The 112,545-nt window shown below is 64.1% G+C and carries 108 protein-coding genes and 1 riboswitch (2 of these 109 running past the window's edge); of the genes, 57 read left to right on the top strand and 51 right to left on the bottom strand.

Features of this window, described 5'->3' with window-relative positions; all coding sequences use genetic code 11:
* On the bottom strand, window positions 1–850 hold the 5' portion of the coding sequence (pcaF, locus tag EXZ48_RS00790; RefSeq protein ID WP_130514014.1) for a 3-oxoadipyl-CoA thiolase. Its footprint begins 356 nt before the window's first position; 850 of the gene's 1,206 nt are visible here — the first part of the coding sequence; it begins with the start codon at window positions 848–850; its stop codon lies off the left edge, out of view.
* A 168-nt stretch (window positions 851–1,018) separates the two neighbouring features.
* Entirely contained in the window at window positions 1,019–1,927 is a 909-nt protein-coding gene (paaX, locus tag EXZ48_RS00785; RefSeq protein ID WP_371687631.1) for a phenylacetic acid degradation operon negative regulatory protein PaaX, read from the bottom strand.
* Window positions 1,928–2,135: 208 nt separating this feature from the next.
* Between paaX and EXZ48_RS00780 the strand changes: the two genes are divergently transcribed.
* The gene (locus tag EXZ48_RS00780; protein ID WP_130514012.1) at window positions 2,136–4,811 is read left to right on the top strand and encodes an EAL domain-containing protein; all 2,676 of its coding nucleotides are present in this window, start codon (window positions 2,136–2,138) and stop codon (window positions 4,809–4,811) included.
* Here EXZ48_RS00780 and EXZ48_RS00775 read toward each other — a convergent pair.
* The 5 genes from EXZ48_RS00775 to EXZ48_RS00755 all read right to left on the bottom strand — a co-directional run bounded on the left by EXZ48_RS00775 (window position 4,789) and on the right by EXZ48_RS00755 (window position 11,323).
* Complete coding sequence (locus tag EXZ48_RS00775; protein WP_245461872.1) at window positions 4,789–5,931, bottom strand: gluconeogenesis factor YvcK family protein; 1,143 nt, start codon at window positions 5,929–5,931, stop codon at window positions 4,789–4,791. The two genes, EXZ48_RS00780 and EXZ48_RS00775, sit on opposite strands and share 23 nt — an antisense overlap.
* Window positions 5,932–6,002: 71 nt before the next feature.
* Entirely contained in the window at window positions 6,003–7,646 is a 1,644-nt protein-coding gene (locus tag EXZ48_RS00770) for an ABC transporter ATP-binding protein (RefSeq protein WP_165909251.1), read from the bottom strand.
* A complete protein-coding gene (locus EXZ48_RS00765) occupies window positions 7,621–8,751 on the bottom strand; it encodes an ABC transporter permease (protein ID WP_023515827.1) in 1,131 nt (376 codons plus the stop codon). The genes EXZ48_RS00770 and EXZ48_RS00765 overlap by 26 nt, the downstream gene beginning before the upstream one ends.
* Complete coding sequence (gene oppB / locus EXZ48_RS00760; RefSeq protein ID WP_023515826.1) at window positions 8,744–9,667, bottom strand: oligopeptide ABC transporter permease OppB; 924 nt, start codon at window positions 9,665–9,667, stop codon at window positions 8,744–8,746. Before oppB ends, EXZ48_RS00765 begins: the two co-directional genes overlap by 8 nt.
* A 60-nt stretch (window positions 9,668–9,727) precedes the next feature.
* Window positions 9,728–11,323, bottom strand: a complete 1,596-nt coding sequence (locus EXZ48_RS00755; RefSeq protein ID WP_130514011.1) for a peptide ABC transporter substrate-binding protein — start codon at window positions 11,321–11,323, stop codon at window positions 9,728–9,730.
* Window positions 11,324–11,602: 279 nt separating this feature from the next.
* Here EXZ48_RS00755 and EXZ48_RS00750 point away from each other — a divergent pair, with 279 nt between their 5' ends.
* From EXZ48_RS00750 to EXZ48_RS00630, 25 genes are all read left to right on the top strand, one after another.
* Window positions 11,603–12,376 (top strand): amino acid ABC transporter substrate-binding protein, encoded by a 774-nt coding sequence (locus tag EXZ48_RS00750; RefSeq protein WP_023517056.1) that lies wholly within the window; start codon window positions 11,603–11,605, stop codon window positions 12,374–12,376.
* 106 nt (window positions 12,377–12,482) lie between these two features.
* Window positions 12,483–13,163, top strand: coding sequence for an amino acid ABC transporter permease (locus EXZ48_RS00745; protein ID WP_023517057.1), 681 nt, complete (start codon window positions 12,483–12,485; stop codon window positions 13,161–13,163).
* The gene (locus EXZ48_RS00740) at window positions 13,160–13,921 is read left to right on the top strand and encodes an amino acid ABC transporter ATP-binding protein (RefSeq protein WP_130514010.1); all 762 of its coding nucleotides are present in this window, start codon (window positions 13,160–13,162) and stop codon (window positions 13,919–13,921) included. Before EXZ48_RS00745 ends, EXZ48_RS00740 begins: the two co-directional genes overlap by 4 nt.
* A gap of 135 nt (window positions 13,922–14,056) precedes the next feature.
* Entirely contained in the window at window positions 14,057–14,500 is a 444-nt protein-coding gene (locus tag EXZ48_RS00735; RefSeq protein WP_023517059.1) for a helix-turn-helix domain-containing protein, read from the top strand.
* A 6-nt stretch (window positions 14,501–14,506) separates the two neighbouring features.
* Window positions 14,507–16,318: a hypothetical protein gene (locus tag EXZ48_RS00730; protein WP_130514009.1), complete on the top strand. Its 1,812-nt coding sequence runs from the start codon at window positions 14,507–14,509 to the stop codon at window positions 16,316–16,318.
* Window positions 16,319–16,343: 25 nt separating this feature from the next.
* Window positions 16,344–16,574, top strand: coding sequence for a hypothetical protein (locus EXZ48_RS00725; protein WP_024271324.1), 231 nt, complete (start codon window positions 16,344–16,346; stop codon window positions 16,572–16,574).
* Between the two features lie 216 nt (window positions 16,575–16,790).
* Window positions 16,791–16,988, top strand: coding sequence for a hypothetical protein (locus EXZ48_RS00720; protein ID WP_050743695.1), 198 nt, complete (start codon window positions 16,791–16,793; stop codon window positions 16,986–16,988).
* Complete coding sequence (locus EXZ48_RS00715; RefSeq protein WP_130514008.1) at window positions 16,985–18,190, top strand: YcaO-like family protein; 1,206 nt, start codon at window positions 16,985–16,987, stop codon at window positions 18,188–18,190. Before EXZ48_RS00720 ends, EXZ48_RS00715 begins: the two co-directional genes overlap by 4 nt.
* The gene (locus tag EXZ48_RS00710) at window positions 18,187–18,900 is read left to right on the top strand and encodes a TfuA-like protein (protein ID WP_130514007.1); all 714 of its coding nucleotides are present in this window, start codon (window positions 18,187–18,189) and stop codon (window positions 18,898–18,900) included. The genes EXZ48_RS00715 and EXZ48_RS00710 overlap by 4 nt, the downstream gene beginning before the upstream one ends.
* A gap of 120 nt (window positions 18,901–19,020) precedes the next feature.
* On the top strand, window positions 19,021–19,245 hold the full coding sequence (locus tag EXZ48_RS00705) for a hypothetical protein (RefSeq protein ID WP_024271321.1): 225 nt from the start codon (window positions 19,021–19,023) through the stop codon (window positions 19,243–19,245).
* A gap of 220 nt (window positions 19,246–19,465) precedes the next feature.
* Window positions 19,466–20,602, top strand: coding sequence for an ABC transporter substrate-binding protein (locus EXZ48_RS00700; RefSeq protein ID WP_024271320.1), 1,137 nt, complete (start codon window positions 19,466–19,468; stop codon window positions 20,600–20,602).
* A gap of 61 nt (window positions 20,603–20,663) precedes the next feature.
* Entirely contained in the window at window positions 20,664–21,584 is a 921-nt protein-coding gene (locus EXZ48_RS00695) for a branched-chain amino acid ABC transporter permease (RefSeq protein ID WP_023514842.1), read from the top strand.
* 3 nt (window positions 21,585–21,587) lie between these two features.
* Entirely contained in the window at window positions 21,588–22,562 is a 975-nt protein-coding gene (locus EXZ48_RS00690) for a branched-chain amino acid ABC transporter permease (protein ID WP_130514006.1), read from the top strand.
* Window positions 22,555–23,304 (top strand): ABC transporter ATP-binding protein, encoded by a 750-nt coding sequence (locus EXZ48_RS00685; RefSeq protein WP_023514840.1) that lies wholly within the window; start codon window positions 22,555–22,557, stop codon window positions 23,302–23,304. The genes EXZ48_RS00690 and EXZ48_RS00685 overlap by 8 nt, the downstream gene beginning before the upstream one ends.
* Window positions 23,301–23,987, top strand: coding sequence for an ABC transporter ATP-binding protein (locus tag EXZ48_RS00680; protein ID WP_130514005.1), 687 nt, complete (start codon window positions 23,301–23,303; stop codon window positions 23,985–23,987). Before EXZ48_RS00685 ends, EXZ48_RS00680 begins: the two co-directional genes overlap by 4 nt.
* 14 nt (window positions 23,988–24,001) lie before the next feature.
* Window positions 24,002–24,832, top strand: coding sequence for an alpha/beta hydrolase (locus EXZ48_RS00675; RefSeq protein WP_130514004.1), 831 nt, complete (start codon window positions 24,002–24,004; stop codon window positions 24,830–24,832).
* A 4-nt stretch (window positions 24,833–24,836) separates the two neighbouring features.
* Entirely contained in the window at window positions 24,837–25,274 is a 438-nt protein-coding gene (locus tag EXZ48_RS00670) for a YqaA family protein (protein ID WP_130514003.1), read from the top strand.
* A gap of 53 nt (window positions 25,275–25,327) precedes the next feature.
* A complete protein-coding gene (locus EXZ48_RS00665; protein WP_023514836.1) occupies window positions 25,328–25,873 on the top strand; it encodes a sigma-70 family RNA polymerase sigma factor in 546 nt (181 codons plus the stop codon).
* Entirely contained in the window at window positions 25,860–26,633 is a 774-nt protein-coding gene (locus tag EXZ48_RS00660; RefSeq protein ID WP_130514002.1) for an anti-sigma factor, read from the top strand. Before EXZ48_RS00665 ends, EXZ48_RS00660 begins: the two co-directional genes overlap by 14 nt.
* Before the next feature lie 31 nt (window positions 26,634–26,664).
* Window positions 26,665–27,381: a Bax inhibitor-1/YccA family protein gene (locus EXZ48_RS00655; RefSeq protein ID WP_023514834.1), complete on the top strand. Its 717-nt coding sequence runs from the start codon at window positions 26,665–26,667 to the stop codon at window positions 27,379–27,381.
* A gap of 134 nt (window positions 27,382–27,515) precedes the next feature.
* Window positions 27,516–27,632, top strand: a riboswitch (TPP riboswitch).
* A 93-nt stretch (window positions 27,633–27,725) separates the two neighbouring features.
* Window positions 27,726–29,549: a phosphomethylpyrimidine synthase ThiC gene (gene thiC, locus EXZ48_RS00650; RefSeq protein ID WP_130514001.1), complete on the top strand. Its 1,824-nt coding sequence runs from the start codon at window positions 27,726–27,728 to the stop codon at window positions 29,547–29,549.
* Between the two features lie 2 nt (window positions 29,550–29,551).
* Window positions 29,552–30,532, top strand: coding sequence for a glycine oxidase ThiO (gene thiO / locus EXZ48_RS00645; protein WP_207900344.1), 981 nt, complete (start codon window positions 29,552–29,554; stop codon window positions 30,530–30,532).
* Window positions 30,529–30,726 (top strand): sulfur carrier protein ThiS, encoded by a 198-nt coding sequence (thiS, locus tag EXZ48_RS00640; protein ID WP_023512878.1) that lies wholly within the window; start codon window positions 30,529–30,531, stop codon window positions 30,724–30,726. Before thiO ends, thiS begins: the two co-directional genes overlap by 4 nt.
* A 1-nt stretch (window position 30,727) precedes the next feature.
* Window positions 30,728–31,501: a thiazole synthase gene (locus EXZ48_RS00635; RefSeq protein ID WP_023512877.1), complete on the top strand. Its 774-nt coding sequence runs from the start codon at window positions 30,728–30,730 to the stop codon at window positions 31,499–31,501.
* Window positions 31,498–32,133 carry a thiamine phosphate synthase gene (locus EXZ48_RS00630; protein ID WP_130513999.1) on the top strand — a complete coding sequence of 212 codons (636 nt, stop codon included), beginning with the start codon at window positions 31,498–31,500 and terminating at the stop codon, window positions 32,131–32,133. Before EXZ48_RS00635 ends, EXZ48_RS00630 begins: the two co-directional genes overlap by 4 nt.
* Before the next feature lie 2 nt (window positions 32,134–32,135).
* On the opposite strand, the gene EXZ48_RS00625 is transcribed toward EXZ48_RS00630, so the two are convergent.
* Window positions 32,136–32,981: an amidohydrolase gene (locus tag EXZ48_RS00625; RefSeq protein ID WP_130513998.1), complete on the bottom strand. Its 846-nt coding sequence runs from the start codon at window positions 32,979–32,981 to the stop codon at window positions 32,136–32,138.
* A 164-nt stretch (window positions 32,982–33,145) separates the two neighbouring features.
* Here EXZ48_RS00625 and EXZ48_RS00620 point away from each other — a divergent pair, with 164 nt between their 5' ends.
* Window positions 33,146–33,355 carry a molybdopterin-binding protein gene (locus tag EXZ48_RS00620; RefSeq protein ID WP_024271318.1) on the top strand — a complete coding sequence of 70 codons (210 nt, stop codon included), beginning with the start codon at window positions 33,146–33,148 and terminating at the stop codon, window positions 33,353–33,355.
* A gap of 55 nt (window positions 33,356–33,410) precedes the next feature.
* Here EXZ48_RS00620 and tsaA read toward each other — a convergent pair whose 3' ends face one another.
* Window positions 33,411–33,932, bottom strand: coding sequence for a tRNA (N6-threonylcarbamoyladenosine(37)-N6)-methyltransferase TrmO (gene tsaA / locus EXZ48_RS00615; RefSeq protein ID WP_130513997.1), 522 nt, complete (start codon window positions 33,930–33,932; stop codon window positions 33,411–33,413).
* 114 nt (window positions 33,933–34,046) lie between these two features.
* Window positions 34,047–34,928, bottom strand: coding sequence for a helix-turn-helix domain-containing protein (locus EXZ48_RS00610; protein WP_130513996.1), 882 nt, complete (start codon window positions 34,926–34,928; stop codon window positions 34,047–34,049).
* 95 nt (window positions 34,929–35,023) lie between these two features.
* Between EXZ48_RS00610 and EXZ48_RS00605 the strand changes: the two genes are divergently transcribed.
* From EXZ48_RS00605 to hpaI, 8 genes are all read left to right on the top strand, one after another.
* A complete protein-coding gene (locus EXZ48_RS00605; RefSeq protein ID WP_130513995.1) occupies window positions 35,024–36,583 on the top strand; it encodes a 4-hydroxyphenylacetate 3-hydroxylase N-terminal domain-containing protein in 1,560 nt (519 codons plus the stop codon).
* 10 nt (window positions 36,584–36,593) lie between these two features.
* Window positions 36,594–37,106: a flavin reductase gene (locus EXZ48_RS00600; RefSeq protein WP_023514705.1), complete on the top strand. Its 513-nt coding sequence runs from the start codon at window positions 36,594–36,596 to the stop codon at window positions 37,104–37,106.
* 74 nt (window positions 37,107–37,180) lie between these two features.
* The gene (locus tag EXZ48_RS00595; RefSeq protein WP_023514704.1) at window positions 37,181–37,567 is read left to right on the top strand and encodes a 5-carboxymethyl-2-hydroxymuconate Delta-isomerase; all 387 of its coding nucleotides are present in this window, start codon (window positions 37,181–37,183) and stop codon (window positions 37,565–37,567) included.
* 22 nt (window positions 37,568–37,589) lie between these two features.
* A complete protein-coding gene (hpaE, locus tag EXZ48_RS00590; RefSeq protein ID WP_130513994.1) occupies window positions 37,590–39,107 on the top strand; it encodes a 5-carboxymethyl-2-hydroxymuconate semialdehyde dehydrogenase in 1,518 nt (505 codons plus the stop codon).
* A 60-nt stretch (window positions 39,108–39,167) separates the two neighbouring features.
* Window positions 39,168–40,148 carry a 3,4-dihydroxyphenylacetate 2,3-dioxygenase gene (gene hpaD / locus EXZ48_RS00585; protein ID WP_023514702.1) on the top strand — a complete coding sequence of 327 codons (981 nt, stop codon included), beginning with the start codon at window positions 39,168–39,170 and terminating at the stop codon, window positions 40,146–40,148.
* Window positions 40,149–40,183: 35 nt separating this feature from the next.
* The gene (locus EXZ48_RS00580) at window positions 40,184–41,059 is read left to right on the top strand and encodes a fumarylacetoacetate hydrolase family protein (protein WP_130513993.1); all 876 of its coding nucleotides are present in this window, start codon (window positions 40,184–40,186) and stop codon (window positions 41,057–41,059) included.
* Window positions 41,056–41,859 (top strand): 2-oxo-hept-4-ene-1,7-dioate hydratase, encoded by an 804-nt coding sequence (gene hpaH, locus EXZ48_RS00575; RefSeq protein ID WP_023514700.1) that lies wholly within the window; start codon window positions 41,056–41,058, stop codon window positions 41,857–41,859. The genes EXZ48_RS00580 and hpaH overlap by 4 nt, the downstream gene beginning before the upstream one ends.
* A gap of 9 nt (window positions 41,860–41,868) precedes the next feature.
* A complete protein-coding gene (gene hpaI, locus EXZ48_RS00570) occupies window positions 41,869–42,675 on the top strand; it encodes a 4-hydroxy-2-oxoheptanedioate aldolase (protein WP_130513992.1) in 807 nt (268 codons plus the stop codon).
* A 12-nt stretch (window positions 42,676–42,687) separates the two neighbouring features.
* On the opposite strand, the gene hpaR is transcribed toward hpaI, so the two are convergent.
* Window positions 42,688–43,167 (bottom strand): homoprotocatechuate degradation operon regulator HpaR, encoded by a 480-nt coding sequence (hpaR, locus tag EXZ48_RS00565; RefSeq protein ID WP_023514698.1) that lies wholly within the window; start codon window positions 43,165–43,167, stop codon window positions 42,688–42,690.
* A 176-nt stretch (window positions 43,168–43,343) separates the two neighbouring features.
* Here hpaR and EXZ48_RS00560 point away from each other — a divergent pair, with 176 nt between their 5' ends.
* Complete coding sequence (locus EXZ48_RS00560) at window positions 43,344–44,039, top strand: fumarylacetoacetate hydrolase family protein (protein WP_130513991.1); 696 nt, start codon at window positions 43,344–43,346, stop codon at window positions 44,037–44,039.
* Window positions 44,040–44,226: 187 nt separating this feature from the next.
* Window positions 44,227–44,664 (top strand): pseudoazurin, encoded by a 438-nt coding sequence (locus EXZ48_RS00555; protein ID WP_088016417.1) that lies wholly within the window; start codon window positions 44,227–44,229, stop codon window positions 44,662–44,664.
* Window positions 44,665–44,734: 70 nt separating this feature from the next.
* Here the strand turns inward: EXZ48_RS00555 and EXZ48_RS00550 are convergent, their stop codons facing one another.
* The gene (locus tag EXZ48_RS00550; protein ID WP_130513990.1) at window positions 44,735–45,661 is read right to left on the bottom strand and encodes a cation diffusion facilitator family transporter; all 927 of its coding nucleotides are present in this window, start codon (window positions 45,659–45,661) and stop codon (window positions 44,735–44,737) included.
* A gap of 229 nt (window positions 45,662–45,890) precedes the next feature.
* Between EXZ48_RS00550 and EXZ48_RS00545 the strand changes: the two genes are divergently transcribed.
* Together EXZ48_RS00545 and EXZ48_RS00540 are read left to right on the top strand one after the other, a co-directional pair.
* Entirely contained in the window at window positions 45,891–46,445 is a 555-nt protein-coding gene (locus tag EXZ48_RS00545; RefSeq protein ID WP_130514216.1) for an ankyrin repeat domain-containing protein, read from the top strand.
* Window positions 46,446–46,541: 96 nt separating this feature from the next.
* A complete protein-coding gene (locus tag EXZ48_RS00540; protein WP_130513989.1) occupies window positions 46,542–47,378 on the top strand; it encodes a bifunctional allantoicase/(S)-ureidoglycine aminohydrolase in 837 nt (278 codons plus the stop codon).
* Between the two features lie 55 nt (window positions 47,379–47,433).
* Here the strand turns inward: EXZ48_RS00540 and EXZ48_RS00535 are convergent, their stop codons facing one another.
* On the bottom strand, window positions 47,434–48,621 hold the full coding sequence (locus EXZ48_RS00535) for a cyanate transporter (RefSeq protein ID WP_130513988.1): 1,188 nt from the start codon (window positions 48,619–48,621) through the stop codon (window positions 47,434–47,436).
* A gap of 131 nt (window positions 48,622–48,752) precedes the next feature.
* Between EXZ48_RS00535 and EXZ48_RS00530 the strand changes: the two genes are divergently transcribed.
* Both EXZ48_RS00530 and treY read left to right on the top strand, forming a co-directional pair.
* Window positions 48,753–49,616, top strand: coding sequence for a LysR family transcriptional regulator (locus EXZ48_RS00530; RefSeq protein ID WP_130513987.1), 864 nt, complete (start codon window positions 48,753–48,755; stop codon window positions 49,614–49,616).
* Window positions 49,617–49,756: 140 nt separating this feature from the next.
* Window positions 49,757–52,315 (top strand): malto-oligosyltrehalose synthase, encoded by a 2,559-nt coding sequence (gene treY, locus EXZ48_RS00525; protein ID WP_130513986.1) that lies wholly within the window; start codon window positions 49,757–49,759, stop codon window positions 52,313–52,315.
* 137 nt (window positions 52,316–52,452) lie between these two features.
* Here the strand turns inward: treY and EXZ48_RS00520 are convergent, their stop codons facing one another.
* The 5 genes from EXZ48_RS00520 to EXZ48_RS00500 form a co-directional block, all read right to left on the bottom strand.
* Window positions 52,453–54,084 carry an FGGY-family carbohydrate kinase gene (locus EXZ48_RS00520; protein ID WP_130513985.1) on the bottom strand — a complete coding sequence of 544 codons (1,632 nt, stop codon included), beginning with the start codon at window positions 54,082–54,084 and terminating at the stop codon, window positions 52,453–52,455.
* A 65-nt stretch (window positions 54,085–54,149) separates the two neighbouring features.
* Window positions 54,150–54,878 carry an SDR family oxidoreductase gene (locus tag EXZ48_RS00515; RefSeq protein WP_130513984.1) on the bottom strand — a complete coding sequence of 243 codons (729 nt, stop codon included), beginning with the start codon at window positions 54,876–54,878 and terminating at the stop codon, window positions 54,150–54,152.
* Window positions 54,879–54,899: 21 nt separating this feature from the next.
* Window positions 54,900–56,144, bottom strand: a complete 1,245-nt coding sequence (locus tag EXZ48_RS00510; RefSeq protein ID WP_130513983.1) for a sugar ABC transporter permease — start codon at window positions 56,142–56,144, stop codon at window positions 54,900–54,902.
* On the bottom strand, window positions 56,141–56,959 hold the full coding sequence (locus EXZ48_RS00505) for an ATP-binding cassette domain-containing protein (protein WP_130513982.1): 819 nt from the start codon (window positions 56,957–56,959) through the stop codon (window positions 56,141–56,143). Before EXZ48_RS00505 ends, EXZ48_RS00510 begins: the two co-directional genes overlap by 4 nt.
* A 79-nt stretch (window positions 56,960–57,038) precedes the next feature.
* The gene (locus tag EXZ48_RS00500; RefSeq protein ID WP_130513981.1) at window positions 57,039–58,085 is read right to left on the bottom strand and encodes a sugar ABC transporter substrate-binding protein; all 1,047 of its coding nucleotides are present in this window, start codon (window positions 58,083–58,085) and stop codon (window positions 57,039–57,041) included.
* A 272-nt stretch (window positions 58,086–58,357) separates the two neighbouring features.
* Between EXZ48_RS00500 and EXZ48_RS00495 the strand changes: the two genes are divergently transcribed.
* Window positions 58,358–59,377, top strand: a complete 1,020-nt coding sequence (locus EXZ48_RS00495) for a LacI family DNA-binding transcriptional regulator (RefSeq protein WP_130513980.1) — start codon at window positions 58,358–58,360, stop codon at window positions 59,375–59,377.
* Window positions 59,378–59,390: 13 nt separating this feature from the next.
* Here the strand turns inward: EXZ48_RS00495 and EXZ48_RS00490 are convergent, their stop codons facing one another.
* From EXZ48_RS00490 to kdpF, 6 genes are read right to left on the bottom strand one after another with little or no spacing between them, the layout of a single operon-like run.
* Window positions 59,391–60,083, bottom strand: coding sequence for a response regulator (locus EXZ48_RS00490; protein WP_050743669.1), 693 nt, complete (start codon window positions 60,081–60,083; stop codon window positions 59,391–59,393).
* On the bottom strand, window positions 60,080–62,764 hold the full coding sequence (locus tag EXZ48_RS00485; protein ID WP_130513979.1) for a sensor histidine kinase KdpD: 2,685 nt from the start codon (window positions 62,762–62,764) through the stop codon (window positions 60,080–60,082). Before EXZ48_RS00485 ends, EXZ48_RS00490 begins: the two co-directional genes overlap by 4 nt.
* Window positions 62,765–62,772: 8 nt before the next feature.
* Window positions 62,773–63,342, bottom strand: a complete 570-nt coding sequence (gene kdpC, locus EXZ48_RS00480) for a potassium-transporting ATPase subunit KdpC (protein ID WP_023513925.1) — start codon at window positions 63,340–63,342, stop codon at window positions 62,773–62,775.
* A gap of 2 nt (window positions 63,343–63,344) precedes the next feature.
* A complete protein-coding gene (gene kdpB, locus EXZ48_RS00475) occupies window positions 63,345–65,381 on the bottom strand; it encodes a potassium-transporting ATPase subunit KdpB (protein WP_023513924.1) in 2,037 nt (678 codons plus the stop codon).
* Window positions 65,382–65,392: 11 nt separating this feature from the next.
* Window positions 65,393–67,102 carry a potassium-transporting ATPase subunit KdpA gene (gene kdpA / locus EXZ48_RS00470; RefSeq protein ID WP_130513978.1) on the bottom strand — a complete coding sequence of 570 codons (1,710 nt, stop codon included), beginning with the start codon at window positions 67,100–67,102 and terminating at the stop codon, window positions 65,393–65,395.
* A gap of 18 nt (window positions 67,103–67,120) precedes the next feature.
* Complete coding sequence (gene kdpF / locus EXZ48_RS00465; RefSeq protein ID WP_081870726.1) at window positions 67,121–67,243, bottom strand: K(+)-transporting ATPase subunit F; 123 nt, start codon at window positions 67,241–67,243, stop codon at window positions 67,121–67,123.
* Window positions 67,244–67,509: 266 nt separating this feature from the next.
* Between kdpF and EXZ48_RS00460 the strand changes: the two genes are divergently transcribed.
* Genes EXZ48_RS00460 through EXZ48_RS00450 form a run of 3 tightly spaced genes read left to right on the top strand, consistent with a single transcriptional unit; the run spans window position 67,510 to window position 69,210 of the window.
* Window positions 67,510–67,884, top strand: coding sequence for a hypothetical protein (locus tag EXZ48_RS00460; protein WP_130513977.1), 375 nt, complete (start codon window positions 67,510–67,512; stop codon window positions 67,882–67,884).
* Window positions 67,868–68,434: an RNA polymerase sigma factor gene (locus EXZ48_RS00455; protein ID WP_130513976.1), complete on the top strand. Its 567-nt coding sequence runs from the start codon at window positions 67,868–67,870 to the stop codon at window positions 68,432–68,434. The genes EXZ48_RS00460 and EXZ48_RS00455 overlap by 17 nt, the downstream gene beginning before the upstream one ends.
* Window positions 68,431–69,210, top strand: a complete 780-nt coding sequence (locus EXZ48_RS00450) for an anti-sigma factor (protein ID WP_130513975.1) — start codon at window positions 68,431–68,433, stop codon at window positions 69,208–69,210. The genes EXZ48_RS00455 and EXZ48_RS00450 overlap by 4 nt, the downstream gene beginning before the upstream one ends.
* Window positions 69,211–69,243: 33 nt before the next feature.
* Here the strand turns inward: EXZ48_RS00450 and EXZ48_RS00445 are convergent, their stop codons facing one another.
* Window positions 69,244–70,038, bottom strand: coding sequence for a TSUP family transporter (locus tag EXZ48_RS00445; protein WP_245461869.1), 795 nt, complete (start codon window positions 70,036–70,038; stop codon window positions 69,244–69,246).
* A gap of 15 nt (window positions 70,039–70,053) precedes the next feature.
* Between EXZ48_RS00445 and EXZ48_RS00440 the strand changes: the two genes are divergently transcribed.
* On the top strand, window positions 70,054–70,842 hold the full coding sequence (locus EXZ48_RS00440) for a helix-turn-helix transcriptional regulator (RefSeq protein ID WP_023513918.1): 789 nt from the start codon (window positions 70,054–70,056) through the stop codon (window positions 70,840–70,842).
* 7 nt (window positions 70,843–70,849) lie between these two features.
* Here the strand turns inward: EXZ48_RS00440 and EXZ48_RS00435 are convergent, their stop codons facing one another.
* Window positions 70,850–72,151: a four-carbon acid sugar kinase family protein gene (locus EXZ48_RS00435; RefSeq protein ID WP_130513974.1), complete on the bottom strand. Its 1,302-nt coding sequence runs from the start codon at window positions 72,149–72,151 to the stop codon at window positions 70,850–70,852.
* 3 nt (window positions 72,152–72,154) lie between these two features.
* Window positions 72,155–73,411 carry a 3-oxo-isoapionate-4-phosphate decarboxylase OiaX gene (oiaX, locus tag EXZ48_RS00430; protein WP_130513973.1) on the bottom strand — a complete coding sequence of 419 codons (1,257 nt, stop codon included), beginning with the start codon at window positions 73,409–73,411 and terminating at the stop codon, window positions 72,155–72,157.
* A 142-nt stretch (window positions 73,412–73,553) separates the two neighbouring features.
* On the opposite strand from oiaX, the gene EXZ48_RS00425 reads away from it, so the two are divergent.
* Window positions 73,554–74,270, top strand: a complete 717-nt coding sequence (locus EXZ48_RS00425) for a transcriptional regulator NanR (protein WP_023513982.1) — start codon at window positions 73,554–73,556, stop codon at window positions 74,268–74,270.
* Between the two features lie 3 nt (window positions 74,271–74,273).
* On the opposite strand, the gene EXZ48_RS00420 is transcribed toward EXZ48_RS00425, so the two are convergent.
* From EXZ48_RS00420 to EXZ48_RS00360, 13 genes are all read right to left on the bottom strand, one after another.
* Window positions 74,274–76,142 (bottom strand): hypothetical protein, encoded by a 1,869-nt coding sequence (locus EXZ48_RS00420; protein WP_130513972.1) that lies wholly within the window; start codon window positions 76,140–76,142, stop codon window positions 74,274–74,276.
* Complete coding sequence (locus tag EXZ48_RS00415; protein ID WP_130513971.1) at window positions 76,139–77,173, bottom strand: Gfo/Idh/MocA family protein; 1,035 nt, start codon at window positions 77,171–77,173, stop codon at window positions 76,139–76,141. The genes EXZ48_RS00420 and EXZ48_RS00415 overlap by 4 nt, the downstream gene beginning before the upstream one ends.
* Before the next feature lie 2 nt (window positions 77,174–77,175).
* The gene (locus EXZ48_RS00410; protein WP_130514214.1) at window positions 77,176–78,243 is read right to left on the bottom strand and encodes an ABC transporter permease; all 1,068 of its coding nucleotides are present in this window, start codon (window positions 78,241–78,243) and stop codon (window positions 77,176–77,178) included.
* Window positions 78,243–79,787 (bottom strand): sugar ABC transporter ATP-binding protein, encoded by a 1,545-nt coding sequence (locus tag EXZ48_RS00405; protein WP_130513970.1) that lies wholly within the window; start codon window positions 79,785–79,787, stop codon window positions 78,243–78,245. Before EXZ48_RS00405 ends, EXZ48_RS00410 begins: the two co-directional genes overlap by 1 nt.
* Window position 79,788: 1 nt before the next feature.
* Window positions 79,789–80,427 carry a DUF2291 family protein gene (locus tag EXZ48_RS00400; RefSeq protein ID WP_130513969.1) on the bottom strand — a complete coding sequence of 213 codons (639 nt, stop codon included), beginning with the start codon at window positions 80,425–80,427 and terminating at the stop codon, window positions 79,789–79,791.
* A gap of 69 nt (window positions 80,428–80,496) precedes the next feature.
* Window positions 80,497–81,438: a D-ribose ABC transporter substrate-binding protein gene (locus tag EXZ48_RS00395; RefSeq protein WP_024271314.1), complete on the bottom strand. Its 942-nt coding sequence runs from the start codon at window positions 81,436–81,438 to the stop codon at window positions 80,497–80,499.
* Window positions 81,439–81,542: 104 nt separating this feature from the next.
* Window positions 81,543–82,370 carry a phosphogluconate dehydrogenase C-terminal domain-containing protein gene (locus EXZ48_RS00390; RefSeq protein ID WP_023516209.1) on the bottom strand — a complete coding sequence of 276 codons (828 nt, stop codon included), beginning with the start codon at window positions 82,368–82,370 and terminating at the stop codon, window positions 81,543–81,545.
* 324 nt (window positions 82,371–82,694) lie between these two features.
* Entirely contained in the window at window positions 82,695–84,395 is a 1,701-nt protein-coding gene (locus EXZ48_RS00385; protein WP_130513968.1) for a dihydroxyacetone kinase family protein, read from the bottom strand.
* 66 nt (window positions 84,396–84,461) lie between these two features.
* Window positions 84,462–85,316: a DeoR/GlpR family DNA-binding transcription regulator gene (locus EXZ48_RS00380; RefSeq protein WP_197283966.1), complete on the bottom strand. Its 855-nt coding sequence runs from the start codon at window positions 85,314–85,316 to the stop codon at window positions 84,462–84,464.
* Between the two features lie 90 nt (window positions 85,317–85,406).
* On the bottom strand, window positions 85,407–86,354 hold the full coding sequence (locus EXZ48_RS00375) for a D-ribose ABC transporter substrate-binding protein (RefSeq protein ID WP_024271312.1): 948 nt from the start codon (window positions 86,352–86,354) through the stop codon (window positions 85,407–85,409).
* Window positions 86,355–86,471: 117 nt separating this feature from the next.
* A complete protein-coding gene (locus EXZ48_RS00370; protein WP_023517348.1) occupies window positions 86,472–87,512 on the bottom strand; it encodes an ABC transporter permease in 1,041 nt (346 codons plus the stop codon).
* Between the two features lie 98 nt (window positions 87,513–87,610).
* A complete protein-coding gene (locus tag EXZ48_RS00365) occupies window positions 87,611–89,152 on the bottom strand; it encodes a sugar ABC transporter ATP-binding protein (protein ID WP_130513967.1) in 1,542 nt (513 codons plus the stop codon).
* On the bottom strand, window positions 89,149–89,799 hold the full coding sequence (locus tag EXZ48_RS00360) for a DUF2291 family protein (RefSeq protein ID WP_050743653.1): 651 nt from the start codon (window positions 89,797–89,799) through the stop codon (window positions 89,149–89,151). Before EXZ48_RS00360 ends, EXZ48_RS00365 begins: the two co-directional genes overlap by 4 nt.
* 771 nt (window positions 89,800–90,570) lie before the next feature.
* Here EXZ48_RS00360 and EXZ48_RS00355 point away from each other — a divergent pair.
* From EXZ48_RS00355 to EXZ48_RS00325, 7 genes are all read left to right on the top strand, one after another.
* Window positions 90,571–92,121 (top strand): FGGY-family carbohydrate kinase, encoded by a 1,551-nt coding sequence (locus EXZ48_RS00355; protein WP_130513966.1) that lies wholly within the window; start codon window positions 90,571–90,573, stop codon window positions 92,119–92,121.
* Window positions 92,122–92,136: 15 nt separating this feature from the next.
* Window positions 92,137–93,648, top strand: a complete 1,512-nt coding sequence (locus EXZ48_RS00350; RefSeq protein WP_130513965.1) for a glycerol-3-phosphate dehydrogenase — start codon at window positions 92,137–92,139, stop codon at window positions 93,646–93,648.
* An 8-nt stretch (window positions 93,649–93,656) separates the two neighbouring features.
* On the top strand, window positions 93,657–94,592 hold the full coding sequence (locus tag EXZ48_RS00345; protein WP_130513964.1) for a sugar phosphate isomerase/epimerase: 936 nt from the start codon (window positions 93,657–93,659) through the stop codon (window positions 94,590–94,592).
* 73 nt (window positions 94,593–94,665) lie between these two features.
* Window positions 94,666–95,610: a sugar-binding transcriptional regulator gene (locus tag EXZ48_RS00340; protein ID WP_130513963.1), complete on the top strand. Its 945-nt coding sequence runs from the start codon at window positions 94,666–94,668 to the stop codon at window positions 95,608–95,610.
* A gap of 81 nt (window positions 95,611–95,691) precedes the next feature.
* Entirely contained in the window at window positions 95,692–96,465 is a 774-nt protein-coding gene (locus tag EXZ48_RS00335; protein ID WP_050743648.1) for a DeoR/GlpR family DNA-binding transcription regulator, read from the top strand.
* Window positions 96,462–97,226 (top strand): triose-phosphate isomerase, encoded by a 765-nt coding sequence (locus tag EXZ48_RS00330; RefSeq protein ID WP_050743647.1) that lies wholly within the window; start codon window positions 96,462–96,464, stop codon window positions 97,224–97,226. Before EXZ48_RS00335 ends, EXZ48_RS00330 begins: the two co-directional genes overlap by 4 nt.
* Before the next feature lie 14 nt (window positions 97,227–97,240).
* Complete coding sequence (locus tag EXZ48_RS00325; protein ID WP_130513962.1) at window positions 97,241–97,699, top strand: RpiB/LacA/LacB family sugar-phosphate isomerase; 459 nt, start codon at window positions 97,241–97,243, stop codon at window positions 97,697–97,699.
* Window positions 97,700–97,751: 52 nt separating this feature from the next.
* Here EXZ48_RS00325 and EXZ48_RS00320 read toward each other — a convergent pair whose 3' ends face one another.
* The 6 genes from EXZ48_RS00320 to EXZ48_RS00295 form a co-directional block, all read right to left on the bottom strand.
* A complete protein-coding gene (locus EXZ48_RS00320) occupies window positions 97,752–98,468 on the bottom strand; it encodes an aspartate/glutamate racemase family protein (protein ID WP_023516407.1) in 717 nt (238 codons plus the stop codon).
* A 1-nt stretch (window position 98,469) separates the two neighbouring features.
* Window positions 98,470–99,192 carry an ABC transporter ATP-binding protein gene (locus tag EXZ48_RS00315; protein WP_130513961.1) on the bottom strand — a complete coding sequence of 241 codons (723 nt, stop codon included), beginning with the start codon at window positions 99,190–99,192 and terminating at the stop codon, window positions 98,470–98,472.
* A 3-nt stretch (window positions 99,193–99,195) separates the two neighbouring features.
* Complete coding sequence (locus EXZ48_RS00310) at window positions 99,196–99,978, bottom strand: ABC transporter ATP-binding protein (protein WP_130513960.1); 783 nt, start codon at window positions 99,976–99,978, stop codon at window positions 99,196–99,198.
* Window positions 99,975–100,946: a branched-chain amino acid ABC transporter permease gene (locus EXZ48_RS00305; protein ID WP_130513959.1), complete on the bottom strand. Its 972-nt coding sequence runs from the start codon at window positions 100,944–100,946 to the stop codon at window positions 99,975–99,977. The genes EXZ48_RS00310 and EXZ48_RS00305 overlap by 4 nt, the downstream gene beginning before the upstream one ends.
* A 4-nt stretch (window positions 100,947–100,950) precedes the next feature.
* Window positions 100,951–101,820: a branched-chain amino acid ABC transporter permease gene (locus EXZ48_RS00300; RefSeq protein WP_024271308.1), complete on the bottom strand. Its 870-nt coding sequence runs from the start codon at window positions 101,818–101,820 to the stop codon at window positions 100,951–100,953.
* Window positions 101,821–101,916: 96 nt separating this feature from the next.
* A complete protein-coding gene (locus EXZ48_RS00295) occupies window positions 101,917–103,104 on the bottom strand; it encodes an ABC transporter substrate-binding protein (RefSeq protein ID WP_024271307.1) in 1,188 nt (395 codons plus the stop codon).
* A 226-nt stretch (window positions 103,105–103,330) separates the two neighbouring features.
* On the opposite strand from EXZ48_RS00295, the gene EXZ48_RS00290 reads away from it, so the two are divergent.
* The gene (locus EXZ48_RS00290; RefSeq protein ID WP_024271306.1) at window positions 103,331–104,038 is read left to right on the top strand and encodes a GntR family transcriptional regulator; all 708 of its coding nucleotides are present in this window, start codon (window positions 103,331–103,333) and stop codon (window positions 104,036–104,038) included.
* An 87-nt stretch (window positions 104,039–104,125) separates the two neighbouring features.
* Here EXZ48_RS00290 and EXZ48_RS00285 read toward each other — a convergent pair whose 3' ends face one another.
* Together EXZ48_RS00285 and EXZ48_RS00280 are read right to left on the bottom strand one after the other, a co-directional pair.
* A complete protein-coding gene (locus EXZ48_RS00285) occupies window positions 104,126–104,749 on the bottom strand; it encodes a hypothetical protein (protein WP_130513958.1) in 624 nt (207 codons plus the stop codon).
* Window positions 104,750–104,875: 126 nt separating this feature from the next.
* Window positions 104,876–105,310, bottom strand: coding sequence for an Lrp/AsnC family transcriptional regulator (locus tag EXZ48_RS00280; protein WP_064331380.1), 435 nt, complete (start codon window positions 105,308–105,310; stop codon window positions 104,876–104,878).
* 126 nt (window positions 105,311–105,436) lie between these two features.
* On the opposite strand from EXZ48_RS00280, the gene EXZ48_RS00275 reads away from it, so the two are divergent.
* Window positions 105,437–108,487 (top strand): aminotransferase class III-fold pyridoxal phosphate-dependent enzyme, encoded by a 3,051-nt coding sequence (locus EXZ48_RS00275; protein ID WP_130513957.1) that lies wholly within the window; start codon window positions 105,437–105,439, stop codon window positions 108,485–108,487.
* 95 nt (window positions 108,488–108,582) lie between these two features.
* Complete coding sequence (locus EXZ48_RS00270) at window positions 108,583–109,593, top strand: amino acid ABC transporter substrate-binding protein (protein ID WP_130513956.1); 1,011 nt, start codon at window positions 108,583–108,585, stop codon at window positions 109,591–109,593.
* A 44-nt stretch (window positions 109,594–109,637) separates the two neighbouring features.
* Here the strand turns inward: EXZ48_RS00270 and EXZ48_RS00265 are convergent, their stop codons facing one another.
* The 3 genes from EXZ48_RS00265 to nirK all read right to left on the bottom strand — a co-directional run.
* A complete protein-coding gene (locus EXZ48_RS00265) occupies window positions 109,638–110,333 on the bottom strand; it encodes a Crp/Fnr family transcriptional regulator (protein WP_050743810.1) in 696 nt (231 codons plus the stop codon).
* Window positions 110,334–110,408: 75 nt separating this feature from the next.
* The gene (locus EXZ48_RS00260; protein WP_130513955.1) at window positions 110,409–111,323 is read right to left on the bottom strand and encodes an SUMF1/EgtB/PvdO family nonheme iron enzyme; all 915 of its coding nucleotides are present in this window, start codon (window positions 111,321–111,323) and stop codon (window positions 110,409–110,411) included.
* Between the two features lie 132 nt (window positions 111,324–111,455).
* On the bottom strand, window positions 111,456–112,545 hold the 3' portion of the coding sequence (nirK, locus tag EXZ48_RS00255; protein WP_023512034.1) for a copper-containing nitrite reductase. Its footprint extends 53 nt past the window's final position; the window shows 1,090 of its 1,143 coding nt (coding positions 54–1,143); its start codon lies off the right edge, out of view — the gene reads right to left on this strand; the stop codon is at window positions 111,456–111,458.

Below are 112,545 nucleotides of genomic sequence, written 5' to 3'. Positions count from 1 at the left end.
CGACGACGCGCGCCTTCGGCGTCAGGCCCTGCGCCTTGGCGGTCGCCTCATTGGCGATGAGCAAGGCGGCCGCGCCGTCATTGACACCCGAGGCGTTACCCGCGGTGACAGAGAGGTCCGGGCCGTTGACGCCCTTCAGCTTAGCAAGCTGCTCGGCCGTCGTGCCGGGACGGGGATGTTCGTCGGTGTCGACGACCAGCGGATCGCCCTTCTTCTGCGGCACGGAAACGGACACGATCTCATCGGCAAAAAGGCCGGCCTCATGCGCCGCCGCCCAACGGGCCTGGCTCAACGCAGCAAAAGCGTCCTGGTCCTCGCGGCTGACGGCAAAGTCGGCGGCAACGTTGTCGGCCGTCTGCGGCATGGAATCGACGCCGAAGGCCTTCTTCATCTTCGGATTGACGAAGCGCCAGCCGATCGTCGTGTCATAGACGGCATTGGCACGCGAAAAGGCGCTGTCGGCCTTGGGCATGACGAAGGGCGCGCGGCTCATGCTCTCGACGCCGCCGGCGATGACGAAATCGCAGTCGCCGGCGCGGATGGCGCGGGCGGCCATGCCGACGGCGTCCATGCCGGAGCCACAGAGGCGGTTGACGGTGGTGGCGGGAATGGAGACGGGAAGGCCGGAGAGCAGCACGGCCATGCGGCCGACATTGCGGTTGTCCTCGCCGGCCTGGTTGGCGCAGCCGTAGATGAGATCGTCTACTTTCGACCAGTCGACGCCTTGATTGCGCGCCATCAGCCCGCTGAGCGGCACGGCGGCCAGATCATCAGCACGCACCGACGACAGCAGCCCGCCATAACGGCCGATGGGCGTACGAACGGCGTCGCAGATAAAGGCTTCGGACACGCGGCTTCCTCCCTGATATCCAAGGGTCGATCCGTTCCTCCAGAAACATTGACCGACCGATCGGTTATCTATTTAGCACTCGACACATCACAAATCAATGGGATTTTCCCTGAATTCTGTGATGTCTCATCGCAGCAGCAAGCATCATACCACAAACCATGCTTTTCCCTATGAAAAGTCGACCCGGCGCGCCTCGCGCAACAGGGAAAGACGACGCAGCGTTGCCTCGCTCGCTTCCGGCAAAGCACCGGCCGCCGTAACGAAGTGGCGGGCGACATGCAGATCCGCCTCGGGGGAGAGGCCGAGGTAAAGGTCGGAAAAGAGCGCCCTGGCCGCCTCTCCCGGCCAGTCCACGGGCAGGGCCGTCTGCGGCAGGCGCGGATCGCGCAGTACGACGAGACGGAACTGGTGCACGAGCACCAGCCGGGCGACGAGGCTTTCCGCTGCGCCGAGCCGCACCCCGCCGGCAAGGAGATCGGCGAGGCGCCCGAAGCGCCGGAGGAAGCCGTCATAGGCCTCGGCATGCAGCGCAAGGTCCCAATGGTCGGCCGCAAAGGCGCCAAGGTCCCCCTCGCCGCTAACCACGTCACCCCGGAACACGACGGCCGGTTGCTTGAGAAGCGGGAGGGCGCGCGCACCCACCGCTAACCGCGGCCCCAGCCGGGCATGGCCTGCCCGCTCAAGGGTCTGCATCGCCTCGTCTGGCGCCGTTCCGGTCAACTGCACAAAATGCCACTCGGCCGCTTCCGGTGGACCGAAGAGCAGGCGGGCAGCGGCGGCAAACTCCGCCCGAGCGGGCGCGGCGAGGCGGTAGAAGCTTCGCCGCCCCTCCCGCTCTCCGGACAATTGCCCGGCCGCGACAAGGCGCGAGACGGCGGTGCGCACCAACGTCTCGCTGATGCCGACGGCAGCGCAGGTCTCGATGAGATTGCCGGTCCACACCACGCCGCCCCGCGGCTCCACGACATCGCCATAGATGGTGACGATGAAGCTGGCGGCCTTCAGCGGGCTCTCCTCGATGATGGTCCTGAGCATCGCGCCAAACATGCTCTCCATCCTGTCCTTGTCCGCCGGCAAACCAGCCCCCTGCCCTCGTTCCATTTCGATAGTGGCCGAGGACTAGCCCAGAATAGGCCGTGGCGGGAAGCCCCGCCCGGAAATCCGCAGATAAAGGCATATTCTCGTCAGCAAATATTAAGTTGCATCTGCCATCGTCCGTCGATCGTCGGAGGCCGGGCAGAACCCTTCCCGAGCAGACAGGGCGCGTGGGGACAGACGAACCGCGATGAACGACCGGAATACGCAGCTCTCCCTTCACGGGCTGGGATGTTACATCCCCGCCATCGTCGTCGCATTTGCCGCGCTGATCGCCATTTTCCTTGCCGATTCCCAGAAGCAGCGGCTGGAAGAGGAGTACCTGCGCTCCTTCACCACGGAACAGCTCGGCGTGCTGCGCTCGCGCCTCGAAGGCAATATCCAGGGTGACATCAATCTCGTACAGGGCCTCGTCGCGGCGCTCTCGACAGAGCCCGACATGTCACCGAGCCGCTTTGCCGACCTTGCCGGTCGCATCTTCCGCAAGGACACGCAGCTGCGCAATCTTGCCATCGCGCCGGACTTCGTCGTCTCGCTCGTCTATCCGGTCAAGGGGAACGAGCGCAGCATCGGCCTCGACTACCGCAAGAACGAGCGCCAGCGCGCCGCGGCCATGCAGGTGAAGGCGCTCGACCGGCTCATCGTCACCGGCCCGGTCGATCTGGTGCAGGGCGGGCGCGGCGTGATCGCGCGCTACCCGATCCATGCCGGGCGGAACAACGCCTTCATCGGCATCGCCTCCGCCGTGATCGACCTCGACAGGCTCCTGGACAACAGCGGCTTCGGAAAAGACCTGAAGGTCGCCGTTTCGCTTTCCAGCCGGCCGCATGTCGGCGGCGAGGCACGAACCTTCTTCAGCACGGCCACCCCCGTCGATGCCGACCCCGTCGTCATGACGATCGACATCGGCCACGAAGCCTGGACCATGTCTGCAGCGCCATTGGGTGGCTGGCGCCAGCCGTCCGCCGATCTCACCCTGTTTCGCACCGGCCTCGCGCTGCTGGCCATCATCATCGTCGCCCCCATGTTCTGGGTCGGTTACCTGATGAAGGACCGCCATCGGCATATCCTGGCGCTTCAGGACCGGGAGGATCAGCTGGAAACCGTCTCGCAACGCCTGCAGCTCGCGCTCGACGCCTCGCGCGTCGGCGTTTGGGAATTCGACACGGAATTGGCGACACTCACCTGGGACGCCCGCATGCGCGCCCTCTACAACGTGCCGCCCGACCAGCCAATCTGCCGCTACGAGGACTGGCGCACCGCGCTTCATCCCGACGATCTGGAAGAAGCCGAACGCGTTTTTTCGGACGCCATCGAGGCCGAGAGGCCCTATCTCACGGAATTCCGCGTCCTGACCGTCGGCGGCGACATCCGCCATATCCGCGCGCACGGCATGACCTATCGCGCCTCGTCAGGCGCAAAGCGTATCGTCGGCGCGAACTGGGATGTGACGGAGGACATCCGCCTCCAGGCCGAACTGCTTGAGGCCAAGCTGACGGCGGAGGCGCAGAACCGCGCCCTGGAAGACGCTCGCCTCGTTCTGGAGCACAATTCACTGCACGATGCCCTCACCCGGCTTCCCAACCGGCGTTTCCTCGACCAGCAGCTCGCGCTGGCCGGTATCGGCGAGGACACCCGTCCCCTCACCCTGCTGCATATCGACCTCGACCGCTTCAAGGACATCAACGACACGCTCGGCCACGCCGCCGGCGACGAGGTGCTGAAACAGGCGGCCGGTGTACTGCGTGCCCATATTCCGGCAGCGGACTTCATCGCCCGCATCGGCGGGGACGAATTCGTGCTCCTGTCGCGCCGTGAGCCGACAGAGGCCGATTTCGGCACCCTCTCCGCCCGCCTCATCGAAGCGATCAGCGAGCCGATGGCGATCGAAGGCCATGACTGTCGTATCGGTGCGAGCATCGGCATTGCAACGCGCAACGATGCGGAAGAATCCGCCGAGCAGTTGCTCGTCAATGCCGATATCGCGCTCTACGAAGCCAAGCGCCGTGGGCGCAACCGCGTGGAAGCCTTCAACGACGAGCTCCGCCTGCGCACCGTGGAGGTCAAGCGGCTCGGCGACGACATTCTGCGCGGTCTCGAACGCGGAGAATTCCACCCCTACTTCCAACCGCAATTCGATGCCGAAACGCTGGAGATCGTCGGCGTCGAGGCGCTGGCACGCTGGCAGCACCCAACACGCGGCATCATCATGCCCGATGTGTTCCTGCCCGTGGCCGAGACCCTCAATGTTGTCGCCCGGATCGACGAGGCCATCCTCGAACAGGCCCTGTTCCAATCCATGCGCTGGGAGGGACAGGATCTCGACATCGCCCGCGTCTCCGTCAATGTCTCCTGTCAGCGCCTGCGCGACGACAACCTTCTCGAAAAGCTGCGCGCGATGAACATTCGCCCGGGTTCACTGACCTTCGAACTGCTGGAATCGATATCCTTCGATACGCTCGACGACGGGCTGAAGCAGGCCATCGACGGCATAAAATCCCTCGGCATCGAAATCGAGATCGACGATTTCGGCACCGGCCACGCCTCCATCGTGAGCCTCCTGGAGCTGTCTCCGGCGCGGCTGAAGATCGACCGCCGGCTGGTGCAGCCGCTGCTCGAATCTACGGCACAGCAGAGCCTCGTCCGCTCGATCATCGACATCGGCAAGGTGCGCGATATCGAGACGGTTGCGGAGGGTGTCGAAACATTGGCCCATGCCGAGCTGCTGCGCGGCCTCGGCTGCCATATCCTGCAGGGCTATGCCTTTGCCCGGCCCATGGGCGCGGATGATTTCCTCGCCTTCGCCAAGGCTCGCAGCTGGATGCCGGCGGCGAAGACCGGCCTTACGACGGCAAGAGCGAGCTGAGCGTATCCGCAACCGCCCGGCCGTCATGCTGGCCGCGCTGCCAGGGATCCTCGAACTCACCGATCACCCGCTCGATGCCGAGCCGCATGCCCACCTCTTCCAGCGCGCCATTGCCGAGATAAGCAAAGCGGCCGACGGTCTTTTCGAAAGGCAGCAGCTGGTGGTTTGCCAGGACGTGGGTGAAGGGACGCCCATCCGCCCCCGCCTGCCGCCGCCAGAGCGCGGTGGCAATCTCCAGCATGCGCGCCACATCCAGCCCGCGGGTCTCCCGGCATTGCAGCATGTTGCCGATGAAGATGCGCCGGGCATGCGCATTGCGCGCTATGGCCGGAACGATGCCCTCGACCAGAAAATGCGGCAGGACGCTGGTGAAGAAGCTGCCCGGCCCGAACACGATGGCATCGGCGCTTTCGAGACTTTCCAGCACGGCCTCGTTGGCCGGCACAGCCGCGCCGCCCCGGCCGGACAGCACAATGTCGCGGATGCCCGTCGCACTCGCCGCATCGTCGAGCGCCGTCACCCTGTGCTGCCCCTCAACCCCGGTGCCATCATTCAAAACGGCGGAGAGGTCGACACCATCGGCGGCCGTGGACGGCCAGACATGGCCGGCAATGTCGCAGAGCTTGCGGAAGACGAAGATGGCGGTGTTGATGTCGCTGTTGTGGGCGAGATGCGCGCCCGTCAGGATGAAGTTGCCGATGCTGCCGTTGCGGAAATCGAAGTCCGCCCCGATCGCCGCGCGAAAGGTGCGCAGGTAGTTGAGGATAGCGCCGCGCAGGCCCGGCTCCATGCGCTCCAGCAACGGGTGCACGCCCTCCGCGTAGAGCGCGAATTCCGTGCGGGCATCATCTTGCGTGCCGCTGGTCATGCGCGCATTGCAGACCTTGACGACATCGCCCGCCCGGCCTTCGCCATGCGCCATGGTCATCAGCGCCTGGCGGATGTCACCGACGGCGAGCACGCCGAGGTTCTCGCGGATGATCTTGGAACTGCCGCCGCTGTCCCAGGCCGGCACGATGCGCGTCAGTCGCACCGGCTTGGAAAGCAGCGCCAGATTGGTCGTGCGGCACGCAGTGCCGCCCGAAAAGAGCACGATATGCGGCAAACGGCTTTCAGCCATCCGATCTCCTCTTGGTTTCACGCAATTTCGAGCGCAAAACCGCTGCACACCTTTGCTGGAATTGCTCCAGCTTACGGCCCGATATTATACGCAGCCCCGATGAGGGTCTTTGTATAATCCTCCCGCGGGGCGCTGAAAATGGCGTCCGTGGGACCTTCCTCCACGATCTTGCCGTCCTTCATGACCACCACATAATCGCTCATCGCACGCACCACCGACAGGTCGTGGCTGATGAAGACATAGGAAAGGCCGTAGCGGGACTGGAGATCACGCAAGAGCTCGATTACCTGCCCCTGCACCGAACGATCGAGCGCCGAGGTCGGCTCGTCGAGGATCACCGCCTGAGGTTTGAGGATCATCGCCCGCGCGATCGCGATACGCTGCCGCTGGCCGCCCGAAAACTCGTGCGGATAGCGGTTGCGCGCCGCGGGGTCGAGCCCCACCTCCTTCAGCGCCGCGATTGCCCGCTGGTCGCGGTCGGCTCGCGAAAGCTGCGGCTCGTGCACATAAAGCCCCTCGGTAATGATCTCGCCGACCGTCTGGCGCGGCGAAAGCGAACCGTAGGGATCCTGGAAGACGACCTGCATGCTGCGCCGGAGCGGCCGCATGCCGGTCCGGTCGAGGCCGGAAATATCCGTCTTGCCGAAGCGATAGGCGCCCTTGCTGGAGATGAGCCGCAACAGCGCCCGCCCGAGCGTCGATTTTCCCGAACCGGATTCGCCGACCACGCCGATCGTCTGCCCTTCGTGCAGGCTGATGCTGACATTGTCGACAGCCCGGAAGGTGTTGGCGCGTTTCTTCAGGAAGCCGCCGTCGATCTTGTAGTCGACGATGACATTGCGGCCCTCGAGGATGATCGGCGCGTCATCCGCCGGGACCGCCTTGCGGCCATGCGGCTCGGCCTCGATCAGCATGCGGGTGTAGTCGGCCTGCGGATTGTCGAAGATGTCGGCCGTCCTGCCCTGTTCGACGATCTCGCCGCGCCGCATGACGACGACGCGTTCGGCAAAATGCCGGACGATGCCGAGGTCGTGCGTGATCAGCACGATCGCCATGTCGAAGCGCTTTTGCAGATCGCGCAGCAGTTTCAGGATCTGTGCCTGGATCGTCACGTCGAGCGCCGTCGTCGGTTCGTCGGCGATCAGGATGTCCGGCTCGTTGGCAAGCGCCATGGCGATCATCACGCGCTGGCGCTGGCCGCCGGACATTTCATGCGGATAGCTGTCGATACGGCGCTCGGGCTCCGGAATGCCGACCAGCTTCAGGAGCTCAAACACACGCGGCCGGGCTTCCTTCCGCGTGCCGCCGCGGTGATGCACGATGACCTCGGCGATCTGCTTGCCGACAGGATAGAGCGGATCGAGCGAGGTCATCGGCTCCTGGAAGATCATGGTGATTTTTGCACCACGGATCTCGTTGAGCGCCTTCGGCGGCAACCCGACCATCTCCTGCCCGCGATATTTCGCGGAGCCCGTGACCCGGCCGTTGCTCGCGAGCAGTCCCATGATGCCCATCATGGTCTGGCTCTTGCCGGAGCCGCTCTCGCCGACCACCGCCAGGGTCTCGCCGGGGCGGACATCGAGGTTGATGCCCTTCACCGCATTGACGTCCCCGTCCGGCGTCGTGAAGGACACCTTCAGGTCGCGCACGGCAAGGATCGGCTCCATGGTTTTCTGTGTCTCTGCCATGTCAGCGATCCTTCGGGTCGAATGCATCACGCAGCCCGTCGCCGACGAAATTCAGCGAGAAGAGCGTGACGACGAAGAAGATGGCGGGAAAGATGAGCAGCCAGGGCGCGGACTGGATGTTGTTGGCGCCTTCGGCGATCAGCGAACCCCAGCTCGTCAGCGGCGCCTGAACGCCGAGGCCGAGGAAGGAGAGGAAGCTTTCGAGCAGGATCACCTTGGGCACGATGACCGTGACGAAGATGACGACCGGGCCGATCGTGTTGGGGATGACGTGCCGGCGGATGATCTGCCAGTCCGTCAAGCCCAGAGCCTCCGCCGCACCGATGAACTCCCGTCGCTTCAAAGACAGCGTCTGGCCGCGCACGATGCGGGCCATGTCGAGCCACTCCACCGCACCGATGACGATGAAGATCAAGACGAAGCTGCGGCCGAAGAAGACGACGAGCACAACAACCAGGAAGACGAAGGGCAGCGAGTACAAAATTTCGACGAAACGCATCATCACGTTGTCGACGCGCCCGCCCATGTAACCCGAGATCGCGCCGTAGACGACGCCGATACCGAGCGAGACGAGGCTGGCGAGAAGGCCGACCGCGATGGAGATCTGCCCGCCGAGCATGACGCGCGCCATGAGGTCGCGCCCGTTTGTGTCGGTGCCGAACAGGAAGTATTCCCGGTCGACCACACCCTTCAGCGTGAGCTTACGCCCCTCGTCCTCGGTCGCCGTGACCTCGGTCTTGTCGAACTCGTTGGCCCGGTCGAAGTAGCGCGTGGCGCGTGGATCGATCGGGTCCTTGGCGGTGATGACCGCCGTGAAGGCTTCGCCCTCGACGGAAAAGGACTGCAGCTCGACGCGGGCGCGGGTGGCGACGCCCTTCATCGCCTCTTCCAGTGAATCCTCGCCCGGCCGCGGCTCGAGGCTCGGCGGGATGGTGACATAGGAAGAGAAGACCTGGTCGTAGCTGTGGCTGATGAAGAACGGACCGAAGAAGGCGAAGCACGCGATCAGCACCAGCATCACCGAACCGGCCATGGCCGGGCGGTTGCGGCGGAAGCGCATGACGGCGAGCTGGAAGAGGCTACGCCCCTTCACCTCGCTCCCGGGTACGGGGGAAACGACGGCGTCAGTCATGGCGAACCCTCGGATCGAGCAGGCCATAGAGAATGTCGACCAGCAGATTGAAGACGATGACGAAGATGGCGATCAGGACGACCGTGCCCATGACGAGCGTATAGTCGCGGTTGATCGCCCCGAGCACGAAATAGCGCCCGACGCCGGGGATGGTGAAGATGGTCTCGACCACGGCGGAGCCGGTCAAAAGAGCGGCAGCGCAGGGCGCGAGATAGGACACGATGGGCAGCATGGCGCCGCGCATGGCGTGCACCACGACCACCGATTTTGCCGGCAGGCCATAGGCCCGCGCGGTGCGGATGTGGTCGGTGCGCAAGGCCTCGATCATCGAGCCGCGGGTCAGGCGCGCGAAAACCGCTAGCTGCGGCAGGGCGAGCGCGATCATCGGCAGGATGAGGAAGCGCAGCGAACCGTCGCCCCAGCCACCCGCCGGAAGCCAGGCGAGCACGATGGCAAAGATCAGCGTCAGGACCGGCCCGACGACGAAGTTCGGCACCGTGACGCCGACCGTCGCGACCGACATGACCGCGAAATCCAGCGCACTGTTCTGACGCAAGGCCGCAATCGTACCGACGATGACGCCGCCGATAAGCGCCAGGAGCAGCGCATAGAAACCAAGTTCCATCGAGTAGGGCAGACCCTTGCCGATGAGTTCGGCAACGGTGTTGTCCTTGTAGATGTAGCTCGGTCCGAAATCGCCGCTGACGGCATTGCCCATGTAGGTGAGGTATTGGCGCCAGAGGGGCTGATCGAGCTGGTAGGCTCGCATCAGATTTTCCATCGTGGCAGGCGGTAGAGGGCGTTCGAGGTTGAACGGGCCGCCGGGCGCAAAGCGCATGAGAAAGAACGAGATTGTGACGACGATGAATAGCGTCGGCACGGCGCTTGCTAGGCGCCGCAGAACGAATGCAAACATGACTAGGTCTCCCCAGATACGAAAGTGCGCGGCCTCAGGAGGCCGCGCACTTTCGTCGGATCATTCCGAAACGCTGAGGAAGCGGCTCAGGTGCTGGTTGGCGGCATTGTCCTGCCAACCCTGAACCTTGCTGGAGACGAGCCACAGGTCGGCCTGCGTCAGGAGCGGGGCGATCGGCTGTTCGCGCATCAGCACGGCTTCTGCGTCATGCAGGACCTTGGCGCGCGCCGCCGGGTCACGCTCTTCGTACGACTTCTTCATGAGGCCGTCGAACTCGGCATTCGTGAACTTGCCGTAGTTGAAGGTCTTGTTGGTGCTGACGCTGAGGGCCAGGAAGTTTTCCGCATCCGCATAGTCGGCGACCCAGCCGGCACGCGCCACGTTGAACGCGCCGCCTTCCTGGAGATAGGCGTAGTGCGAGGACACGTCGAGGTTCACCAGCGACACATCGGCGCCGAAGGTGTTCTTCCACATGTCGGCAACAGCCGTCGCCACGCGCTCGTGGTTCGGGTTGGTGTTGTAGCGCAGCTCGATCTTCAGCGGCTTGCCGCCTTCGCCGTAACCGGCTTCCTTCATCAGCTTGAGCGCCTCGTCCTCGCGGTCGAGCTGCGAGAGCGCGCCGAAATCGGCATAGGCCGGCTCATAGCCCTGCATGCCCGGGGGCACCATGGAATAGGCCGGAAGCTGCGAGCCGGAATAGATTTCCTTGGCCAGGAAGTCGCGGTCGATGGCCATGGAGAGCGCGCGGCGCACGCGAACGTCGCTATAGGGCTCGGTGCGGGTGTCGAAAGGGTAGTAGTAGGTTGCCAGCGTCGGCGAAACGTGGACCTGCTCGCCATAGCTCTTCTTCAGGCGCTCGATCTGGTCGGCAGAGAAGTTGTAGACGAGGTCCATTTCCTTCGCCTCGAAGCGACGGACCGAGGCGGCCTGATCGTCGATCGGGTAGAAGATCACCTTGTCGAGCTTGACGTTGGCAGCGTCCCAGTAGTTCGCGTTCTTCTCGACGACAAGATTGTCGTTCGGCACATGGCTGACGAGCTTGAAGGCACCGTTGGAAACCATCGTGCCGGGCTTCACGAAATCCGCGCCGTTCTTTTCGACGCTGGCCTTGGAGACCGGCAGCGCCGTCTGGTGCGCGAGCAATTCGAGGAAGAAGGGCGTCGGACGCTCCAGCGTCACTTCCAGCGTCGTGGCATCGACAGCCTTGACGCCAAGCTGGTCGAGGCCAAGCTCGCCCTTGTTGACCTTTTCCGCGTTCTTGATCGGATAGAGGATGTTCGCGTAGCCGGCCGCCGTCTTCGGATCCTCAACGCGGGTGAAGGAGAAGACAAAGTCTTCCGCCGTCACCGGCGAACCGTCCGACCACTTCGCGTTGCCGCGCAGCTTGAACGTGTAGACCGCGCCGTCGTCGGAGACGGTCCAGCTTTCCGCAGCGCCGGGAACGATCTTGCCCGAGGCGTCATAGATGGTCAGGCCTTCGTAAAGGTCCTTGAGGATGAATTCTTCGATGTTGATGGAGGTATGCGCCTGGTCGAGGGTCTGCGGTTCACCCGCATTGCCACGGTGAAGCACCGTTTCTGCCAATACAGGGCTGGCGCCCAGCAGGATTGCACCTGCAAGAAGAGCCGCACGAAAGCCAATCAGTCTGTTTGCCATTTTGTTTTCCTTCCCCGGTTGTTATTTTGGGTGCGACATCAATTGTCCCTGTTTGCGAACTTGGCAAGCCCCTAAAAACACGAAATGCACAAAGGTCGCAGACCTCTCGCAACGCCCGATTTTTCAAGTGAAACGCGCCCTTCTCCGCCGCTACACCGCGAAAAATGAGAAAAATATTTGCATTTGCCGATTTTATTCGCAGTTTTCTGCCCATCGTTTTGCACCGATTTCTGCGATCTATCGCCCATCGAACACTTGAGCCAGAAACGGAGTCCCAAGATGAACTGGTTGAAGACCCTCGCCGCCGCCGCAGCGCTCCAGGCCGCCATCCTCGCCCCGGCCCATGCCGGTGAAAACCTCGCAGCCGTACAGGCCGCCGGCGCGCTGAAGATCGGTACCGAAGGCACCTATGCGCCCTTCACCTACCATGACACCGACGGCAAGCTGGTCGGCTTCGATGTCGAGATCGGCGAGGCCATCGCCAAGAAGCTCGGCGTCAAGGCCGAGTTCCTGGAAGGCAAATGGGACGGCCTGATCGCCGGCCTCGACGCCAACCGCTACGACGCCGTGATCAACCAGGTCGGCATCACCGAGGCACGCAAGCAGAAGTACGACTTCTCCGAGCCCTACATCGCTTCCAAGGCCGTGCTCATCGTGCGCGCCGACGACGACAGCATCAAGGGTTTCGCTGACCTCAAGGGCAAGAAGTCCGCCCAGTCGCTGACCTCCAACTTCGGAAAGCTTGCTCAGGAAGCCGGCGCCGAGCTCGTCGGCACCGACGGTTTCGATCAGTCGATCCAGCTCGTCCTGACCGGCCGCGCCGATGCGACGATCAACGACAGCCTGTCCTTCCTCGACTTCAAGAAACACAAGCCGGACGCGAATGTGAAGATCGCCGCCGAGCAGGAAAACGCCGACTATTCCGGCGTGATCATCCGCAAGGGCGAGCCGGAGCTTCTGGAAGCGATCAACAAGGCACTCGTCGACATCAAGGCGGACGGCACCTACCAGGCGATCTCGGACAAGTATTTCGGGCAGGACGTCTCGAAGTAATTCCTGGCCGAGAACCGCTTCGCGGCGGCTCCGTCCTCGACTATAGATAAAACCATGACCTGGCCGGGGATAACCCCGGCCAGCCGCATTTCCGGAGGTTTTTCCCGTGCCGCCGTGGCTTCAACTGATGCTGGATTCGCTGGTCCCCCTGCTGTGGGCCGCGCTCGTCTTCACCATTCCGCTCACCCTGCTTTCCTTCGCGCTCGGACTTACCCTCGGCCTCGTCACGGCCATCGCCCGACTGTTCGGGCCGCGTCCGCTCGTCGCCATTGCCCGCTTCTATGTCTGGGTGATCCGCGGCACGCCGCTGCTGGTGCAGCTTTTCGTCATCTTCTACGGCCTGCCGAGCATCGGCATCCTGCTCGACGCCTTTCCGGCCGCCCTCATCGGCTTCACGTTGAATGTCGGGGCCTATACGTCGGAAATCATCCGCGCCGTCATCGCCTCCGTGCCGCGCGGCCAGTGGGAGGCGGCCTATTCAATCGGCATGAGCTGGTCGCAGGCGATGCGCCGCACCATTCTGCCGCAGGCGACGCGCGTCGCCGTACCGCCGCTCTCCAACACCTTCATATCGCTGGTGAAGGACACGTCGCTTGCGGCCGCCGTCACCGTACCGGAGCTGTTCCAAACGGCCCAGCGCATCGTCGCCACGACCTACGAGCCGCTGATCCTCTATATCGAGGCGGCGCTGATCTATCTGGCGCTCAGCTCTGTTCTTTCAGCCCTGCAGGTCCGGCTGGAACGGCGCTTTGCCCGCTATGGCGGCTTCCTGGAGGCTCGCACATGATCGAACTCAGCCATATCGAAAAACGCTTCGGCGACAACCTCGTGCTGCGCGACATCAGCCTCAGCCTGCCGGAAGGCACGGTCACGGCACTGGTCGGCCCTTCGGGCGGCGGCAAGAGCACGCTGCTACGCTGCATCAACCTGCTGGAGACGCCGACCTCAGGCTCCATCAAGCTCGGCAGCGAGACGATCGACTTCGCACCCGGCCGCAAGGTCGGCTGGGACGCGGTACAGAAGCTGCGCCGCCAGACCGGAATGGTCTTCCAGAACTTCCAGCTCTTCCCGCACCAGACGGCGATCGCCAACGTGATGGAAGGCCTCGTCACCGTCCTCAAATGGCCCGCGGAAAAGGCACGCGCCCGCGCTATGGAACTGCTCGAAAAAGTCGGCATGGCACACAAGGCCGACGCCTGGCCGGCAACGCTGTCGGGCGGCCAGCAGCAGCGCGTCGCCATTGCCCGCGCTCTTGCCCCCTCGCCGCGCGTCCTGCTCTGCGACGAGCCGACCTCCGCGCTCGATCCGGAGCTCGCGGAAGAGGTGGTCGAGGTGCTGAGCCGGCTCGCCCGCGAGGGCACGACCATGGTCATGGCAACGCACGATCTGCGCCTTGCCTCGCGCGTTGCCGACACGGTCGTTTTCCTCGATGGCGGCGTCATCGTCGAAGAGGGGCCGCCGCGCGCGATCTTCTCGACGCCCGAGCGCGAGCGCACGAAAAAATTCATTGCCTCCCTCAGTGCGCCGCAAAGTTATGATATCTAAAATACACGTCGCCTCACGTTACGGTAGCAAGGAAATCCGGTCCGCGGCAGTTGCATCGGACAGGCGATTCAAGCAGAGTGGCGGGATATGCGTACCTCGCCATGCCCCGGCATGTCCAACAGGGGAGAAAGCCTCATGATCAAGAAAACACCGAATCCGATCGACGTCTTCGTCGGGTCCCGCGTCCGCTTGCGGCGGCTGATGGTGGGCATGAGCCAGGAAGCGCTTGCCGACCGTCTCGGCGTCACCTTCCAGCAGGTACAGAAATACGAAAAGGGCACAAACCGCATCAGCGCCAGCCGCCTGCAGGCCATCGCCGAAGTGTTCCGCGTCCCGCCGAGCTTCTTCTTCCAGGATGAAGACAGCGCCACGCCGGCCGCCGGCGTCGGGCATGAGACGGGCGACGTCTCCACCTTCGTCTCCTCCAAGGAAGGCCTCGACCTCAACCGCGCCTTCCTGAAGATCGATGATGCGGGTGTGCGCAAGTCGATCATCGCACTGGCAACGGCGCTGTCCAAGGCGAGCGCCGCTACAGAGGCCGGCGAACGCGCAGAAAACGCACCGGAACTGCGGATCTGACCCCACATGCCAGCACGGCTGCAGACGCTCGGTCATCTGCGCCTGCTCGACGAGGGCGGCAATGACATCGTCTTTCCCGAAAAGGCGCTCCTGATCCTTTGCTATCTCCAGACGCGCGGCGTGAGCGACATGCCGCGGGCGGATGCGGCGAGCCTCTTCTGGGACGACAGCAACAGCGCCGCCGCCTTCGCCAATCTCCGGCAGACCGTTTCACGAACCCAGAAGCGCCAGCGGGAGCTGGACCGGGTCTATCTCACCTTCACCGACACCTCGATCGGGCTCGGGCCGGATGCCGTCGAAAGCGATATCGACGGGGTTCACGATGGCGCATGCCTCCCGGTGCTTGCCGCCACGCTCACCGACGACTTCCTCAAACATGTAAAGCCCGGCAACCGCGCCCTTTCGAGCTGGATCATGCTGCAGCGGGCCGCCCATATGGCCATTCTGCGCGGCGCATTGCTCGATAACAATGGACAGGGGGGCACCGGCTTGCGACAGGCGCGCGCCGCGGCAGCCCTGCGTCTCCTGGAGAGCAACCCGGACGACGAGGAAGTGCGCGCCATGCTGACGGGCCGGCCGGCCGCGTCCCCAATCCTCATGACCGCGCAGCCGCCTGCCCGCGTACTGACGCTGCAAGACGCGGATATCGGGTTTGCCCGGCCGAATCCGCCGCGCGTCGTGCTGCTGCCACCGGTCACCACGCTGGCCGCCCGGGCAGCCACGCGCTTCAGCGAAGCGTTGATCGAGGACGTGACGATCGGCCTCTGCGCACTGCGCTCCATTTCGATCATTGCACCGCATACCGCCGCGCAGATCTCGCTCCAGGCCGACAGGGCGGCCACCTACGAGCGCCACAAGATCAGCTACATCCTGGAAACACGGCTGCGCGACGAGGGCGACCACCATTCGCTCTTCACCCAGCTCATCTTCTTCGGCAGCGATGAGGTCGTCTGGGCCGAACGATTCCCGCTCTCGGCTGAAGGCCTCGCCCGTTCACGACAGATGATCTCCCACCAGATAGCGGGTTCGATCGCGACGGAAATCGAGCGCAACGAACTCGTGCGCGGCGACTACGAAATCGATGCGAAGGCCTACCGCAGCTTCCTCACCGCGCAAGGCCAGTCGAAAAATCTCGACCTGCGCGACATCCGTCGTGCACGCAAGAGTTTTCGCGAGGCATTGAAGGAAAACAGCAACTATGCGCCTGCTTTGGGGGGCTTGGCACACAATTACTTCCTCGAATGGGTTCTGACCGCACGCGGCGACCATGAACTGCTTAAGCAAGCAGAACTTCATGCCCAAAAAGCAATCGAGGTCGATGAGCGCCTGCCCTCGGGCTACCGGGAACTCGGCATCGTCAAGCTCTATACACGCCAGTTTGACGAGAGCGCAGCCTATCTTGATCGCGCCGAGGAGCTAAGCCCCAACTATGCCAACGTCATCGCGAGCTACGCGGATACACTTGTACAGGGCTCTCGACCAGATATCGGCTTGCAGAAGATTGAGCATGCAATCGAACTCAATCCATTGCCGCCGGACGAATATTTCTGGATCGCGGCGAGTGCCTCGTATGCGCTCGACAGATATGAAGACGCTCTCGCCTACATAAACCGGATGAACGACAAGCAACCGGCCCATCGTCTATCTGCCGCAAGCTGGGCAATGCTCGGAGACCGCAAGAAGGCCAGGCTGTTCGTGCGGCGAACATACGAAAGCAATCCGGATTTCGATTTCGAATCCTGGACAGCGATTATACCATTTAAGGAGGAATGGCAGCGAAAACATTATTATGACGGGTTAAAGAAAGCCGGATTTTAATTAGGATTCACAAGGGAGAGCAGGCATGGCAAGAATAGTTATTTTGGGGATTAAAGGTGAAGCTGGTCTTTGGTCCGTCGATCTCGACGCAGGCACTGCGACGCAAATCGGGTCGCCCACAGGCGGGACCTTGAAGGCTGCCGATGATCTGCGCAAAGCGGGCGCAACAATCACCTCGGGTGTTGACCTCGCCGCCCTCGTTCCCGACGGCGTCGGCAGTTTGCCGGAACCCTCCAGCGGCATTTACGACAAGTAACCGTTGCACGCTTTGAGGCAGACATCCAAGCCGGTGTTTGCCCAAGAGACAAAAGACCACATGCAGGGCCCGAGCTACAAACGTCGCTCGGGCCCTGCAACCAGGCGCCACAGCCTCGTGTTGTTCGAAGAGGCAGGCCGGCAGCATTCCGCGCTCTCGCGCGCAAGCCCGGGAAATCTGCATCCTCAGTTTCAACCAAAATCAGGAGGAGCGAAAATGTCGAATGGCGTGCTTGGGCTTGAAGGAGAAACTGGCCTTTGGACGGCGGATCTCGAAACGGGCGCCATCACATCGGTCTCGTCCGGTTCGGCTGACGATCCCCACATAACCGGCAGGTTCAACACGCGTGGCGTGAGCGTCCCGATGGTGGCCGAAACAGCCGGGCCGTTTTCCGGCGGCTTTTACGGCAAGTGACCCCCAGCAGCCCCTCCGTAACCAGCTATTCGGATCGCCTCTGCAGCCCGGATGAGACCTGGAGCCGGATCGAGGCGCTTTTGCCTCGCTTCGGTGTCACACGGCTTTCCCGCCTGACAGGCCTCGATTCGATCGGCATCCCTGTCTGGAACGCAGTCAGCCCCAATGCCCGTTCGATCGTCATCAATCAGGGCAAGGGCATCACCGATCTAGACGCGAAAGTTTCAGCCGCCATGGAGGCGCTCGAGCGGGCGATAGCCGGCGACCCGCTCGTTCCGGTCCGACATGCCTCGCGGCATGATTTTGCGAAGGCGGGGCAGGCCTGCCTGCCGCTCGATATCTTTGTGGCAAGCGACCAGCCCTTCCTGTCGGAGACAGAAAGCATCGACTGGCTTGCCGGCAGCGACGTCACGACGGGCGAAGCGGTCTGGGTTCCACGCGCAGCGGTCTGCCTCGACAGGACTGACCCCACGCCGCGGTTCTGGCAGTCCTCCGATGGCCTTGCCTCCGGCAATGCACCGATCGAGGCGACCCTGCACGGCCTTCTCGAGCGGATAGAGCGCGACGCAGACCGGTTGTGGCGGCTGCTGCCTCGCAGCAAGCGCCTTGCAACCGCGATCGACCCCGCTGGCTTTGCCGATCCCATCATCGAGGATCTGCTCGCTCGATTCCGGACTGCAAAGCTGGAACTGCGCGTCTTCGACATCACCAGCGACCTCGCAGTGCCAACCTATGCCGCCGTCCTCGGCAATACCGGGCTTCTTGCAAAGAAGACCCCTCTCTTCCACGATGCGACCATCGGCTACGGCACACATCCCGTGGCCACCCGTGCCCTCATCCGGGCCCTGACCGAAGTCGCGCAATCACGCCTCACCTATATCAGCGGGGCACGTGACGATCTTTTTGCCGAAACCTTCACCCGCCCGCTCGCCACCGAAACGCTTGCCCTCTTCGAAGCGTCGCCGGGCGTGGCGAAGTCCTACGACGCTCCCGAAGGTGACGCCGCCACGCTGCTTTCCCACTGCCTGGAGCGGCTCGCCACAGGTGGCATAGCCCCCATTCTTGCGGTCCCGCTCACCGACCCGTCCCTTCCCATCGCCGTCGTAAAGGTCGTCGTGCCATCGCTCGAAAACCCTGAAGGCAAGCGTCGCCACGCTGTCGGCCACCGCGCCCTGTCGCGCATGTTGTTTGGAATGTCATGAAGATCCTGTTCGCAGGCCCGAGCCTGCCCGATGCTGCCGCACTGTGCGGGAAAAATATCGATGTCCGGCCGCCGGCTGCCCATGGAGACGTGCTCGCCGCCACGCGCGAAGGCGCGAAGGCGATCGGCATCGTCGACGGAAACTTCGAACATGTCGCCCCCATCTGGCACAAGGAAATCCTCCATGCTCTGGATCAGGGTATCGCCGTCTTCGGCGCGGCCAGCATGGGGGCGCTGCGGGCGGCGGAATGCAACGCCTTCGGCATGGTCGGCATCGGCCGTATCTACCAGGACTATGCCAGCGGCCGGCGCATGGACGATGCCGATGTCGCCCTGCTGCATGGCCCCGCCGAACTCGGTTACCCCGCCCTTTCACTCCCACTCGTCAATGTCGAGGCGACGCTCGACCGGTTGGAAAAGGAAAAGACCGTTGAAAAGCATGACATATTAACGCTGCGTATTGCCGCGGAGGCGCTCTTCTACAAGGAGCGGACTTGGTCTGCGATCGTCGACCGAGCCAAAACGGCATTGGATCGCACAGCGCTTCTGCAACTTCTCCTCGCAACAACGGTCGATCAGAAGCGTACAGATGCACTTACCCTTCTGCACATCCTCGACACTTTCAACGAAAAAACCGCGAAAAAACAAGGAAATTGGACGTTTAGAGCAACATCGCTCTGGCGCTCGGTGGCCGATCAACCCGGAGCGTAAAAAAACACGCAGTTTCCCATTCCGCGTGTGTCACGCTCAAGTCACGCGCACAACCTCCGAGTCACGCCTATACTTTGTCCCAGGGGCTGAAAGTGAGCATTGCTCCCGGGGGCATAGGACATGAAAATCGAAACCATCGAGACCGAAGACAGGGGCACGGAATTGATGGCGCTGGCGCGGCTTGTCGCGTTTGCGCTCGAATCCGCCAAGTCGCTGGACGCAGAGGTTGTCGAGTTCTGCCTGGACAAGGCGCTGCGCGCCGTGCTGGACCAGATCGACGAACCTTCGCGTATGGCACTCACGTCAAACGACATCATACTGATGAACCGGTCAGCGCTCTGCTGACCGGAGGAACGGGCCGGCTAGCCGGCCGGGGGATAGCCGCCGTCCTCCTCCGCGGCGCTGATCGTGCGGACGGCCCGAACCTGCGGGCCGCCGCCGATCTTCTTAAAATTCTCCAATTGCGAAACGAAAACACACGGTTGCGCTGATCGCGGAACTCTGAAAGGTTCTCTTCTCGAAAAAACGCCCCAAAACCGGGGCCGACGGACAGAGGGAGAACAGCATGCGGAGAATTCTGGCAGGCGGCGTGGCCGCACTCGCGCTCATGACGGCGGGCATCGCCCAGGCGGAACCGGTGAAAATCGGCGTCATCACCACGCTGTCCGGCGGTGGCGCAGGCCTCGGCATCGACATGCGCGACGCCTTCCAGTTGGCGATCAAGCAATCCGGCAACAGCGAGATCGAGCTCGTCGTGGAAGACGATGCGCAGAAGCCGGAACTCGCCGTCCAGATCGCCGAGAAGATGATCCAGAGCGACAAGGTCGACCTGATGACCGGCATCATCTGGTCGAACCTCGCCATGGCCGTGGTGCCGAACACGGTGGCACAGGACGTCATTTATCTCTCGCCCAATGCCGGCCCGTCGGCGCTCGCCGGCGCGAACTGCCACCCCAACTATTTTAACGTCGCCTACCAGAACGACAATTTCCACGAGGCGATGGGCGAATACGATAACAAGGACTACAAGAAGACCTTCATCCTCGCCCCGAACTATCCGGCCGGCAAGGATGCGCTGACCGGCTTCAAGCGCTATTACAAGGGCGAGCTCGCCGGCGAGGTCTATACCCAGGTCGGCCAGACGGACTATGCCGCCGAGATCGCGGAAATTCGCGCTTCCGGCGCCGATTCGGTCTACTTCTTCCTGCCCGGCGGCATGGGCATCGCCTTCATGAAGCAATATGCCCAGTCGGGCGTCACCATTCCCGTCACCGGGCCCGGCTTCTCCTTCAGCCAGGACGTGCTGCCGGCGATCGGCGATGCCGCACTCGGCGTGAAGAACTCTGGCACCTGGGCGAAAGACCTCGACAACCCCGCCAACAAAGCCTTCGTCGAGGCGTTCCAGAAGGAATACAACCGCCTGCCCTCGATCTATGCCGCGCAGAGCTGGGACACCGCCAACCTCATCCTCTCGGCCATCGGAAAGGCAAGCGTGAAGGACAAGGACGCCTTCCGCGCCGCGCTGAAGGCTGCGGACTTCGCTTCCGTGCGCGGAAAGTTCAAGTTCAACACGAACAACCATCCGATCCAGGACATCTATGTCACCGAGGTCGTGAAGGAAGGCGACGTCCTGACCAACAAGATCATCGCCACCGCCTTCACCGATCACGGCGACGCCTACGCCGACAAGTGCTCGATGTAATCCGCGACCGGACATCCGCCCCCGGGCGGATGTCCCCGCATGACCTTCCGGACCGGCCACCTTGTCCCTCGCCCTCCTCATCGAGCAGTTTCTGAACGGGCTCCAGCTCGGTGTCATGCTGTTCCTTATCGCCGCCGGCCTGACGCTGATCTTCGGCGTGATGGGGCTGATCAACCTTGCTCACGGCTCGCTGTACATGGTCGGCGCCTTCGCCTGCGCCGCGGTCGCGGCCGCGACGGGTTCCTTCTGGCTCGGCCTTGTCGCCAGCCTTGCCGCCGCCGCGGCCGCGGGGGCCCTGATGGAGGTTGTTATCATCCGCCGGCTTTATGCCCGCGATCATCTCGATCAGGTACTCGCCACCTTCGCGCTGATCCTCATCTTCTCCGAGGGCACGCGCTGGCTCTTCGGCTCGTTTCCGCTCTATCTCGACATCCCGCCTCTCTTGCAGGGTGCCGTGGCACTGCCGGGCGGCGGACAATATCCACTCTACCGCCTCGCCATCATCGGCGTGGGCGTCGGTGTCGCCATCGGTCTCTACCTCCTGATCGGTCGCACGCGTCTCGGCATGCGCATCCGCGCCGGCGAATCCGACCGCGAGATGATCGCCGCGCTCGGCATCGACATCCGCTCGCTCTATACGATCGTCTTCGCCTTCGGTGCAGCGCTTGCCGGCCTTGCCGGCGCACTGGTCGGCGCGCTGCAGTCAGTACAGGTCGGCATGGGCGAACCGGCGCTGATTCTCGCCTTCGTCGTCATCGTCATCGGCGGCATCGGCTCGATCAAGGGTGCGCTGATCGGCGCGGTCCTCGTCGGCCTCGTCGATACGATGGGCCGTTTCCTGCTGCCCAAGGCGCTCGCCCTGATGATGCCGGCGACGGAGGCCGGTCCCGTCGGCGCCGCACTCGCCTCCATGCTCATCTACATCGTCATGGCGCTGATCCTCGCCTTCCGGCCAAGCGGCCTCTTTTCTGCGAGGACCTGAGGCGTGACTTCCCGCGAAACGACGGTCAACATCCTCCTCGCCCTTCTGCTCCCGGCCGCCGCGCTGACAGCGCTGCTCCTGGGCGAAGCCTTCTACATCACGCTTGCCACCCGCATTGCGATCCTGGCGCTGGCAGCAGTCGGGCTCAACATCGCCCTCGGGCTCGGCGGCCTTGTCTCCTTCGGCCATGCCGCCTTCTTCGGCCTTGGCGGCTACGTCACAGGCGTGCTGGCCACCCATGCCTTCAACATGGAGCCCATCGCCTTCGGTCTGCCGGGCACGACCTCCATGCCCATCATCTGGTTTGTTGCGATCCTCCTTTGCGGCCTCGTGGCACTGCCGATCGGCCTCATCAGCCTGCGCACGTCGGGCGTCTATTTCATCATGATCACGCTCGCCTTCGCGCAGATGATCTACTATTTCGCGATCTCCTGGCCGGCCTATGGCGGCGAAGACGGCCTGTCGCTCTCCATGCGCAACGGTTTTCCCGGCCTCAACACGGCAAAACCCTTCCCCTATTTCGTCGTGGTCTTCGTGCTCTTGCTTGCAGGGCTTTTTCTCTTCCACCGCCTGCAGGCCTCCCGCTTCGGCGCGGCGCTGGAGGCCGCACGACAGAACCCGGCAAGACTTGCCGCGACGGGCATCTCGCCCTTTACGATCCGCCTCGTCGCCTTCGTGCTCTCGGCCATGATCACCGGCCTTGCCGGGACGCTGTTTGCCGATCTCAACCGCTTCGTCAGCCCCTCCATGCTCTCCTGGCACATGTCGGGTGAACTGATCGTGCTGATCATCCTCGGCGGCAAAAGCCGCCTGTTCGGGCCGCTGGCCGGGGCGACGCTCTATGTCCTTTTCGAACATGTGCTGGGCGGCCTCACGGAGCGCTGGCAGCTCTTCCTCGGCCTCGTTCTCCTCGCCGTCGTCTTCTTCGCACGCGGCGGATTGATCGGCCTCCTGGCCGGGAGGCCTCGCCATGGTTGAACCGGTCCTCGAAATCAGGAACCTCGAAAAGTCCTTTGGCGCATTGAAAGCGACGAATGGCGCGAGCCTCGACCTTCGCCCGGGAGAAATCCACGCGCTGATCGGCCCGAACGGGGCGGGCAAGAGCACGCTGATCAACCAGATCTCCGGCGCGCTCGCACCCGATGCCGGCAGCATCCGCTTCCTCGGTACGGATGTCACTGCCCTCGATACGGCGCGGCGCGCCCGCATGGGCCTTGCCCGCACCTTCCAGATCTCCTCACTCGCGCAGGAGTTTTCCGCGCTTCGCAACGTCATGCTTGCGGCGCAGGCGCGGCAGGGAACGAGCCTGCGCTTCTTCCGCTCCGTGGCAAGCGACATCTCTCTCATCGAACCGGCAATGCGGATGCTGTCGCGCGTCGGACTGGCGGGCCGAGCAGGCGTACCCGCTGCGGCGCTGTCCCACGGCGAACGCCGGCAGCTCGAAATCGCCGTGGCACTGGCCATGGAACCCAGGGCCTTCCTGCTCGACGAGCCGATGGCCGGCATGGGGCCGGAAGGCTCGAAAGCACTGACCAGCTTCCTCGACGGGTTGCGCCGGGAAGCACCGATCCTGCTGGTGGAACATGACATGGATGCCGTCTTCGCGCTCGCCGACCGTGTGTCCGTGCTGGTCTACGGCCGCATTATCGCGACGGGCAGCGTCAGCGAGATCCGCAACGACCCCGAGGTGCGCCGGGCCTATCTTGGGGAGCCCGCATGAGCCTGTTGATCCTTGAGGAGATCGAGACCTGCTACGGCGCCTCGCAGGCGCTGTTCGGCGTGTCGCTGTCCGTCCGAGAGGGCGAGGTCGTCGCACTGATGGGCCGCAACGGCATGGGCAAGACGACGACCATCCGCTCGATCCTCGGCCTGACGCCCGCTCGCGCCGGCCGCATCGCCTTCGACGGCAAGACCGTTACCGCACTCCTGCCGCACCGCATCGCCCGCCTCGGCATCGGCCTGGTGCCGGAGGGGCGACGCTGCTTCGCCAACCTGACGGTCGAGGAAAACCTCCTCGCCTCCGCCCGGCGCGGTGCCTGGACACTGGCGAAGGTGATCGATCTCTTTCCCAGGCTCGGCGAGCGGCTTGGGCAATATGCCGACACCCTGTCCGGCGGCGAGCAGCAGATGCTGGCGATCGGCCGCGCCCTGATGACCAATCCGAAACTCCTTATCCTCGACGAGGCGACCGAGGGGCTGGCACCGGTGATCCGGCAGGATATCTGGGCGGCGATCCGACAGCTGAAGGCCGGGGGCCAGTCGATCCTTGTCGTCGACAAGACGCTCTCCGAGCTCCTGCCGCTCACCGACAGCTGCTGCGTGCTGGAGAAGGGCCGGACCGTGTTCTCCGGCCCGCCGACGACCTTTACCAGCGACCTGCAGGACCGCTATCTCGGCGTTTAAGAACGGAGGACGGCATGTTCGGCTACAGGATCACCGACTGGGACGACGCCTACGAGAATGGCGGCAACATTCCGGGCGGAACGCGCTGGCCTACCGCCTGGGTGGAGCCGGCGCAAAGGATGCGCGAAACGCTCCTCAGCCTCGGCCGGGCAAGGCTCGATCTCGCCTATGGCGCGGGCGAGCGCAACCGCCTCGACCTTTTCCTGCCCGAGCGCGCGCCGCGCGGCCTCGTCGTCTACGTGCATGGCGGCTTCTGGCTGCGGCTCGACCGGAATTTCTGGTCGCACCTTGCCGCAGGCCCCCTCGCCCACGGCTATGCCGTCGCCATGCCCTCCTACACGCTCTGCCCGGACATCCGCATCCGCGGCATCGTGCGGGAGATCGCAGCGGCGATCGAAACGGCTGCAGGACTGGTGGCAGGTGACCTCCATCTGATCGGCCATTCGGCGGGCGGCCAGCTCGTCAGCCGCATAGTGTCGGAAGCCTCGCCGCTTTCCGTCGGAACGCTCGCTCGCATCCGCCACGTCCTCTCCCTCTCCGGCCTGCACGACCTACGCCCGCTCATGCCTGCCGCCATGAACGAACGACTACAGATCGACGAAGCGGAGGCTATCGCCGAGAGCCCGGCCCTGCTGCGCCCCGTCGAAGGCACGCGGCTCACCTGCTGGGTCGGCGCCATGGAGCGCGCGGAATTCCTGCGCCAGAACGCCCTGCTTGCCAATGTCTGGACCGGCCTCGGCGCCACGACGGCGACGGTCGTCGAGCCGAACCGGCATCATTTCGACGTCGTCGACGGCCTTGCCGATCCCGAGCATCCCCTCACTCGAACCCTGCTGTCACCCTGATCCGATGAGCACGCTTGCCGCCTATGGCGGGCTTTTCCTCGCCGCGCTCGTCGCCGCCACCATCCTGCCGGCCCAGTCGGAAGCGGTGCTCGGCGGCTTGCTGGCCACCGGCACCTATTCCCCTGTGCTGCTGATCCTCGTCGCCGGCATCGGCAACGTGCTGGGTTCCGTCGTCAACTGGCTGCTCGGCCGTGGCGTCGAGCGGTTTCGCGGCGCGCGGTGGTTTCCCGTCAGCGACAAAAGCCTTGACCGGGCCGGCCGATGGTATCGCAAATACGGCTGGTGGAGCCTGCTGCTGAGCTGGATGCCGATCATCGGCGATCCGCTGACGGTGGCGGCCGGCATCATGCGTGAACCGTTCCTGCGCTTCCTTGCCGTCGTTTCGATTGCCAAGTTCGGCCGCTATATCGTGCTTGCCGCTCTCGTGCTCCACTGGCTCTGAAATTTTTCTGGAGGGGATGGAATGGGCGTCGCCCGGCTTTCGTATATTGGGGTATGAACGGAAAGACACCCGGCTTCAACGTGATCGGACAGCTCGCAGCGCTGAGGCGCTATGCGCTCTCGCTCGTCCGCAATCCGGACGAGGCCGAGGACCTGGTGCACGATGCGCTGGTCAAGGCCTATGAGCGGCAGTCCACCTTCCGCACCGGCGCCAGCGTACGCAACTGGCTGATGTCGATCCTGCACAATGCGCATATCGACCGCCTGCGCCAGCGCCGCTCGCAGGAGCGCCGCCACGACGCCGCCGCGGAGCTGGCAGAGGTCTCCATCCCGGCAAACCAGGACCATTCGGTGCGCCTGACGCAGCTGCGCAACGCGTTCTTCGCCCTGCCGGAAGAACAGCGCGAAGCGTTGCACCTCGTCGCGATCGAGGAACTTTCCTACCAGGAAGCAGCCGAAACGCTCGGCATCCCGGTCGGCACGCTGATGTCGCGTGTCGCCCGCGCGCGCCAGCGGCTGCGCGCCTTCGAACAGAGCGGCAGCGCCGCTCCCGTCACGCATCTCAGAATCGTCGGAGGCACTGGCGATGACAAGCAATGACCCCATTCTCGAATCCGATCTCAACGCCTATGTCGACGAGCAGCTCGCCGTCGGCCGGCGCATCGAGGTCGAGGCCTATCTTTCGGAACGGCCGGAGGTCGCGGCGCAGATCATGAAGGATCTGCGCGTGCGCGACGAGCTGCGCCTGGCACTTGCCGACCACCGCACGGTGACGCGGCAGGAAACGCGCGAGGCCGCCCGGCTCCTGGAACGCGCGCTGTCGCGTCGCCGCATCTTCTCCGTCTTCCGCCGTGCTGCGACCATCGCCCTCTTCGTGGCCGCCGGCTGGACGGCCCATGCCGTGCTCGGCCCCTTCGGCGCCACCGAGGTCGTGGCCTCCACGCCCCCGCCTGCCTTCGTGGAGGAGGCGGTGCGCGCGCACAAGACGACGCTGCTGCGCGATACTATGGCATCCCAGCCGGAAACCGAGACCTTCGATCCGGCGGAGATCCGCTCTGCAACCGCGATCGTGCTGCCGGACCTGCCGAAGGGTTGGGGCGTGATCGACACGCAGGTCTTCCCCTCGGCCTATGGTCCGAGCGTCGAACTGGTGCTGGAACCACGCAAGGGCGAGCGCCTGTCGCTCTTTGCGGTGCGCCCCGGCTCGTTCGGCGTGCAGCACGTCCTGCTCTTCCACGCCGACAATGCCCGTGCCGCCTACTGGCAGATCGGCGATGTCGCCTATGCGCTGGTTTCGGAAAGCCGCAAGGCCGACGACCTGGCGGAAACCGCGCGCGATCTTTCGCGCACGCTCTACTGATCAACCGCGTCCAAACCGAAGGAGTTATTCGATGGATCCCGTACAACAGCGATTTGGCTACGGCGCGCAGGCGCAGTCGGCCGCCCTCTTCGACGAGGGCCTGCGCCAGCACATGCTGCGCGTCTACAACTATATGGGCGCCGGCCTTGTGATCACCGGCCTCATCGCCTTCATCGTCGGCTCGACGCCGGCCCTCTACGTGCCGATCTTCTCCTCCCCGCTGAAGTGGGTGGTGATGCTGGCGCCGCTCGCCTTCGTCTTCTTTTTCTCATTCAAGATCCAGACGATGTCGGCCAGCACCGCGCAGATGACCTTCTGGGCTTTCTGCGCCGTCATGGGCCTGTCGCTCGCCTCGGTGTTCCTCGTCTTCACCGGCACGAGCATCGCCCGCACCTTCTTCATCGCCGCCTCGATGTTCGGCGCGACGAGCCTCTATGGCTACGTGACGAAGCGTGACCTCGCGAAGTTCGGCTCGTTCCTGATCATGGGCCTTATCGGCGTCGTGATCGCCTCGGTCGTCAACATCTTCCTCGGTTCGAGCGCGCTGCAGTTCGCAATTTCCGTGATCGGCATCGTCGTCTTCGTCGGCCTCACCGCCTGGGACACGCAGAACATCAAGCAGCAGTATGCTGAAAACATCGACCAGGAATCGCAGCAGAAGATGGCCGTGTTCGGGGCGCTTTCGCTGTACCTGAACTTCGTCAACATCTTCCAGCTTCTTCTGAATTTCACTGGCGAGCGCGAATAGTTTTCGCAAATGATTCAAGAGGAAACGGCGGGGCAAAACCCCGCCGTTTTTTGCTTCTCGCACCGCAATATACGTAAGTAATTTCTTACGAATTTTACCCGGTTGACAAATCAGCCGGCAGCGTCTTTGCTTAGAGCATTCACCAGGGGGGTCCCGACAAGGGGCTGAGATACTGCTGGCATTCGCAGCGCAGTGACCCGTTGAACCTGATCCAGTTCATACTGGCGTAGGGACGGTGCAAGCGCTGTAGAACCCGAAATCCGCAACCCGGATTCCGCCTACGCGTCCTTCCATCATTCCGGCTCTAGGACTGGGTCTCCAATCGCAAACTTGGAGCCTCACGAATGAATATTGCCGCCCAGAAGCTCACTCCCACCGTCACGACAGGCGCCCTGCCCGCCTCGCGAAAGATCCACATCGCCGGCGAGCAGCACCCGCAGATCCGCGTGCCGATGCGCGAGATCGCCCTGCACCCGACCTCCGGCGAACCGCCAGTCATCGTCTACGACGCCTCCGGCCCCTATACCGACCCCACCCATGTCGTCTCGATCGAAAGCGGCCTGCCGCGGCTTCGCGAGGCCTGGGTCGCCGCACGCGGGGATACCGAGGACTATGACGGCCGCCACATCCGTCCGGAGGACAACGGCTTTGCCACCGGGGAGCGGCTGACACCCGAGTTTCCCGTGCGCAACCGGCCTCGCCGGGCGACAAACGGCAAGGCGGTGACACAGCTCGCCTATGCCCGCGCAGGCATCATCACGCCGGAAATGGAATTCATCGCCATCCGCGAAAACCTCGGCCGCAAGGCCGCGAAAGAGGCGCTCATCCGCGACGGCGAGAGTTTCGGCGCCCACATCCCCGACTTCGTCACGCCGGAATTCGTCCGCAAGGAAGTCGCAAGCGGCCGGGCGATCATTCCCGCCAACATCAACCACCCGGAAGCCGAGCCGATGATCATCGGCCGGAATTTCCTGGTGAAGATCAACGCCAATATCGGCAATTCCGCCGTCACCTCCTCCATGGCGGAAGAGGTCGAGAAGATGGTCTGGGCGATCCGCTGGGGCGGCGATACGGTCATGGACCTCTCCACCGGCCGAAACATCCACAACATCCGCGAATGGATCATCCGCAATTCACCGGTCCCGATCGGCACCGTGCCGCTCTACCAGGCGCTGGAAAAGGTCAACGGCATTGCCGAGGACCTCACCTGGGAGGTTTTCCGCGATACGCTGATCGAGCAGGCCGAACAGGGCGTCGATTATTTCACCATCCATGCCGGCGTGCGGCTCGCCTATATTCCGCTCACCGTCAACCGCGTCACCGGCATCGTCTCGCGTGGCGGCTCGATCATGGCCAAGTGGTGTCTTCATCACCACCGGGAAAGCTTCCTCTACGAACATTTCGAGGAAATCTGCGACATCTGCCGCGCCTATGACGTCTCCTTCTCGCTCGGTGACGGCCTGCGCCCCGGCTCGATCGCTGACGCCAACGACGCCGCGCAGTTCGCCGAACTCGAAACGCTCGGCGAGCTGACGCAGATCGCCTGGGCAAAGGACTGCCAGGTCATGATCGAAGGCCCCGGCCATGTGCCGATGCACAAGATCAAGGAGAACATGGACAAGCAGTTGAAGGTCTGTGGCGAGGCGCCCTTCTACACGCTCGGGCCGCTGACGACCGACATCGCCCCCGGCTACGACCACATCACCTCGGGCATCGGTGCGGCAATGATCGGCTGGTTCGGCACCGCCATGCTCTGCTACGTCACGCCGAAGGAACATCTCGGCCTACCGGACCGCGACGACGTGAAGGTCGGCGTCATCACCTACAAGATCGCCGCCCACGCCGCCGATCTCGCCAAGGGCCATCCGGCGGCGAAGATCCGCGACGACGCGCTGTCGCGCGCCCGTTTCGAGTTCCGTTGGGAGGACCAGTTCAACCTTTCGCTCGACCCGGAAACCGCCCGCGCCTTCCACGACGAGACGCTGCCGAAGGAGGCACACAAGGTGGCGCATTTCTGCTCCATGTGCGGCCCGAAATTCTGCTCCATGCGCATCTCGCACGATATCCGTGCCGAGGCGCAGAAGGAGGGGCTGGAGGCCATGGCCGCGAAATATCGCGACGGCGGCGACCTCTACATGCCGCTTGCTGAAGCCCCCGCCGGAGAATGACCATGCGCGTCCTCGTCAAAGGGGCCGGCGTTGCCGGCCTCACCGTCGCCTGGCAGCTCTATCGCCACGGCTTCGACGTCACCATCACCGAACGCGCCGAAAAGGTCGGCCTCGGTGCCTCCGGCTTCGCCGGCGGCATGCTGGCCCCCTGGTGCGAGCGGGAAAGCGCGGAAGAGCCCGTTCTGGCGCTCGGCCGCTCGGCCGCAGACTGGTGGGAAGCGGCCGTGCCCGGTCATGTCAAGCGCCGGGGAACGCTGGTCGTTGCCGCCGGCCGCGATGCCGCGGAGCTCGAGCGCTTCGCCCGCCGCACGAGCGGCTGGGAATGGCTCGACGGCGCGGCCATTGCCGAGCTGGAACCGGATCTCGCCGGCCGCTTCCCCAAGGCCCTGTTCTTCCGGCAGGAAGCCCATCTCGACCCGCAGCGGGCGCTTTCGGCGCTCACCGCCGGGCTCGAGGAGGCGCGGATGCGCTTCCTGTTCGGCGCCGGCCCGGATGCCGCTCGCTACGACCGCGTGATCGACTGCACCGGCGCAGCCCGGATCGGCCAGCTGCCGGACCTTCGGGGCGTGCGCGGCGAAATGCTCTATGTGGAAACCCCGGAAATCAACCTCTCCCGCCCCGTCCGGCTGTTGCATCCGCGCCACCCGATCTACATCGTGCCACGCGGAAGGAACCGCTTCATGGTGGGCGCGACCATGATCGAGAGCGCCGACGACGGCGGCATCACCGCCCGCTCGCTCATGGAACTGCTGAACGCCGCCTACACGCTGCACCCGGCTTTCGGTGAGGCACGGCTTACGGATACCGGCGCAGGCATCCGCCCGGCCTTTCCCGACAACCTGCCACGCGTGAGCGAACATGACGGCACGCTCCATGTGAACGGCCTTTATCGACACGGCTTCCTGCTGGCTCCCGCAATGGCGGCGGAGGTCGCGCGGCGACTTCTTGCAGAACAGGCCCCATCGGAAAGGAGGGCATCATGACCCTCATCATCAACGGCGAGGAACAGGAGATCGCGGCAACCACGCTCGCCGATCTTCTCTCCGCCCTCGATTACGAGGGCGAGTGGCTGGCGACGGCCGTCAACGGCGAGCTGGTGCACCGCGAGGATCGCGCCGGCTTCACGCTCGGCACACGCGACCGCATCGAAATCCTCTCGCCCATGCAGGGAGGCTGACATGCTGAAACTCTACGACATCGAGGTTCAATCCCGCCTGCTGCTCGGAACCGCGCGCTATCCCTCCCCCGCAATCCTCGCCGAGGCCGTGCGGCGCGCGAAAGCGGAGATCGTTACCGTGTCGCTGCGGCGGGAAACTGCCGGCGGCAAGGCGGGCGGCGCATTCTTCGAGCTGATCCATGCGCTCGGTGTGCATGTCCTGCCCAACACCGCCGGCTGCCACAGCGTGCAGGAGGCCGTGCTGACGGCGAAGATGGCGCGCGAGGTCTTCCGCACGGACTGGATCAAGCTCGAAGTAATCGGCCATCACGACACGCTGCAGCCCGATGTCTTCGGCCTCGTGGAAGCCGCACGCATCCTGACGGGCGAAGGTTTTCAAGTCTTCCCCTATACGACGGACGACCTCGTCGTCGCAGAAAAGCTGATCGAGGCCGGCTGCCGCGTGCTGATGCCCTGGTGCGCGCCGATTGGCTCGGCCATGGGGCCGGTCAACCCGATGGCGCTGCGCACTTTCCGGGCGCATTTCCCTGATGTGCCACTGATTGTCGATGCCGGCATCGGCCGCCCCTCGCACGCCGCCGGCGTCATGGAATTCGGCTATGACGCCGTGCTGCTCAACACCGCCGTCGCCGGCGCCGGCGATCCGGCTGCGATGGCCGAAGCCTTCGCACTCGCCATCGATGCCGGCCGCCTTGCCCACGCCGCCGTACCGCTGGAGCCGCGCGACATGGCCGTCCCCTCCACCCCCGTCATCGGAAAGGCGGTCTTCTCATGACGCTCGATCCCTTCTACCTCATCGTCGACAGTGCCGACTGGATCGACCGGCTGGTGCCCATCGGCGTGAAACTCGTGCAGCTGCGCATGAAGAACACCCCGGACCATCAGCTGCGCGACGAAATCCGACGGGCGAAAGCCACCTGCGCGAAGCATGGTTGCCAGCTCATCGTCAACGATTATTGGCAGATCGCCATCGAGGAGGGCTGCGACTACGTGCATCTCGGTCAGGAGGATCTGGCGAGCGCCGATGCCAGCGCCATTCGTGCGGCCGGCATGAAGCTCGGCCTTTCCACCCATGACGAAGCAGAGCTCGACATCGCCCTCGCGGCAAGGCCTGACTACATCGCGCTCGGCCCGGTCTGGCCGACGATCCTCAAGAAGATGAAATGGGCGCCGCAGGGTGTCGAGCGGCTCAGCGACTGGAAGGCGCGCATCGCGCCCGTTCCCCTCGTCGCGATCGGCGGCCTCAACCCGGATCGCCTGGAAGCCGTCTTCAAAAACGGCGCCGACAGCGCCGCGGTGGTGACCGACATCACGCTGAGCGCAGATCCGGAGGCGCGCACACGCGAATGGATCGCGCGCACGGCGCGCTGGCGTGAACGGAGCTTGCAGAAGGGCGGTACCGCCTGACGTCAGGCTCCCGGCGCAATTTTCCAGAGCCGCCGGGCATTTTCCGAGAGCACGCGGCACTTGTCTTCCAGACTGACGCCGGACAGCAGCGCCTGCGTCGCGCCGATCCAGGTGGAAAGCCCACCGCCGAGCGTGCAGACCGGCCAGTCACTGCCCCAAACAATGCGCTGGAAGCCGAAGCTTTCCGCCACATGGGCGAAATAGGGTTTCAGGTCCTCCAGGGTCCAGTCTTCCCCACCATAGGCGGGGATGCCGGACAGCTTTACCGTGACATTCGGCCGGCGCGCGATCTCCGCGACCGGCCCCTTCCAGGTATCGAAGCCGCCACTCTTGATGTCGGGTACGCCGCAATGGTCGAGCACGAAGGAAACATCGGGGGCAAGGTCGGCGAGCGCAATCGCCTTCTCGATCTGGTGCGGCAGAACGCAAAGGTCGAAACTGAGGCCGGTGCCCGCCAGCCGTCCTATGTTTTCGCGGAAGAGAGTGCCTTCGGAGATATCATCCGGCACGACATGCAGCACGCGACGGAAACCGCGAACGAAGGGATTGGCAAGGACCGTCTCGAGATAGGTCGGGAAATCCGGCGATTCCGGCCGGCAAGCGGCGATGGCACCGACGAGAAGGCTGCCCGCCTCCCCCGCAAGCCCTTCAACCATGGCCGTCTCGTGCGCGATATCACCCTCCGCGACGTCCACTTCCATATGCAGCGCCGCGACGATGCCGAGGCGGCACGCCTCCCGCGCATAAATCTCCTGCGTGAAATCGGCATCGAGCGACGGCGCGCCGGCAAGCCAGGGATAGGACAGCCGGTCCCGGTAGATGAGATGCAGGTGCGTATCGACGATCATGCCGGCCTCCTCCAAGCAGGGCGAACACTGCCATAGAAGAATTCTCTATTCAAATACGAATTTATACGCCTATAGCAGCCCATTCCATCCAGCAAAAAAGCACCGCGAGGACTACCAATCCGGCCCGGTTCTCCTACCTCCCTTCCAGCAACAGGAGGAACCGCATGAAGGTCAGCGCGCGCAACCGCCTCAAGGGCAAGATCGTCGAAGTCGTCCTCGGCGCGACAACGGCTCATGTCCGCATCGATGTCGGCGGCTCGATCATCACCGCCGCCATCACCAATGATGCGGTGAACGAACTCGGCCTCGCTGCCGGCCATGAGGCCTATGCGCTGATCAAGGCATCGGACGTGATGGTGGCGATCGACGACTAGTGTGTTTCGGCATGGTTCCGGGCGCAAAACCAAATCGCGCCTTATGAGAATTCCGTTAATCGCCGATCTTCGTGCACATAGATACGGGCTCGGTCGCGAAATCGCCCTTCTGGGGCGGCGCAATCGGTTTGAACAGGCTGCGATCCGGCTTCAGGTCGATCAGCGGCGTGCCATCGAGGCAGTCGAGGCCGCGCACGAAGAGCCGGCTGCCTTCGATCTTCTCCAGCACGACGATCGACGTGCCGATCGGATTGGGCCGGACAGGCGAGCGCAGCGAGAAGGTGCCGTGCACTTCGCCGTTCGAAGCGGGGCTCTGCAACACGAGGTCGCGGCGCGACTGGTGAAGCCAGTAGAGCACCTCCAGCCGTTCAAAACGCTCTGCCCCCTTCAGTGCCTGCACCCAGGGCTCGAAGACCTCGATGGTGCAGACCGGACCATCTGGGCGCCCCTGACGCGGCGTTTCCATGCGCGAGGTCCAGGGCGTCGAAATCCGGCCGATGAAAACAATCTGCGCATCCGCTGTCTCCGGCAGAGTGATGGCCACTTCATTCTCGCGGATTTCATTCAGCCGGACCATGCAACGCTCCATCGCTATATTTATAAGGATACGACGATAGCCGGCTGGCGCCGCGAGGGAAAGAGGCCAGCAGGCTCAAAGACGGCGACAGATTGACACCGGACACAAGCAGCCTCAGCCGGCACCGGACGCCTCGGCATTGCGCAAACGCCAGTCTGTCGGGGAAAGCCCGGCCCGCTTGCGGAAAAAACGCGAGAAATAGGCGGGGTCCTCGAAGCCGATCTCCCGGCCAATGTCCTCCACCGGGCGAATGGTGAAACGCAGCAGACGCTTGGCCTCCAGCAAGCGCCGCTCCAGCACCATATCCTTCACCGTCTGGCCAAAGACCGTACGCGCCGCCTTGTCGAGTAGGTGCGGCGTCGTCGCCAGCCGTTCGACATAGTGCCCGACCGGCCAATCCTCCCGGTAGTGCCGGTCGATGGCACGGCGCAGCTCCAGCCCCAGTGCAACCGCAGGCGAGGCCGCCGCAAAGCCGCCCGGGCCGCCAAGTCGCGCCATCAGCGAGAGGACGACCGCGATCAGCCCGGCGAGCACCCGTTCGCTCGCTCCCGCGCCGCCGCGATATTCCTCCATCACCATGGCGAGCAGCGTATCGATCCGCATCCAGCCGGGGGCATCCACCGCGCCGGAAAGCAGCACCGGCGCATCGAGCGCCAGATCCACCTGCGGCGCCATCGCCCTCAGCTGGTCGTCCGAGATGGAGACGACGATGGCATCCGACCGGTCGTCGACATCGAAGCCGTGCACGACGTTGCTCGGCACAAAGCTGATCGCCGGAGCAGAAAAACTCCAAGTCCGATCCTCGATCCTGTAGCGGCCCTCGCCCTTGAACCAGTAAGTGACCTGCCCCATCAGCGGATGTTTGTGCGGCGCGACCCGACCGAAATGCAGGCTTTTCCGCTCCATAACCGTCTCGACATGCAGGAACCCGACGTCGAGCACACGGCTCGGTTCACCATAAACGAAGAAGGCGGGAACATCTTTGCGAGCGATCATGCCGGAAAAAGTACCAGCGAATTACCGTGTTTGTCCATGGCACTCCAGACGCTCCCGACTTAGCGTTTGTCAGGATTTTCAAGGAGGAGATCACCATGCGCGCGGAAGACCATCGCAGCGACAAGACCCGGCCGTTCACCGGCGCCGAATATCTCGCAAGCCTGCGCGACGGGCGCGAGGTCTATATCAATGGCGAGCGCATCGCCGATGTCACCAGACACCCGGCCATGCGCAACTCAGCCCGCTCCATCGCCCGCATGTACGATGCGCTGCACGATCCGGCACGCAAAGAGCGCCTGACATCGCCGACCGACACCGGTTCCGGCGGCTATACGCACAAATATTTCCGCGTCGCCCATTCTTCAGCCGATCTCGTCGCCCAGCAGGGCGCCATCGCCGACTGGGCGCGCATGTCCTACGGCTGGATGGGTCGCACGGCCGACTACAAGGCGGCACTGATGAACACGCTCGGCGCCAATGCCGACTGGTACGGTCCGTTCAAGGACAATGCACTTTCCTGGCACAGCCGAGCGCAGGAAAGCGTGCTCTTCATGAACCACGCCATCGTCAACCCGCCGATCGACCGCCACAAACCGGCCGATGCAGTGAAGGACGTCTTCGTGCACATCACGAAGGAAACGGATGCCGGCATCTACGTCTCGGGCGCCAAGGTCGTCGCCACCTCCTCGGCGCTGACCCACTACAATTTCCTCGCCCAGAGTTCGGCGACCGTCACCGAGGACCCGTCGCTGTCGGTCATGTTCATCCTGCCGATGAATGCGCCCGGCGTGAAGATGTTCTGCCGCACCTCCTACGAACAGACAGCGGCAACCGCGGCCCACCCCTTCGACTACCCGCTCTCCTCGCGTTTCGACGAGAACGATGCGATCCTGGTGCTCGACAATGTCTTCGTGCCCTGGGAGGACGTGCTGGTGCTGCGCGACGCGGCCAAGATCCTGTCCTTCCACCCGGCCTCGGGCTTCATGCACGGCTATTGCTTCCAGGGTTGCACGCGGCTTGCGGTGAAGATGGACTTTCTCGCCGGCCTGCTCGCGAAGGCCCTGCGCGCCACCGGCGGCGATGCGTTCCGCGGCAACCAGGCGATGCTTGGCGAGGTGATCGCCATCCGCCACCAGTTCTGGTCCTTCTCCAACGCCATGGCCTACAACCCGATTCCCTGGGCGAACGGCGCGGTGCTGCCGAACCTCGAGGCGGCGCTCTGCTACCGCACCTTCATGTCGGAGGCCTATCCGAAGGTCATCGACATCGTTCGCCGCACGGTGGCCTCCGGCCTCATCTACCTGCCCTCCTCGGCAAAAGACTTCTCGAACCCGGAGATCGACCGCTATCTCGCGCAATATGTGCGCGGCTCGAACGACATGGGCCATGTCGAGCGCATCAAGATCATGAAGCTGTTGTGGGATGCGACCGGCACGGAATTCGGCGGCCGCCACGCGCTCTACGAGCTGAACTATGCCGGCGCGCCGGAAGAAGTGCGCCTGCAGGTGCTGAAGGGCGCCGAGCGCGGCGGGCGGCTGAAGGAGATGGAGGCGCTGGTCGACCAGTGCATGGCCGACTACGACGAAAGTGGCTGGACCGGCGACACCTGGCTGCCGCCGCTTGGCAGCGATGCCGTCCGCGACGCGGCCGAATGAGGAGCGCGCCATGGACACCGGCATTTCCAGAACCGAGTTCCGCAATGCGATGGCCCGGGTCTGCGCCCCGGTCAACGTGATCACCACCAAGGGGGGCGCCGGGCGCGGCGGCTTCACCGCCACCGCCATGTGCTCGGTGACCGACGAACCGCCAACGCTGCTCGTCTGCATGAACAGCCGCTCGGCACAAAGCGGCCTCTTCATCGAGAACCGCCGCTTCTGCGTCAACGTGCTGACGCAGGAGCACAAAACACTCGCCGCCTCCTTCGCCGGGCGCGAGGCCGATATGGAGGCGCGCTATGCCGATGCGGCCTGGACCGATCTCCCCTCCGGTAACCAGGCACTCACCGACGCGATCGTTTCCTTCGACTGCCGGCTGACGGAGGCCCGGCTGGTGGGCACACACAACATCCTGATCGGCGAGGTCGTGGACATCCGTAGCCGGCGCGACGGGCATGCACTGCTCTATTTCGACCGCAACTACGTGCATGTGCCGACCCAGACCGGCAGCTTCGGCGGCTAAAGGCGGCGGTAGCCTCTTGACAAGCGACTCTCTATTTAACATGTTAAATAAAATTGCCGTACGCGGGAGGAACCATGCCGCATCTGACAGTGGAGTATTCGGCCAATCTGGAAGGCCGCGCGGATCCTGACGCCCTCTGCGCGGCGCTGCTCCAGACAGTGCTGGAAACCGGGCTTTTCGAGATCGGCGCGGTGCGCGTGCGGGCGTTCAGGGCCGAGCACTATGCCATTGCCGACCTTCTGCCAGAAAACGCCTTCGTCGACCTCAACCTGCGCATAGGCAAGGGCCGCAGCGCGGAAGAAAAGAAGCGCACGGGCGAAGCGCTGTTTGCCACCGCAAGCAGGCTCCTCGCCCCGCTCCTCGAGACGCCGCACTTCGCGCTTTCGCTGGAAATCCGCGAGATTGATGCGGAACTGAGCTGGAAGAAGAACGCCATCCATCCGCGCCTGCGCGCCAAATAACGGACATTCCCAGGAAGATCTCATGTCGAAATACCAGGAAAACATGGCGAAGGCGGCGGCCTATCTCGCCCGCTTCAAGGATAAGGGCGTCCTGAACCGCATCGCCGGCGAGGATCTGCCGGCCGAAGGCGGCGCGACCTTCGAGACCATCTCCCCCGTCGATCTGGCGCCGCTCGCGGTGGTGGCAAAGGGCACCGCCGCGGACATCGACCGTGCGGCAAAGGCCGCCAGGGCCGCCTTCGCAGACTGGGCCGCCATGTCGGGCGGAACGCGCAAAAAGCTGCTGCACAAGATTGCCGATGCCATCGTGGCACGGGCGGAGGAAATCGCCTTCGTCGAATGCATGGACACCGGGCAGTCGCTGCGCTTCATGGCCAAGGCCGCGCTACGCGGCGCAGAGAACTTCCGCTTCTTCGCCGACCGCGCTCCTGAGGCCCGCGACGGCAAGACGCTGCGCACTGAGGGCCAGGTCAACATGACGACCCGCGTGCCGATCGGCCCCGTCGGCATTATCACACCGTGGAACACGCCCTTCATGCTGTCCACCTGGAAGATCGCCCCGGCGCTCGCTGCCGGCTGCACCATCGTGCACAAGCCGGCCGAATTCTCGCCGCTGACGGCGCGCCTGCTGGTGGAGATAGCCGAGGATGCGGGCCTGCCAAAGGGGGTGTGGAACCTCGTCAACGGCTTTGGCGAAGATGCCGGCAAGGCGCTGACCGAACATCCCCTGATCAAGGCCATCGGCTTCGTCGGCGAAAGTCGCACCGGATCGATGATCATGAAACAGGGCGCCGACACGCTGAAGCGCGTGCATTTCGAGCTTGGCGGCAAGAACCCGGTCATCGTCTTCGCCGATGCGGATCTCGAACGCGCAGCGGACGCCGTCGTCTTCATGATCTATTCGCTGAATGGCGAGCGCTGCACCTCCTCCTCCCGCCTGCTGGTGGAGGAGAGCATCTACGAGCGCTTCACCGCCCTTGTTGCGGAGAAGGCGAAACGCATCAAGGTCGGCCATCCGCTCGATCCGGAAACCGTCGTCGGCCCGCTCATCCATCCCGTGCACGAGAAGAAGGTTCTCGAATACATCGCGATCGGCCGGTCCGAGGGCGCGACGGCCGCCGCTGGCGGAGAAAAATTCGACGGACCGGGTGGCGGCTGCTATGTCGCGCCGACGCTCTTCACCGGCGCGAACAACGGTATGCGCATCGCCCAGGAGGAGATTTTCGGGCCGGTGCTGACCGCCATTCCCTTCAAGGACGAAGCCGAGGCGCTCACCCTCGCCAACGACGTCCAGTACGGCCTCACCGGCTATCTCTGGACATCGGATGTCACGCGCGCGTTCCGCTTCACCGATCATCTCGATGCCGGCATGATCTGGGTAAATTCGGAGAATGTGCGCCACCTGCCGACGCCTTTTGGCGGCGTCAAGAATTCCGGCATCGGCCGCGATGGCGGCGACTGGTCCTTCGACTTCTATATGGAGACGAAGAACATCGCCTTTGCCACCGGCGCCCACGCCATCCCGAAGCTCGCCGGCTGATCGCCGGAAAACCAGATTGCACCCGCTCTCGCCCGTCGAGGCGGGCTTGAGGAGGAACCCATGCCCGTACCCCAGCCAAACCTCTACCCGCCCTTCAACATCGTGCGCCTCAGCCATGTCGAGTTCGGCGTTACCGACCTTGCAAAGTCCCGCGCCTTCTATGTCGATACGCTCGGCCTACAGGTGACGGACGAGACCGCAGACACGATCTATCTGCGCGCCATGGAAGAGCGCGGCCACCATTGCATCGTGCTGAAGAAATCCGGAAAATCGGAAGCCCGCGACCTCGGCTTCAAGGTCTTCGACGAGGAGGACCTCGAAAAGGCGGTGCACTTCTTCAAGGGCAAGGGCCTGCCGGTGGAATGGGTCGAGCGCCCTTACCAGGGCCGCACCTTCCGCACGCGCGATCCGCACGGCATCCCCCTGGAATTCTACACCAAGATGGACCGCCTGCCGCCGATCCACCAGAAATATGCGCTCTATCGCGGCGTCAAGCCGCTGCGCATCGACCACTTCAACTGCTTCTCGCCCGATGTCGACGCCTCCGTCGCCTTCTACAACGAACTCGGCTTCCGCGTGACGGAATATACGGAAGACGAAGAGACCGGGAAGCTCTGGGCCGCCTGGACCCATCGCAAGGGCGGCGTGCACGACATCGCCTTCACCAACGGCCGCGGACCCCGCCTGCACCACACCGCCTTCTGGGTGCCGACGCCGCTCAACATCATCGACCTGCTCGACCTGATGGCGACGACCGGCTGGGTTTCCAACATCGAGCGCGGCCCCGGCCGCCATGGCATTTCCAATGCCTTCTTCCTGTACATCCTCGACCCCGACGGGCACCGCATCGAGATCTACTGCTCGGACTACCAGACCGTCGACCCCGATCTCGAACCGATCAAGTGGGATCTGAAGGACCCGCAGCGCCAGACCCTCTGGGGCGCTCCGGCACCGAAATCCTGGTTCGAACACGGCAGCCTCTTCGCCGGCACAGAGGTCATGGAACCGCAGCTCAAGGCCCAGCCCATCATTGCACCGTGAGGCGCAAACCGGCCGCAGAGATGAAGGAAGACAGGATGAACCACCCGAAATTTGCCAGCTTCAGCATCGGCCCACGCAAGGGCTACGGCCTGATCGTCGCGGACGGCGTGATCGACCTTTCCGCCCGGTTTGCCGACCGTTTCCCGACCCTGAAGGAGGTGGTGGAAGCCGGTGCCTTCGGTGAACTGCTAACCGCGGCCGCCGGGCAAAAGCCGGATCATGCGCTGGATGCGATCACCTACGAGATCCCGATCCCAGCGCCGGAGAAGATCATCTGCGTCGGCGTGAATTTTCCTGATCGCAACGAGGAGTACAAGGACGGCCAGGCTGCGCCGGCAAATCCGTCGCTGTTCATCCGCTTCCCGCGCTCTTTCACCAGCCACGACCGGCCGCTGATCCGTCCGCCGGAAAGCCCGCAGCTAGACTATGAGGGCGAGATCGTCATCGTCATCGGCAAGGGCGGACGACGGATCACCGAGGCAGACGCACTGGACCACATCGCGGCACTCTCGCTCTGCAACGAGGGCACGATCCGCGACTGGGTGCGCCATGCCAAGTTCAACGTCACCCAGGGCAAGAACTTCGACCGAACCGGCTCGATCGGCCCCTGGCTCGTACCCTATGCGAACGAACGCCAGCTCGCCGACATCAAGCTCGAAACACGCGTCAACGGCGAGGTGCGCCAGAGCGACCGCACCAGCCGCATGATCTTTTCCTTCCGCAAGATCATCGCCTATATCTCCACCTTCACCACGCTGGTGCCGGGTGACGTCATCGTGACAGGCACCCCGACCGGCGCCGGTGCACGCTTCGATCCGCCGATCTGGCTGAAGCCGGGCGATGTGGTCGAAGTGGAGGCAGAGGGTATCGGCACGCTCCGCAACACTATCGCCGACGAGGCCACCCCATGATGACGCCCGAGGAGATCCACGCCGCCGCGGCAAGCCTCGACGAGGCCGAGCGCACCCGCATCCAGACCGGCCTTCTCTCGCTGAAGCACCCCGCGATCACCATGGGCGATGCCTATGCGGTCCAGGGCGCCTGGGTGAAGAAGAAGATCGCCGACGGCCGCCGGGTCGTCGGCTGGAAGATCGGCCTCACCTCCAAGGCCATGCAATATGCGCTGAACATCGACATTCCCGATTCCGGCGTGCTGTTCGACGACATGGTCTTCGAGGACGGCGCGACCGTGCCGGCCGGCCGCTTCATCCAGCCGCGCGTCGAGGCGGAGATTGCCTTCGTCATGAAGGCGCCGCTGAAGGGACCGGGCGTCACCGTCTTCGACGTGCTGAACGCCACGGACTATGTAACCCCGGCGCTGGAAATCCTCGATACACGCATCCTGCGCGTCGATCCCGAGACGAAGAAGGCGCGCACCATCTTCGACACGATCTCCGACAATGCCGCCAATGCCGGCATCGTCACGGGCGGGCGCGCCGTGCGTCCTGATCAGATCGACATGCGCTGGATGGGCGCCATCGTCAGCCGCAATGCGGAAGTGGAGGAAACCGGCCTCGGCGCCGGCGTGCTCAACCAGCCCGCCCGCGGCGTCGCCTGGCTCGCCAACCGGCTGGCGCAATATGGTGACGGCATCGAGGCCGGGCAGATCGTGCTCGCCGGCTCGTTCATCCGCCCGGTGGAAGCCCGCCACGGCGATACGATATCAGGCGATTTCGGCCCCTACGGCACCGTCAGCCTGTTCTTCGCATAGGAGTTTTCGATGCCCGCCCCGAAAAACCGCTTCAAACAGGCGCTCCAGGAAGGCCGGGCGCAGATCGGCCTCTGGCAGGCGCTCGCCAATCCCTACACGGTCGAAATCTGCGCCGAAGCCGGCTACGACTGGCTGCTGCTCGATGCCGAACACGCGCCGAACGACGTGCCCCTGCTCGTCTCGCAGCTCCAGGCGATGAAGGGGACCCCAAGCCACGCCGTCATCCGTCCAGCGATCGGCGAGACCTGGATCGTCAAGCAACTGCTCGACATCGGCGCGCAAACGCTGCTGATCCCGATGGTCGACAGCAAAGCGATGGCAAAGACGATGGTGAAGGCCGTGCGCTACCCGCCGCATGGCGTACGGGGCGTCGGTGCGGCACTCGCCATAGCCTCCGCCTTCAACCGCACAACGGACTATCTGCAGACGGCAAACGCAGAGATCTGCCTGCTGCTGCAGGTCGAAAGCCGCGCCGGGCTGGAGGCGCTCGATGACATCGCCGGAACCGAGGGGGTTGACGGCGTCTTCATCGGCCCGGCCGACCTTGCCGCCGACATGGGTTTCCTCGGCAAGCCGGGTGCGCCCGAAGTGCAGGCGGAGGTGGAAAAGGCACTGAAGAAGATCCAGGGGCACGGCAAGGCAGCCGGCATCCTGATCGGCGACCTCGGGCTCGCCAAGCGCTATCTGGAGCTCGGCGCCACCTTCGTCGCCATCGGCAACGACGTGACGCTGCTCGCCAATGCCACGACCAAGCTCCTTGCCGATTTCAGAGCTGCCGAGCCGGCAAAAGCTCCGGCCGGCGCCAAGGTCTACTGAGCCGATAAAACGCTATTCTTCGCCGCCTGCCTTGCCGTCGAGCTTGAGGGCGGCGAGCTCCTCCAGCATGTCGAGCAGCGCTTCGACACGCTCGGCACCGAAACGGGCATCGATATCCGCATAGACACGGCGGGAATCCGGCATGACCTCGTCGATGACCGCCTGGCCGGCCGGCGCGAGCCGCAGCAGAACGCGGCGGCCGTCTTCCTTGTCCTTGTGTCGGGTGATCAGACCGCGCTCCTCAAGCGAGCGCAGCATGCGCGTCAGGCTCGGCGCCAGGATGAAGGCCTTCTCGGCCACTTCCGTCGCATCGAGCGTGCCGGCCTGCGAGAGCACCCGGATGACCCGCCACTGCTGCTCGGTCACGTCGTGATCGGCAAGGATCGGCCGGAAATGGCTCATCACCGCTTCGCGGGCCTTCAGGAGGCCGATGGCGAGCGACCGCCGCCGCTCACGCGGCAGGGAATCCTTCGTTTCGTCGGGATTGGTCATGTCGAGAGGGCACCGTTCGTCTTCCTGCCTCTATCCGCGATTTTTCCGGCCTGCGCAATGCGCGGGGAACAGTATAGAACAAGATCAACGGATCGATTGCAGCTGTCCGGCATGCTAGCGTCGCCGGTGAAGCCAGCCCAGCGAAAGTGCAACAGCCCATGACGCCTGAAACATCCATGCCAGAGACAAACTATATCTTCCCGCCATCGCCGGTTCCGACCCTGCCGATCCGGGGCAGCACCGCGCTCTTTCCCATCCATCGCATCTATTGTGTCGGGCGCAATTTCGCGGACCATGCGATCGAGATGGGTCATGACCCCGACAAGGAGCCGCCCTTCTTCTTCCAGAAGAACCCCGACAGCGTGGTGTTGCCCGGCAACCCCTTCCCCTATCCTGCTGCCAGCCGCGATGTCCACCACGAGGTCGAGCTGGTCGTCGCCCTCCAGAGCGGCGGCACGGACATTCCCGTCGAGCAAGCTCTCGACTGCGTCTACGGCTATGCGGTCGGCCTCGACATGACGCGCCGCGACCTGCAAGCGGAGGCCAAGAAACACGGCCGGCCCTGGGAAATCGCAAAGGCCTTCGAGCAATCCGCGCCGTGCGGCCCGGTTCACACGGCCGCCGAGATCGGCCATCCCGGGGAAGGCACAATCCGGCTTACGATCAGCGGCACGATCCGCCAGGACGGCAACCTCAATCAGATGATCTGGAAAGTGCCGGAGATGATCGCCTATCTCTCGCGCCTCTTCACCTTGAAGCCCGGCGACCTGATCTTCGCGGGCACGCCGGCCGGCGTCGGCGCAGTGGCAAAGGGCGACACGATGATCGCGCATATCGACGGGTTGGACGAGGTGCGCTTCACCGTCGCCTGATCAACGGACCGCAAGCCGGAGGATGGCGCGGCTCCCTGGTTCAGGGAGCCCTCTGGGCCTGCGACAGGACGCCACGCACCATCGCCGCGTTGTTTGATTAAAGTCAAAGAGCGAGACCTCCGGCGGGTCTACTTCCTTGCTCATGAACGAAAGACGTTCGTCAGCAAGGAGAATTCCAGTGCGTACCATGGCAAAGAGCATCGTCGGCGCGGCAGCAGTCATTCTGGCGCTTGCGCTTCCGGCAGCAGCGGCAGATTTCGAAGTGCATATGCTGAACAAGGGCGCCGAGGGCGCCATGGTGTTCGAGCCCGCCTTCGTGAAGGTCGCACCCGGCGATACCATCACCTTCATCCCCACCGACAAGGGCCACAATGTCGAGACGATCAAGGGCATGATTCCCGAGGGTGCCGAAGCCTTCAAGAGCAAGATCAACGAGAACTTCAAGGTCACTTTCGACAAGGCCGGCGCCTATGGCGTCAAATGCACGCCGCATGTCGGCATGGGCATGGTGGGCGTGGTGGTCGTCGGCGACGCGCCGGCCAATCTCGATGCGGTCAAGACGGGCAAGCTGCCGAAAAAGGCCCGCGAGCGCATGGACGCCGCCATCGCGGCAGCCGGCCTGTAACGGCTCTCCCTTCGGGGCGGGGGGCGGAACCCGGGGCGGAGCGATCCGCACCGGGTTTTCTTTTCACCCGTCAATCGGCCCATTCCGGATCGGTGGTGAAGGCGATGGTCAACCAGCGATCCGGCCCCTCGTCGCCGATCGCCGCGCCGACCTCATTGCGGATATCATCCCATTCCTGCAGCTTCTTGGCCGGAAAATCCTCCGGAGCGATGAAAAAGAGCTCGATCTGCCGGCCGCGACCGACCCTTGCGACATAGGCCCGATGGGAGAGAAAGCCATACCGCTCGACGATGGTCTTCGCGACCGTATCGACGTGGCTCTTCAGGTCGGACGGGGTCACCAGCAGGATATCGGCCAGTGCCTGGCGGATCGTGCCGGCCGGAATGGGAATAATGACGAGGCAGACGAGCGCCAGTGCCAAGGGGTCGATATAGGGCGATAGCCACTCATAGGCCGAGCCCTGGATGAGAAAACCGAAGACGAAGGCGATGAGCAGAGCGCCGGTCAGTCCCGCCGACATCATCCAGGCCTTGGCGTCGAGGGCGACGAAATCGGACTGGATCGTGCGGTTGGCCCGACTGGCCATGATCGCCATCGCGGTGGTGACGGCAAGCGTGACGACGGCATAGAGGATCGCCTGGTCGAAGTCGAGCGGCCGGCCACCGTCCAGAAGGCTGCTGACGGCATTGATCAGTGCGTAGATCGCCGCGCCCGTCAGCAGGATGCCGTTGAGGCCGAGCACCATGGGTTCGAGGTGCCAGAAGCCCATGGTGAAATGCTTGACCAGCCGGCCCTTGCCGGCCCCACCGGCCGCCGAGGCAGCGATCAGGTTCGAGACGAGCAGGGCAATCACCGTCATGACAGCATCCGTCAACGCATAGACACCATCGAAAATGATGGCGAAGGAGCCTGAGAGAATGCCGAAAAGGATGCCGACGCCGGCCAGGAGGATGGTGACCAGGATGGAAATGCGCAGAAGCCCCTGTTCCGTCTTCATGGCCGGTCCTTTCCGTTGTTCGAGGGTGCCTTCGGCTTATAGCCGGCACCTCGGACAAATTCCATCTTCTGCATGATCCGGATTTACACATTTAATTTTCTAATGCCCCCGGCCCCTGCTAGTTTGCCGCCATGAACCAACGGGAACGCGCATGCTGAAACTTGCCCTGCTGTCGGCCTGGCTCTTCCTTGCCGCCCTCTGCCCTCCCCTTCTTGCCGCTGAAAACACCATGGATACGCAACTGCACAAGGCCGCCGCGGCAGACAACGTCGCCGCCATCAAGACGCTGCTCGCCAAGGGTGCGGACATCGACGCGCGCGACACCAGCGGTGCGACGGCACTGCTCGTCGCCACGCATGGCAACAAGGTGAACGCCGCACGCGCGCTGATCGAGGCCGGCGCCGACGTCAACGCCAAGGACGACATCAGCGACAGCCCCTATCTCTATGCCGGGGCACGCGGCCATCTCGAAATTCTCAAGCTGACGCTCGCCCACGGCGCTGATCTCAAGAGCATCAACCGCTATGGCGGCACCGCCATCATTCCGGCTGCCGAACGCGGCCATGTCGAGACCGTCGAGGCGCTGATCAAGGCCGGCACCGACGTCGACCACGTCAACCGCCTCGGCTGGACGGCACTCCTGGAAGCAATCATCCTCGGCGATGGCGGCCCACGCCACGTCAAGATCGTCGCATTGCTGATCGCCGCCGGCGCCAAGATCGAGCTTGCCGACAATGACGGCGTCAGCCCGCTGCAGCACGCCCGCGGCCGCGGCTATGACTAGATCGCCGCGCTGCTGGAAAAGGCCGGCGCGAAGAAATAAGGGGCGGCCAACGCCCGCTGAGACCACCGGAAACACTCAACCAAAGGGCCTGAGACGATGCAACGAAGCTATTACTCCTCCCTCGGCGGCCACCCCCCGCAGAGCGACCTCCTGACCGGCCGCGCCGTCTTCACCGAGGCCTATGCTGTGATCCCCAAGGGGGTGATGCAGGACATCGTCACCAGCTTCCTGCCCTTCTGGAACGACACGCGCTGCTGGGTCATCGCTCGCCCGCTTTCCGGCTTTGCCGAGACCTTTTCACAATATGTCATGGAAGTGGCGCCGGGTGGCGGCAGCGACCGACCGGAACAGGATCCCGAGGCCGAGGGCGTGCTCTTCGTCGTCGATGGCGAGGTGGAACTGACGCTGCCGACCGGCAAACACACGCTGCAACAAGGCGGTTACGCCTTCCTGCCGCCAGCCCTGAAATGGTCGCTGCACAACCGCTCGGGCGCCCATGCCCGCGTCCACTGGATCCGCAAGGCCTATGAGGCCGTCGATGGCCTTGCTCATCCCGAGCCGCTGATCCTCAACGAAAGGGACATCACCCCGAACGCGATGCCCGGCACAAACGGGGGATGGGCGACAACGCGCTTCGTCGATCCGAACGACCTGCGCCACGACATGCATGTGACGATCGTCACGCTGATGCCCGGCGCCGTCATTCCTTTTGCGGAAACCCATGTCATGGAGCACGGCCTCTATGTGCTGCAGGGCAAGGCCGTCTACCGCCTCAACCAGGACTGGGTGGAAGTGGAAGCCGGTGACTTCATGTGGCTGCGCGCCTTCTGCCCGCAGGCCTGCTATGCCGGCGGCCCCGAGCCATTCCGCTACCTGCTCTACAAGGACGTCAACCGCCACATGAACCTGCGCCCGTTCGGCAGCCGCCGTTAGGTCCGACGCCCCGCGACGAGAAAACCCGCGCTGCATCCGGCGCGGGTTTTTTCGTTCACGGCATGAATGGCATCGCCGCCGAATAGTGCCGAGGATCGAAGCGCAGATAGAGCAGTGCCGTTGCAAGCACGCAGCCGAGATGCAGCACCCAGCCCGCCGCAAAGCCACCCGTCCAGTCATGCAGCAACGCCATCGCATAGGGGCCGAGTGCGGCGATGAGAAAGCCCCCGCCCTGCATCAGCGCGGCAAGCGCACCGGCCTGTTCGGGCCGCGGCAGGTGGTCGAGCGCCGTGACGATGGCAAGCGCGAAGCTGCCACCAAGGCCCGTGCCACACAGCCCGGCCCACACGGCCGGCGCCATGCCGGGAAGACAGGCAAGGCCGAAGAAGCCGACAGCCTGGAAAAAGATCGTCAGCCAAAGCCAGCGGCGACGGTCGACATTGCGGCGCGCCAGGATGGGAAGGCCAAGCGCCGCGACGGCCTGGCAGACCGCCATGACCGCGACGAGATTGCTGCTGTCGGCGCTCGTCCAGCCCTGTGCCTGGTAATAGGGTGCAAGCCAGGCGATCAGCGAGGAATAGCCGGCATTGATCAGCCCGAAGGCGCCCATCAGCACCCAGGTCCGCGGCCGGCACAGGAGCCGACGCGTCAGCGTCCCATCGGGCCGGCTCGCTTTCACGTCGGACAGGATGCGCCAGGATGCGGCGAGCGCGACGGCAACCGGCAACGCCAGCCAGGCAAGCGCCGCCCGCCAGCTATAGCCGGCATGCACGAGCACCGGCATCATCCGCGCCCCGAAAGCGCCGCCAGCCATGATCATCGCCGAATAGAGCCCTGTCACGACAGGCACGCTCGTCGGAAAGCGTGCCTTGATGATGCCGGGAAAGGCAGCCTGGATGAAAGCGACGCCGACGCCACAGAGCGCCGCCGTCACGATCAGCGACGGGCCATCCCCTGCAACGAGGCGCAGCGCCGAGCCAGCGAAAAGCACGGTCAGCGCAATCAGCAAGCCACGCCGGGCACCCAGCCGCACCAGAAGACCCGGTGCGACAAAGGCGCCGAGGCCCATCAGAAGCATGGGGAGGAGCGTCAGCATGGCGATGCCGCCAAGACCGAGGCCGGTATCCGCACCGATCTCCGCAAGGATCGGGGCCGGAGCCGCCAGGAAGGGCCTGAGATTGAGGCCGATCAGGACCACCAGTGCAAGCATTGCCCAATCGCGGCCGGAGCGCGTATCCGTCATGGTTCGACTTTCGTGCTGAAAAGACAGGCCGAGGCACAGGCATCAACCCTCGCCTATCGCTATCACTGGCTTGAATCATGCGCAAATTAGATGTTTAGATAGCTGCCATTCCGATTTTCGATGGAGACCCCGTGCTCGATCCGCGCCTGCTCCGGGCTTTCGTGGCAATTGCCGATGCCGGCAGCTTCACTGCCGCGGCCGACCGTCTGCACATGACTCAATCGACGATGAGCCAGCAGATCGCCCGTCTCGAGGAGGCGATCGGCCGGGAGCTGGTTGATCGCGCCGCGCGACCCGTGCGCCTGACGGTGACCGGCGAGCGCCTGCTCGGCCACGCCCGGCGCATCCTCACGCTGCAGACCGAGGTGCTGGCACTGGTCGCCGAGACCTCCGGCACCACTTCGGTGCGTATCGGCATGCCCGACGACATCGCAACGCCCGAAATGGCCCACGCCTTCGCGGCCTTCGCCAAGCGCCACAAGGAGGCGCGTCTCGACGTCACCACGGGGCTGCGTGCGGACCTCACGCGGCGCTATCGTTCCGGTGAACTCGATATCGTCGTGCTCAAGGAGGACACGCCGAGCGCCGACAGCTGGGCAAGTTTCGAAGAGCCGATCGCCTGGTTCGCCGCGCTGGACGCACCAGCGGACTTGCCCGATCCCGTGCCGCTCGTCACCTTCCCGCCCGGCGGGCTTTATCGCGATGCCATGTTCGACAGGCTGGAGCGAGAGCGGCAGCGCTGGTATGTCGCCTTCACCTCTGCCAGCCTGCGCAACGTGCTGATGGCTATCGAGGCCGGCCTCGGCCTCTCGCTGCTGCCCGTCGATGCGGCAAAGGGTTGGCGGGTAAAACGCTTTGCCGATTTCCCGCCTGAGCCACCGGTCGTCGCCTCACTTTATTCCTGGGAGCGGAACGGCATCGTCGGTGAACTCGCAAGCGAGGTTCTCGACATCCTCAAGCGGCATTTTGCCCGTGAAAGGAACTCCATCGCCTAGCAGAAAGCGCTCGCTGCCCGGCCTGTTTTTTATCTGCTGCGGAGAACGGATCGGGCATCCGGCACACTCTGAAAATTGCGTTGGAACAATTCGGGGGTATCTGCGTTTTCTGGGCGAGAAAACGCACATTTCAGGACCCCATGACCCGCCCTTCCTCCACCTACCGCCTGCAGTTCCGAAACGGCATGGACTTCGCGAGGGCACGTCAGTTGGTGCCCTATCTCCAGCATCTGGGCATCAGTCATCTGCACGCTTCGCCGGTGATGACGGTGGTGAAGGGATCGCCCCATGGCCGCGATGTCATCGATCCCAATGCTGTCGATCCTGCCCTCGGCGGCCTCGATGGCCTTCGCCAGCTTGCCGGCGATCTGAAGGCGAAAGGCCTAGGCCTCATCCTCGACATCGCACCGAACCACGTGGCCGCAAGCCTTGAAAACCCCTGGTGGCACAGCGTCCTCACCTGGGGAAAGGAAAGTCCGTTTTCCGGGCATTTCGATATCGACTGGTCGGAAAAACTGACCCTGCCCATACTCGACAGGGATTTCGCGGCGGAAGCCGCGAGCGGCAGGATCCGCCTCGCGCTGGATCCGGAGCGAGGCGTCCTGTCGCTGTGCTACCGCGGCGACTTCTATCCCCTGCATCCCGAGACAGGCCCGCAAGCTCTCGCAGCACGCGGCGACGACCTCCTGCTGATCGCCGCCCCGACAGCAGCCTTCGAGGGTGCCGCTGCCAGCACGCGTGCCGTCATCGACGAGAAGGAGGTCGTGGCGCGCATACTTGCCGAAATCTCGCACGATCCGGGGCGAATCACGGCCATCCACGAGGCACAGCCCTGGCGGCTGGTGGAACGAAAGACGGCGCGCCGACAGGCCGGCTACCGACGACTGTCCCGATCCGCAGACCTTGTCGGACTGCGCCTCGACGACACCAGGGTCTTTGACGACAGCCACCGGCTGATCATCGACCTCGTGCGCGAAGGCACGGTGGACGGGCTGGCGATCCTTCACATCGACGGGTTCAGCGATCCGCGTGCCTATCTGGAACGGCTGCGCGCCGCCGTCGGTTCGGCCTATCTGATCGTCGACAAGCGCCTTGCAGGCAGCGAGCGGCTGGCGGCGGAATGGCCGGTTCACGGCACGACCGGCGGCGAAATCATCACCGCACTCACCGGCATGATGGCCTGCCGTCCCGGCGAGGCATCCGGCCCCGGCAACGATGGCCTGCGAGCGGAAACGGTCCGGGAGGCCTGCAAGCGGCAGATCCTCACGAGGGACCTGGAGAGCGAGACGGCACAGCTGACCCTCCTTGCAAAGGCTCTCGCCGACCGATCCCATGCCGACCTCTCCCGCAGCTCGCTTGCCGAGGCGATCCGCGCCTTGATCATCGCCCTGCCCGTCGCACGGACATACGCAACCGCCACGCATATCAGCGAACGCGACCGCGAGATCATCGCAACGGCCCGACAGCAGGCCCAGGAGGGAAACCGACCGGAGGTCCGCGAGGCAATCGACTTCATCTGGGAACTGCTGGCCGACGACCGGATCGCGGTTACTCTTGCAGGCTGCACCGAGTTTCGCGCGCGTTTCCAACAATTGAGCGGCTGCGTTGCGGCAAGAGTGCCTGACGACGCGCTTCTCTCAACGGACACCGGCAGCACTGCGCGCGACGGATTGCCGGACGGCCCCGCGGCGTTTCACGCATCCATGCGGGCCCGCGCAGAAGCCATGCCGCACGGCCTGTCCGCTGTCGCCCCGTTCGGCGCTGCCTGTGGCGGAGACACCAGAGCCCGGCTCCACGCCCTCGCAGAGGCGCCGGACCTCTGGCACACAGCGACGGGGCGCTGGTCTGCCCTCGGCGCCGCCGTGATCCGCGACCCGGCCGGCGGGACCGCACCGGAGCCGGATACGGAACGGCTGCTTTACAATGCAATCGCAGCCATCTGGCCGGTCGCGGGGCTTGAGGACAGCGCGGCCATCCGGTCCCTTGCCGCCGATCTAAAGGTTTTCGTGCAAAGCCAGAGGCATGTCAGCCCGCAAGGCCGGCTGCCGGGCACCCATCCTGCGCGGGCGCTTGCCGGTCTCATCGAAGGCCTGTTCGGCAATGACGCTTTCCTGCGCGATCTAGACGCGACACTGCCGCCCTTTATCGATGCCGGGCTGATGAACGCCCTTGCACAGACGCTGATCAAACTGACCATGCCGGGCGTTCCGGATATAAGGCAGGGCAGCGAGCGCGGCGACTTTTCCTTGCGGAAGGCTGGGCACCGCGTGTTCATGCTGCCATCCGGCATCCTGTCGGAAAAGCGGCCCGCGACAAGGACTGCCTTCGCCTCCTACAAGCAATGGCTGGTGGCAACCGTGCTCGCCACACGAATGAAACATCCCGAAGGTCCGTTCGCCGGCCCTTACCTTCCACTCGACCTTTCGGATGGCGGCGCGCAAGCTCTCGCCTTCCTGCGTGGCGCCCCACAGGCGTTTGCCATTACCGTGGCGCCGCGCCACACTTTCGGCAAGACGCATCCCGGCAGCCTGCACCTGACGGAGGACGCGATGCGCGGCATTTCCATCACCATTCCCGACCGCTTCTACGGGCGCACCGTGCAATCCGTACTCGATGGCCGAAAATTGGTTCTGGGTGGCGAAATGCCGCTCACCGAAGCCCTTGCTGGGGAGCCTGTCGCTCTCTTCGTCAGCGCCTAAAGCACTCTCGCCAAGGCGGCCAGGGGCGAACAGAGGCTTGGAGTCCGTCAGCTTTATACTGATATGAGGGACCCTAGGATTCTTTGTTTTCGTTTGTCCTTTCGGGAAAACCGGGCTTCATTTTTCCCTGACAAACCCTAGCGGATCTCCCGCGCCAGCGTCTGAAGCCGCGTGAAGGCATCGTAGCGCTCCGTGTGCAGAGCCGCGATATCGGCACCGGCCGGCTGGTAGGTGCGGTCGGTCGCCGAAAGGGCTGCCATTGCCGCTCGCACATCCGGGAAGGCGCCCGCGGCGACGCTTCCGAGAATGGCGGCACCCAGCAGCACCGGCTCCTCCGCCCGTGTCGCAAGCAAGGCCTTGCCGGTTGCATCGGACAGGAGCTGGCGAACGAGATCGAGCTGGCCCGCACCACCGCTGATCACGATCCTGTCAATGGGCGCACCGGCCGTCGCCTGCGCGTCGATGATCTGGCGCAAGCCATAGCCAATGCCGCAAAGCCCGGCGATATAGAGCGAGACGAGATTGGCAAGGTCACGCTCCATGCCGAGGCCGACGATCGCCGCGCGGGCGTGCGGATCGGCGAAGGGCGCGCGATTGCCGAGAAATTCAGGCACGACATGTACGCCATCCGCCAGCTCTGCCGCGGCTGAAAGCGTCGGCACGTTCTCTGCAGCAAGCCCCGCCAGGAAGGCCGGCAAGGAAAGGCCCCGTACCTTCGCCAGCGCAGCGGCTTCGCCCGCCGCCGGGTGGAAGGAGAGAAGCTGCTCGATGGCAGCGCCGGCCGCCGATTGCCCACCCTCGTTCAACCACATGCCCGGCACCATGGCAGAATAATATGGCCCCCAGACACCCGGCACGAAGACCGGCTCTCGAGTCGAGGTCATGGTGCAGGAGGACGTGCCGAAGACATAGCCGAGATTGTTTTCCGGCGGGCCATCGACCCCAACCGTGCCGATGCCGCCCGCATGGGCATCGATCATGCCGGCACCGACCGGTGTACCCACGGCAAGACCGAGCTCTGCCGCCGCCTTTGCCGTCAGGCCGCTGCCAAGCGGCGTGCCCGGCTCGACGACGCGTTGGCCGATACGGACAAAATCCTCATCTGCGAGCAGACCGAGGCCGATGTCATGGAAATAGCTCGGATCCCACCGCTTTTCGTGCGCAAGATAGGTCCATTTGCAGGTCACAGTGCAGGTAGAACGCGCAAGGTCGTCCGTCGCGCGCCAGGTCAGGAAGTCTGCAAGGTCGAAAAACTGCCAGGCAGCATCGAAGACCTGCGGACGATTTTCCTTGAGCCACAGCAGCTTCGGCGTTTCCATCTCCGGTGAGATGATGCCGCCGACATAGCGCAACACCTCGTGCCCCTTGGCGTTGATGCGCTCGACCTGTTCGACCGCCCTGTGGTCCATCCAGACGATGATGTCGCGCTGCGGATCTTCCGAAGGGCCGACGGGTAGCGGCTTGCCCCCATCTCCAAGCACGACCAGCGAACACGTCGCGTCGAAGCCGAGACTGATGATCTGCTCGGGCGCAACGCCGGCCTTGGCGACGGCTTCACGCACCGAAGCGCAGACGGCGGCCCAGATCTCCGTGCTCGACTGCTCGACCATCGCACCCGGCTCGCGGAACAGCGAAATGTCGCGTTTTCCCGAGGCCAGCATGCGCCCGGTCATGTCGAAGAGGCCGGCTCGGGCGCTTCCGGTGCCGACATCGACGCCGACAAGGTAGCGTTCGCCGCCCGCGGGACGTGCGGAGGAAGGAGTGTTCATGGGTCTACCGCCTGCAATCGGAAATTCTTCGGGCAGGCGGCCACAAGCCGCCTGCGGGTTTTGCTTCAGAGATCGACGCTGTTCGGCAGGATCACCAGGTCACGGATCGTGACATTGCGCGGCCGGGTCAGCATGAAGAGCACGGCATCGGCCACCTCCTTCGGCTGCATCAGGCTGCCATTGGCGAGCGCTTCGTCCATCTTCTCCTTCGGCCAGTCATCGAGCAGCGCCGTCACAACCGGTCCCGGCAGCACCGCGCCGACACGCACGCCATGTTGTGCCACCTGCCGGCGCGTCGAATGCACGAAGGCCTGTACCGCGAATTTCGAGGCCGTGTAGATCGGCTCCCAGACGACGGGCACGACACCTGCAATCGACGAGGTGAAGAGGATATCACCGGTCTTCTTCCCGATCATGTAGGGCAGAACTGCGTGGACCGAGCGGAAGGCCGCGTTGATGTTGAGGTTCAGCATGCGGTCCCAGGCGTCGGGGTCACCCTCTGCCACCGGCCCGCCGATATAGGCACCGGCATTGGCGTGGAAGATGTCAAGCCCGCCGGCAATCTCCAGGATACGAGGCATCATGCCCGAAACGTCGGCGGGATCCAGGAGATCGACGACGAACGGCAGGGCATTGGGGCCGAGCTCCTTGCAGAGCTGTTCCAGCTTGTCCTTCGCGCGGTCGACGAGCACCACCTTCGCGCCTTCGGCAAGGAGGGTCCTGGCGCATTCCAGGCCGATGCCGGAGGCGGCACCGGTGATGGCGGCAATCTTGCCCTTCATGAGGTCAGCCATATCGAAAACTCCATTCAAAAATTATGCACGGCCGTGGCTGACGCGTGAGCGTCGGGCGAGCGAATCGACGATGACGGCGATGGCGAGAACGCCCCCGGTGATCATGTAGCGCAGCGATGACGAGAGATTGAGCAGCGTCAGGCCGTTCGAGATCGCCTGGATGACGATGATGCCGAGCAGGGCCGAATAGGCGCTGCCGCGACCACCGAAGAGGCTGGTACCGCCGATAACCGCCGCGGCGATCGCGTTGAGGTTGACGTCGCCCGTGCCGGCCTGCTGGCTGGAGGAGGCAAGCCGCGAAGCCGAGAGGATGCCGCCGAGCGCGGCCAGCGTCGAGCAAAGCATGAAGGCGCTCATATAGATGCGGCGCACGTTGATGCCCGAGCGGCGCGCCGCCTCCTTGTTGCCGCCGACGGCGAACATCGAGCGGCCCCATTTGGTGCGCGTCAGCGCATAGTTGAGGACAACGGCGAGCGCGATGAAGAGCGCGAACATCCACGGGATGCCGCGGCCGAGATTGAGATAGAAGACGGCGATCTCCAGCGCTGCCGTCAGCACAACGGCCTTGAGGATCAGCGCCCGCATCGGCTGGGCGGAGAGGTTCGCCGCAAGACGCTGCGTGCGGGTGCGAAGGCCGCGGCCGATCATCACCAGGCCGGGAACCAGCGCCAGGGTGTAGGACAGCCAGTCGGGCATGATCAGGATCTGGCCGAAACGCACCAGCGAGGATGCATAGGGCAGATTGATCGAGCCGGTCGGGCCGAGAATGAAGAGCTGCAGGCCGAGCAGCGCCAGCAGACCTGCGAGCGTGGCGACGAAGCTCGGCATGCCCAGCCGGTTGTAGAGCGTCGCATAAAGAAGGCCGACGCCCGCACCGACGACAAGTGCGGCAAGGATGGCCCCGACGATCGGCCAGCCCTGATTGACCCAGAGGACGCCCACCATGGCGGAAGCAAGACCGCTCATCGAGCCCACCGAAAGATCGATCTCGCCAAGAACGAGCACGCAGACGATGCCGAGCGAGATGACGCCGACGGTGGCGCAATCGAACAACAGGTTCACAAGATTGTTCGGCGCGTGGAAAATCGGATTCAGGGCGGAAAAGACGACGGAGATGACGACGAGGCCGACGGCGACCGGCAACATACCGAGATCGCCGGAGCGTACGCGGTCGATGAACCCGCGTGCCATGGCGGACAGGCTGTCGTCGTGGCGCACGCGCTCGTCGCTGCGGTCGAGCGTCGGCTGGGAGGGATTCTGGCTCATGCGGCGCCCCCGTGATTTTCCTGGATGTGAGACTTGCGTTCGGCGCGGCGCGAGACGGAATTGTCGGTCGCGCCTGTGATGGCGGAAACGAGCTCCTGATTGGAGGAGTCGGGCGTGAAGACACCGTTGTTGCGCCCGAGCCGGAGCACGACGATGCGGTCGGCGACGGCGCGCACGTCCTCCATGTTGTGGCTGATGATGATGACGCCGAGGCCGCGATCGCGCACGCGCTCGATGAGGTTCAGCACCTCCGCCGTCTGCGCGACGCCGAGCGCGGCGGTCGGCTCGTCCAGCATGATGAGCTTCGGATTGAGCAGCAGCGAGCGGGCGATGGCGACCGTCTGGCGCTGGCCGCCGGAAAGCGAGGCGATCGGCTCGCGCACCGAGGGGATGCGCGCGGCAAGCTCGCGCAGCAGCGTCCAGGCGCGCACTTCCATCGCCACTTCGTCGAGCGCCCAGGGCGACAGCTCGTGGCCGAGATAGAGATTGGCGACGACATCGAGGTTTTCGCACAGTGCGAGGTCCTGGAAGACGGTGGCGATGCCCAGGTCCAGCGCCTTGGCCGGGCTGTCGAGCGTCACCTGTCGGCCGCAGAATTCGATCGTGCCCGAGGACGGCTGATGCACGCCGGCAAGCACCTTGACCAGTGTCGACTTGCCGGCGCCATTGTCGCCAACCAGCGCGACCACTTCGCCGGCCTTCACGTCGAGCTCGATGTCCGTCAATGCGGAAACGGCCCCGAAATTCTTCGATACGCCGCTGAGACGCAGCACGGATTCTCCCTTGGAGGGAGCATTTTGAAGCGTGGCTGTCATGGCCCGGAACCTTCAGACTGACCTTTCGACGGCAGGAAATGTCCGGCCGCCTTGTGCGGCCGGACACAGATGGCGGCGCTTACTGGATGATGCCCAGTTTGCGGCAACCTTCAACATACTCGCCGGTGCAGACCTCTTCCGGCTTGTTGATGCCCTTGTCGAAGATCTCGGCCTTGATGTTCTCCGCCGTCACGACCGCCGGAACGAAAAGCTGTGAGGGCGTTTCGTAGAGCTTGTGCGTCGCTTCCGGCGTCTCGCCCTTGAGGAGCTTGACGGCGACATTCGCCGCCGCTGCCGCAACGATTTCCGAAGGCTTGGAGATCGTGTTGTACTGGTCGCCGGAGATGATGAGCTGGAGCGCCGCGATGGTCGCGTCGTTGCCCGTCACCGGCGGCATTTCCTTGACGCCGGCCGCCTTCAGTGCCGCGATCGCGCCGCCGCCCGTGCCGTCATTGGCCGCGACGATGCCCTTGATCTCCTCGCCGAAGCGAGTGATCTGGCCAGCCGCCCATTCCTGCGCCTTCGGCGGCGCCCAGTCCGGCGTGTCGAATTCGGCGAGCGTCTTGTAGGGCGAGGCGTCGAGGGCGGAATCGATGCCGTCGCGGATGAGCCCGGCGGCCGCATCGGTCGGCGAGCCGTTGATCTGCAGCACGCCGGCACCATCGGGAACACCCTTCGCCTTCAGGTGATCGACAAGCGACTGCGCAATGGCCTTGCCGATGCCTTCATTGTCGAAGGAGACGTAATAGTCGGCCGGCTTGTCCGGGATCGGGCGGTCATAGGCGATGACCTTGACGTCCTGCGACTGGGCGATCTCGACGAGGGCAGCGGCAGCGGCGGAATCAACAGGGTCGAGCACGACGACCTTGGCACCCTGCGCGATCACCGAGTTGAATTGCTGCTGCTGGAGCGCGACGTCGGCATTGGCGTTCTGGTAGATCACCGTGCAGCTCGGGCACAGCTTTTCCATCTCGGCCTTGAAGCCGGGATAGTCATGCTGCTCGTAACGGGTCGAAGCCTGGTCGGGCATCAGGAAGGCAACGGTCGCGCCCTCCTGGGCAAAGGCGGCGCTGCCGAGCGACAGGACGAGGCCGGTCGAGGCGAGCAAATGGGTAAGCGTCTTCATTGGGTTCCTCCACGGTTGATATTTCGCCAGTTCCCTCAAGCCGTCCAGGGCGACAGGACCGACAATCTCCGCGCACCGAATGGGCAAAGATCATCGTTCGCTGCGGCGAGGCCACAACGTCCGGTTCGTCGATGCTCCGTCTGACTCCTCCCTTGGGTCAGCCTTACTGTTCAGGCAACTTCATCGATGGAGCATATCTGCTCAATCGATGAAGCAAGAATTGCCACCAAACACCATTGGTGTCAAGGTGGCTCACGAAACGGAGATGACGTGTGAATAGAACGACGCAGACGAAAAGGACGACGATCTACGATCTGGCGGAGCTGGCAGGCACCTCGGCAAGCGCCGTCAGCGCGGTTTTGAACGGCAACTGGAAGAAGCGGCGCATCAGCGCGAAGCTCGCCGAAAAGATCACGAAACTCGCCGAGGAACAGGGCTATGCGCTCAACATGCAGGCGAGCGTGCTGCGCCGCGAGCGGTCCAAAATCATCGGCATGATCGTGCCGAAATACGACAACCGCTACTTCGCCTCGATCGTCGAGCAATTCGAGATGCTGGCCCGCGCGCGCGGCCTCTTTCCCATCATCACCTGCACGCAGCGCGATCCGGCGCTGGAGGTGGAGGCGGCGCGTGCCATGCTCTCCTACCAGGTCGACTGCCTGATCGCGACGGGCGCCACCGACCCGGACCATATCGTCGACCTCTGCGCTGCCGCGGGCGTACGCACCATCAATCTCGATCTTCCAGGCACGCGCGCGCCCTCCGTCATCTCCGACAATTACGGCGGCGCCTTGGAACTCACACGCCGGGTGCTCGCCAACTGCAAGCGGGAATTCGGTGAAAAAAGCCCCCTGCTCTTCGTCGGCGGCCGCGGCAGCGACCACAACACGATGGAGCGCGTCCGCGGTTTTCGCGATGCGCATGCCGAGGCGGGCGTGACGGTGGATGAGACGCTGGTGATGACCTGCGGCTATGCGCCCGAAAAGGCGGAAAACGCCATGAAGCAGCTCGCCGAGCGCAAAGAGCCACTGCCACGCGGCATGTTCGTCAATTCCACCATCTCGCTGGAAGGCGTCATGCGCTGGATCCGCCGCTCCGGCCGCTATGCCGACCGGGTGCCGCAGCTCGGCTGCTTCGACTGGGACCCCTTCGTCGCCATGCTGGGCGACCATATCGAGATGGTCCGCCAGGACGTCCCCAAAATGCTGGAAGCCGTGTTCGGCATCATCGATTCCGGCGCGACGGACCGCACCGTGGTGCAAATCCCTCCCATCGTCGAAAAGATCGGCTGAGGCAGCGGAAAGCTCAATCCGCCTCGACGACGAGCCGGTATCCGACACCCGGCTCCGTGCGCACGACGGCCGGATGGGTCGGGTCGCGCTCGATCTTCTGGCGAAGCTGGCCGATGAAGACCCGGAGGTAATGCAGGTCCTCGCCATGGGCCGGGCCCCAGACGGAGGTAAGCAGCGTCTTGTGTGTGACGACCCGCCCGGCGTGGCGCGCCAGCAACGTCAGGAGATCGTATTCCTTCGGCGTCAGGCGGATCGCTTCCTCGTCTCGCGACACCAGCCGGCGCACCGTGTCGATGACGAGGCCGTCGGTGACGAGCGTTGCCGGAGGCGCCTCAGACCGCTCGCGGTGACGCAGCGCATTGCGGATGCGGGCGGTAAGCTCGCCGATGCCGAAGGGTTTTTCGATATAGTCGTCGGCGCCGAGGTCGAGGGCGGCGATCTTCTCGCTCTCCCGCTCGCGGGCGGAGAGGATGATGATCGGAATCTGCGTCCAGCCGCGAAGACTGGTAACGACGTCCTTGCCGTCCATGTCCGGCAGGCCGAGATCGAGAATGACGAGGTCGGGCGCTGCCGTTGCCACGGCCTTCAGTGCCTCGCCGCCGGTTGCCGCCTCCACCACGTCATACCCCGCGGCCTTGAGGGCAGGCTTGAGGAACCGCTGGATCTGCGGCTCGTCGTCCACCACCAGAATGCGCTCGTTCATCATGTCGCCTTGCCAGTCCTTGCCTTTTCACCCACCGGGAAGCGGATGACGATGCGGGTGCCCTTCTTCTTCACTGCCGGGCTCTCCGCATGGATCTTGCCGCCCATCGCCTCGATGAAACCACGGGCGATGGATAGGCCGAGACCTGTTCCGGGCGAGCGGCCGTCCGGCTTGCCGCGACGATAGAATTTTTCGAAGACGCGGTCGATCTCCGAGGGCGGAATGCCCCTGCCGAGGTCGGTGACGGAGATGAGGACATCCTGTCCATCCCGCCGCGCATAGACATTGACCGGCTCCTCGCCACCATATTTCACCGCATTGTCGAGCAGGTTGAACAGCACCTGGCCAAGCAGCACGCTGTCGCCCTCGATGAGTGGCAGGTCGGTCGCAATGCCGGTCTCGATCACCTTGCCCGGGAAATACTTGCGCGCCCGCTCGACGGCGGACTGCACGACATCGGAAACGTCCACCCAGTCACCCTTGGGCTTCAACGTGCCGGATTCGATGCGCGTCATGTCGAGCAGGTTGGCGACGAAGCGGCTCATGCGGCTGCCCTCCTCCTCGATCGACTGGAGAAGATCGTTGCGGCTTTCCGCAGTCATGCGCCCGCCGAGTTGGCGCAGGCTTGTGACAGCCCCCATGATGGTGGCGAGCGGCGTCCTGAGGTCGTGCGAGATCGAGGAGAGCAGAGCCTCCCGGTAGCGCTCGCCCTCGATCTTGGCCGCCTGCATCACGCTTTCTTCCGAAAGCCGCGCCCTGTCGAGCGCAATCGCCGTCTGATCGAGGATGGCGGACAGCGCACGCTCCGCATTGAGGTCGAGGCGTTCGTCTCCCAGCTGAATGCCGCACACGCCGACCAGGCCGTGCGGCCCCATCAACGGGCGGAACTCGAAGCGGCTGTTGGGCAGCGTGCCCGTGCCCAAGCCGGCCTTCTCCTGCTTGTCGCAGGTCCAGCGTGCCGCCGTGAAATCAGTGACGTCGAGCTCGGTATCCGGCGGCCAGACCGCGGCGACCTTGAGATCGTTCTTGTCGGGCAGAAGCAACACGATGTTGCGCTTGAGGCTTGCCTGCAGATGCGACACCGCCACCCAGTTCGCATCGTCGGCCTTGCCTGCGGTCGAGAGCTTTCGCGAAAAATCGTAGAGCGATTGCAAAGCCGTGGCGCGCACACGGGCAACTCTCGCCTGCTCCTTGATACGCGAGGCGAAACCGCCGGCGATGATTGCCACCGTCAGGAAGACGAAGAGCGCGAAAACCTCGTGCGGCGCGGTGATCGTGAAGGTGTGCACCGGATCGATGAAGAGAAAATTGTAGGCGAGCGCCGAAAGGAAGGCGGCAATGAAGGCGGAGGCATAACCGCCCAGCACCGCGGCACCGAGAACCGCAAGCAGGAAGAGCAGCGAGATGTTCGGCAATTCGGCAAAGAGATAGACAAGCTTGCCCAACGCCGCCGTGGCGGCCACGAGCGCGAGCGCGACAAGCGCCGACTGCCGGTAGGAGGCGATCGCCGGCATGGCGGGGCGTGCGGGGGCGACCGACTTTTCCTTCCTGTCGGGCGTAACGAAATAGACACCAAGGCCTGCCGCGTTACGCGAGAGCGCATCGGGCAGCGACGGCGAGACGAGCCGTCGCCAGCCGCGGTTGCGCCGGGCGCCGATGACGATCTGCGTCGCGTGCTCGCGGCGCGCCAGCTTCAGGATTTCCTCGACGAAATCGTTGCCGACCACCCGGCGCGTTTCCGCGCCCAGCTGCTCGGCGAGCCGGAACAGCGCCTCGATGCGGTGCAGATGTTCGGTCGTGCCGACCTCCCGGTCCGCCCGCTCTATCGACACGACGATCCACGGCGCGTTGAGGCCGGAGGCGAGCCGGCTCGCCACACGAACCACCTTTTCCGACAATTCGTCCGGCCCGACACAGACAAGCAGGCGTTCGCCGGCCGCCCAGGGCCCTTCGATCGCATGCTGCTTGAGATAGTCGACCATCTGGTCGTCGACCCGGTCTGCCGTGCGCCGCAGCGCAAGCTCGCGCAGCGCCGTCAGGTTGCCGAGCCGGAAGAAGCGGTCAATCGCGCGGCTGGCGCTGTCCGGCAGATAGACCTTGCCCTCCTTCAGCCGCTCGATCAGCTCCGTCGGCGGCAGATCGACGAGCAGGACCTCGTCCGCCTTCTTCAGCATGACATCGGGCACGCGCTCGCGCACCGTGACACCGGTGATCTCCGCGACGAGATCGGCGAGGCTTTCGAGATGCTGGATGTTCAGCGCCGTCCAGACATCGATGCCGGCCGCGATCAGCTCCTCGATATCCTGGTAGCGCTTGGGATGCCGGCTACCTTCGGGATTGGAATGGGCCAGTTCGTCGACGAGCACGATGCGCGGACGGCGGGCGAGCGCACCATCGAGGTCGAACTCCTCCAGTGCACGGCCGCGATGGGTGATCTGTTTGCGCGGCAAAACCTCCAGACCGGCAAGCAATGCGGCGGTTTCCCCGCGCCCGTGGGTCTCGACGAGGCCGACGACGACATCCACGCCCTCTGCCTTGAGACGGCCGGCACGCGACAGCATGGCATAGGTCTTTCCGACGCCGGGAGCTGCGCCCAGAAAAACAGTCAATTTGCCCCGGCGGTCTTTCTCCGCCAGGGCAAGCAATGTGTCGGGATCCGGTCTGCGGCTGTCGTCGTCCGCCATTCGTCCTCTCATGATCCGAGTGTGTCGAGCGCCATGTTGAGCTGTAGCACGTTCACTTGCGGTTCGCCGAACACGCCGAGGAGCCGGCCCTCGACCTGCCGCCCGACAAGGGCCTCGACCGTCGTTTCCTCCATACCACGCGCCTTTGCAACCCGCGCGACCTGCGCCCGCGCAAAAGCGGGCGAGATATGCGGATCGAGGCCGGAACCGGAGGTCGTCACCGCGTCGGCCGGGATCGGCGTCGCCATGCCCGCCGCCGTCAGCCGGGCGACATCCGCCTCGACACGATCCCGAAGCTTGACGGAGGTCGTGCCCAGGTTCGAGCCGGACGAGGCGGCCGCGTTGTAGGCGTCCGGTCCGGTGGCCGAAGGACGCGGCCAGAAATACTTGTCCGAGGCAAAGGCCTGCCCGATGAGGTCGGAGCCGACGACGGCTCCGTTCCTTTCGACGAGAGAACCATTGGCGGCGGACGGCATCACGACCTGCGCGATGCCGGTCACGGCGAGCGGATAGGCAAGGCCGAGAAGCGCCGTCAGGGCGAAGACGAGAGTGAGGGCCGGGCGAAGTTGTTTCAGCATGATCACACCAGATTTAGGGCGCTGACGGCAAGATCGATAGCCTTGATGCCTGCAAAAGGCAGGACGAGACCACCGAGACCGTAGACGAGAAGGTTACGGCGCAACAGGGCGGCCGCTCCCGCCGGACGATAGGCGACACCGCGCAGCGCCAGCGGAATGAGCGCCACGATGATCAGCGCATTGAAGATGACGGCCGAAAGGATGGCCGATTGCGGCGAGGCGAGTTGCATGATGTTGAGTGCATCGAGCGCCGGATAGGTCGCGACGAAGAGGGCCGGGATGATCGCGAAATATTTGGCGACATCGTTGGCGATCGAGAAGGTGGTCAGCGAACCGCGCGTCATCAGCAATTGCTTGCCGATCTCGACGATCTCGATGAGCTTGGTCGGGCTCGAATCGAGGTCCACCATGTTGGCCGCCTCGCGGGCCGCCTGCGTGCCCGTCTGCATGGCAACGCCGACATCTGCCTGGGCGAGTGCAGGAGCGTCGTTGGTGCCGTCGCCGCACATGGCGATCAGGCGGCCGCCCTGCTGTTCGCGGCGGATATAGGCCAGCTTGTCCTCCGGCGTCGCCTGGGCAAGGAAATCGTCGACGCCGGCTTCCGAGGCGATGGCTGCGGCCGTCACCGGATTGTCGCCTGTCACCATGACGGTGCGGATGCCCATGGCGCGCAGTGCCGCAAAGCGCTCCTTGATACCCGGCTTGACGATGTCCTTGAGGTGGATGACGCCGAGCAGGCGCGAACCGTCGGCAACGGCGAGCGGCGTGCCGCCGCTGCGCGCGATCGTCTCGACGGCACGACGGAATTCGGCGGGCGCATCACCCTCCTGAACGCCGGCAAAACGCAGCACGGCATCGACCGCGCCTTTGCGCAGCCGGCGGTCACCGAGATCGACGCCGGAAAGGCGGGTCTCGGCGGTGAATTCGATCACGGCATCGAAACGCACCTGCGGCATCGCTACCGAAAACTCACCCGTTGCAAGAGCCACGATCGAACGGCCTTCCGGCGTCTCGTCGGACAGGCTGGCGAGAAGCGCGGCTTCCGCGAGTTCCGAGGGGCTCACGCCCGGCGCCGGCAGGAAATCGCTCGCCATGCGGTTGCCGAAGGTGATGGTGCCCGTCTTGTCGAGCAGCAGCGTATCGACGTCGCCGGCCGCCTCCACCGCCCGGCCGGAGGTGGCAATGACGTTGAAGCGGACGAGGCGATCCATGCCGGCAATGCCGATGGCCGAGAGAAGGCCGCCGATGGTCGTCGGGATGAGCGTGACGAGAAGCGCGGCAAGCACCGTGACCGTCAGGATCGTGCCGGAATAGCCGGCCAGGCCCCAGATGGCGACGCAGACGAAGAGGAAGATCAGCGTCAGGCCCGAAAGCAGGATCGACAGCGCGATCTCGTTCGGCGTCTTCTGCCGCTGCGCGCCCTCGATGAGCGCGATCATGCGATCGACGAAGGAGGAGCCGGGCGCAACGGTGATCTTCACCGTGATCTCGTCGGAAAGCACCTGCGTGCCGCCGGTAACGGCAGAGCGGTCACCGCCGGATTCGCGGATGACGGGAGCGGATTCGCCGGTGATTGCGCTTTCATTGACCGAAGCAACCCCTTCGATCACCTCGCCGTCGCCGGGAATGAGTTCGCCGGCGGCAACAAGCACGACATCGCCGATGGCAAGGCTGGTTGCCGGGATCGTTTCGACCGCGCCGGAGGCCGACCGCCGCCTTGCGACGAGTTCCGACTTGGTCCGCTTCAGGCTGTCGGCCTGGGCGCGGCCGCGCCCTTCGGCGACGGCCTCTGCAAAGGTCGCAAAGAGCACGGTAAACCAGAGCCAGGCCGCAATCTGGCCGGAAAAGCCCGCCTGCGCGCTGCCGGTAAAAAGATCGCGCAGGAAAAGCACGGTGACGACGGCGGCGACAGCCTCGGTGACGAAGATCACCGGATTGCGCACCAGCTGGCGCGGGTCGAGCTTGACGAAAGCATCGCGCGCGGCCGGCAGGAGGATGGCTGGGTCGAGAAGGCCCGGCGCGTGGTGGTCCTTTGACATGATCTGTTCCTTCAGAAGGTCTGGCCGGCAAGCATCGCCAGATGTTCGACGATGGGGCCGAGGGCAAGCGCAGGGAAGAACTGCAGGCCGCCGAGAATGAGGATGATGCCGATGAGGAGGCCGACGAAGAGCGGCCCGTCCGTCGGGAAGGTGCCGGAGGACGGGGGCACCTTCACCTTGGCCGCCAGCGAACCGGCGATCGCCATGACGGGTATCATATAGGCGAAGCGGCCGAGCAGCATGGCGATGCCGAGCGTCGTGTTGTACCAGACGGTGTTGCCCGTCAGCCCGCCGAAGGCCGAGCCGTTGTTGCCGGCCGCGGACGTATAGGCATAGAGGATTTCCGACAGGCCGTGCGGGCCGGCCGTGCCGATGCTGGCGACGGCGAAGGGCAGCATGGCGGAAACTGCGGTGAAGCCGAGGATGGTGAGCGGCAGGACGAGCACGGCGAGCATGGCATATTTCATCTCGCGGCCCTCGATCTTCTTGCCGAGGAATTCCGGCGTGCGGCCGACCATCAGGCCGGACACGAAGACGGAAAGCAGCGCGAAGACGAGCATGCCGTACAGACCGGACCCGACACCACCCGGCAAAACCTCACCGAGCTGCATCAGGAACATCGGCACAAGACCGCCGAGACCGGTGAAGGAGCCGTGCATGCCGTTGACGCCACCGTCTGAAAGGCCGGTCGTGACGGCGGCATAGAGCGCGGTCATCGCCTGGCCGAAGCGCACTTCCTTGCCTTCCATATTGCCGGCGGAAGCATCGACGCCAAGAGCGGTCAGGATCGGATTGCCCGCGGCCTCCGCCCAGTAGACGACGGCAACGCCTGATATCAGCAGGATCGCCATGGCGCTGATGATCGCCCAGCCCTGGCGGCGGTTACCGACGAGCTGGCCGAACGTGTAGACCAGCGCGGCCGAGATCGACAGCATGGCGAAGATGTTGAGATAGTTGGAGAACGTCGTGGGGTTCTCGAAGGGATGGGCGGCGTTGACGTTGAAGAAGCCGCCACCATTGGTGCCGAGCTGCTTGATCGCCTCCTGCGAGGCGACCGGGCCGAGCGAGATCGTCTGGCTCGTGCCCTCGAGCGTGGTCGCCGTCACGGCACCGTCCAGCGTCTGCGGCAAGCCCATGGCGACGAAAGCAAGCGCGACGACGATCGCCATCGGCAGCAGCACATAGAGCACCGCCCGCGTCATATCCACCCAGAAATTGCCAAGCGTTGCGACCTTCGAGCGGACGAAAGCCCGCGTCAGCGCCATGGCGAGCGCGATGCCCGTTGCGGCGGACAGGAAGTTCTGCACCGTCAGGCCGGCCATCTGGCTGAAATGGCTGAGCGTGGTTTCGCCGCCATAGTTCTGCCAGTTGGTGTTGGTGACGAAGGATACCGTCGTGTTGAAGGCGAGGTCCGGTGCCATGCCGGCAAAACCCTGCGGGTTGAGCGGCAAATACGCCTGCAGACGCAGGATCGCATAGAGCGCGACAAAGCCGGCGATGGAGAAGGCCAGCATCGAGGCCGTATAGGCGAGCCAGCCCTGCTCTTTGCCGGGGTTTATGCCGGAAACGCGATAGAGGTCCGTTTCCAGACGTCCGAGAACCGGCGACAGCGCAGTGCGCTCGCCGGCAAAGACGCGGGCCATGTACAATCCGAGCGGCTTGATCGTGACGAGCACCGCGAGGAAGAAGAGGGCGATTTGCAGCCACCCGATCGTGGTCATCAAAATTCTCCAGAAAACTCAGAAGCGTTCGGGCCGCAGCAGCGTGACCACGAGATAGGCGCCAAGGGCAAGCGCGACGAAAAGGCCGAAAAGGGGTTCAAGCACTGTCGTCTCCTCAAAGCCGGTCGAGCGCGCGGGCATAGGCTGCGAACACGACGAACGTGGCGCAGCCAAGCGCGAGGAATATGAAATCGGACATGTCCGTCTCCTGTTTATGCTGGCGGCACACTAGGAGCGGACGGGGTCAGGTTTCGATTGGGAAGGCAGGGAAGCGACGTAAGGAAAAGATAAAGATGCGTTTTCCGGTCCGCAGCGTATTTTTTCAAAGCGGTAGGGAATAATCCGGCAGGCATCGGTGTCTTGGCAGGGGCGGCTCAGGAAAGTCGCCGTAACGATGGGAGACGACCATGAAGTTCCTAGTCCTCGTACCATTCGCCGTCGCGGTCCTTGCGGGCACGGCTTTCGCTGCCGAACCGTTCACGGCCGTCAAGACCGACAAGGGCGAGGTGCTTGCCGGCGAGAAGGGCATGACCCTCTATACCTTCAAGAAAGACAAGCCCGGCACCTCGAACTGCTACGACAAATGCGCGGCGAACTGGCCGCCGGCCATCGCCGCTTCCGATGCGGCCGCAGAGGGTGCATACTCCCTCGTCACCCGCAAGGACGGGGCGAAACAATGGGCCAAGGACGGCATGCCGCTCTACTACTGGGTCAAGGACAAGAAGGAAGGCGATACGACCGGCGACGGTGTGAACGGCGTCTGGGATGTCGCAAAGCCCTGACCCGCACGGCGTCGGGATGGGCAGCGGGCGGGAGGGCGTATCCTCCTCGCCCGTCTCTTTCGACGCCGAGATCCTGGCCCTCTTGCCACAGCTCCGGCGCTACTCCCGCAGCCTGACGCGATCGGATGCGGAAAGCGAGGATCTGCTGCAGGACTGTGTCGAAAAGGCGCTGAGCCACCGGGGGCAATGGCGCGGCGCAAACATTCGCGCTTGGGCCTACCGGATCATGACCAACCTGCATCTCAACGCCCGCCGCGCCGTCGCGCGCCGCCCGTCCGTCGGCATCGAGGCGGCCGAGAGCATCGCCGAAGGCGCCCCGCCCTCCGATCCGCTGGCGCGGAACCGGCTCGTTCAGGCGCTCGACACCCTGCCGAAGGAGGCGCGGGCCGTGCTGATGCTGGTTGCGGTCGAAGGCCACACCTATCAGGAAGTTGCCGAAATCCTGGATGTCCCGGCCGGCACCGTCATGTCGCGCCTCTCCCGCGCCCGGCAGATGCTGCGGGAGAAACTGGCAGCCGAAAACGTCATTCACCTGCGGAGCCCCCGATGAGCGAGAGCCGCCCCGTGACCGAAACGGACCTGCACGCCTTTGCCGACGGCTTTCTGGAGGGAGCTGAACACGAACGTGTGGAAGCCCATCTCGCCGACAACCCGGAAGCCGCACGACTGGTGGCCGACTGGCAGGCGCAGAACGATGGCCTGAGAGACGCCTTTACCGCCTATGCCACCGCCCGCCCCTCCGATCTCCAGCTCATCACCGGACATCGTGCCGCTAAAAGGGTCGCAACGCCGCACCTTGCAATGGCCGCCGCGGCAATGCTCGTCTTCATGCTCGGCGGCCTTGCCGGCCATTTCGGCCCGATGCTCCTTGAAAGGGCGCCGACGATGACGGCCATGGATGCCCTCCCGCACGAGGCGCGCAATGCCTATCTCATCTATGCGAGCGAGGTGCGCCATCCCGTCGAGGTCTTTGCCGACCAGGAGGCGCATCTGGCACGATGGCTCGGAAAACGCCTTGCCATCGACGACCTGAAGGTCCCGGACCTAACGACGCTCGGCTTCAAGCTGGTGGGCGGTCGCCTCTTGCCCGTCACCGACAAGCCCGGCGCCCTGTTCATGTACGAGGACGAAACCGGGCGCCGCGTCACGGTCCTCGTTGCCCGCAACGAGGAAAACCGGACGACCAGCTTCCGCTTTGCTTCTACCAGCGGCGTGGAAACCTTCTACTGGATCGATGGCGATCTCGGCTATGCGGTGACCGGCGACATTTCCCGCGAACGGCTCCAACAGATCGCGGAGGAATGCTACCGGCAGTTCCCGACATAAGGCCGTCACAAGTCGGGCCAGGACCCGGCGGTTCTAGAGATAGGACAGGAACAGCACGATCCCCGTTGCAATGACGGCGAGCCGGAGGGCGATGGCTGGCACATGGGCCGCAAGCCGCCCGCCGAGGAACCCGCCGGCCAAGGCACCGGCAAAAACGGGCAAACCCTGCCGCCAGGCAATGCTGCCGCTTGCGATGAACACCGCCGCCGCAAGCGAGGTCACCACCGCCGCCCGAAAATTCTTGCGCAGATTGGCACGCCGGAGCACCGCCTCCCCCTCCAGCATGATCAGCGCCATCAGCACGACACCGAGCCCGGCGCCGAAATAGCCGCCATACAGCGCCGCAGCGAAATCGAGAAACCGGCACCGCAGCCCTTTCCCTCCGGCAAGGCGCCCCACGAGCCGATGCAACGGTGCGGCAAAGGTAAAGAGCAGCGTCGCCGTCAGGATGAGCCAGGGCACGAGCACGCGAAACACATCGTTTCCGCCAAGGAGCAGCAAGGCCGCACCCGCAAGTGCACCTCCCGCCACCCAGGGCATGCTGTCGCTCTCTCCTGCCGGCAGCCGCTCCGGTGCCCCGACGACTGCCAGCGCGTGGCCCGGCCAGATGGCGACCGCGCTCGTCGCCGCGGCCGAAACGGGCGGCACACCCACTGCGATGAGGGCAGGCAGCGTGAAGAAGGTGCCACCGCCGGCGATGGCATTGCAGAGGCCGCCGATCAGGCCGGCCCCTGCGAGAAGAAGGAAATCTGTCAGGATCATCGTCACCTCTGCGGCAAGAATAGACTTGCAGCCGGCGGGCAGTGTCGCGAAGATGCCAAGTGCCATCGCGGAGGTGCCAGAATGCAGGTCGATCCGGTCGCGGGATACGAGGACGGCGCAGCACGGCTCATCGGCCTTTCCACCCGCTTCGAGACGGCGCGCGAGCCGCCGCCACACCGCCATCGCCGCGGGCAATTCGCCTATTGCCCGGATGCGCCTCTCTTGGTGCAGGCCGCAGAGCGTTTCGTCGTGCTCGGTCCCGGCGAGGCGATCTGGATACCCGGCGGCCTGCCGCATGCTCTGAGCGCGCGCAGCGCCCGCACGGCGCACAATCTCTATGTCGAGCCGGGCGCAACGGTGCTTCTCGGCGACCGGCCGATGCTTTTCCGGATCGGTGGACTGGAACGGGAGCTCGTGCACACACTCGCCTCCAGCGATCGCAGGGCTTCCGGCCAACCGGCGCATGAGCGTCTCATCGACGTGTTCTTCGACCGGCTGCGCCCGGCCCGACCTGTCGCGACGCTGGCAATTCCCGCCGATCCCGCACTCGCCGCCATGCAGCGCCAATGGCATGCCGGCGAAGAACGCCTGCTGGAGCTTTCCGATTGGGCCAACAGGCTGGCACTGTCGCCGCGCAGCCTGCAAAGGCGCATTACCACCACCACCGGGCTCTCCTTCCGTGCCTGGCGGCAACGGGTGGTGCTGGCTGCGGGTTTCGATCCGCTGATGCGTGGCCTACCGGTAAAAGTGGTGGCGGCCGATGCCGGCTATGGCTCGGCCAGCGCCTTCGTTTCCGCCTTCCGCAAGGCTTTCGGCGTAACGCCGGGCGCCCTTGCCGAGATGGGCGCGACAGAGCATCCGGGCCGGTGAAAACCGCTCAGGCCCGGCCGGCGCGGATCATCGAGAAATAGTCGTCGCCGCCAACCTGCCCGCCCTTCAGCGCGATCTCGAGGCCATCCGCCGCCCCGCCATGGGCAATGCAGAGCGGCGAACCCGGCGTCTGCGGCAAGGGCATTTTCAGCGTGAGTGCCGCGATCCCCATTTCACCAAGCGCATGGCTTGATGTGTCGCCACCGGCGACGACCGCGCGAACAAGACCGGCACGTGCGACGATCTCCGACTGGATACGCCCCAAGGCACGCCCGAGACGATGACGGGCGCCTGCCGCAGAATCGAGTTCACCGCCGCGGTCCGCCGCAGGCCCGAGCGCGGTATAGAGCACGACGCTGCGCCCTTCCTGCAAGATCCTGAGACCAGCCTCGACGGCCGCAGCAACCGCCGTCGCGTTGTTCTCGCCCGACAGCACGAGCGGATCGAGCGTGACGCCACCAAAGCCGTTTTCCAGCGCATGGCGGATCTGCCGTTCGGTGGTGGGCGAGACGCTGCCCGAAACGACAGCGATGCGATCCACCGGCCCGGCTGCGGGAAAGGCGGGCTTCTCACCGACCAGGCCCTGGTCCCGCCATGTCGGGATCAGGGCGTATTCCAGACCGGAGGAGCCGCAGACAAAGCGGCTCCTCTCCCGCAGCCGGTTCCAGAGCAGGGCACCGGCCGCAACCTGCGTCGCCGCATCGAGCACGTCGACGAGAAGGATATCGGCGTTTTCCGGCTGCGCATCGGCCAGCAGCGCAACCATGTCGATGAGGGTGGAGGAGAGCGTCGTCTGCCGCGAGAGATGCAACAGGAGATTGGCCTCGTTCATCGGCGTCACCGGGTGACGTGCCATGACCGGATGGCGATCGATGCGATAGTTACGCCCCTGATAGGCCGCAAAAAGGTCGCCAAAGGCCGTGTAGCGCCGGATCTGCGGCGCACCGACGATGAGCGGCACCGTCGCCTCGCCGAAGACGGCACGGCCGATCTCTATTGCGCGGCCGATGTTGCCGACATGGGGGGCGGAATCGAAGGTCGAGCAGATCTTGTAGTGGCAAAGCTCGGCATCGAGCGTCTTCAGCCAGCCGAAGGCCGCACGAAGATGCACGTCCATCCAGCCCGGTGTCTCGCTGCGGCTGGTGCCGGCCAGGCCGAAGGCCCGCGCACCGGCAAACCGTGACAGGAGGTCCGCATCCGGCACATCGAGGAAAAGCACGGTCTCCACGCCATTGGACGCGAGGGCCTCCATGACGTCCGTCGAGCCGGTGAAATCGTCGCCGTAGTAGCTGATCAGGGGACGTGTCATCGTCTAGGCTCCCTTGCCATCGGCAAACTTTTCGATGGACTGCGCAAGTTCCGCGTGGTCCTTCGCATAGGCTTCGAGCGGCACGCCCGCGACGGCCGCTTCCCAGGCCTGCCGTACGGCCTTGACGCCCGCCCCCGGCCCGCCCGGATGACTGACGATGCCACCGCCGCACAAGTACAGCAAATCCGTCGAACCCTCCGTCGCCGCGATCGTTTCCGGCGCCTGCCCGCCCCACTGGCCGGAGCCGATGACCGGGAGCGCCACGTCCTTCGTCGAAAACAGCGGCGTGCTGACGGCCTTGTAGGAGCGCACGAAACTCTCGTCGGGCTCCCAGTATTTCACGCGGATGCCGTTGATCTGGAACTGGTCGACACCGAGCAGCCGCCAGAACTGCTGCCAGACGGAAAACTCGAAGCCGAGACCGGCATGGCGGGTCAGGATATCCCACCCGTTGCGGTGGGCATGCAGCACGAGACCCGAGCGCTTGCGCAGAAAGGAAAGGCCGCCGAAGCCGATGGAGTTGATGTTGACGACCGCGCAGTTGCCGCCGGCTGCCAGTACCAGATCATGGTTGCGCATCATCTCGTCGGGATCGGCGTGGCTGATGCCGAACGCATACATGACCTTCTTGCCGGTCTTCTGCTCGTGGTCGAGGATCCTCGGCATGATCGTCGCCACGCGGTCCTTCAGCGGCGAATAGGCCGGGCTCATCAGCTTCTCGTCGTCCTTGATGAAGTCGACGCCCGCAGCGATCAGCTCTCCGACCATCTCGGCCGTCTCGTGCGGCCGAAGGCCGAGTGCCGGCTTGACGATGGTGCCGATGATCGGCCTGTCTTTCACACCCGTCAGCGCGAAGCTTCCGGAAACGCCAAATTGCGGGCCGGGATGCGCGTCAGCGAACTCCGGCGGCAGCTTCATGCCGACGACGCGGATGCCCGTCATACCCTTGATGGAGAACACACCGCCGATCGCGATGGTCATCAGCGCCGAAAGATCGGTCCCGACAGCATCCAGCGGAAAATCGATATCGACATCCGCCCGATGAAAGAGGTGCGCCCCAACGGCTTCATCCGGAAAGGAGGCCCGCTCGGCGGGCGGCAGGGGGCGAATGGCGGCAACGCGCGCTGCAACACGGGCCTTCAGCTCCTCCGTCTCCCCGGGAAGGGCCACGAAGGTGCCGGTCGACTGGTCGCTGGCGATCTTCGCCGCCATGGCCTCGGGCGAACCCGCCGTCTCTATCCGATAGGTCAGACGGATCACGTTTTCTCCTCCCGCACGCGCTTGTGAAAATCCATCAACTGGTATAATGAGTATTTATGTTATTGCAAGCCGACTTTCTCGTGAAAGCTGTTGCGGCAATGAAACTTGATGCATATTCAAACCTGTCGAAACCAGGTGCCCCATGAACGTCGTTTCCGAACCGATCGTCCGCAAGAAACTCTCCGACGAAGTCTTCGCCCGGCTGAAGCACATGATCGAGACCGGCGAACTGAAAGCCGGCGACGACATGCCCTCCGAACGCGAGCTGATGGAGCGCTACGGTGTCGGCCGCCCGGCCATCCGCGAGGCGATGCAGGCGCTCGCCGGCAAGGGGCTGGTGGAGATTTCGCAGGGCGAGCGCGCCAAGGTGCTGCGCATCACCGCCGAATCCATCATCCGCCAGGTCGACCTGCCGGCAAAACTCATGCTCTCCGGCTCCTCCGACACGCTGGAGCATCTGAAAAGCGCCCGCATCTTCTTCGAGCGCGGCATGATCCGCGAGGCCGCCACCAAGGCGAGCCCCACCCAGATTGCCGAACTGCGCGCCCTGCTCGACACGCAGAAACAAAGCCTCGGCGATGCGGATGCCTTCATCGAAGCGGACATGGAGTTCCACCAATGCATTGCGCGGATCTCCGGCAATCCGATCTTCGCGGCCGTCAGCGGTGCGATGCTGGGATGGTTGAAGTCCTATCATACGGAAATGCTCATCTGGACGGGCCGCGAGAATTTCACGCTGGCCGAACACGAGGAAATCATCCGCGCCATCGAGAAGGGTGACGCCGACCTTTCCGAAAAGGCGATGATCAAGCACCTCGAACGCTCCCGCGCGCTCTATGCGCTCAAGGGGCAGAAATAAGGTTCACAGCAGGACCTCGACCGTGCCGTAGGGCGGCAGGCTGATCCTTTGGGCCGCCGGCATCTCCACGCCGCCGCCACCGATCAGCGAAACCGTGCGCGGCATTGCCGGAAGAACTACAACCTGCGCCTCTCGCGTGATGTTCGCCAAAAACAACCGGCTTTCCGCAGCAAGGCCCAGCACCGCATCCGGGCGGGACGTCTCGACGGCGACCAGCGCCGCACCCGAAAGGCTGCCGAGCCGCGCCAGCACATGGGCGAGCGGCCGAAGCGCCCCTTCGGGCGTTGCCTCCCCCTCGCTTGCCACAAGCCCGAACGGCCCCGCCAGCGTCGACAGCGTCAGGACCTCAAGCCCGGCCGAGGCAACCGTAGCGGCATAGGCCAGCGTCCAGGCTGCACCGAACGCCCCGTTATGACGAAGATCCACATTGGCCATCGGAATGCGGCCGCCCGCTGGATTGGCCTTCGTCGCGCTGCCATAGGGATTTTGCCGCATGGCGATTGTCGAAGGGCCGATACGGTACGGCTTGTCACCGTAGAGCGTGCGAACCGAACGCGTGACAAAACGCAGCGCCTCGAAGGTCTGCATGACTGAGAGGTCATCGGCCGCGTGCACGATCGGATTGGTGCAATGACTGACATAATCCAGCAACGCGCCCGGCACACGCTTACGGTTGAGCTCGGTGAAATAACTCATCATGCCGCCACCGAGCCGCACGCCCGAAAAGGCTGCCCGCGCTGCGGCATAAACCGCCTCCAGCGGCGGACACTCCGGCCAGACGCTGCCGGGCGGCGTCGACTGCCGGTCCACCGCAGGACAGACGAACAGCGTATCGAGCACCAGCCCTGCCTTACCGACGAGTGACGCGATATCAGACATTTCATCATCGAGCGGACGTTGGCACGGCACGGCAAATTCCAGCGTCACCTTCAGGCCGGACCGTGCTGCGATCTCAGCATAGCCAGCCAGCGCTTCGATGCCATGGCCGGCGGCAGGATCGAAATGGGCGATCAAATGCCGGGCGCCCACAACGCTCAAGGCATTGAGTGCGGCCCGCTCGCCAGCAAGGCATTCCGGCCTCAGTCCGACGCCGATCTCGGGAAGCCGGTGTGTCGTCGGCACCATCAGCAGCGAAACGGCATCCCCGGCACCGGCCGCGGGCGCTGCATCCTCATCCGCCTCGATCGCAACAGAAACCTGCTGGCTGAACGGTTCGCTCTTCGGCACGCGATAAGGCCAGGGCAGCGCCAGCGGCCGCACATAGGTTTTGTAGGAGCCGTCGGTCCAGTTGCGCTGGTCCTCCATCTCGAAGACATCGCCGAAGAATTCCGTCGTTGCCGCGATACCGGGGGCAACGTGATGGGTAATGGCGGCGATATCCTTGAAGGGCTGCCAGGGCTCTATCCGGTCCGGCCAACGCGCCTGTTCGACGCTGCCGTCACTGTGCTGCACCTCGACCGGTTCGCCCGCAACGCCGACAACCGGATGCAGCACGACGAAGCCCGCGCGCGCAGTTTCAAAATCCGCATCGCTGACGCAATCGGCAGAGAAGGTCACGCTCTCGGCGTTGCCGGTGATCGTGATGGTGCAGTCGAGGTTGGCGCCGGAAGGCGCGCTGAAACGGGCATCATAGCAAACAGAAAAACCCGTTGCCGTTTCTTCGAGCGCAAGATTGGCGATAGCGGCGCCGCAAGTACCCCAATCCCTGTCGCGCACGAGAAATGCAATGGCGCGCAGCACCTCATGGCCACGAAACCGCAGTGTGCGCAGGTTGCCGTCCTGAAGGCCCACACTCAGGTCGCCGGCCGAAAGCGTTCGGCTCTCCGGCTCGCGCTCGCTTGTGCCGTAGAGCCGGAGCAGGTCCCCGCTCATCCCAAAAGATCTCCCAGCGCGATGGTCTCGCCGCGCTTGGCACTGAGATAGGCAGCCTCCACCAAGGCAAAGGTTTTCAGGTTGTCGTGGCCGGAGGTGTCCGGTTCGTGTCCCGTCGCCAGCCGCTCGATCCAGTGTTTCTGGATGAGCGCAACACTCTCCTGGATATTGTGCCAGGGCCGCGAGGCCCAGGGCAGCAGGTTCGGCGCGACGACCGTGTCCGTCGTGCCATCTGGACCATGAACGATGAGCTTGTAGTCCTTGCCGAGCCGCAGCGTGCCCTTGCTGCCGTCGATCTCGACGAAGGTTTCCGGAAAGGGTTCCTGCGGCAGCTTCGTCGCATAGCTGACATCGACAATCGAGGTGATGCCGTTGTCATGGTCGAGCAGCATCGTCGCCACGTCCTCGCCGGCGATATCAGGGTTGATGCGGCGTGTGCGGGCGGTCATGTGGCTGGCATCGCCGAAGAGGAAGCGGGCGATGTCGAGCGAGTGGATGCCGAGGTCCTCGATGATGAAGCGATTGCCCTTGGCGAGATAGGGCTGACCGGAGAACACATCGAAGCCGGAACGGAAGGAGACGCGACCCCAGAAGGGATCACCGATCGCGCCACTATCGAGCACCGCCTTTACGGCTAAGATAGGCGTCTGCCAGCGAAAATTCTCGTGGATCATCAGGGGGATGCCGGCCGTCTGCGCAGCGGCGACCATGGCCTTGGCATCCTCAAGCGTCGGCGCGAACGGTTTCTGGCAGATCGCCGGGATCGAGTGGCTTGCAGCAAGCTCGACCAGTGCGCGATGGCTGCCGACCGTCGTGGCGATATCAACGAAATCGAAGCCGCCATCGGCAAACATCGCTCCCGCCGACTGATAGCGCCTTTCGACGCCGAAGTCGTCACCGACGATACACAGCCGCTCCGGATCGCGGTCGCAGATGGCCACGATGTCCACGTCGGCCAAGTCCCGCCAGCCATGCATCTGGTTGACGGCGAAGAAGCCGCAACCGATCAACGCACCCTTGAACCGCGCCATGCTCAACCTGCCTTTGCCATCTGCATCAAGGTGACGCGCTGCTGGAGCCGGCGCTGCGCCTGGTCCACGACGACGGCCACGATGATCACCAGCCCCTTGATCACCATCTGCCAGAAGGAACTGACACCCATCATCACCAACCCGTCCGAGAGAATGCCGATCACGAAGGCGCCGATGATCGTGCCGCCGATCGTGCCGCGTCCGCCCGACATGGATGTACCACCGAGAACGGCCGCCGCAATGGCGTTAAGCTCCAAATTGGTGCCGGTCGCCGGGTGCGAGGCCATCAGTTCGGAGGAGATGATGAGGCCGACGATCGCCGCGCAGAAGCCGGAGAACATGTAGACGAACATCTTGACGCGGTTGACGCGGATGCCGGACATGCGGGAGGCACGTTCATTGCCACCGACCGCGAAGATGTGCCGGCCGAGGGGCACGAAGCGGGCGAAGTAGGCAGCCCCCAACGCGACGACGATCAGAATCCAGACGGAAACCGGAAGACCGAGGATCGAGCCGGAGCCGAGATAGGAAAAGCCCTGGTTGCCGAGGTCTTCGCGGCCCGTGAGATTGGGCAGCGTCTGGCCATCGGAATAGAGCAGCGCCATGCCGCGCGCCACATAGAGCGTGCCGAGCGTCGCGATGAAGGGCGCGACGTTGAGGCGGGTGATGAGCAGACCGTTGATCGCACCGATCAGAATACCGACTGCCATGACGATGACGGCGACCTCGACGATGTTGAAATAGACCGTGTAGCCGAGCGGCAGCGCCACGCCATACATGATGAGCCCGCCGGCGATCATGCCGCACAGGCCGACGATCGAGCCGACCGAAAGGTCGATGCCGCCGGTGATGATGACGAAGGTCATGCCGATGGCAAGGAACGCGTTCTGCGTCGCGTGTTTCGACATCAGGATCATGTTCGCAGTCGACAAAAAGTTCGGCGCGAAGATCGAGAAGAAGATGATCACCGCGAAGAGCGCGATGAAGGTTCTCAGCTTCATGATCGTGAGCAGGGCGGCGCCCGTGGAAAGGTGGTTGCCGGCGGCGGCAGTTTGCGTTGCTGTCGTCATCACGCGTGCATCCTTTTGGTTTTATGTCCCTCCGCGGAGGCCGAAACGATCATGTCCTCGGTGGCGTCCTTGCGGTCCACCACCGTCACCAGCCGGCCGTTGCTCATCACGGCGATACGGTCGGACAGCGCCATGACCTCTTCGAGGTCGGAGGTGGAGAAGAGGATGGCGAGCCCCTCGCCCGCCAGCCGCCGCATGGTGCGGAAGACGTCCGCCTTGGCCCCGACATCGATGCCGCGGCTGGGCTCGTCCATCAAAAGCACTTTTGGGCCGGTCATCAGCGCCTTGCCGATGACGACCTTCTGCTGGTTGCCGCCAGACATCGAGGTAACGTCGAATTCGGGGTTCTTCGCCTTGATCGAAAGGCTGCGGATCGCCTCGAGGATCGCCTTCTTCTCGAGCTTCAGATCGATATGGAAGCCGCCCTTCAGGAACTGGCCGAGGCTTGCCATCGAGAGGTTGTCCGCAATCGACATGGATTGCACAAGCCCCTCGCGCTGCCGGTCCTCCGGGATCAACGCCAGGCCCTCGCGGATGCGCCGGGTCGTATCACGCCCTTTCAGCTCCTCGCCCTCGACGAAGATTTTTCCCGTATAGTGCTCGTGCCGGCCCATGATGCACTCGAAAAGCTCCGAGCGCCCGGCGCCCATCAAACCATAGATGCCGAGGATTTCGCCCTTGCGCACGCCGATCGAGACATGATCGACGGCATAGCCGCCCTGCGCGCGCGGCAGGCAGATGTCTTCGGTGCGAAACACTTCAGCGCCCGGCTCGTGATCGACCTGCTTGGCAAAATCCTTGGCGTCCGAACCGATCATCGAACGCACGATCCAGCGCGTGTCGATGTCCTTGACCATGGCGTGACCGGTGATCTGGCCGTCCTTCAAGACGGTGATGTAGTCTCCGATACGCATCAGCTCTTCCAGCCGGTGCGAGATGTAGACGATGGCGACGCCGCGCGCCTTGAGGTCGGCGATGACGCGGAAGAGCACGTCGACTTCCGCGGCACTGAGGGCGGACGTCGGTTCGTCCATGATGAGGATGCGCGTATCAAGCGAGACGGCGCGGGCGATCTCGACGAGCTGCTGCTGGCCGATCGGCAGGTCTTCCGCCAGCGTATCGGCGGAAATGCCGGCTTCCAGGCGATTGAGGAATTCGTTCGCCTTTTCGACCTGCGCCTTGTGGTCGATCCCGCGAAGGCCGCGTGTGATCTCGCGCGTCGCAAAGATGTTTTCGGCAACGGAGAGGTTGCCGAAGAGGTTCAGCTCCTGGAAGACGATGCCGATACCGTGGCGCACCGCGTCGGCGGGGCTGTTCAGATGAATGCGCTCGCCGTCCATCCAGATCTCGCCGAGGGTCGGCCGCTCCACGCCGGCGATGATGCGCATCATCGTCGACTTGCCGGCGCCGTTTTCGCCGACGAGCACATTGACCGCGCCGCGCCTGAGCTTCAGGTCCGCCTTCTTCAGCGCCACGATGCCGGAATAGGCCTTCGTGATGTCCTTCAATTCGAGAATGACGTCGCCGTCGTCGATGCCGCTCATCTCAGCCTCCGACGGTGATCGTAACGGGTACGAATTGCGGCAACTGCCCCTTGGCCGGCAGCGGATAGGCGCCCATCGCCTTGATCGTCTTGCCGTTCAGGCTTTCGCGGGGCAGTTTTTCCAGCAACAGGCCGTTCACATGGGTGTTGAACGACTTGCCGTATTGCGCCCACTCGATCTGGTTCTTGAACTCGTTAAAGTTCACGAACTTCAGGCTGTCACGGATGGCCGTGCCGCGAATGGCCGGGCCGATCGAGACGCGCACATCCGCCTTCTTGTCGCCGTCGACGTCCACATCGACATAGGCTGCGCGCGATTTCGTTTCTTCAGCAACGATCACCCCGTCGACCTTGGCCGCGAACGTCCAGGGCGCATTGCCCTGCTTTTCCTTGTGACCGTATTTTTCGGCGGCGGCATTCAGGTCGCTTGCCGCGAGAGCGGAAACCGCCTGAAATGCACCGGCACGCTCGTCGAGATAGGGCACGACCTTGGCGTCCCAGATATCGGCGACCAGCTTGTCCGGATTGAAGGCCCCGGCCGCCGCCTGCTTCTGCTCGTCTTCCGTCTTGACGAACTTGCAGCCGCCAAGCGCCAGCGCGCCGGCCAGCAGAACCGGAAAGGCAGCCTGAAACCTCAGCATTCCCATTCTCCGTCATGAATGAAATGCGAGGCGGGACCGTACCCCGCCTCGCACCGTCGCGGGGGAGGATTATTCCGCGAGCGCGAAGGTTTCGAGCTTGCCAGCGTTGTCAGCGGTGATCAGCACGCAGTCCATGAGCTGCTTTTCCTCGGCCGGCGCCTTGCCGGTCGTGATGTATTCATGCGCCTGGGTGACGGCGAGCTGGGCCTGGGCATAGGCCGGCTGCATGACGGTGGCCTTGATGCCGCCCGCCTTGATCGAGTCGCGAACGTCGTTCGAACCGTCGAAGCCGACGACGATGACGTCCTTGCGGCCGGCCGCCTGAAGCGCCGCGATCGCGCCCATGGCCATCGTGTCGTTGCCGGCGATCACGCCCTGGATATCCGGGTTGGCCTGAAGGATCGTCTCCATCTTGGAGTAGCCTTCGGTCTGGCTCCAGTTGGCCGACTGCTGGGCGACCATCTTCATGTCGGGGTACTCGTCGATGACGTCGTGATAGCCCTTGGAGCGAATGCCGGCATTGAGATCGGCTTCGCGGCCGAGCAGCTCGACATAATTGCCCTTCTCGCCCATCAGCTTGACGAACTCTTCCGCGCCGAGCTGCGCGCCCTGATAGTTGTTCGAGACGATCTGCGAGACGGCAACGCCGGTGGCGTTGATTTCGCGGTCGATCAGGAAGGACGGAACACCCGCATCCTTCGCCTTCTGCACGGCAGCGATCGAGGCTTCCGAGCCGGCATTGTCGAGGATGATCGCCTTCGCGCCGCGGCCGATCGCGGTGTCGATGAGCTGCGACTGCTTGTTGGCGTCGTCATCGTGCACGAGCACCAGCGTCTCGTAGCCGAGTTCCTTGGCCTTCGCCTCGGCACCGACGGCTTCCGCCTTGAAGAACGGATTGTCGTGGCTCGGCGTGATGATGGCGATGAGATCCGCTGCAAAGGACGGCATGGCAACGCCGGCAGCCATGACAGCGGCGAAACCGACGGTGATCAGTCTACGGGTAATGTTCATATTTTTCCTCCCTGTTAGGCACCGGTCTCTCCAGCGGCCATTCCTCCATTGAAAAGGGCCGCCCCGGTGCAAGTCGCTTCATCGGCGGGCGAACCCGCCGGATATCAGGTGATGCGGTGGATGCTGGCCGCGATTTCCTCGGGCTCGAACACACGCTTCCAGTCGTCCTTCATCAGCACGGGCTTGCCGAACTCGATCGCCTTGTTGCAGGCATCGGAGAAGACGCCGGGCGTCTCTTCGAAGATGACCGCGCCGAGCACGTTCATATGGCCGAGCAGGAAGTCGCGGGCGGCCTCCTTGGCAACGCCACGCCTGACGCATTCGTCCATCGCTTCCCGCATGACGACGAGCAACGAGGCGCAAACGGTCTCGGAAAGCCCGGGCTCCAGCAGCGCCATCTGCTCGACGGTGACACGGTGCGAGCGCATGACCGGCGCCCAGATAACCTTCGCGATCTCCTCACCGAGCGAATACGCTTCTTCCGGCCCCTGCATCAGGGCGGAAACGATGTGCTGCTTGGCGGCGATGCCGCCGAAGAAATCGCGCTTGGCGGCCGGATCCGTCTCGTCGTTGAAGATCGGCGGATGGCAGGGATGCGTGACGAAATAGGTAAGGTCCGCACGATCCGGCAGATGGCCGGCGAAGGGGGCGGCGGCGTCGAGCGCAACGACCATCGTGCCCGGCTTCAGCTTGTCGGCGATGCCGGCTGCGACCTTGCCGATCGCCGTATCCGGAACCGCGAGGATGACGACGTCGGCACCATCGAGGCCTTCGTCGGCGGAAACGCAGGCGAGGCCCAATTCATCGGAAAGGCGCGCCTTTCCGGCCTCGCTCACCTCGATATGACGGACATCGAAGCGCGAACCCTTGAGATTCTTGGCGAGCCGATAGCCCATTTTGCCACCGGCGCCGAACAACGCGATCGATGTCATCGAAGACCTCCCTGAATGCAGCGGCCGGACATTTGGGCTCCAGCCGGAATTTCCTCCACCGGGCGTCCGGCGTGAGCCTATATTTCTCAACTGGTATAACATGTCAACAACTATATCTTAGAATATGTGATCGCACGATGAACATAACATCGCGTCTTGACGGCGACGGAAAACGGAGCTCAATCCCAACCATTTGAAAAACCGCTGGTTCTTGACGAAACCGGACACGCGAAAAAGCCGAACGTCACACGACGTTCGGCTCAAAATCACGCGGGCGATGGGACGCAGACCGCTTCCGATCCAAAGAAAACCCGTTAAAAGCCGTCAGAGGCGGCCGGCGATCGTCCTTGCGATCAACGCCAGCGACACCGCGCCGGCATCCGGATGGCCGATGCTGCGCGCGGCGAGCGGGCGTGCGCGCCCGAGCCGCGGCGACAGCGGCGCGGTGGCCTCAGCCGCCTCCGCGCAAACAAGGGCGGCCTTCTGCCAGGCCTCTTTCCGCGAAAGGCCATCCGCTTTCGCCGTTTCGAGCGCCGCGACGAAGGGAACGAAGGCATCGACAAGCGTCTTGTCGCCCGGCTTCGCCCCGCCGAGGCGCATCACGTCCTCCAGTGCAAGGCGGGCGCCGCGCACGATATCCGCGTCCTGCAAGGCCGCCTCATCGGAAAAAGCCGAGCTCCAGGAGCGCAGCAGCAGGCCCCAGATAGCGCCGGACGTTCCGCCGGCCCGATCCGCCCAGGCATCGCCGGCCGCGGCAAGCGCGCTTTTCGCACCGGCACCACCTGCCACGGCCTGATGGAGGACGTCGCGGGCCGCAGTCGCGCCACGGCGCATGCCCTGGCCGTGGTCGCCGTCGCCGGCAAAGGCATCGATCCGCCCAAGGTCGGCTTCCGCCTCGGTCAGAGCCGCCACCATGGCATCGAGGACACCGGCGAGGCAGCGGGCGCTCTCCCGCGCAGTGCCGGAGGCCGGCCCGAAGGTCGGCGCCGCGTCCTCGGCATTTTCCGCAAAGTCGGCCGGCTGCGTCTCGAACCCCGCACCGCGGCGGAAGACCGGCGTATCGCAAGGGGCGAGCCAGAAACGCTCCAGCTCCGCGTCGAGCCACATCACCGTCAGCGAACATCCCTGCATATCGAGGCTGGTGACATATTCGCCGGCCTCCGGCGCGACAAGCTCGACACCCGCCGCCTGAAGCCGGCTCTCCACCGCGCCCCAGAGCACGAACAGCTCCTCATACTTGGTCGCGCCGAGGCCGTTGAGCAGCACGGCGGCGCGGCGCGCGCCCGCCGGGCGCTCGGCGAGCACGGTCTCCACCAGCAAGGTTGCAAGATCGCCCGCCGGCACGATTTTCGCATCACGGATACCCGGCTCGCCATGGATGCCGAGGCCGAGCGCCATCATGCCCTTGGGCACGGTGAAGAGCGGCTCCGTCGCGCCCGGCAGCGTGCAACCGCCGAAGGCGACACCAAAGGAGAAGATGCGGGCATTGGCAAGCCGCGTCACGCGCTCGACCTCATCGAGGGAAAGCCCCGCCTCTGCTGCCGCGCCTGCCACCTTGAAGACGAGGAAGTCGCCGGCGATGCCGCGCCGTTGCAGGTGACGGTCCGCCGGTGCGCTCGCCACGTCATCCGTCACGGTGACGATGCGCACGTCGATGCCCTCAGCCCTCAACCGCTCCGCCGCCACGCCGAAATTCAGGACGTCGCCGGCATAATTGCCGAAGCCGAGGAGAATGCCGCCGCCGTGGTTGGCATTGCGGCAGACGCGGGCGACCGCCGCCGTCGAGGGGGAGGCGAAAATCTCGCCCGCCACCGCCGCATCCGCCATGCCCGGCCCGACATAGCCGGCAAAGGCCGGATAGTGTCCCGATCCACCACCGACGATAACGGAGACTTTTCCGCGCGGCACGGCCGTGGCGCGAACCACGCCGCCTTTCACCAGCCGGACATATCTCCCATAAATCCTGGAAAAGCCCGCCAGCGCCGAAGACGCAAACCGTTCCGGATCATCGACAATTTTTGTCATGGGTTTCCTCCTCGCAGGCAATCGGGCCGCGAGGATGCAACATCGACCGGAGAGAAGAAAGAGGTCTCAGGCCACGCGCTCGGCATCCGCCACGATGACGTTGATGCCCGCCGAGCGCATGCGCGACAGATGCGAGATCGGAATGTCCTCGTCGACAACGACGGCATCGAATTCCTGAAGCGTCGCGAAGTGATGCAGCGCGCGCCGCTCGAACTTGGTGTGATCTGCGAGAAGCACCCGCTTTGCCGAACTTTCGAACATCGCCCGTTTCGTTTCCACCGTCTCCGGCGACTGGTGGTAGACCGCATCGCCGACGATGGCCGAGAGCGACATGAACACCGTATCGGCCCGCAGGCGGCGGATCTCGTTGGTGGTAATATGGCCCATGAAGGCGTTGCACCAATTGTAGAACTGGCCGCCGAGACAGATCAGGTTGACGTCGTTGACGTCCTTCAATTCGTTGATGAGCACGAGCGAATTGGTGATGACCGTGAGCGGCACCTTGGCCGGCAGGAAGGCGGTCATCTCGTGCACGGTGGTGGCGTCGTCGAGGAAGATCGCCTGGCCCGGCTCCACGAAGCGCATCGCCGCCCTGGCGATCGCCTTCTTTTCCTTCGCCTGCTTCGTCGCGCGGTAGACGTCGGAGGATTCGATCAGGCTGGTGGGCGCAGCAGAGACGATGCCGCGCGTCTTGCGGAAAAGGCCGCGGCTGACGAGTTCATCGACGTCGCGATGCGCCGTCATCAGGCTGATGCCGAAGCGTTCGGTCAGGTCTTCGATGCGGATGGAGCCTTCGGCGATGACCGTCTCGGCGATCATCTGGCGGCGCACGAGCTGGCGCGCATGCCGGCTGTCGCTCGGCAGCTCTTCCGAAAGCAAATCCTTGACGTCGACTTTCTTGTTCACCGGAGGCCCTGCCATGCTTCGAGGATAGCGTGTCGTATCTCGTTTCGGGCGGCAAGGGAAATGCCAAGCGGAAAGGGGCGCCCGCGACGGGCGCCCCCCTGTCGATCACTCGCTCAGAACGAAGGGAGCGGTGTATTTGTCGACATTGTCCTTGGTGATCAGCAGGCAATCGAAGAGCTGCTTTTCGGTATCGACACCGGTGGAGCCGGTCTTGATCACATTGTCGGCCTGCTTGACGGCCGCTTCCGAGAAGACGGCGACCGGCTGGAGGACGGTGTACTGCAGCTCTCCCGCCTTGATGGCCGCGACGGCATCCGGCGAGCCGTCGAAGCCGCCGACCTTCACCTGTTCCAGCTTGCCGGCTTCCTTGAGCGCCGCGATGGCGCCGAGGGCCATTTCGTCATTGCCGCTGATCACGCCGATGATGTCGGGATTGGCCTGAAGCAGCGACTGCATCTTGGCGTGGCCCTTGGTGCGATCCCAATCAGCCACTTCCTTGCCGGACTTTTCGAGATCGGGATACTGCGTCAGGACGGTTTCGTAACCGTTCGAACGGGTTGCGGCGTTGTTGTCGGAGGGTGCACCGAAGAGTTCGACATACTTGCCCTTGTCGCCGACCGCTTCGACCCACTGCTGGGCGCCGAGAGCGGCGCCCTGGGCGTTGTTCGAAACGAGCTGCGCCTTGGCGAGGCCTTCCTGGTTGATCTCGGCGTTGACGAGGATGACCGGGATGCCGGCGGCAACCGCCTTCTTGACCGCGCCCACCGAGCCATCGGCGTTTGCCGGGTCGAGGATGATGGCGACGGACTTGTTGGTAATGGCCGTGTCGATCAGGTTGCTCTCGGTGTTGGTATCGCCCTTGTGCGCGCCGACATTGGCCGTGTAGCCGAGGCCTTCCGCCGTCTTCTTCGCCACTTCGCCTTCCGTGAACCAGTAGGGGTTGGACGGATCGTTGACGATGACGGTGATCAGACCTTCGGCCCAGGCCGTGCTGAACAGCAGCGGCAGTGCGGCGGTCGCAGCGAAAAGTACACGCATTCCTTTTTTGAACATGGTCTCACTCCCTTGTTGAGTCCGGTTGCGCCGATTTTCGGCAATACTTTCCACTGCCGGGGCTTCGATGGTCCGCCTCCCCCAGCCGCAGTCAGTTCCTGTCAGTCGCCGCTTTCCCTAGCGGCGACCGTATTTGATGCTGTTCAACAGAACGGCGGTGACGATGACGGCACCGGTGAAAACCGTCTGCCAGTAGGCCGAGACGCCGATGATCACGAGACCATCCGACAGGAAGCCGATCACGAAAGCGCCGAGCATGGTGCCGATGACCGTGCCGCGACCGCCCGTCAGCGCCGCCCCGCCGATCACGACGGCGGCGATCGCCGTCAGCTCGTAGGTCGTGCCGGCCGTCGGACCTGCGGATGTGAGCTGCGAGGACAGCACCAGGCCGGCAACGGCGGCGCAGACGCCCGACAGCACATAGACGGTGATTTTCACGCGCTTGACCGGCACGCCCGACAGTTCCGCCGCACGCTCGTTGCCACCGGAGGAATAGAGCCAGCGGCCGAACGCCGTGCGGGCAAGCAGGATGTGGCAGACGACGGCGAAGACGAGGAGCACGATGACGCCGATCGGCACGCCGGCGAGACGGTTGAAGCCGAGCCAGTCGAAGCCGGTATTGCCGAGTTCCGGGCGCCCGCCGAGATTGTTGTAGGTGAGGCCGTTGGTCATCAGGAGCGCGATGCCGCGGGCGACATAGAGCACGCCGAGCGTCGCAACGAAGGCCGGCACCCGCAGATAGGCGATCAGCACGCCGTTGACCGCGCCGACGACGGCGCCGAGCAGGCAGGTCAGCACGACCACGACCCAGACCGAGGGATAGAGGATGATGCCGAGCTGCGGCAGCGTTACGCCCTGCATGAGGAAGCCCGCGACGACGCCGGCAAGCCCCAGCGTCGAGCCGACGGAAAGGTCGATACCGCCATTGAGGATGACGAGCAGCATACCGATGGCGAGCAGGCCGAAAATCGCGACATGCGAGGCCATGATCAGGAAATTGCTGACCGTGAAATAGTTCGGCGACATCAACGAGAAGACGACGATGATGGCAATGAGCGCGAAGAAGGCGCGGCCCTCGAACAGGAGCTCGATAAAGCTCTTCTTGCGCTTGCCGCCGCTCGCCGCCGCCTTCGTCTGGATTGCAGGTGTGACTGACATTGCTTCAGCGCTCCTAGAGCATTTCCAGCCGGAACATCGCCTCGGCGTCGGAGAATGCGGTAAAACAAGTATCTAGAATGAACCCGGCTGGGTTCGTTCTAGTGGGCGTGCACGGCTTCGCCCGAGGCGGCCATAATCTGTTCCTTGGTCACGTCAGGACCGAATTCCGCCGAAATGCGGCCGCGCCGCATGACGATGATGCGGTGGGCGATGCTGAGGCATTCGCCGACCTCCGACGTGGTGTAGACAACGGCAAGGCCCTGCTTCGCACGCTCGGCGAGCAGCTTGAACACCTCGGCCTTTGCGCCGATGTCGATGCCGCGGCTCGGCTCGTCGAGCAGGATCACCTCCGGATCGGTCGCCAGCATCTTGCCGATCACCACCTTCTGCTGGTTGCCGCCGGAGAGCGAGCCGATCGTAGCATCACCGCCATCGGTCTTGATATGCACCTTGCGGATCGCCTCGCCGATAAGGCCGGCCTCGCGCGCGGTCGAGGTGAAGAGGCCGCGCGTGAACGCGCCGAGGCTGGCGAGCGACAGGTTGCGGCCGACCGTCATGGTCTGCACCAGGCCGTCGCGCTGCCGGTCCTCCGGCACGAGCACGAGGCCGTCGCGAATGCAGGCGGCAATCGACTGGCCGGTGACGTCCCGGCCCTTCAGCTTGACCTTGCCGGCCGTCGCCTTCAGGCGGCCGGCAACGGTTTCGAGCAGCTCGGTGCGCCCGGCACCCATCAGGCCGTAGATGCAGACGATCTCCCCCGCACGCACGGCAAGCGACATGCCGTCAACGACGGAATAGCCCGCGCCGCCCGGATCCGGCACGGTCAGCCCCTCGATGGAGAGCGCGACGTCGCCCTTGTCGTAGCCTGACGGCGGCGAGCCGAGGTCGAAATTGTCGCCGACCATATGCCGCACGATCCATTCGAGATCGATGTCCTTGCGCTCGGCATAGGCGGTCATCGCCCCGTCGCGCAGCACCACCGCATGGTTGGTGATCTGCAGCGCCTCTTCGAGATGGTGCGAGATGTAGACGATCGAGACGCCGCGGTTCATCAGGTCGCGGATGACCTTGAACAGGACGTCGACTTCCGAGGCCGAGAGCGCCGAGGTCGGCTCGTCCATGATCAGGATGCGTGAATTGACCGAAAGTGCGCGTGCGATCTCGACGATCTGCTGCTGGCCGAGACGCAGGTCCTCGACCGGGGTCAGAGGATCGATATCCTCTTCGAGTTCTTCCATCAGGAGCCGCGTCTGGCGCTCTTCTTCGGCGAAGTCGACACCCGTCGCCGTCATGATTTCGCGACCCATGAAGATGTTGTCGCGAACGTTCATGTTCGGCGCGAGGCTGAGCTCCTGATGGATGATGGAGATACCGCGGTCACGTGCTTGGGAGGATGACGCGAAAACGATAGGTTCTCCATCGAGAATGATTTCACCCGATGTGGGCTGCACCACGCCGGAGAGGATTTTCATCAGCGTCGACTTGCCGGCGCCGTTTTCGCCGAACAGCGTCGTCACCTGGCCGCGATGGATGTCGAAGTTGACGCCCTTGAGGGCATGCACACTACCGTAGGATTTCGCCACGTTGCGCGCGGCAAGCACGACTTCACCCTTCCGGCCGGTTTCCGCAAGCGCGCTCATTGGACGTCGAGCCTCACCGGGGTGACGATCCAGCTCTTCGGGTTGACGAGCTTGATGACGCCGATCACCGAGACCGTCTTGCCGCTGAGCGCCGCCGGATCGATGCCCGACAGCACGACCTTCTTGACCTCGTTGTTGATGGCCGAACCGGCATCCTGGTATTCGATCTGGTTCTTGAACTGGCCGAATTCGATCTGGCCGGTGGCATCGCGCAGATCCGTGCCGTTGAGCGCCGGGCCGGTCTGCACACGCACGGTCAGCTCGGCGGGCAGCCCCTCGACCGCGACGACGTTGTAGTTCGCCTTGCGCTCGCCGACGACGCCGGTGAATTTCACCGGAATGACCGGACCGACGGAGGTGGCGACGCCGTATTTCTCACCCGCCGCCTTCTTGTCCGCGGCGACCGCCTGCGACAGCTCGACGGCGTCGACAGCCCGCGTCTCGACGCTCTGCTTGATCAGCGGGAACTGTTCCGCGCCATACGCTTCCGGCGAAAACTTCTGGACCTGCACGTCGGCCTCCGAGCCGATGCGCACGATCGTCGTGTCGAAGACCATGGCGCCGAGCAGCACGACGGCGGCGGCGACACCGATCCAGCGATAGCTTTTCGCAGGCTGGGGCGATTTTGCGAGCGCAGCGTCAGTCATGTCGGTTGGCCTTGCAGTTGAACGAGGGATTTTCCGGGCGGACACGTCGATAGGGCGACGGCAAAAGGGACAAGCCCAAAGCGTTGCGGCCGCAGGTCGAATTCTTTCGAACAGAACATGTCACGATGTCCTCCCCATGAACGGCGCCGGCCCGGCCTCCTCACCTGCCTTGCGCTGCAGTGCACACAATTTCGCACTTGCGATATATGCGTGTTATATGTCGCAGTATATATGTTAAATTAACACAGGCTGTCAATCGGCGTTTTTTAACAACATCGTGTACAGCCCTGGTCCTGAGCGATAGTTCGGCGGCAAAGGAATGGGCATCGACGCGTCCTTCTGACCCACACGATCGCAGATCACCGTCACCGCCAGTGCATATCGGAAAATAAACTAAAATGTTGATATTAAACGAGAAAAATGGAACTTATCGAATAGCAAGGAAGCCCGATCGACAGCCTTCGGGCAACAAAAGCACGCTACGCGACAGCGCCGCCCCATAAAAAGCGAGCCGCAACGAATTCCCCGATAGCTACCCATCATAACTGAAAAAAAATTCGTTGTTCGAAAAATTTTACGAGACACATGATAACTTTGTGTTATGTTCCTGTGTGAAATTCGGGCGGCCCGTGGTAGGTTCTTGAGGCAAGTCGAAAGAATTCGATTTGGGAACCCACACACATTTCCAGAGAGACTGTCGGGAGGATCGAATGCTCTCAATCGGATCAGGTGAGACGACGCGGGCAACCGCGGGCGCTGCGGGCCTTTCCCATGGCTGACGCGGCGGATCTGATCATCGGCGTCGATGCCGGCACATCCGTCATGAAGGCCGTCGCCTTCACGCTCTCCGGACGCCAGATCGCCAGCGCCTCCGTGCGTAACACCTACACGACCGCCGATAACGGCGCCGTGACCCAATCACTCGACCAGACCTGGCTTGACTGCACCCGCGCACTGCGTGGCCTTGCGGAGAAGGTCGAAAACCTCGCCGGCCGCACCGCTGCCATCGCCGTGACCGGCCAGGGTGACGGCACCTGGCTCGTCGGCGCCGGAAACCGCCCGGCCAGCGACGCCTGGCTGTGGCTCGACGCCCGCGCCGCGCCGACCGTCGAGCGCCTTGCCGCCTCTGATGCCGACCATGCGCGTTTTGCGGCGACCGGCACCGGCCTCAACACCTGCCAGCAGGGCGCGCAACTCGCCCATATGGACCGGTATTTTCCGGACCTGCTGGCCGGCGCCGAAACGGCGATGCACTGCAAGGACTGGCTCTACCTGAACCTGACCGGCGTGCGCGCCACCGACCCGTCGGAAGTGAGCTTCACCTTCGGCAATTTCCGCACCCGCGCCTATGACGGCGACGTGCTCGCCGCCCTCGGCCTTACCCATCGTCGCAAACTGCTGCCGGAGGTGATCGAGGGCACGGAAACCGTTCACCCTTTGACGGCGGAAGCTGCCGCGGCAGCCGGCCTGAAACCTGGAACACCCGTCTGCCTCGGTTATGTCGACATGTGCATGACGGCGCTTGGCGCGGGCGTGCGCAGCGAGGGCCGCAACGCCGCCTGCTCCGCCATCGGCTCCACGGGTGTGCACCTGCTGGCAAAACCGGTTTCCGAGGTCGTGCTCAACGCCCAGCGCACCGGCTATGTCATCGCCCTGCCGATCCCCGGCGTCGTCACCCAGGTCCAGACCAATATGGGCGCGACGATCAACCTCGACTGGCTGCTCCAGCTTGGTGCCGATCTCCTGGGCGAATTCGGCGTCACCGCCAGCCTCAACGAGATGATCGGCCGCGTCGACCAATGGTTCGCGGCAAGCAAACCCGGCAATATCCTTTACCATCCCTATATTTCCGAGGCGGGCGAGCGTGGCCCCTTCGTCAACGCCCGTGCCCGCGCGAATTTCACCGGGCTTTCCAGCCGCCACCGCTATCCCGACCTCGTGCGCGCCGTCGTCGAAGGCCTCGGCATGGCGACGCGCGATTGTTATGCCGCCATGGGCACGCTTCCCTCGGAGCTTCGCGTTTCCGGTGGCGCCGCCCGGTCGGCCTCGCTGCGCGGCACGCTCGGCGCAGCGCTGGGCGCGCCGGTGCGCGTCTCGACGCGCGAGGAGGCGGGCGCCGCGGGCGCATCGATGATGGCGGCCGTTGCCATCGGCGCGTATCGCACGATGGACGACTGCATCGCCGATTGGGTGACGCCTGAGCTCGGCGCGGCCGAGCCCCCGAAGCCTGAAGACACCGAACGCATGACGCGCCTCTTCGCCGCCTATTCGGACGCGCGTCGAGGCATCGCGCCCGCCTGGGACATTCTGGCGGCGCGCTGAAGCAAGGAGATTGAGATGAACGAGCCTGAGCTTATTGACCTCTTCGTGATCGGCGGCGGCATCAACGGCGCGGGCATCGCGCGCGATGCGGCCGGCCGAGGCTTGAAGGTCGTGCTCTGCGAAAAGGACGACCTGGCGGAAGGCACCTCTTCCCGCTCGGGAAAGCTGGTACACGGTGGCCTGCGCTATCTCGAATATTACGAGTTCCGCCTGGTGCGCGAGGCGCTGATCGAGCGTGAGGTGCTGCTCAACGCCGCGCCGCACATCATCTGGCCGATGCGCTTCGTGCTGCCGCACAGCCCGCAGGATCGCCCCGCCTGGCTCGTCCGCCTCGGCCTCTTCCTCTATGATCATCTCGGCGGCCGCAAGAAACTGCCGGGAACACGCACGCTCGACCTCGCACGCGATCCCGAGGGCACGCCGATCCTCGACCAGTACACCCGCGGCTTCGAATATTCCGACTGCTGGGTGGACGACGCCCGCCTCGTCACCCTCAACGCCATCGGCGCCGCCGAAAAGGGAGCGGTTGTCTTGACCCGCTCGCCCGCCGTCTCGGCCCGCCGCGAAAATGGCGCCTGGACCGTCACGACGAAGAATAGCCTGACCGGCGAAAACCGCAGCTTCCGCGCCAAGTGCCTCATCAACTGCGCTGGCCCCTGGGTTTCCGACGTCATCAACCGCGTTGCCGGCTCCAACTCGACGCGCAATGTGCGCCTCGTCAAGGGCAGCCACATCATCGTGCCCAAATTCTGGGCGGGATCCAATGCCTATCTCGTGCAGAACCACGACAAGCGCGTCATCTTCATCAACCCCTACGAGGGCGACAAGGCGCTGATCGGCACCACCGACATCGCCTATGAAGGCCGCGCCGAGGATGTCTCTGCCGACGAGGGTGAGATCGACTACCTGCTGAAGGCGGTGAACCGCTACTTCAAGGAGAAGCTGCGCCGGCAGGATGTGCTGCATTCCTTCTCCGGCGTGCGCCCGCTCTTCGACGACGGCAAAGGCAACCCGTCTGCCGTCACGCGTGACTACGTCTTCGACCTCGACGAAACCGGCGGCGCACCGCTGCTCAATGTCTTCGGCGGCAAGATCACCACCTTCCGCGAGCTTGCCGAACGCGGCCTGCAGCGGCTCAAGCATGTTTTCCCGAACATGGGAGGCGACTGGACCGAAAAGGCGCCTCTTCCCGGCGGCGACATGCCGAACGCCGACTACGAAACCTTCGCCAACAGCCTGCGCGACACCTATCCCTGGATGCCGCGCAAGCTGGTGCACCACTACGGCCGCCTCTATGGCACGCGCACGAAAGCCGTCGTCGCCGGCGCGAGCGGCCTCGACGGTCTCGGCCGGCATTTCGGCGGGCAATTTTATGAGGCAGAGGCGCGCTATCTCGTCGCCAGCGAATGGGCGGAGACGCCAGAGGACATCCTCTACCGCCGCACCAAACACTACCTGCATCTGACGGAAGCCGAACGCGCGGCCTTCGCCGACTGGTTCAACGCCGCTCGCCTCGCCGCGGCCTGAGGATTGTTATGCCGCTGACGCTCTCGCTCAACACCAATCCGCTGGTCAACCGTTTCGCCGATCCCGACGACCTGATCGACACCGTCGCGCGCGATCTCAAGCTGCGCGACCTCCAATTGACCCATGAATTCATCAATCCGAGCTGGAACGCCGCGACCATCCGCCGGCTGACGCGGCAGATGGACCGGGCGCTGGAGCGCACCGGCGTGCGCGTCACCTCGGGCATGACCGGACCCTATGGCCGCCTCAACCATTTCGGCCATCCGGATGCGGATGTGCGCCGCTACTATGTCGACTGGTTCAAGACCTTCGCCGATATCATCGGCGATCTCGGAGGAACCTCCGTCGGCACCCAGTTCGCCATTTTCACCTACAAGGATTTTGACGACCCCGCCCGCCGCGAAGAGCTGATCCGGATCGCCATCAACTGTTGGACCGAAGTTGCGGAGCATGCGAAACGCGCCGGTCTTTCCTATGTCTTCTGGGAGCCGATGAGTATCGGCCGCGAATTCGGCGAGACGATCGACGCCTGCCTGTCGCTGCAGGACCGGCTGACCGCCGCGAACATGGCGATCCCCATGTGGATGATGGCCGACATCGACCACGGCGACGTCACCTCGGAAAACCCCGACGACTTCAATCCCTACGCCTGGGCACGCGCGGTACCGAAAGTGTCGCCGATCATCCACATCAAGCAGAGCCTGATGGACAAGGGTGGTCACAGGCCCTTCACCGCCGAATTCAACGCCCGGGGACGCATCCAGCCGGAGCCCCTGCTGCAAGCCTTCGCCGAGGGCGGAGCAGTCGATAACGAAATCTGCCTCGAACTCTCCTTCAAGGAGCGCGAACCGAACGACCGCGAGGTCGTTCCGCAGATCGCCGAAAGCATCGCCTTCTGGGCGCCGCACATCGATACCGGTGCGTCGGACCTCAAGCTGGGCTGACCATTTTGTACGTGCTTGCTAAGACTGGGCCTGAAGACCGCTTCCGGTTGCAAGGCACGACAGGACATCGCTGATGACCGACAATGAAGATTCCCTCGCCGTCCGCGCCGCCTGGCTGCACTATGTCGGCGGCTTCACCCAGTCCGCCGTCGCCAAACGGCTGGGCATCCCCTCGGTCAAGGCGCATCGGCTGATCGCGCGCGCGGTCGCCGAGGGCGTAGTGAAGGTCAGCATCGATGGTGACATCGCCGAATGTGCCAATCTGGAGATGGAGCTTTCGACCCGCTACGGGCTCGATTACTGCGAAGTGTCGCCCGACATCGACGACGATCCGCTGGCGCTGACGACGCTCGGCCATGCCGGCGCGAACTTCCTACGCCGCGAGATCGAACGAGGCGAAGCCGCCGTCATCGGCCTTGGCCATGGCCGCACGCTCTCTGCCGCCGTCCGTCATCTGCCGCGGATCGGCGCGAGCGGCACCCGCTTCGTCTCGCTGCTCGGCGGCCTCACCCGCAACTACGCCGCCAATCCCTATGACGTGATGCATCGCCTCGCGGAAAAAACCGGCACGCAGGCCTATGTAATGCCCGTGCCCTTCTTCGCCAACACGGAAGAGGACCGCGAGGTGCTGCTCTCCCAGCGCGGCGTCAGCGAGGTGTTCAACCTCGCTCGCAGCGCCGATCTGAAAATCGTCGGCATCGGAACGGTCGACAACCAGGCCCATCTCGTCAAATCCGGCATGTTGCAGCCGGATGAGCTGGAGGAGATCGCGGCGCTCGGCGGCGTCGGCGAACTTTTAGGCCATTTCTTCGACGCCAGGGGCCGCATCCTTGAGACAGCCGTGACAGCGCGCACGCTGGCCGCTTCCTTCTCCGAGGCGGGCGGCGACCGGATCGTCGCCATCGCCGGCGGTCCTGTCAAAACCGAGGCCATCCGCGCCGTGCTCTACAGCCACAAGCTGTATGGGCTCATCACGGACGAGCGGACGGCCCGGCAGCTCCTGCAAAACTCAACATAAGAAAAATCTCAAAATCACATTTTTAATGTTATAATCTGGAAGAAACGATGTTATAAGCCGCGCCATGCGACGGAGGACGCCTTGAAACGGGAAGAGCGCAGGCAGGAAATCATCAATCTGCTGGTCGAAAGTCGGGCCGTCGAGCTCGACGACATCGCGGCGCGCTTCGGCGTCTCCAAGATGACCATCCACCGCGACCTCGACGATCTCGAGAAGGCCGGCGTGCTTCGAAAAGTGCGCGGCGGCGCAACGATCGACGCGGGCACCCAGTTCGAAAGCGATTTCCGGTTCCGTGAATTGCAGGAGGCCGACGTCAAGCGGGAACTCGCCGAAACAGCCGCCGAACTGGTCGAGCCCGGCATGACCGTCATGATCAACGACGGCTCCATGGCCTCCGTGCTCGGCGACGTGTTGTGCGAGAAGAAGCCGATCACCCTCATCACCAACAACGCCGCTATCCTGGAGCGTGCCAAGGGCCTGTCCGGCGTGACGTTGATCGGTCTCGGCGGCGTCTATTCCGCAAAATTCAACGCCTATTCCGGCATCGTGACAGAGGAGGCACTATCGCGCCTCAGGGCCGACATCGCCTTCATCTCCGCGCCGGCGGCGTCGGGGCGCCTTGCCTATCACATGGACGAGGCGGTGGTGCGCACCAAGCGGGCGATGATGGCCGCGAGCCGCCAGAAGTGCCTGATGATCAACAGCCGCCGCTTCGGCCATACGGCGTTGCATGTGCTCGCCGATCTTTCCGAATTCGACACGGTCGTTTCAGACAAACCCCTGCCACACGACACAACCGCGGAACTCATCGGCGGAAAAACGACGGTCAGGATCACACAGGAGAAAACGCCATGAGCCGGAAATTCTGGGTCGGCACGAGTTGGAAGATGAACAAGACGCTGGCCGAGGCAAAGCTCTTTGCCGAAGGCCTCAAGGCGGCTGACGGCAACCGCGATGCCCGCATCCAGCGCTTCGTCATCCCGCCCTTCACTGCCGTGCGCGAGGTCAAATCACTGCTTGCCGACACCTCCGTGAAGGTCGGCGCACAGAACATGCACTGGGCGAACGACGGCGCCTGGACCGGCGAAATCTCGCCCGTCATGCTGAGGGACTGCAATCTCGACCTCGTCGAACTCGGCCATTCCGAGCGCCGCGAGCATTTCGGCGAGACCGACGAGACGGTCGGCCTCAAGACCGAGGCGGCGGTGCGCCATGGCCTCGTGCCGCTGATCTGCATCGGCGAAACACTCGCCGATCGCGAGGGCGGCCATGCGACCGAAGTGCTCGCCCAGCAGGTGCGCGGCGCGCTCTCGCGGCTCGACGCTACGCAGAAGCAGGCAACAATCCTGCTCGCCTACGAGCCCGTCTGGGCGATCGGCGAAAAGGGCATCCCGGCCACCGCCGACTACGCCAATGCACGCCATGCCGAGATCGCCGAAGTTGCGGAAAACATGCTCGGTCGGCGCATTCCCTGCCTCTATGGCGGTTCGGTCAATCCGCAGAACTGCGAGGAACTGATCGCCTGCCCCGATATCGACGGGCTCTTCATCGGCCGCTCAGCCTGGAAGGTTGAAGGCTATCTCGACATTCTGGCGCGCTGCGCCGCCAAGATCTGAAAAGGAGATCTCCCATGAAACTCGCCATTGCCGGTGACAGCGCGGGCGAAGGCCTCGCAAAGGTTCTCGCCGATCATCTGAAGGACCGCCATGAGGTGCACGAAGTATCGCGCACCGATGCCGGCCCGGACGCCTTCTACGCCAATCTTTCCGACAGGGTCGGCTCCGCCGTCATCGCCGGCGAATACGATCGCGCGATCCTTGTTTGCGGCACCGGTATCGGTGTGTGCATCTCCGCCAACAAGGTGCCGGGCATTCGCGCCGCGCTGACGCACGACACCTATTCGGCCGAACGCGCCGCACTGTCCAACAACGCGCAGATCATCACGATGGGCGCGCGCGTCATCGGCTCGGCACTGGCAAAGGCCATCGCCGACGCCTTCCTCGCCCAGACCTTTGACGAAAACGGCCGCTCGGCCGGTAACGTTCAGGCGATCAACGACGTCGACGCCAAATACAACGCGGGCAAATAAACCCGGTCGCGAAAGCGGAATGCGATCTCCCGCATTCCGCTTTTCGTAGAGCTTACGAACCGAATGCCGTCGCGAGCTTGCTGGCCGGCGGCGGGGCATAGCCGCCAAGGCGCGAGGTGCGCATGTTGAGGGCGCCCATGGCCTCGGCGAGTTTCACGGCACAGGTCACGCCATCGAGCACGGGCAGGCCGTGTTCCTGTGCGAGATCATTGGCAAGGCCGGCCATGCCGGCGCAGCCGAGCACGATCGCCTCCGCCCGATCCTCGGCGACGGCGATCCCGATCTCCGCGCTGATCTTCTGGCGCGCATTGGAACCGGGCTGCTCCAGTTCCAGCACTGCAACTTCCGAGGAGCGCACCCGCGCGCAACGCGCCGCAAGGCCGTAGCGCGCAAGATTGTGCTCCAGTGCCGGCACGGAACGGGCCAGCGTCGTGACGACGGAGAACTTGTTCGAGATCATCGAGGCAAAATGATAGGCCGCCTCGCCGATGCCGATGACGGGTTTGTCTGTCAGGCAGCGCGCAGCATCGAGCCCCGTGTCGTCGAAACAGGCGATGACGACAGCGTCGCAATCCGGATTGTCCTTGATGACGCCGAGCAGACCGGCGAGGCTCATCGCCTCGTCGAAATAGCCTTCGATGGAAACCGGACCATTCGCCGGATTGACCGCGACGATCTCGGTCCCGGCAGAGGCGGCGCCAAGCGCCGCCTTGCCGATATGGTCCGTCATCGATGCTGTCGTGTTGGGGTTGATGACGAGGATTTTCATTTTAGAGTTCGCCTCCGAGGTAGGCAGCCTTGATGCGGTCGTCGTTCATCAGATCCTTGGAATTGCCTGACAGCGCGATCGACCCGGTGGAAAGCGCGTAAGCGCGGTTGGAGATGGACAGCGCCATGCGGCTGTTCTGCTCGACGAGGAGGATCGAAACCTTCTCGTCGCGGCTGATGGCGACGATGGCGCGGGCGATGTCCTGCACCAGTTTCGGCGCGATGCCGAGCGAGGGTTCGTCGAGGAGCAACAGTTTCGGACGGGCCATCAGCGCGCGGCCGATCACCATCATCTGCTGCTCGCCGCCCGACATGGTGTTGGCCTGCTGGTGGTAGCGTTCGCGCAGGCGCGGGAAACGCGTCAGCACGTTTTCCAGCGTCTGCTCGATCTCCGCCTTGTCGGTGCGTGTGAACGCCCCCATCAGGAGGTTGTCCTTCACCGACATCAGCGGAAAGGCGCGCCGTCCCTCGGGCACCATGGAGATGCCCTTGCGCACCACATCGGCGGCGGAGGTGCCGTCAAGGCGCTCCCCATGGTAGAAGATCTGGCCGGACTTGACGGGACGCAGGCCCGTGATCGCCCGGAGGATCGAGGACTTGCCCGCCCCGTTCGCGCCGATCAGCGCGACGGTTTCGCCTTCGTCCACATCGATGGAAACGCCCTTCAGCGCATAGATGTGGTCGTAGTAGAGTTGGATATTCTCAACGCTCAATATCTTCGTCATGGCTTACATCCCGATCGCCGCATCTTCGGAGCCGAGATAGGCCTCGATGACCTTCTCGTTCTCGCGGATTTCCTGGGGGGTGCCCTCGGCCAGCTTCTGGCCGAAGTTGATGCACACGATGCGGTCGCTGATCTTCATGACAGCGGGCATGTCGTGCTCGACGAGAAGCACGGTGACGCCGCGCTCGTCGCGCAGACGCCGCACGAGGCCGACCATCTTCATCGTCTCGTCATGGTTCATGCCGGCGAAGGGTTCGTCGAGCAGGATGACCTTCGGATCGGTGGCAAGGCCGATCGCCATGCCGAGGGCGCGCAGATGCCCCTGCGGCAGGTTGGAGGCGAGTTCGTTGCGGATCGCCTGCAGGCCGAGGAAGTCGACGATGTCGTCCGCCGAGGCCGCAAACGCCGCCTCGTCGTCCTTGGCCTGCTTCGTGCCGAGGAAGAAGCCGAAGAGGCTCGCCTTGGAGCGCAGGTGATGGGAGACGATGATGTTTTCGCGCACCGTCATGGAGCGGAAGATCGTCGTTTCCTGGAAGGTGCGCACCACGCCCATGCGGGCAACCTTGTGCGGGGCGAGACTGGAGATGCGCGTGCCGTTGAACAGCACCTCCCCGCTGGTCGCCGGCACGAAGGAGGAGATCAGCTTGAACAGCGTCGATTTCCCCGCGCCGTTCGGGCCGATCACCGAGAGGATTTCGCCCTTGTTGACGTCGAAGGAGACGTCGTTGACAGCCGTCAGACCACCGTAGCGCTTGGTGATGTTGCGGATTTGCAGGATGGTGCTCATGCGCGTCCCTCCTTCTTGTCGAGAAGGCTCAAAATCCCGTTCGGCAGGACAAGCATGAGCAGGATCATGACGCCGGAATAGATGAGGAGCTGATATTCCCGGGCGATCGACAGGAGGTCCCAGCCGAAATAGAGCAGGAGCGTGCCGAGCATCGGGCCAAAGACATAACCGAGGCCGCCGAGGAAGCAGTAGAGCATGAAGTTCACGCTGTCGGCGACCACGAAGGAGGACGGATAGATCGACTGGGCGATGGAGGCGAACATGGCGCCCGCAATGCCGCCGAAGAACGAGGAAATCGCATAGGCAAGCACCCGGAGATAGGCGGTGTTGACGCCGATCGAGGCCGAAAGCTCCTCGTTCTGCTGGAGGCTGCGGCAGAGATGCCCAAGCCGCGAATTCACGATGCGCCACAGCACCAGGTAGGTGATGACCATCAGCACCACGGCCATGAGGTAGAAACCGAAGCGCGGGTTGGAGAGCGTGCCGAAGGCCGGGATGATCGTCAGGCCGAAGATGGAGAGCTCGCCGGGCAGCGGGATCGAGGTGATGCCCTTGGCGCCGTTGGTGACGGGCAAGGCAAGCGCGGAAAGGCGTGCGACCTCGGTCAGGACGAGCGTCACCATGGCGAAGTAGACGCCGCGGAGCCTGAGGATCGGAAAGCCGATCAGCACGGAGATGACGGCGCAGAACAGGCCCGCCAGCGGCAGCGTCAGCCAGAAGGAGACGCCGGCCTGGGTGACCAGGATCGCCGAAACATAGCCGCCGACCAGCGCGTAGGCGCCCTGACCGATATTGATGCGGCCGATGTAGAAGGTGAGCCACACGCCGGCAGCACCGACGGAGAGCAGCGCGACCGAGGTCAGCGTGTAGAAGAAATCCACGCGTCCGGTGGCGCTGATGAACAGCGGCACGAGCACGAAGACAGCGAGAAGGAGGATGGCGAAGCCGAGAAGCTTTTTCGTGTTCATGATCTCAACCCCACGGCTTGCCCATCAGCCCCTGCGGGCGGATGGCCAGGAACACCATCAGCGAGGCGAAGATCACGAGATAGGTGATGTCGCCATAGGCCGAGAGCACGGTGAGGCCGACGCTCTCCATCATGCCGAGGATGAAACCACCGGCAATCGCCCCGGAAATCACGCCCGCACCACCGATCATGATCATCAGGAAGGCCTTGACCGAGGTCGGGCCGCCCATGCCCAGATTGACGCCGGTGATGGTGACGAGGAGGCCCCCGACGAGGCCAGCCAACATGGCGCCGAGCGCAAAGCCGATCATCGAATAGCGCGAGACGTTCACGCCCATCAGCTGGGCGGCCATCTTGTCCTGCGCCAGCGCCCGCATGGCGCGGCCGGTCTTGGAGTAGTTCATGAAGCCGATGAAGGCCACGATGAGCAGGATGGCGAGCACGCCGATCAGGATACGGTCGTAGGGCATGATGATGCGCATATCGAGGTTGAGCACGCCGTTGACGATCTTCGGCACGCCGCGCTGCTTTTCCCCGAAGAGCAGCAGGATGACGGCATCGAGGAAGAAGGCGACGCCCGCTGCAAGCAGCATGGTCGATTCATCCCGCTTCGAGCGGCGCACGACCGGCGCGAAGAGGAACTTCTCGATGGCCGCGCCCATGACCGCCAGTACGATCGCCGAGGCGAAAAGGCCGACAATGAAAGGCAGGCCGAGCTGAACGACGACGGTGTAGGTGACGAAGCCGCCGAAGACGTACATCTGCCCGTGGGCGAAGTTCAGCACGTTCATCAGCGAGAAGATCAGCGTCAGCCCGAGGGCGATCAACGCATATTGCGCACCAAGGTAGAGACCGTTGGCAATTATCTGTTCCATCGTGAGCCTCCAATGGAAAGAAGGTTCAGGCAAAAAGGGACCCGGCCGGACGACGCGCCGTCCGGATCCCCCATCTTATCAATGCCTAGGCTCCGATCAGTCGACCTGACCGACGAACAACGTCTCGAACTTGCCGCCCTTGTACTCGTTCACGACGAGCGGGACGGAGATCTGCCGCTTCTGGCCAAAGGACGTCATGCCGACATATTTCAGCTTGGCGTCGCCCTTCATGAAGGGGTTGGCGGCTTCGAACGTGTCCATCGTCTTCTTGAATTCATCGACATTGTCGATCGCAGCGGGGTTCGCCTTGAGCGTCTCGATGATGTATTCGAGCGCATAGACCTTGGTGTTCGACTCATCATTATACTCACCGAACATCTTCGTATAGCGCTCGACGAATTCCCGCATCGCGTCGCTCGCAAGCTCCGGCGTGGACGCGCCACCAACGGAAATGAAGCCGTCCGCGAGTTCTCCCGCACCTTCCTGCAGAACGCTGGCATCCTGCCCGGTTTCCGTCGAGATGAGGCCGGTATAGCCGAGTTCGCGTGCCGAGCGGATCAGCTGCGGGGCATTGGCCGGCGAAACACCGGAGAGCACCAGCAGGTCTGGCGAAGCCTGAATAACGGGCAGCAGCACCGGGGTGAAATCGGTGGTGTCCACCTGATAGGTCACGTTGCCCGACACGACTTCAAGCCCGAGCGCCTCGGCGGCGGCAATACCGGATTCCCGCTGGCTCAGCGGATCGGATTCGTTGGCGGCAACGAAGGCCACCTTCTTCACGCCCTTGGTTTCCTTCAGGAACTTGTAGATGGCAGGACCGGACTGGTAGTTCGCCACCATGCCAAGGATCGCGTTCGATGCCGGCGCCGTGAAGAGTTCCTTCGGGAAGGCATAGGGGAAATACATGATGCCGTTCTGCTCGGCGACCGGGCGCACGGCGGCGGCACCGTCATCGACGTTCGGGCCGACGACATAGTGCACGCCGTCCTGCGCCATCTTCTCCATGCCTGCAATGGCACGCTTGGGGTCCTTCTGGTCGTCGAAGGGCACGATCTCGATATTGTAGGTCTTGTCACCGATCTTGACGCCGCCAAGCTCGTTCAGCCAGGCCGCCCGCGCTTCCATCGAGCGCTGGTTCGAAACACCCCAGGACGCGGCCGGGCCGGAGGTGACGCCGACGAAACCGACCTTCAGCGTGGCGTTCTCGGCATAAGCCATCATCGGCATCGACAGCATGGTCGCGGCGGCAAGGGCGGAGATCTTCAGAAATGTGCGCTTGTGCATGATGTTCTTCCTCTGGGCCATTGATCTGTTTTTGATAGGCGCATGGGTCGCAAGCGGCGGCCCCAATCGGCCTTGGCAGAAGCATTGAGCGCATTGTTAACGATCTTGTCAAGTGGTTGTGAACACGCGATACTATTCCGTGTCAACGAAATCGGCGCTTGTTGGTCAACCAAATCGGTCTTATTTAGGGGCTGTGCAACAGACTGCGCGTGTCAGGGTGAATTCGGTGGTTGATGTAGGCAGGGAAAACCTGGTTGAGGCGGAAGAGATCGACGAGAGCGATATCGTCGATCGCATTTTCGAAGCGGTCATCGAACAGCGATTGCCGCCGGGTACGAAGCTTTCGGAATCGGCCCTGTGCGACGCTTTCGGCGTCGGGCGCATGCGCATCCGCCGCAGCCTGCTCCTGCTGGCGAGCCGCGAAGTCGTGGAACTGCATGCCAATCGCGGCGCCTTCGTCGCCTCGCCGACGCCCGAGCAGGCCCGCGAAGTCTTCGAAGCCCGCCTCGCGCTGGAGCCGAACATCGCCCGTCTTGCCGTCCAGCGCGCAAACGAGGCGGACATTGCCGCACTGACCCGCCATCTGGAAATGGAATATGTGGCGCACAAGGAGCGCCACCGCCACGACGCGATTCGCCTGTCCGGCCAGTTTCACACGCTGCTGGCGCAGATCGCCGGCAATGCCATCCTCATCCGCACGATGAAGGAACTGGTGACCCGTACTTCGCTGATCATCGGCCTGTTCGGGGCACCCGGCGTCAGCAATTGTCGCGACGACGACCACGCCGCCATCGTTGGCGCCTTCCACACGCGCGATGCGGAAAAGGCAGCCTGGATGATGACCCTGCATCTGCGCCACATCCAGGAGCACCTGGAAGCGGGCGCAAAGACCTCCGACAGCGTCGATCTCATGGCCCTGTTCGGTAAGGCGTGATCCGCCGGATCTCCAGCAGGCAGCATGGCCCGCGCCAGTCCTCGGCCGTGCCTGCCGGCGATGCGCAGGGAGGACACAGACGAAACGTCAGGGCGATGATGCCTTTTCCTCCGGCTGCTCGATGCGGATGGCCGGATCGAACCGGTAGCGCGTCGTTATGGCGAGCCGGTAGCCGTTGACATCGGCATCCGAGACGGTCGCCACCGGACGGTAGCTGGCAGGGTCGAAATAGGCCGTGACACGCGTATCCAGCGTGCCGATCTTCTGACGGAAGACGAAACCACGGTAGGACTTGCCCTCGAAGGTCGCCTCGCCGGGGCACTCGATTTCCCTTGCGTTTTGATCGTAAACATAACGATCGGCCACCACGCTCTCAAGCGACTGCTGCAACTGCTCCACCGGCATCGGAACCCAGGCCCCCTTCGCCAGGGTCCACCCCTCCTCGCCGATAATGATGAAATCTGCCTGGGTATTGAGCCCCGACGTCTTCATGCGCAGGCCTTGCGTCATGTCGAAAAGCGAGGACGAAGCCATGCGCCGCACCACCGCTCCATCCGATGCCAGCACGTCGGCCACCACTTCGACCCCGTAGCGCACCGCATCCGGACGGTGCCGGTTGATCCCGGTGAAATCCGAAAGGCAGTCGGCCCAGCCATCCTGCCCTGTCGAAACCAGAAGGACCCCCACCAGAAAAGCGACCCTGATGTTCAACTGCCTCTCCCCCGCCACGAGCACGCTGCTTCCCCGAAAGGGAACGCATCAGCCGCCCCGCCTATTCACGTTGCCCCCGCGTCTTCCCGCGGCACGCAGGTACCCGCCAAGAGAGGCTCTTTCGGCTCAGCTGCGCTCGATATCCCGCCTGAGCACGATGGAGGTCGTCAGGTCTTCGACATTGTCCATGGTCGAGACCTCGTTTCGCAGCTCGTTGAGCGCGTTGATCGAGCCGACCTCCACCTCCACCACGAGATCAAGCTGGCCGCTGACGGAGGAGACCTTGCGCACCGCGGAAAAACCGGCAAGGCGATCGAGCACGCCGATCGAGGGCGTGCGCTTGAGGGTGACGAGCAGGAAGGCCTGGATCTGCCCGTCATCGAGCTGGCCGATGTCCGCCCGGTAGCCGCGGATGATGCCGGCCTTTTCCAGCCGGCTGACACGCTCGGTGGTGGCGCTGCGCGACAGGCCGATCCGCCCCGCCAGCGACTTCATTGGAATGCGCGCCTCGCGGGAGAGAATGCTGAGGATCGTGCGGTCGATGGCGTCCGTATCCTGCATGGCCCCTTCCCAATTCGCGCCGACAAGATGACGGTTATTATAAACAGAGTGCCGGCACAACCGGCATAATGCCGGATGCGCCGCCGCGTCGTCCATGCAACTCTTTCGGCAGGAACGAGGATAACCATGAACGACATGCTGAAGACGACCCCGGATTTCTCCATCGACGCCGCCGCAGCGCTGCTTGCAGAGCACTACGGTCTCTCGGGCACGCTTTCGCCGCTGGCCAGCGAACGGGACCAGAACTTCAAGGTGGAGACGACGGAAGGCACCTTCATCCTGAAGATCATCAACGCCGCGGAGCCGGAGATCGAGAGCGACTTCCAGACAGCGCTGCTCGCCCATCTCGGCACCCATGCCGGCGACCTGCCGGTACCCCATATCCGTCCGACACTGTCGGGCGGAAGCCTTGCCTCCACCACCAGCTCGCACGGCGTCCAGCATCGTATCCGGCTGGTGAGCTGGGTCGAAGGCAGGCCACTCGCCGAGACGGAGCGCAGCGATGCCGCGCTTCAGTCCCTCGGCCGGATGCTTGGCCGCTTCGATGCCGCGCTGAAGGGCTTCATGCATCCGGGTGCCCTGCGCGATCTCGACTGGGACATCCGCCATGCCGGCCGCTCCGCCGCACGCCTGCAGCATGTCGCCGCCGCCGAGGACCGGGCATTGATCGAGCGCTTCCTCAAGCGCTTCGCCGCCATCGCCCCGCGCCTTGCAACGCTGCGCGCCGCGGTGATCCACAATGACGCCAACGACTGGAATGTGCTCGTCGACGCAGCCGATGCCGACCGCATTTCCGGCCTGATCGATTTCGGCGATGCGCTGCATGCACCCGTCATCGCCGAAGTTGCCATCGCAGCCGCCTATGCCGGCCTCGACCACGGCGACCCGATCGGCGCGGCTGCCGCCATTGTCAGCGGTTTTCATGCCGAATATCCGCTGCAGGAAGAAGAGGTCGATCTGCTCTACGACCTCATCGCCATCCGCCTCGTCACCTCGGTGACCATCTCCGCCTCCCGCCGCAGCCATGCGGAGGACAACCCCTATCTCGCGATCAGCGAGCGTCCGGCCTGGACGCTGCTGCGCAAGCTCGACCGCATGAACCCGCGTTTCGCCACCGCCATCCTGCGCAAGGCCTGTGGTTTCGAGACCGCACCGGGCGCCCGCACCGTCGCCGGCTGGATCGCGAAGAACCGCAAGACACTCGCCCCCCTGCTGGAGCGCCCGGCCGCGACCTATCCGGCAGCCCTTGTCCCCTACGGCGACCCAGCCCACCCGATGACCGTCAAGTCCGCCGCCGAGCAGCCGGACGAGGCGCAGGCGATCTGGGAAGCACATTGCCGCGAGAACGGCATCGAGCTCGGCATCGGCCCGTTCGGCGAGGAGCGCACCGTCTATGCCGGCGATATGTTCGTCTCGCGCTTCATCGAAAAGACGCGCCGCACCCGCCATCTCGGCCTTGACCTCTTCATGGCCTCCGGCACGAAGCTCTACACGCCCCTGCCGGCGACTGTCGTCAGCGTTGAGATCGAGAAGGACCCGCTCGGTTACGGCTGCCTGATCGCGCTTCGCCACGAGCCGGAGGACTGCCCGCCCTTCGTCAGCCTCTGGGGTCACCTCGCACATGAAGCCCTGGGGCGGCTCAAGGCAGGGGAGCGGCTAGAAGCAGGCGCGCTCGTCGGCGAAATGGGCGCACCGACGGAAAACGGCGGCTGGGCGCCGCATCTCCATCTCCAGCTCTCTGCCGACACCAACCTCTCCGCCACCGAAATCCTCGGCGTCGGCGAACCGCGCTATCTCGACGTTTGGGCAGAGCTTTTCCCCGATGCCAGCACCTTTGCCGGCATCGCCGGGGAATTCTACGAACGCCACGGCCGCTCGCATGAGGAGATCGTCAAGCTCAGGCGCGAATTGCTGCTGCCGAACCTGTCCATCTCCTATGACAAGCCGATCAAGTTCGTACGCGGCGAAGGCGTCTTCCTGATCGATGACAGCGGCCGGGCCTATCTCGACTGCTTCAACAATGTCTGCCACATCGGCCATGCCCATCCGGTCGTGGTGGAGGCGATGGCGAAGCAGGCGGAAACGCTCAACACCAACACCCGCTACCTGCATGACAATATCGTCGCCTATGCCGAGCGTCTGACGGCAACGCTGCCGAAGGAGCTGACGGTCGCCGGCTTCGTCAACAGCGGCTCGGAGGCCAACAGCCTGGCGCTGAGACTGATGCGGGCGCATACCGGCCGCGAGAATGCCATCACGCTCGACTGGTCCTATCACGGCACGACACAGGAGCTTATCGACATCAGCCCCTACAAGTTCCGCCGCAAGGGCGGCAAGGGACCGAAGCCCCATGTCCATGTCGCGACCGTTCCCGACAGCTATCGCGCGCCCGACAACTGGTCGGTCGAAGAGCACGGCAAGCGCTTTGCCGAAAGCGTCGCGGAACTGATCGCCGGCATGCAGGCGAAGGGCGAAGGTCCGGGCTTCTTCATCGCCGAATCCATTCCGAGCGTCGCCGGCCAGGTCTTCCTGCCGGAAGGCTACCTGAAGGAGGTCTACCGGCTGGTGCGCGAGGCTGGCGGCGTGTGCATCGCCGACGAGGTGCAGGTCGGCTTCGGCCGCGTCGGCAGCCATTGGTGGGCCTTCGAGACGCAGGGTGTCGTGCCCGATATCGTCACCATGGGCAAGCCGATCGGCGACGGCCACCCCATGGCCGCCGTGGTGACGACCCGCGAGGTGACCGACAGCTTCAACAACGGCATGGAATATTTCAACACCTTCGGCGGAAACCCGGTTTCCTGCGCCGTCGGCCTTGCCGTGCTCGACGTCATCGAAAGCCAGGACCTGCGCGGCAATGCACTGACCATCGGCAACTATCTGATGGACGCCTTCCGCGCCATGCAGACACGCTACGACGTGATCGGCGACGTGCGCGGCCTCGGCCTCTTCCTCGGCATCGAGCTCGTCACCGACCGCAGGACGAAGGCACCCGCCACCGAGTTCGCCCGTGCCGTCTCCAACGGTGCCCGCCGCCGCGGCGTTCTGATGGGAACGGAAGGGCCGCATGACAATGTCCTGAAGATGCGCCCGCCGATGATCTTCTCGAAGCGGGACGCCGACCACCTGATCGCCGTGCTCGAGGAAACCTTCGCCGACGTCGCCAAGACGCTCGGCTAAGGCAAACGCCACCACCACGCAACAACTTGCCGCCGGGAAAGATCGCCTTCCCGGCCAGGATGACGCATGCCCAAAATCAACAAGGAGGAGAACCAATGAAGATCGCAACTTTGGCCATGGCAGCCGCCACGCTCGCCGCCGGCACGCCCGCCCATGCGGGCACACTCGATATCATCAAACAACGCGGCGAGGTGCGCTGCGGCGTCAGCCAGGGCGTGCTCGGCTTTTCCGTGCCGGACAAGAACGGCGTCTGGGGCGGCTTTGACGTCGACTTCTGCCGCGCCGTCGCCGCCGCCACGCTCGGCAATCCGGACAAGGTGGCTTATGTGCCGCTCTCCACGAAGGACCGTTTCACGGCGCTGCAATCCGGTGAAGTGGACCTGCTCTCGCGCCAGACGACCTGGACTCTGTCGCGCGACACCGATCTCGGCATGAGCTTCGTCGGCGTCAACTACTATGACGGCCAGGCCTTCATGGTCAGCAAGGAGATCGGCGTGAAGAGCGTCAAGGACATCTCCGGCGCGTCCGTCTGCACGGAAACCGGCACGACGACCGAGCAGAACATGGCCGACTACTTCAGCGCCAACAAGATCGAATACCAGGTCATCGCCTTCGAAAAACCGGACCAGACGGTGCAGGCTTTCAACACCGGCCGCTGCGACGTCTATTCGACCGACGCCTCCGCGCTCTACGCCCAGCGCCTGACGCTCAACGACCCCCAACGCTTCGAGGTGCTGCCGGAAGTCATCTCCAAGGAGCCGCTCGGCCCGGCCGTGCGCCAGGGCGACGACCAGTGGTTCAAGATCGTGCGCTGGACGCTGTACGCGCTGATCGAAGCAGAAGAGATGGGCATCGGCAAGGACAACGCGGCGACACTCGTCGAAAGCGGCACCATCGCGCAGAAGCGCTTTCTCGGCATCGAGAACGAGGCCGGCAAGGCGATGGGCCTCGATCCGAAATGGGCCTATCAGGCCGTCTCCGCTGTCGGTAACTACGGCGAGATCTTCGAGCGCCACCTCGGCAAGGACAGCCCGCTGAAAATCGACCGCGGCCTCAACCGGCTGTGGAGCGACGGCGGCCTGATGTACGCCCCGCCCGCCCGCTAAAAATCAGGGAACGCCGCAGGATCGCTCCTGCGGCGTTCCGCATTCTATTCGCGCGCGCCGTCGGCAAGCGCCGAGAGCCCCGCCATGTCGCGGATCAAAAGCTTCTGCCGCCCGCCCTCGACGAGGCCGCGCGCCTCCCAGGCGCTGAGAATGCGCGAGACCGTGTGCAGCGTCGTGCCGGTCATCTCCGCAATATCCTGCCGCGAAATGGGGAAATCGATACGGATGCCGGCCTCCTCCTTCCGCCCAGCCTGCTGGGACAGGCGAAGCACGGCATGCGCCACCCGGCGCTCGACCTCCTGCGTCGACATCTCCCGGATGCGGGTATGAGCCTCCTCCAGCCGCTGGCCGATCGTCTGCATGGCCGTGACGGCAAGGCGAGGATTCTGCTCGACGAAATGCGGCCAGAGATCCGTCGGCCAGCCGAGGATGACGCTTTCCGTCGCCGCCCGCGCGGTGCCCGGATAGTCCGTGCGCTGCAGCGCCTTGGCGAAGCCGAAGAGATCGCCCGGATGCACGACCCGAACGATGATCTGCTGGCCGTCTTCCGTCACCTGCGTCACTTTCAGCCGGCCATGCAGCAGAAGAAAGAAGCTCGCCGCCTGCTGGCCCTGCTCGAAAACGGCATCGCCCTGCGCCACGCGACGCGCCGTCGCATGGGTCAGCAGCCTGTCGAGGTCCTCGTCGCTCATCCTGTCGAACAGGGCGAGCGATCGGACGACGGTCCGGTCGATCTTCACAGCCAAATCCCTCTCGCGTGAAAGCTACCGGCTTCTATCACGCCATCCCGTCACCTGAAAGTTTGAACATCCCCGTCAGAAAGAAACCCCCTTTTCCTTCAAGGCCACGAGCAGGGGCGCATACCAGCGCGTGTCCTTGACGAGGCGGAAGCCGACATTGTCCGGCGGCACGCCGACGGCACAGCCGCCGCCCTTCGGGTTGCGCACGAACGAGCTCATCGCCGCCCGGTGCTTGCCGCTGGCAATGTAGATGCCGCACGACGACACGTCGTTCAGCACCTTGCCAGCCTTGTCGAGATTGACGCGGCGGTGGCAGGTCGCGGTCCATTCCCAGACGTTGCCGGCGAAATCGGCAAGGCCGAATTCGTTTTCACCGAAGCGTCCGAGCGGCTGGGGAACGGGATCGCGCGAGGCCTTGCGCGCCGCTTCGCGGCGATAGTCCGCAAGCCAGCGCTCGGCCGGATTGGTGCTGTTGATGTCGACACCGAGCGCGTCGTCGGGAAAGCGCGTGCCGGCGGCGAAGGCGAGCTCCTCGTCGCTCGGCAGGGTCCAGATCTCGCCGGTGCGGGCGCCCAGCCAGCCGGCATAGGCCATCGCATCGTCATAGCTGACACCCGTCACCGGCGTCTCGGCCGCTTCGGCCGGCACGAAGCCGGGCTCGGCCCGCGCGCAAACGCCATCCGCAACACAGCGCCGGTAGTCGGCCGCGGTGACCTGGTATTTCATGATGGTGAGCGGGCTTCGAACGGTAACGGTCTTGACCGGCCCGTCGACGGCAAAGCCGTTGCGGAAGAATTCCCCGCTCTCACGGTATTCGAAGCGGCGCGGCGCGATTTCCACGGTGATTGGCTCGTCCAGCACGGGACCGGCGGGCGCTGCGCCGATGAGATCGGCCTTCACCGCGATCCCGCCGACTAGCGCGGCGAGGAGCAGCGCGGGAAGGGCGAGCGATGTCCAGGAAATGGCGGGCTTCGAAATCAATGCAGCCATGACGGCCTCCTTGCGCATCGCCCGGACGATCCTTCGACGTCCGGGACGGGCGCCACATTTGGTTCGGGTCGCCGGTGGCGGCCCGCATCGGCAGGCCCACCTCCAGGGGCAGGCCTGCCGGCAGCAGGGGTGTCAGGCGCCGCTTGGCGGCATGACCGAGGTCATCAAATCGTCGTTCCACTCGCCGGTGACCGTGAAGTGTGCAGCGGCGCCCAGCTCGAAGGCCTCGATCAGGTTGTGGTTGACATAGGCGTAGATGCCGGGCTGCTCGAAGGTGTAGAAGGCCGCACCCGCCGTGCCGCCCGGAATGAACCAGGTCTCCTGATCGACATCAGGCACGTTGCGGAACTTGCCGGTCGCCCAGACATAGTCGCCATGCCCGCCGATGAGGTGCGGCCGGGTATCGCGGTTGGCCTGCGAATGCACGATGAGCACCTTCTCGCCCACCTTGGCCTGCAGGGCACTGTCACCCGTCAGCGCGCCGACGGCACCGTTGAAGACGATGTGGCTCGGGGTCAGCGTGCGCATGACTTCGAGCGTATCGGCATACGATTCCCCGACGCTCGGATACTTCTTGTAGTTCCCTGCCGCATCCTTCGGCACGTAGAAGTCCTGCTCGCCGACATAGTAGACGCGGTCATAGGTCAGCTCCTTGCCGTGCCCGTCCGTCAGGCCTTCGCGCGGCAGCACCATGATGGCGCCGTTCATGCCCGAGGTGACGTGCCAGGGCACCATTCCGGGAGGTGCGCAATGGTAGACGAAGACGCCGGCCTTGGTGGCCTTGAAGCGCAGCACCGTGCGTTCACCCGGGTTGACCACGGTCAGCGCGCCGCCGCCAAGCGCACCCGTCGCCGAGTGGAAGTCGATATTGTGCTGCAACTCGTTGGTTTCGGGGTTGATCAGCGTCAGTTCGACATAGTCGTTCTGGTGCACCACCATCAGTGGGCCCGGGACCGAGCCGTCGAAGGTCATCGCATGGACCTCGGTGCCCTTGTCGTCGAGGATCATCTTCTTTTCCTCGATCGTCATGGTGAATTCGTAGACTTTCGGTCCGCCTTCGGCCTTCTGGGTGTGGGCGTGAACGAAGGGCGGCTTGACCAGCTCGACCTTCACGCGTTCCAGCTTGGCGATGTCGGCCGCCGTCGCGGCTGCATTTGTCTCGATGGCGCCGCCTTCCGCTCGCGCCATCGACGCCGCAATGATCGGCGTCAGGACGCCGGCA

Source organism: Shinella sp. JR1-6, assembly GCF_004284735.1.
GTDB lineage: Bacteria > Pseudomonadota > Alphaproteobacteria > Rhizobiales > Rhizobiaceae > Shinella.
This window is presented reverse-complemented; position numbering and strand designations above follow the sequence as displayed.

Excerpts from the sequence above, each read along its gene's own strand:
- EXZ48_RS00325 (WP_130513962.1), top strand. The coding sequence starts at position 97,241 with ATGAAACTCGCCATTGCCGGTGACAGCGCGGGCGAAGGCCTCGCAAAG.
- EXZ48_RS00395 (WP_024271314.1), bottom strand. The coding sequence starts at position 81,438 with ATGAACATTACCCGTAGACTGATCACCGTCGGTTTCGCCGCTGTCATG.
- EXZ48_RS00445 (WP_245461869.1), bottom strand. The coding sequence starts at position 70,038 with ATGGCACTTGGCATCTTCGCGACACTGCCCGCCGGCTGCAAGTCTATT.
- hpaH (WP_023514700.1), top strand. The coding sequence starts at position 41,056 with ATGATGACGCCCGAGGAGATCCACGCCGCCGCGGCAAGCCTCGACGAG.
- kdpF (WP_081870726.1), bottom strand. The coding sequence starts at position 67,243 with ATGCCCGCGCGCTCGACCGGCTTTGAGGAGACGACAGTGCTTGAACCC.
- EXZ48_RS00710 (WP_130514007.1), top strand. The coding sequence starts at position 18,187 with ATGAAGATCCTGTTCGCAGGCCCGAGCCTGCCCGATGCTGCCGCACTG.
- EXZ48_RS00675 (WP_130514004.1), top strand. The coding sequence starts at position 24,002 with ATGTTCGGCTACAGGATCACCGACTGGGACGACGCCTACGAGAATGGC.
- EXZ48_RS00725 (WP_024271324.1), top strand. The coding sequence starts at position 16,344 with ATGGCAAGAATAGTTATTTTGGGGATTAAAGGTGAAGCTGGTCTTTGG.
- EXZ48_RS00535 (WP_130513988.1), bottom strand. The coding sequence starts at position 48,621 with ATGACGGATACGCGCTCCGGCCGCGATTGGGCAATGCTTGCACTGGTG.
- EXZ48_RS00730 (WP_130514009.1), top strand. The coding sequence starts at position 14,507 with ATGCCAGCACGGCTGCAGACGCTCGGTCATCTGCGCCTGCTCGACGAG.
- EXZ48_RS00765 (WP_023515827.1), bottom strand. The coding sequence starts at position 8,751 with ATGACTGACGCCGTCGTTTCCCCCGTACCCGGGAGCGAGGTGAAGGGG.
- EXZ48_RS00660 (WP_130514002.1), top strand. The coding sequence starts at position 25,860 with ATGACAAGCAATGACCCCATTCTCGAATCCGATCTCAACGCCTATGTC.
- EXZ48_RS00500 (WP_130513981.1), bottom strand. The coding sequence starts at position 58,085 with ATGAAGACGCTTACCCATTTGCTCGCCTCGACCGGCCTCGTCCTGTCG.
- EXZ48_RS00270 (WP_130513956.1), top strand. The coding sequence starts at position 108,583 with ATGAAGATCGCAACTTTGGCCATGGCAGCCGCCACGCTCGCCGCCGGC.
- treY (WP_130513986.1), top strand. The coding sequence starts at position 49,757 with ATGACCCGCCCTTCCTCCACCTACCGCCTGCAGTTCCGAAACGGCATG.
- kdpC (WP_023513925.1), bottom strand. The coding sequence starts at position 63,342 with ATGCTGAAACAACTTCGCCCGGCCCTCACTCTCGTCTTCGCCCTGACG.
- EXZ48_RS00455 (WP_130513976.1), top strand. The coding sequence starts at position 67,868 with ATGTCGCAAAGCCCTGACCCGCACGGCGTCGGGATGGGCAGCGGGCGG.
- EXZ48_RS00425 (WP_023513982.1), top strand. The coding sequence starts at position 73,554 with ATGAACGTCGTTTCCGAACCGATCGTCCGCAAGAAACTCTCCGACGAA.
- EXZ48_RS00540 (WP_130513989.1), top strand. The coding sequence starts at position 46,542 with ATGCAACGAAGCTATTACTCCTCCCTCGGCGGCCACCCCCCGCAGAGC.
- EXZ48_RS00410 (WP_130514214.1), bottom strand. The coding sequence starts at position 78,243 with ATGACGACAGCAACGCAAACTGCCGCCGCCGGCAACCACCTTTCCACG.
- kdpA (WP_130513978.1), bottom strand. The coding sequence starts at position 67,102 with ATGACCACGATCGGGTGGCTGCAAATCGCCCTCTTCTTCCTCGCGGTG.
- EXZ48_RS00300 (WP_024271308.1), bottom strand. The coding sequence starts at position 101,820 with ATGGAACAGATAATTGCCAACGGTCTCTACCTTGGTGCGCAATATGCG.
- EXZ48_RS00605 (WP_130513995.1), top strand. The coding sequence starts at position 35,024 with ATGCGCGCGGAAGACCATCGCAGCGACAAGACCCGGCCGTTCACCGGC.
- EXZ48_RS00375 (WP_024271312.1), bottom strand. The coding sequence starts at position 86,354 with ATGTTCAAAAAAGGAATGCGTGTACTTTTCGCTGCGACCGCCGCACTG.
- EXZ48_RS00400 (WP_130513969.1), bottom strand. The coding sequence starts at position 80,427 with ATGCTGAGGTTTCAGGCTGCCTTTCCGGTTCTGCTGGCCGGCGCGCTG.
- EXZ48_RS00665 (WP_023514836.1), top strand. The coding sequence starts at position 25,328 with ATGAACGGAAAGACACCCGGCTTCAACGTGATCGGACAGCTCGCAGCG.
- oppB (WP_023515826.1), bottom strand. The coding sequence starts at position 9,667 with ATGTTTGCATTCGTTCTGCGGCGCCTAGCAAGCGCCGTGCCGACGCTA.
- EXZ48_RS00380 (WP_197283966.1), bottom strand. The coding sequence starts at position 85,316 with ATGGCAGGGCCTCCGGTGAACAAGAAAGTCGACGTCAAGGATTTGCTT.
- EXZ48_RS00345 (WP_130513964.1), top strand. The coding sequence starts at position 93,657 with ATGCCGCTGACGCTCTCGCTCAACACCAATCCGCTGGTCAACCGTTTC.
- hpaI (WP_130513992.1), top strand. The coding sequence starts at position 41,869 with ATGCCCGCCCCGAAAAACCGCTTCAAACAGGCGCTCCAGGAAGGCCGG.
- EXZ48_RS00700 (WP_024271320.1), top strand. The coding sequence starts at position 19,466 with ATGCGGAGAATTCTGGCAGGCGGCGTGGCCGCACTCGCGCTCATGACG.
- EXZ48_RS00685 (WP_023514840.1), top strand. The coding sequence starts at position 22,555 with ATGGTTGAACCGGTCCTCGAAATCAGGAACCTCGAAAAGTCCTTTGGC.
- EXZ48_RS00490 (WP_050743669.1), bottom strand. The coding sequence starts at position 60,083 with ATGATGAACGAGCGCATTCTGGTGGTGGACGACGAGCCGCAGATCCAG.
- hpaE (WP_130513994.1), top strand. The coding sequence starts at position 37,590 with ATGTCGAAATACCAGGAAAACATGGCGAAGGCGGCGGCCTATCTCGCC.
- EXZ48_RS00515 (WP_130513984.1), bottom strand. The coding sequence starts at position 54,878 with ATGGCTGACCTCATGAAGGGCAAGATTGCCGCCATCACCGGTGCCGCC.
- thiC (WP_130514001.1), top strand. The coding sequence starts at position 27,726 with ATGAATATTGCCGCCCAGAAGCTCACTCCCACCGTCACGACAGGCGCC.
- EXZ48_RS00340 (WP_130513963.1), top strand. The coding sequence starts at position 94,666 with ATGACCGACAATGAAGATTCCCTCGCCGTCCGCGCCGCCTGGCTGCAC.
- EXZ48_RS00775 (WP_245461872.1), bottom strand. The coding sequence starts at position 5,931 with ATGGCTGAAAGCCGTTTGCCGCATATCGTGCTCTTTTCGGGCGGCACT.
- EXZ48_RS00385 (WP_130513968.1), bottom strand. The coding sequence starts at position 84,395 with ATGACAAAAATTGTCGATGATCCGGAACGGTTTGCGTCTTCGGCGCTG.
- EXZ48_RS00295 (WP_024271307.1), bottom strand. The coding sequence starts at position 103,104 with ATGCACAAGCGCACATTTCTGAAGATCTCCGCCCTTGCCGCCGCGACC.
- EXZ48_RS00545 (WP_130514216.1), top strand. The coding sequence starts at position 45,891 with ATGGATACGCAACTGCACAAGGCCGCCGCGGCAGACAACGTCGCCGCC.
- EXZ48_RS00330 (WP_050743647.1), top strand. The coding sequence starts at position 96,462 with ATGAGCCGGAAATTCTGGGTCGGCACGAGTTGGAAGATGAACAAGACG.
- EXZ48_RS00655 (WP_023514834.1), top strand. The coding sequence starts at position 26,665 with ATGGATCCCGTACAACAGCGATTTGGCTACGGCGCGCAGGCGCAGTCG.
- EXZ48_RS00550 (WP_130513990.1), bottom strand. The coding sequence starts at position 45,661 with ATGAAGACGGAACAGGGGCTTCTGCGCATTTCCATCCTGGTCACCATC.
- EXZ48_RS00560 (WP_130513991.1), top strand. The coding sequence starts at position 43,344 with ATGCCAGAGACAAACTATATCTTCCCGCCATCGCCGGTTCCGACCCTG.
- EXZ48_RS00755 (WP_130514011.1), bottom strand. The coding sequence starts at position 11,323 with ATGGCAAACAGACTGATTGGCTTTCGTGCGGCTCTTCTTGCAGGTGCA.
- EXZ48_RS00440 (WP_023513918.1), top strand. The coding sequence starts at position 70,054 with ATGCAGGTCGATCCGGTCGCGGGATACGAGGACGGCGCAGCACGGCTC.
- EXZ48_RS00735 (WP_023517059.1), top strand. The coding sequence starts at position 14,057 with ATGATCAAGAAAACACCGAATCCGATCGACGTCTTCGTCGGGTCCCGC.
- EXZ48_RS00555 (WP_088016417.1), top strand. The coding sequence starts at position 44,227 with ATGGCAAAGAGCATCGTCGGCGCGGCAGCAGTCATTCTGGCGCTTGCG.
- EXZ48_RS00365 (WP_130513967.1), bottom strand. The coding sequence starts at position 89,152 with ATGAGCGCGCTTGCGGAAACCGGCCGGAAGGGTGAAGTCGTGCTTGCC.
- EXZ48_RS00320 (WP_023516407.1), bottom strand. The coding sequence starts at position 98,468 with ATGAAAATCCTCGTCATCAACCCCAACACGACAGCATCGATGACGGAC.
- EXZ48_RS00635 (WP_023512877.1), top strand. The coding sequence starts at position 30,728 with ATGCTGAAACTCTACGACATCGAGGTTCAATCCCGCCTGCTGCTCGGA.
- EXZ48_RS00280 (WP_064331380.1), bottom strand. The coding sequence starts at position 105,310 with ATGCAGGATACGGACGCCATCGACCGCACGATCCTCAGCATTCTCTCC.
- EXZ48_RS00625 (WP_130513998.1), bottom strand. The coding sequence starts at position 32,981 with ATGATCGTCGATACGCACCTGCATCTCATCTACCGGGACCGGCTGTCC.
- hpaD (WP_023514702.1), top strand. The coding sequence starts at position 39,168 with ATGCCCGTACCCCAGCCAAACCTCTACCCGCCCTTCAACATCGTGCGC.
- EXZ48_RS00360 (WP_050743653.1), bottom strand. The coding sequence starts at position 89,799 with ATGACTGACGCTGCGCTCGCAAAATCGCCCCAGCCTGCGAAAAGCTAT.
- EXZ48_RS00505 (WP_130513982.1), bottom strand. The coding sequence starts at position 56,959 with ATGACAGCCACGCTTCAAAATGCTCCCTCCAAGGGAGAATCCGTGCTG.
- EXZ48_RS00460 (WP_130513977.1), top strand. The coding sequence starts at position 67,510 with ATGAAGTTCCTAGTCCTCGTACCATTCGCCGTCGCGGTCCTTGCGGGC.
- EXZ48_RS00275 (WP_130513957.1), top strand. The coding sequence starts at position 105,437 with ATGAACGACATGCTGAAGACGACCCCGGATTTCTCCATCGACGCCGCC.
- EXZ48_RS00415 (WP_130513971.1), bottom strand. The coding sequence starts at position 77,173 with ATGGCGCGGTTCAAGGGTGCGTTGATCGGTTGCGGCTTCTTCGCCGTC.
- thiO (WP_207900344.1), top strand. The coding sequence starts at position 29,552 with ATGCGCGTCCTCGTCAAAGGGGCCGGCGTTGCCGGCCTCACCGTCGCC.
- EXZ48_RS00595 (WP_023514704.1), top strand. The coding sequence starts at position 37,181 with ATGCCGCATCTGACAGTGGAGTATTCGGCCAATCTGGAAGGCCGCGCG.
- kdpB (WP_023513924.1), bottom strand. The coding sequence starts at position 65,381 with ATGTCAAAGGACCACCACGCGCCGGGCCTTCTCGACCCAGCCATCCTC.
- EXZ48_RS00370 (WP_023517348.1), bottom strand. The coding sequence starts at position 87,512 with ATGTCAGTCACACCTGCAATCCAGACGAAGGCGGCGGCGAGCGGCGGC.
- EXZ48_RS00510 (WP_130513983.1), bottom strand. The coding sequence starts at position 56,144 with ATGAGCCAGAATCCCTCCCAGCCGACGCTCGACCGCAGCGACGAGCGC.
- thiS (WP_023512878.1), top strand. The coding sequence starts at position 30,529 with ATGACCCTCATCATCAACGGCGAGGAACAGGAGATCGCGGCAACCACG.
- EXZ48_RS00720 (WP_050743695.1), top strand. The coding sequence starts at position 16,791 with ATGTCGAATGGCGTGCTTGGGCTTGAAGGAGAAACTGGCCTTTGGACG.
- EXZ48_RS00260 (WP_130513955.1), bottom strand. The coding sequence starts at position 111,323 with ATGGCTGCATTGATTTCGAAGCCCGCCATTTCCTGGACATCGCTCGCC.
- EXZ48_RS00520 (WP_130513985.1), bottom strand. The coding sequence starts at position 54,084 with ATGAACACTCCTTCCTCCGCACGTCCCGCGGGCGGCGAACGCTACCTT.
- EXZ48_RS00450 (WP_130513975.1), top strand. The coding sequence starts at position 68,431 with ATGAGCGAGAGCCGCCCCGTGACCGAAACGGACCTGCACGCCTTTGCC.
- EXZ48_RS00670 (WP_130514003.1), top strand. The coding sequence starts at position 24,837 with ATGAGCACGCTTGCCGCCTATGGCGGGCTTTTCCTCGCCGCGCTCGTC.
- EXZ48_RS00405 (WP_130513970.1), bottom strand. The coding sequence starts at position 79,787 with ATGAGCGGCATCGACGACGGCGACGTCATTCTCGAATTGAAGGACATC.
- EXZ48_RS00680 (WP_130514005.1), top strand. The coding sequence starts at position 23,301 with ATGAGCCTGTTGATCCTTGAGGAGATCGAGACCTGCTACGGCGCCTCG.
- EXZ48_RS00740 (WP_130514010.1), top strand. The coding sequence starts at position 13,160 with ATGATCGAACTCAGCCATATCGAAAAACGCTTCGGCGACAACCTCGTG.
- EXZ48_RS00620 (WP_024271318.1), top strand. The coding sequence starts at position 33,146 with ATGAAGGTCAGCGCGCGCAACCGCCTCAAGGGCAAGATCGTCGAAGTC.
- EXZ48_RS00630 (WP_130513999.1), top strand. The coding sequence starts at position 31,498 with ATGACGCTCGATCCCTTCTACCTCATCGTCGACAGTGCCGACTGGATC.
- EXZ48_RS00770 (WP_165909251.1), bottom strand. The coding sequence starts at position 7,646 with ATGCATTCGACCCGAAGGATCGCTGACATGGCAGAGACACAGAAAACC.
- EXZ48_RS00600 (WP_023514705.1), top strand. The coding sequence starts at position 36,594 with ATGGACACCGGCATTTCCAGAACCGAGTTCCGCAATGCGATGGCCCGG.
- EXZ48_RS00350 (WP_130513965.1), top strand. The coding sequence starts at position 92,137 with ATGAACGAGCCTGAGCTTATTGACCTCTTCGTGATCGGCGGCGGCATC.
- EXZ48_RS00305 (WP_130513959.1), bottom strand. The coding sequence starts at position 100,946 with ATGAACACGAAAAAGCTTCTCGGCTTCGCCATCCTCCTTCTCGCTGTC.
- EXZ48_RS00420 (WP_130513972.1), bottom strand. The coding sequence starts at position 76,142 with ATGAGCGGGGACCTGCTCCGGCTCTACGGCACAAGCGAGCGCGAGCCG.
- EXZ48_RS00390 (WP_023516209.1), bottom strand. The coding sequence starts at position 82,370 with ATGACATCGATCGCGTTGTTCGGCGCCGGTGGCAAAATGGGCTATCGG.
- EXZ48_RS00610 (WP_130513996.1), bottom strand. The coding sequence starts at position 34,928 with ATGATCGCTCGCAAAGATGTTCCCGCCTTCTTCGTTTATGGTGAACCG.
- EXZ48_RS00580 (WP_130513993.1), top strand. The coding sequence starts at position 40,184 with ATGAACCACCCGAAATTTGCCAGCTTCAGCATCGGCCCACGCAAGGGC.
- EXZ48_RS00435 (WP_130513974.1), bottom strand. The coding sequence starts at position 72,151 with ATGACACGTCCCCTGATCAGCTACTACGGCGACGATTTCACCGGCTCG.
- EXZ48_RS00780 (WP_130514012.1), top strand. The coding sequence starts at position 2,136 with ATGAACGACCGGAATACGCAGCTCTCCCTTCACGGGCTGGGATGTTAC.
- EXZ48_RS00315 (WP_130513961.1), bottom strand. The coding sequence starts at position 99,192 with ATGACGAAGATATTGAGCGTTGAGAATATCCAACTCTACTACGACCAC.
- EXZ48_RS00355 (WP_130513966.1), top strand. The coding sequence starts at position 90,571 with ATGGCTGACGCGGCGGATCTGATCATCGGCGTCGATGCCGGCACATCC.
- hpaR (WP_023514698.1), bottom strand. The coding sequence starts at position 43,167 with ATGACCAATCCCGACGAAACGAAGGATTCCCTGCCGCGTGAGCGGCGG.
- EXZ48_RS00310 (WP_130513960.1), bottom strand. The coding sequence starts at position 99,978 with ATGAGCACCATCCTGCAAATCCGCAACATCACCAAGCGCTACGGTGGT.
- EXZ48_RS00485 (WP_130513979.1), bottom strand. The coding sequence starts at position 62,764 with ATGGCGGACGACGACAGCCGCAGACCGGATCCCGACACATTGCTTGCC.
- EXZ48_RS00750 (WP_023517056.1), top strand. The coding sequence starts at position 11,603 with ATGAACTGGTTGAAGACCCTCGCCGCCGCCGCAGCGCTCCAGGCCGCC.
- EXZ48_RS00705 (WP_024271321.1), top strand. The coding sequence starts at position 19,021 with ATGAAAATCGAAACCATCGAGACCGAAGACAGGGGCACGGAATTGATG.
- tsaA (WP_130513997.1), bottom strand. The coding sequence starts at position 33,932 with ATGGTCCGGCTGAATGAAATCCGCGAGAATGAAGTGGCCATCACTCTG.